The 115,343-nt window shown below is 62.0% G+C and carries 99 protein-coding genes (2 of these 99 only partly in view); 51 read left to right on the forward strand and 48 right to left on the reverse strand.

The genetic code is table 11. The features are described from left to right. Nucleotides 1–1,174, reverse strand: partial view of an EAL domain-containing protein gene (locus F8N66_RS13275; RefSeq protein ID WP_150770592.1) — the 5' portion only. The gene continues 359 nt to the left of window position 1, outside the view; 1,174 of the gene's 1,533 nt are visible here — the first part of the coding sequence; its start codon is at nucleotides 1,172–1,174; the stop codon falls past the left edge of the window. 112 nt (nucleotides 1,175–1,286) lie between these two features. Continuing rightward, nucleotides 1,287–2,159 (reverse strand): LysR family transcriptional regulator, encoded by an 873-nt coding sequence (locus F8N66_RS13280; protein WP_150770593.1) that lies wholly within the window; start codon nucleotides 2,157–2,159, stop codon nucleotides 1,287–1,289. 78 nt (nucleotides 2,160–2,237) lie between these two features. Between F8N66_RS13280 and F8N66_RS13285 the strand changes: the two genes are divergently transcribed. Further along, on the forward strand, nucleotides 2,238–3,185 hold the full coding sequence (locus F8N66_RS13285; protein WP_150770594.1) for a DMT family transporter: 948 nt from the start codon (nucleotides 2,238–2,240) through the stop codon (nucleotides 3,183–3,185). A 246-nt stretch (nucleotides 3,186–3,431) separates the two neighbouring features. Next, nucleotides 3,432–4,508, forward strand: a complete 1,077-nt coding sequence (gene hppD, locus F8N66_RS13290; RefSeq protein WP_150770595.1) for a 4-hydroxyphenylpyruvate dioxygenase — start codon at nucleotides 3,432–3,434, stop codon at nucleotides 4,506–4,508. Nucleotides 4,509–4,632: 124 nt separating this feature from the next. On the opposite strand, the gene rarD is transcribed toward hppD, so the two are convergent. From rarD to F8N66_RS13325, 5 genes are all read right to left on the reverse strand, one after another. Further along, nucleotides 4,633–5,514 (reverse strand): EamA family transporter RarD, encoded by an 882-nt coding sequence (rarD, locus tag F8N66_RS13300; protein WP_150770596.1) that lies wholly within the window; start codon nucleotides 5,512–5,514, stop codon nucleotides 4,633–4,635. 205 nt (nucleotides 5,515–5,719) lie between these two features. Beyond that, nucleotides 5,720–6,733: an aldo/keto reductase gene (locus tag F8N66_RS13310; RefSeq protein ID WP_150770597.1), complete on the reverse strand. Its 1,014-nt coding sequence runs from the start codon at nucleotides 6,731–6,733 to the stop codon at nucleotides 5,720–5,722. A 33-nt stretch (nucleotides 6,734–6,766) separates the two neighbouring features. Beyond that, nucleotides 6,767–7,834, reverse strand: a complete 1,068-nt coding sequence (locus F8N66_RS13315; protein WP_150770598.1) for an NAD(P)/FAD-dependent oxidoreductase — start codon at nucleotides 7,832–7,834, stop codon at nucleotides 6,767–6,769. Then, the gene (locus tag F8N66_RS13320; protein WP_150770599.1) at nucleotides 7,821–9,986 is read right to left on the reverse strand and encodes a hypothetical protein; all 2,166 of its coding nucleotides are present in this window, start codon (nucleotides 9,984–9,986) and stop codon (nucleotides 7,821–7,823) included. Before F8N66_RS13320 ends, F8N66_RS13315 begins: the two co-directional genes overlap by 14 nt. A gap of 181 nt (nucleotides 9,987–10,167) precedes the next feature. After that, nucleotides 10,168–11,478: an MFS transporter gene (locus F8N66_RS13325; RefSeq protein ID WP_150770600.1), complete on the reverse strand. Its 1,311-nt coding sequence runs from the start codon at nucleotides 11,476–11,478 to the stop codon at nucleotides 10,168–10,170. A 160-nt stretch (nucleotides 11,479–11,638) separates the two neighbouring features. On the opposite strand from F8N66_RS13325, the gene F8N66_RS13330 reads away from it, so the two are divergent. Further along, nucleotides 11,639–12,748, forward strand: coding sequence for a sugar diacid recognition domain-containing protein (locus F8N66_RS13330; RefSeq protein WP_150770601.1), 1,110 nt, complete (start codon nucleotides 11,639–11,641; stop codon nucleotides 12,746–12,748). A 240-nt stretch (nucleotides 12,749–12,988) separates the two neighbouring features. Continuing rightward, nucleotides 12,989–14,125, forward strand: a complete 1,137-nt coding sequence (locus tag F8N66_RS13335; protein WP_150770602.1) for a glycerate kinase — start codon at nucleotides 12,989–12,991, stop codon at nucleotides 14,123–14,125. A 154-nt stretch (nucleotides 14,126–14,279) separates the two neighbouring features. Here F8N66_RS13335 and F8N66_RS13340 read toward each other — a convergent pair whose 3' ends face one another. Both F8N66_RS13340 and F8N66_RS13345 read right to left on the reverse strand, forming a co-directional pair. After that, the gene (locus tag F8N66_RS13340) at nucleotides 14,280–14,630 is read right to left on the reverse strand and encodes a DUF6124 family protein (RefSeq protein ID WP_150770603.1); all 351 of its coding nucleotides are present in this window, start codon (nucleotides 14,628–14,630) and stop codon (nucleotides 14,280–14,282) included. Nucleotides 14,631–15,609: 979 nt separating this feature from the next. Beyond that, the gene (locus F8N66_RS13345) at nucleotides 15,610–15,990 is read right to left on the reverse strand and encodes a fimbrial protein (RefSeq protein WP_150770604.1); all 381 of its coding nucleotides are present in this window, start codon (nucleotides 15,988–15,990) and stop codon (nucleotides 15,610–15,612) included. A gap of 40 nt (nucleotides 15,991–16,030) precedes the next feature. Here F8N66_RS13345 and F8N66_RS13350 point away from each other — a divergent pair, with 40 nt between their 5' ends. After that, nucleotides 16,031–17,551: an RHS repeat domain-containing protein gene (locus F8N66_RS13350; RefSeq protein WP_150770605.1), complete on the forward strand. Its 1,521-nt coding sequence runs from the start codon at nucleotides 16,031–16,033 to the stop codon at nucleotides 17,549–17,551. After that, nucleotides 17,551–18,360, forward strand: coding sequence for an RHS repeat-associated core domain-containing protein (locus F8N66_RS13355; protein ID WP_150770606.1), 810 nt, complete (start codon nucleotides 17,551–17,553; stop codon nucleotides 18,358–18,360). The genes F8N66_RS13350 and F8N66_RS13355 overlap by 1 nt, the downstream gene beginning before the upstream one ends. Nucleotides 18,361–18,385: 25 nt before the next feature. On the opposite strand, the gene F8N66_RS13360 is transcribed toward F8N66_RS13355, so the two are convergent. Together F8N66_RS13360 and F8N66_RS13365 are read right to left on the reverse strand one after the other, a co-directional pair. Next, nucleotides 18,386–19,129 carry a response regulator transcription factor gene (locus tag F8N66_RS13360; RefSeq protein ID WP_150770607.1) on the reverse strand — a complete coding sequence of 248 codons (744 nt, stop codon included), beginning with the start codon at nucleotides 19,127–19,129 and terminating at the stop codon, nucleotides 18,386–18,388. A 52-nt stretch (nucleotides 19,130–19,181) separates the two neighbouring features. Continuing rightward, nucleotides 19,182–19,463, reverse strand: coding sequence for a helix-turn-helix transcriptional regulator (locus F8N66_RS13365; protein WP_150770608.1), 282 nt, complete (start codon nucleotides 19,461–19,463; stop codon nucleotides 19,182–19,184). A gap of 463 nt (nucleotides 19,464–19,926) precedes the next feature. Between F8N66_RS13365 and F8N66_RS13370 the strand changes: the two genes are divergently transcribed. Next, on the forward strand, nucleotides 19,927–21,120 hold the full coding sequence (locus tag F8N66_RS13370; RefSeq protein ID WP_150770609.1) for a pyridoxal phosphate-dependent aminotransferase: 1,194 nt from the start codon (nucleotides 19,927–19,929) through the stop codon (nucleotides 21,118–21,120). A gap of 131 nt (nucleotides 21,121–21,251) precedes the next feature. Then, entirely contained in the window at nucleotides 21,252–23,690 is a 2,439-nt protein-coding gene (locus F8N66_RS13375; RefSeq protein ID WP_150770610.1) for a fibronectin type III domain-containing protein, read from the forward strand. A 17-nt stretch (nucleotides 23,691–23,707) separates the two neighbouring features. Here the strand turns inward: F8N66_RS13375 and F8N66_RS13380 are convergent, their stop codons facing one another. The 10 genes from F8N66_RS13380 to F8N66_RS13425 form a co-directional block, all read right to left on the reverse strand. Beyond that, nucleotides 23,708–24,685 (reverse strand): NAD(P)-dependent oxidoreductase, encoded by a 978-nt coding sequence (locus F8N66_RS13380; protein WP_150770611.1) that lies wholly within the window; start codon nucleotides 24,683–24,685, stop codon nucleotides 23,708–23,710. Between the two features lie 21 nt (nucleotides 24,686–24,706). Next, nucleotides 24,707–25,999 (reverse strand): MFS transporter, encoded by a 1,293-nt coding sequence (locus F8N66_RS13385; protein WP_150770612.1) that lies wholly within the window; start codon nucleotides 25,997–25,999, stop codon nucleotides 24,707–24,709. A 46-nt stretch (nucleotides 26,000–26,045) separates the two neighbouring features. Beyond that, a complete protein-coding gene (locus tag F8N66_RS13390) occupies nucleotides 26,046–27,086 on the reverse strand; it encodes a sugar kinase (RefSeq protein WP_150770613.1) in 1,041 nt (346 codons plus the stop codon). Then, nucleotides 27,079–27,861 carry a sugar phosphate isomerase/epimerase family protein gene (locus F8N66_RS13395; RefSeq protein ID WP_150770614.1) on the reverse strand — a complete coding sequence of 261 codons (783 nt, stop codon included), beginning with the start codon at nucleotides 27,859–27,861 and terminating at the stop codon, nucleotides 27,079–27,081. Before F8N66_RS13395 ends, F8N66_RS13390 begins: the two co-directional genes overlap by 8 nt. Nucleotides 27,862–28,012: 151 nt before the next feature. After that, nucleotides 28,013–29,038 (reverse strand): LacI family DNA-binding transcriptional regulator, encoded by a 1,026-nt coding sequence (locus F8N66_RS13400; protein WP_150770615.1) that lies wholly within the window; start codon nucleotides 29,036–29,038, stop codon nucleotides 28,013–28,015. Between the two features lie 132 nt (nucleotides 29,039–29,170). Then, nucleotides 29,171–29,779, reverse strand: a complete 609-nt coding sequence (locus tag F8N66_RS13405) for a LysE family translocator (protein WP_150770616.1) — start codon at nucleotides 29,777–29,779, stop codon at nucleotides 29,171–29,173. 52 nt (nucleotides 29,780–29,831) lie between these two features. Continuing rightward, nucleotides 29,832–30,671 carry an AraC family transcriptional regulator gene (locus F8N66_RS13410; protein ID WP_150770617.1) on the reverse strand — a complete coding sequence of 280 codons (840 nt, stop codon included), beginning with the start codon at nucleotides 30,669–30,671 and terminating at the stop codon, nucleotides 29,832–29,834. A gap of 76 nt (nucleotides 30,672–30,747) precedes the next feature. After that, entirely contained in the window at nucleotides 30,748–31,389 is a 642-nt protein-coding gene (locus tag F8N66_RS13415; RefSeq protein ID WP_150770618.1) for a DUF1345 domain-containing protein, read from the reverse strand. Nucleotides 31,390–31,579: 190 nt separating this feature from the next. Further along, on the reverse strand, nucleotides 31,580–34,678 hold the full coding sequence (locus F8N66_RS13420; RefSeq protein WP_150770619.1) for an efflux RND transporter permease subunit: 3,099 nt from the start codon (nucleotides 34,676–34,678) through the stop codon (nucleotides 31,580–31,582). 15 nt (nucleotides 34,679–34,693) lie between these two features. Beyond that, nucleotides 34,694–35,851, reverse strand: a complete 1,158-nt coding sequence (locus F8N66_RS13425) for an efflux RND transporter periplasmic adaptor subunit (protein ID WP_150770620.1) — start codon at nucleotides 35,849–35,851, stop codon at nucleotides 34,694–34,696. Between the two features lie 267 nt (nucleotides 35,852–36,118). Here F8N66_RS13425 and F8N66_RS13430 point away from each other — a divergent pair, with 267 nt between their 5' ends. The 3 genes from F8N66_RS13430 (at nucleotide 36,119) to F8N66_RS13440 (ending at nucleotide 38,486) form a co-directional block, all read left to right on the forward strand. After that, entirely contained in the window at nucleotides 36,119–36,820 is a 702-nt protein-coding gene (locus tag F8N66_RS13430) for a response regulator transcription factor (protein ID WP_150770621.1), read from the forward strand. 4 nt (nucleotides 36,821–36,824) lie between these two features. After that, on the forward strand, nucleotides 36,825–38,123 hold the full coding sequence (locus F8N66_RS13435; protein WP_150770622.1) for an ATP-binding protein: 1,299 nt from the start codon (nucleotides 36,825–36,827) through the stop codon (nucleotides 38,121–38,123). A 108-nt stretch (nucleotides 38,124–38,231) separates the two neighbouring features. Then, nucleotides 38,232–38,486 (forward strand): hypothetical protein, encoded by a 255-nt coding sequence (locus F8N66_RS13440; protein WP_150770623.1) that lies wholly within the window; start codon nucleotides 38,232–38,234, stop codon nucleotides 38,484–38,486. Between the two features lie 119 nt (nucleotides 38,487–38,605). Here the strand turns inward: F8N66_RS13440 and F8N66_RS13445 are convergent, their stop codons facing one another. The 3 genes from F8N66_RS13445 to F8N66_RS13455 are packed head-to-tail and all read right to left on the reverse strand — an operon-like array spanning nucleotide 38,606 to nucleotide 40,449. Then, nucleotides 38,606–39,367 (reverse strand): anti-sigma factor family protein, encoded by a 762-nt coding sequence (locus tag F8N66_RS13445; protein ID WP_150770624.1) that lies wholly within the window; start codon nucleotides 39,365–39,367, stop codon nucleotides 38,606–38,608. After that, nucleotides 39,364–39,861 carry a sigma-70 family RNA polymerase sigma factor gene (locus tag F8N66_RS13450; RefSeq protein ID WP_191622998.1) on the reverse strand — a complete coding sequence of 166 codons (498 nt, stop codon included), beginning with the start codon at nucleotides 39,859–39,861 and terminating at the stop codon, nucleotides 39,364–39,366. The genes F8N66_RS13445 and F8N66_RS13450 overlap by 4 nt, the downstream gene beginning before the upstream one ends. 54 nt (nucleotides 39,862–39,915) lie before the next feature. Beyond that, nucleotides 39,916–40,449, reverse strand: a complete 534-nt coding sequence (locus tag F8N66_RS13455) for a hypothetical protein (protein WP_150770626.1) — start codon at nucleotides 40,447–40,449, stop codon at nucleotides 39,916–39,918. Nucleotides 40,450–40,739: 290 nt separating this feature from the next. Between F8N66_RS13455 and F8N66_RS13460 the strand changes: the two genes are divergently transcribed. Together F8N66_RS13460 and nudC are read left to right on the forward strand one after the other, a co-directional pair. Continuing rightward, nucleotides 40,740–41,552: a crotonase/enoyl-CoA hydratase family protein gene (locus F8N66_RS13460; RefSeq protein WP_150770627.1), complete on the forward strand. Its 813-nt coding sequence runs from the start codon at nucleotides 40,740–40,742 to the stop codon at nucleotides 41,550–41,552. A 7-nt stretch (nucleotides 41,553–41,559) separates the two neighbouring features. After that, the gene (gene nudC, locus F8N66_RS13465; RefSeq protein ID WP_150770628.1) at nucleotides 41,560–42,390 is read left to right on the forward strand and encodes an NAD(+) diphosphatase; all 831 of its coding nucleotides are present in this window, start codon (nucleotides 41,560–41,562) and stop codon (nucleotides 42,388–42,390) included. Here nudC and F8N66_RS13470 read toward each other — a convergent pair. The 3 genes from F8N66_RS13470 to F8N66_RS13480 all read right to left on the reverse strand — a co-directional run bounded on the left by F8N66_RS13470 (nucleotide 42,358) and on the right by F8N66_RS13480 (nucleotide 44,414). Next, the gene (locus F8N66_RS13470; protein ID WP_150770629.1) at nucleotides 42,358–43,137 is read right to left on the reverse strand and encodes a TSUP family transporter; all 780 of its coding nucleotides are present in this window, start codon (nucleotides 43,135–43,137) and stop codon (nucleotides 42,358–42,360) included. The two genes, nudC and F8N66_RS13470, sit on opposite strands and share 33 nt — an antisense overlap. A gap of 180 nt (nucleotides 43,138–43,317) precedes the next feature. Further along, on the reverse strand, nucleotides 43,318–43,794 hold the full coding sequence (locus F8N66_RS13475) for a DUF1348 family protein (protein ID WP_150770630.1): 477 nt from the start codon (nucleotides 43,792–43,794) through the stop codon (nucleotides 43,318–43,320). Between the two features lie 53 nt (nucleotides 43,795–43,847). After that, the gene (locus F8N66_RS13480) at nucleotides 43,848–44,414 is read right to left on the reverse strand and encodes a TetR/AcrR family transcriptional regulator (protein WP_150770631.1); all 567 of its coding nucleotides are present in this window, start codon (nucleotides 44,412–44,414) and stop codon (nucleotides 43,848–43,850) included. A 214-nt stretch (nucleotides 44,415–44,628) separates the two neighbouring features. Here F8N66_RS13480 and pssA point away from each other — a divergent pair, with 214 nt between their 5' ends. Then, nucleotides 44,629–45,972: a CDP-diacylglycerol--serine O-phosphatidyltransferase gene (gene pssA / locus F8N66_RS13485; protein WP_150770632.1), complete on the forward strand. Its 1,344-nt coding sequence runs from the start codon at nucleotides 44,629–44,631 to the stop codon at nucleotides 45,970–45,972. A 150-nt stretch (nucleotides 45,973–46,122) separates the two neighbouring features. On the opposite strand, the gene efeO (F8N66_RS13490) is transcribed toward pssA, so the two are convergent. The 4 genes from efeO (F8N66_RS13490) to efeU form a co-directional block, all read right to left on the reverse strand. Further along, nucleotides 46,123–46,947, reverse strand: coding sequence for an iron uptake system protein EfeO (gene efeO, locus F8N66_RS13490; RefSeq protein WP_150770633.1), 825 nt, complete (start codon nucleotides 46,945–46,947; stop codon nucleotides 46,123–46,125). 19 nt (nucleotides 46,948–46,966) lie between these two features. After that, the gene (efeB, locus tag F8N66_RS13495; RefSeq protein WP_150770634.1) at nucleotides 46,967–48,265 is read right to left on the reverse strand and encodes an iron uptake transporter deferrochelatase/peroxidase subunit; all 1,299 of its coding nucleotides are present in this window, start codon (nucleotides 48,263–48,265) and stop codon (nucleotides 46,967–46,969) included. An 18-nt stretch (nucleotides 48,266–48,283) separates the two neighbouring features. Further along, nucleotides 48,284–49,483 (reverse strand): iron uptake system protein EfeO, encoded by a 1,200-nt coding sequence (gene efeO / locus F8N66_RS13500; RefSeq protein WP_150770635.1) that lies wholly within the window; start codon nucleotides 49,481–49,483, stop codon nucleotides 48,284–48,286. A 102-nt stretch (nucleotides 49,484–49,585) separates the two neighbouring features. Next, a complete protein-coding gene (gene efeU / locus F8N66_RS13505) occupies nucleotides 49,586–50,446 on the reverse strand; it encodes an iron uptake transporter permease EfeU (protein WP_150770636.1) in 861 nt (286 codons plus the stop codon). 289 nt (nucleotides 50,447–50,735) lie between these two features. On the opposite strand from efeU, the gene F8N66_RS13510 reads away from it, so the two are divergent. The 6 genes from F8N66_RS13510 to F8N66_RS13540 all read left to right on the forward strand — a co-directional run bounded on the left by F8N66_RS13510 (nucleotide 50,736) and on the right by F8N66_RS13540 (nucleotide 57,720). Next, entirely contained in the window at nucleotides 50,736–51,752 is a 1,017-nt protein-coding gene (locus tag F8N66_RS13510; RefSeq protein WP_150770637.1) for an AraC family transcriptional regulator, read from the forward strand. 250 nt (nucleotides 51,753–52,002) lie between these two features. Beyond that, a complete protein-coding gene (locus F8N66_RS13515) occupies nucleotides 52,003–53,667 on the forward strand; it encodes an AMP-binding protein (RefSeq protein ID WP_150770638.1) in 1,665 nt (554 codons plus the stop codon). 16 nt (nucleotides 53,668–53,683) lie between these two features. After that, nucleotides 53,684–54,445 (forward strand): SDR family NAD(P)-dependent oxidoreductase, encoded by a 762-nt coding sequence (locus tag F8N66_RS13520; protein WP_150770639.1) that lies wholly within the window; start codon nucleotides 53,684–53,686, stop codon nucleotides 54,443–54,445. 12 nt (nucleotides 54,446–54,457) lie between these two features. Beyond that, nucleotides 54,458–55,651, forward strand: coding sequence for an acetyl-CoA C-acyltransferase (locus F8N66_RS13525; protein WP_150770640.1), 1,194 nt, complete (start codon nucleotides 54,458–54,460; stop codon nucleotides 55,649–55,651). A gap of 154 nt (nucleotides 55,652–55,805) precedes the next feature. Beyond that, nucleotides 55,806–56,933, forward strand: a complete 1,128-nt coding sequence (locus F8N66_RS13535; RefSeq protein WP_150770641.1) for an acyl-CoA dehydrogenase — start codon at nucleotides 55,806–55,808, stop codon at nucleotides 56,931–56,933. Between the two features lie 13 nt (nucleotides 56,934–56,946). Continuing rightward, nucleotides 56,947–57,720 (forward strand): enoyl-CoA hydratase, encoded by a 774-nt coding sequence (locus F8N66_RS13540; RefSeq protein ID WP_150770642.1) that lies wholly within the window; start codon nucleotides 56,947–56,949, stop codon nucleotides 57,718–57,720. A gap of 114 nt (nucleotides 57,721–57,834) precedes the next feature. On the opposite strand, the gene F8N66_RS13545 is transcribed toward F8N66_RS13540, so the two are convergent. The 5 genes from F8N66_RS13545 to F8N66_RS13565 form a co-directional block, all read right to left on the reverse strand. Continuing rightward, nucleotides 57,835–58,986, reverse strand: a complete 1,152-nt coding sequence (locus F8N66_RS13545) for an acyl-CoA dehydrogenase family protein (protein WP_150770643.1) — start codon at nucleotides 58,984–58,986, stop codon at nucleotides 57,835–57,837. A 3-nt stretch (nucleotides 58,987–58,989) separates the two neighbouring features. Then, entirely contained in the window at nucleotides 58,990–60,096 is a 1,107-nt protein-coding gene (locus tag F8N66_RS13550) for an enoyl-CoA hydratase/isomerase family protein (RefSeq protein WP_150770644.1), read from the reverse strand. A gap of 239 nt (nucleotides 60,097–60,335) precedes the next feature. After that, nucleotides 60,336–61,043 (reverse strand): HPP family protein, encoded by a 708-nt coding sequence (locus tag F8N66_RS13555; protein WP_150770645.1) that lies wholly within the window; start codon nucleotides 61,041–61,043, stop codon nucleotides 60,336–60,338. A 160-nt stretch (nucleotides 61,044–61,203) separates the two neighbouring features. Next, the gene (locus F8N66_RS13560; protein ID WP_150770646.1) at nucleotides 61,204–62,382 is read right to left on the reverse strand and encodes an MFS transporter; all 1,179 of its coding nucleotides are present in this window, start codon (nucleotides 62,380–62,382) and stop codon (nucleotides 61,204–61,206) included. Between the two features lie 271 nt (nucleotides 62,383–62,653). After that, nucleotides 62,654–64,030 carry a UDP-glucose dehydrogenase family protein gene (locus tag F8N66_RS13565; RefSeq protein ID WP_150770647.1) on the reverse strand — a complete coding sequence of 459 codons (1,377 nt, stop codon included), beginning with the start codon at nucleotides 64,028–64,030 and terminating at the stop codon, nucleotides 62,654–62,656. 177 nt (nucleotides 64,031–64,207) lie between these two features. Between F8N66_RS13565 and xerC the strand changes: the two genes are divergently transcribed. After that, entirely contained in the window at nucleotides 64,208–65,146 is a 939-nt protein-coding gene (xerC, locus tag F8N66_RS13570; protein WP_150770648.1) for a tyrosine recombinase XerC, read from the forward strand. A 95-nt stretch (nucleotides 65,147–65,241) separates the two neighbouring features. Here xerC and F8N66_RS13575 read toward each other — a convergent pair whose 3' ends face one another. The 10 genes from F8N66_RS13575 to F8N66_RS13625 form a co-directional block, all read right to left on the reverse strand. Then, on the reverse strand, nucleotides 65,242–66,312 hold the full coding sequence (locus F8N66_RS13575; protein ID WP_150770649.1) for an ABC transporter ATP-binding protein: 1,071 nt from the start codon (nucleotides 66,310–66,312) through the stop codon (nucleotides 65,242–65,244). After that, nucleotides 66,309–67,859 carry an ABC transporter permease gene (locus F8N66_RS13580; RefSeq protein ID WP_191622999.1) on the reverse strand — a complete coding sequence of 517 codons (1,551 nt, stop codon included), beginning with the start codon at nucleotides 67,857–67,859 and terminating at the stop codon, nucleotides 66,309–66,311. The genes F8N66_RS13575 and F8N66_RS13580 overlap by 4 nt, the downstream gene beginning before the upstream one ends. A gap of 51 nt (nucleotides 67,860–67,910) precedes the next feature. After that, nucleotides 67,911–68,924, reverse strand: a complete 1,014-nt coding sequence (locus tag F8N66_RS13585) for an iron ABC transporter substrate-binding protein (RefSeq protein ID WP_150770650.1) — start codon at nucleotides 68,922–68,924, stop codon at nucleotides 67,911–67,913. Nucleotides 68,925–69,184: 260 nt separating this feature from the next. Then, entirely contained in the window at nucleotides 69,185–69,742 is a 558-nt protein-coding gene (locus F8N66_RS13595) for a membrane integrity-associated transporter subunit PqiC (protein WP_150770651.1), read from the reverse strand. A gap of 17 nt (nucleotides 69,743–69,759) precedes the next feature. Then, entirely contained in the window at nucleotides 69,760–71,436 is a 1,677-nt protein-coding gene (locus F8N66_RS13600) for an intermembrane transport protein PqiB (RefSeq protein WP_150770652.1), read from the reverse strand. Further along, complete coding sequence (locus F8N66_RS13605) at nucleotides 71,417–72,073, reverse strand: paraquat-inducible protein A (RefSeq protein WP_150770653.1); 657 nt, start codon at nucleotides 72,071–72,073, stop codon at nucleotides 71,417–71,419. Before F8N66_RS13605 ends, F8N66_RS13600 begins: the two co-directional genes overlap by 20 nt. After that, nucleotides 72,070–72,666 (reverse strand): paraquat-inducible protein A, encoded by a 597-nt coding sequence (locus F8N66_RS13610; protein WP_150770654.1) that lies wholly within the window; start codon nucleotides 72,664–72,666, stop codon nucleotides 72,070–72,072. Before F8N66_RS13610 ends, F8N66_RS13605 begins: the two co-directional genes overlap by 4 nt. A 227-nt stretch (nucleotides 72,667–72,893) precedes the next feature. Further along, nucleotides 72,894–74,195, reverse strand: a complete 1,302-nt coding sequence (locus F8N66_RS13615) for an NAD(P)/FAD-dependent oxidoreductase (protein ID WP_150770655.1) — start codon at nucleotides 74,193–74,195, stop codon at nucleotides 72,894–72,896. Then, entirely contained in the window at nucleotides 74,192–75,280 is a 1,089-nt protein-coding gene (locus tag F8N66_RS13620; protein ID WP_150770656.1) for a polyamine ABC transporter substrate-binding protein, read from the reverse strand. Before F8N66_RS13620 ends, F8N66_RS13615 begins: the two co-directional genes overlap by 4 nt. An 81-nt stretch (nucleotides 75,281–75,361) precedes the next feature. Next, entirely contained in the window at nucleotides 75,362–76,720 is a 1,359-nt protein-coding gene (locus F8N66_RS13625; RefSeq protein WP_150770657.1) for a glutamine synthetase family protein, read from the reverse strand. A 162-nt stretch (nucleotides 76,721–76,882) separates the two neighbouring features. Here F8N66_RS13625 and F8N66_RS13630 point away from each other — a divergent pair, with 162 nt between their 5' ends. Next, nucleotides 76,883–77,824 carry a helix-turn-helix domain-containing protein gene (locus tag F8N66_RS13630; protein WP_150770658.1) on the forward strand — a complete coding sequence of 314 codons (942 nt, stop codon included), beginning with the start codon at nucleotides 76,883–76,885 and terminating at the stop codon, nucleotides 77,822–77,824. Here F8N66_RS13630 and F8N66_RS13635 read toward each other — a convergent pair. Together F8N66_RS13635 and F8N66_RS13640 are read right to left on the reverse strand one after the other, a co-directional pair. Beyond that, on the reverse strand, nucleotides 77,821–78,417 hold the full coding sequence (locus F8N66_RS13635) for a cupin domain-containing protein (protein ID WP_150770659.1): 597 nt from the start codon (nucleotides 78,415–78,417) through the stop codon (nucleotides 77,821–77,823). The genes F8N66_RS13630 and F8N66_RS13635 overlap by 4 nt on opposite strands. Before the next feature lie 180 nt (nucleotides 78,418–78,597). Then, complete coding sequence (locus F8N66_RS13640; protein ID WP_150770660.1) at nucleotides 78,598–80,553, reverse strand: FAD-dependent oxidoreductase; 1,956 nt, start codon at nucleotides 80,551–80,553, stop codon at nucleotides 78,598–78,600. Nucleotides 80,554–80,856: 303 nt separating this feature from the next. On the opposite strand from F8N66_RS13640, the gene F8N66_RS13645 reads away from it, so the two are divergent. The 29 genes from F8N66_RS13645 to F8N66_RS13785 all read left to right on the forward strand — a co-directional run. Further along, nucleotides 80,857–81,906: an ABC transporter substrate-binding protein gene (locus F8N66_RS13645; protein ID WP_150770661.1), complete on the forward strand. Its 1,050-nt coding sequence runs from the start codon at nucleotides 80,857–80,859 to the stop codon at nucleotides 81,904–81,906. A gap of 73 nt (nucleotides 81,907–81,979) precedes the next feature. Next, nucleotides 81,980–82,762 carry a class II aldolase/adducin family protein gene (locus F8N66_RS13650; RefSeq protein ID WP_150770662.1) on the forward strand — a complete coding sequence of 261 codons (783 nt, stop codon included), beginning with the start codon at nucleotides 81,980–81,982 and terminating at the stop codon, nucleotides 82,760–82,762. Nucleotides 82,763–83,035: 273 nt separating this feature from the next. Next, nucleotides 83,036–83,683 carry a TetR family transcriptional regulator C-terminal domain-containing protein gene (locus F8N66_RS13655; protein ID WP_150770663.1) on the forward strand — a complete coding sequence of 216 codons (648 nt, stop codon included), beginning with the start codon at nucleotides 83,036–83,038 and terminating at the stop codon, nucleotides 83,681–83,683. Between the two features lie 107 nt (nucleotides 83,684–83,790). Then, on the forward strand, nucleotides 83,791–84,507 hold the full coding sequence (locus tag F8N66_RS13660) for a response regulator (protein ID WP_150770664.1): 717 nt from the start codon (nucleotides 83,791–83,793) through the stop codon (nucleotides 84,505–84,507). Next, nucleotides 84,507–85,289 (forward strand): substrate-binding periplasmic protein, encoded by a 783-nt coding sequence (locus F8N66_RS13665; protein ID WP_191622985.1) that lies wholly within the window; start codon nucleotides 84,507–84,509, stop codon nucleotides 85,287–85,289. Before F8N66_RS13660 ends, F8N66_RS13665 begins: the two co-directional genes overlap by 1 nt. Then, nucleotides 85,286–87,559, forward strand: a complete 2,274-nt coding sequence (locus F8N66_RS13670) for an ATP-binding protein (protein WP_150770665.1) — start codon at nucleotides 85,286–85,288, stop codon at nucleotides 87,557–87,559. The genes F8N66_RS13665 and F8N66_RS13670 overlap by 4 nt, the downstream gene beginning before the upstream one ends. A gap of 327 nt (nucleotides 87,560–87,886) precedes the next feature. Continuing rightward, complete coding sequence (locus F8N66_RS13675; protein ID WP_150770666.1) at nucleotides 87,887–89,299, forward strand: amino acid permease; 1,413 nt, start codon at nucleotides 87,887–87,889, stop codon at nucleotides 89,297–89,299. A gap of 331 nt (nucleotides 89,300–89,630) precedes the next feature. After that, nucleotides 89,631–90,422, forward strand: a complete 792-nt coding sequence (locus F8N66_RS13680) for an enoyl-CoA hydratase/isomerase family protein (RefSeq protein ID WP_150770667.1) — start codon at nucleotides 89,631–89,633, stop codon at nucleotides 90,420–90,422. Nucleotides 90,423–90,464: 42 nt separating this feature from the next. Continuing rightward, nucleotides 90,465–91,625, forward strand: coding sequence for an acyl-CoA dehydrogenase family protein (locus F8N66_RS13685; protein ID WP_150770668.1), 1,161 nt, complete (start codon nucleotides 90,465–90,467; stop codon nucleotides 91,623–91,625). 18 nt (nucleotides 91,626–91,643) lie between these two features. After that, nucleotides 91,644–93,740: an acetate--CoA ligase family protein gene (locus F8N66_RS13690; RefSeq protein WP_150770669.1), complete on the forward strand. Its 2,097-nt coding sequence runs from the start codon at nucleotides 91,644–91,646 to the stop codon at nucleotides 93,738–93,740. 14 nt (nucleotides 93,741–93,754) lie between these two features. Continuing rightward, the gene (locus F8N66_RS13695) at nucleotides 93,755–95,362 is read left to right on the forward strand and encodes a 5-guanidino-2-oxopentanoate decarboxylase (RefSeq protein WP_150770670.1); all 1,608 of its coding nucleotides are present in this window, start codon (nucleotides 93,755–93,757) and stop codon (nucleotides 95,360–95,362) included. A 132-nt stretch (nucleotides 95,363–95,494) separates the two neighbouring features. Continuing rightward, the gene (locus F8N66_RS13700) at nucleotides 95,495–96,685 is read left to right on the forward strand and encodes a pyridoxal phosphate-dependent aminotransferase (protein WP_150770671.1); all 1,191 of its coding nucleotides are present in this window, start codon (nucleotides 95,495–95,497) and stop codon (nucleotides 96,683–96,685) included. Then, nucleotides 96,678–98,090: an aldehyde dehydrogenase family protein gene (locus tag F8N66_RS13705; RefSeq protein ID WP_150770672.1), complete on the forward strand. Its 1,413-nt coding sequence runs from the start codon at nucleotides 96,678–96,680 to the stop codon at nucleotides 98,088–98,090. The genes F8N66_RS13700 and F8N66_RS13705 overlap by 8 nt, the downstream gene beginning before the upstream one ends. Before the next feature lie 98 nt (nucleotides 98,091–98,188). Beyond that, entirely contained in the window at nucleotides 98,189–99,790 is a 1,602-nt protein-coding gene (locus tag F8N66_RS13710) for an ABC transporter substrate-binding protein (RefSeq protein ID WP_150770673.1), read from the forward strand. 166 nt (nucleotides 99,791–99,956) lie between these two features. Further along, nucleotides 99,957–100,916, forward strand: a complete 960-nt coding sequence (locus tag F8N66_RS13715) for an ABC transporter permease (protein WP_150770674.1) — start codon at nucleotides 99,957–99,959, stop codon at nucleotides 100,914–100,916. A 3-nt stretch (nucleotides 100,917–100,919) separates the two neighbouring features. Beyond that, entirely contained in the window at nucleotides 100,920–101,747 is an 828-nt protein-coding gene (locus tag F8N66_RS13720; RefSeq protein ID WP_150770675.1) for an ABC transporter permease, read from the forward strand. 2 nt (nucleotides 101,748–101,749) lie between these two features. Then, entirely contained in the window at nucleotides 101,750–103,393 is a 1,644-nt protein-coding gene (locus F8N66_RS13725) for an ABC transporter ATP-binding protein (protein ID WP_150770676.1), read from the forward strand. A gap of 9 nt (nucleotides 103,394–103,402) precedes the next feature. After that, on the forward strand, nucleotides 103,403–104,119 hold the full coding sequence (locus F8N66_RS13730) for an NAD(P)H-dependent oxidoreductase (RefSeq protein ID WP_150770677.1): 717 nt from the start codon (nucleotides 103,403–103,405) through the stop codon (nucleotides 104,117–104,119). Between the two features lie 353 nt (nucleotides 104,120–104,472). Next, nucleotides 104,473–105,819 (forward strand): outer membrane beta-barrel protein, encoded by a 1,347-nt coding sequence (locus F8N66_RS13735; RefSeq protein WP_150770678.1) that lies wholly within the window; start codon nucleotides 104,473–104,475, stop codon nucleotides 105,817–105,819. Nucleotides 105,820–105,918: 99 nt separating this feature from the next. After that, nucleotides 105,919–107,229, forward strand: coding sequence for an ABC transporter substrate-binding protein (locus F8N66_RS13740; protein ID WP_150770679.1), 1,311 nt, complete (start codon nucleotides 105,919–105,921; stop codon nucleotides 107,227–107,229). Nucleotides 107,230–107,254: 25 nt separating this feature from the next. After that, nucleotides 107,255–107,980: an ABC transporter ATP-binding protein gene (locus F8N66_RS13745; protein WP_150770680.1), complete on the forward strand. Its 726-nt coding sequence runs from the start codon at nucleotides 107,255–107,257 to the stop codon at nucleotides 107,978–107,980. A 21-nt stretch (nucleotides 107,981–108,001) separates the two neighbouring features. Next, entirely contained in the window at nucleotides 108,002–108,694 is a 693-nt protein-coding gene (locus tag F8N66_RS13750; protein ID WP_150770924.1) for an ABC transporter ATP-binding protein, read from the forward strand. Between the two features lie 2 nt (nucleotides 108,695–108,696). Further along, nucleotides 108,697–109,560 (forward strand): branched-chain amino acid ABC transporter permease, encoded by an 864-nt coding sequence (locus F8N66_RS13755; protein WP_150770681.1) that lies wholly within the window; start codon nucleotides 108,697–108,699, stop codon nucleotides 109,558–109,560. Beyond that, nucleotides 109,560–110,594, forward strand: coding sequence for a branched-chain amino acid ABC transporter permease (locus F8N66_RS13760; RefSeq protein WP_150770682.1), 1,035 nt, complete (start codon nucleotides 109,560–109,562; stop codon nucleotides 110,592–110,594). Before F8N66_RS13755 ends, F8N66_RS13760 begins: the two co-directional genes overlap by 1 nt. Nucleotides 110,595–110,778: 184 nt before the next feature. Further along, entirely contained in the window at nucleotides 110,779–111,708 is a 930-nt protein-coding gene (locus F8N66_RS13765) for a LysR family transcriptional regulator (protein ID WP_150770683.1), read from the forward strand. A gap of 248 nt (nucleotides 111,709–111,956) precedes the next feature. After that, entirely contained in the window at nucleotides 111,957–112,451 is a 495-nt protein-coding gene (locus F8N66_RS13770) for a hydroxyquinol 1,2-dioxygenase (RefSeq protein WP_150770684.1), read from the forward strand. A 45-nt stretch (nucleotides 112,452–112,496) separates the two neighbouring features. Then, nucleotides 112,497–113,516 carry a hydroxyquinol 1,2-dioxygenase gene (locus tag F8N66_RS13775; RefSeq protein WP_150770685.1) on the forward strand — a complete coding sequence of 340 codons (1,020 nt, stop codon included), beginning with the start codon at nucleotides 112,497–112,499 and terminating at the stop codon, nucleotides 113,514–113,516. Between the two features lie 91 nt (nucleotides 113,517–113,607). Beyond that, a complete protein-coding gene (locus F8N66_RS13780) occupies nucleotides 113,608–115,071 on the forward strand; it encodes an aldehyde dehydrogenase family protein (protein ID WP_150770686.1) in 1,464 nt (487 codons plus the stop codon). A gap of 8 nt (nucleotides 115,072–115,079) precedes the next feature. Then, nucleotides 115,080–115,343 carry the 5' end (the start) of a maleylacetate reductase gene (locus F8N66_RS13785; protein WP_150770687.1) on the forward strand. The gene runs 804 nt beyond the window's last position, so 264 of the gene's 1,068 nt are visible here — the first part of the coding sequence; it begins with the start codon at nucleotides 115,080–115,082; its stop codon lies off the right edge, out of view.

Raw genomic sequence — 115,343 nt, forward strand, 5'->3', positions numbered from 1 at the left:
GTTCGATCAGTTCGCGCTCGGTCAACTCAAGCACCAGGTGGATCGAGCCCGGGACGAAAGCCGCCAGGAACTCGCGGCAATCCTTGACCAGCTCAAAGTCCTGGCAATGGCTGGCGGTGATGTTGATACCAATGTGGAAGGGCTCCTGGAACGAACCGGACAGCGGCGCGAGCAACGCGGCGGTCTGCTGCATCACGGAGCGGGTCATGGGCACGATCAACCCGGAATGTTCGGCAAAGGGGATGAACAGCTCGGGGCGCACCAGGCCTTCTTTCGGATGATTCCAGCGCATCAGCACCTCGATGCCCGAGACCTTTTTGCTGTCGCCATGCACGACTGCCTGGAAATACGGCACGAACTCCGCCGCTTCCAGCGCACGCTTCATTTCATGGGTCGGTGAAGATGAACGCTTCTGCAGTAAGTAGCCGATCAGGCCGGACACCGCGCCGAAAAAGATCAGCAAACTGAACAGCGCCGGGTATTCGCTGCTCATGTAGCGCCAGGTTTCACCTTCGGGAAAACCGGCCTTTACACCAAAGGCATAGCGCGAAGAGTCGAGTGTGCTTGGCGCCACCGCAAAGTCCGGCGCGGTACCTTGGTGAAACTGGCCGTCGGCGGACAACCATTCGGAGCCAACTTGCAGCACCAGCAAGGTGTGGCTACCGATCATGCGCAATACGTTGCTCAGGTGGTAACCATCCAGAGTGCTCATCGCGCCGCGTTTGCCTTCGCCCAGCCGATACACCAGCAAGGCCGTGTCAGGCGTGACCGGGTTGCCTTTCATCAGCTGCAGGCGGCCGCCGGCATAGTCGCCGGAGGCGATCTTTTCGTGAAAGTCGCCAAACAGCGAGCTGCAATAAATGGTGTCGTCCCAGACCAGGTTGGTCGAACGCACGAACGGTCGCCGGGTGACTTGTTCGCGCAAGGCCAGGTTGACATCGATGCAACTTTGTCCGGCCAGCGGCAGCAGTTCGCGCGCCGCCTGGGCGGTGTTGTCGAGCATCAGTTCGAACTGGCGGATGGCCTCTTCGGCGGTGTGTTCAGTGCTTTGCTGGAGTGCCCGCCCAGCCTGCATATAAAGGATGCCAACGCCCAGCACGACCGGGAGCAATCCACTGGCGAGGGTCACAGCCATCCTGATGCTGCGTTTGCGGGTCTTGGCTTTCAGTGGCATTCGCGAAACCTGTAACGATGAAAGAGGGCTCTCAAATGCTGGCGGCGGGGAACGCCCTCCAAAAAGAACTCAGAATGGATCCATGATAGTTGGCCGCTGCCAATTGCGCCGCTCATCGGTAGTCAAGCCGTCGGGCGAGGTCAAAGAAAGCCAATGCCGCCGGTGATGCCTGGCGCCGGTCGAGCAGCGCCAGGCCGACCTGTCGGGCGACGGCGGGCGACAGGTTCTTTTTCACGTAGCGGCCCTCGTCGTGCGCGGGCAGCGAGCCTTCGGCGACCACCGTCAATGCATCGCCGCGACTCACCGTATCCAGGGTGCTCAGCAGTTGCGAGCAGCGAAAGCGGATGTTGGGCGTCAGCCGGGCTGCGTTGAACAACCGTGACACCAGTTCGGACGAGCCGGCTTCGGTCAATACAAAAGGGTCATGGCACAAGTCACTCAAACTGACGCTTGGCTCAGTCGCCAGCGGATGATTGAGCGGCAGCAGCGCGACCATCCGGTCTTCAATCAGCGCCACCGTGTCGAAACGTTCGTCCGGCAGCACCACAAAGCCGATATCGATGCGCCGTTCTTCCAGCCACTGGATCACCTGGCGATCCGGGCCTTCATCAATGTGCACCTCGATGCCCGGATGCGCCGCGCGGTATTGCGCCAGGATCAAGGGCAGCAGCTTGATTGACGAAGTCGGGCCGAACGAGCCGATGCGCAATGTCCCGCGCTTCATGCCCCGGGCATCCGCCGCTTCCTGGCGCAAGGTATTGGCCAGGCCGAGCATGGCCCGGGCGCGCAGCAGCAACTGTTGGCCGATGTCGCTCAGTTCAACCCGGGATTGATGGCGATGCAGCAGCTCGACACCCAGTTCCTGTTCCAGGGATTTCAACGCGTGAGAGACCGCCGATTGACTGATCCCCAACCGATTGGCCGCCAAAGTGAATCCGCGCAACTCGGCGACGGTGGAAAAGATCTCCAGTTGAGTGAGGGTCATGAGTGAATGCTCATTTTACGATGACTAAGTATTAGTTTAATCATACGTCATCCGATCGATAAGCAATCCTGGGGACTTATGACAACGTGTGAGAAGAGCCTGACCCATGCCGCCAGTCTGCCGGTTTACCTGAAGCTGGCGGCGGTCACGGTGATCTGGGGCGGGACTTTCGTGGCGGGGCGGTATCTGGCTGACAGCCTCAGCCCGTTGTTGGCCGCCAGCCTGCGGTTTCTCCTGGCCAGCGCCGCGTTGTTGCTTTTTTTATTGCTGGCCCGCGTACCGCTGGTGCGTCCAGGTCGCAGGCAATGGTTGCAACTGGCACTACTGGGCTTTTTCGGGATCTTCTTTTACAACCTCTGTTTCTTTTACGGCCTGCACTACATCAACGCCTCTCGGGCGTCGTTGATCGTGGCGCTCAACCCGGCAGTGATCGGGCTGGCCTCCTGGCTGCTGTTCAAGGAGCGTTTGAGTCGGGCGAAAGTTGTGGGCATCGCCCTCTGCATTGGCGGCGCCAGCCTGGTGATCGTCAGCCGTAACCCGACATTGCTTGTGGGCCATGCCGATGCCTGGGTCGGTGATTTACTGATTGGCGGCTGCGTGTTGGGCTGGGGCATTTATTCGCTGTGTTCCCGGGAGCTGAACCAAAGCCTGGGACCGGTGCAGACGGTGACGTATTCGATTCTGCTGGGCACGGCGATGCTCTGGCTCACCTGCGCCATTCGCGGCGAGTTGAACCTGGCGGCACTCACCAGCCTCGGCTCGCCACAGTGGCTGAGCCTGATGTACCTGGGCGTGCTCGGCTCGGCGCTGGCCTACATCGGCTATTACGACGGCATCCGCACAATCGGCGCGACCCGTTCCGGCGTGTTCATCGCCCTGAACCCCTTGACCGCCGTGCTCATGGGCGCGCTGCTGCTGGGTGAACAATTGACCCTGGCCATGGGGGTGGGAGGAGGGCTGATCCTGGCGGGGATTTTCCTGTGCAACAAACCCCTTGCGTCCGTGGGAAAAAAGCGGATTTTATAGAGAAGGCGGACAAACTGATTTACGCTGTGTAGAATCAGGTTACGCATATAAGAATAAACGTCTTCTGGCAGCAGAAGCCTCGCCCGCAAGAGCCTTGGGTCGACAATGAAGAGTTTTGGGTTTCAACTGATCTACGGTGACTTTCTCGCCCGCAGCGTGCGGGGCATCTCCTGCGCGCCACCCACCGGTCTCAGCATTGCTAGCAACTAACCTTTGTTAATTGATAAGAATGATGAGGCGCCAACCATGGCAGATTTATACGAAAACCCAATGGGCCTGATGGGCTTCGAGTTCATCGAATTCGCATCGCCAACACCGAACACCCTGGAGCCGATCTTCCAGATCATGGGCTTCACCAAGGTCGCGACCCACCGTTCCAAAGACGTGCACCTGTACCGCCAGGGCGCGATCAACCTGATCCTCAACAACGAACCGCACAGTGTGGCCTCGTACTTCGCGGCCGAGCACGGTCCGTCGGTGTGCGGCATGGCGTTCCGGGTCAAGGATTCGCAAAAGGCCTACAAGCGCGCCCTGGAACTCGGCGCGCAGCCGATTCACATCGAGACCGGCCCGATGGAGCTGCACCTGCCAGCGATCAAAGGCATCGGTGGCGCGCCGCTGTACCTGATCGACCGTTTCGGCGAAGGCAGCTCGATCTATGACATCGATTTCGTGTACCTCGAAGGTGTTGACCGCAACCCGGTCGGTGCCGGCCTGAAGATCATCGACCACCTGACGCACAACGTGTATCGCGGTCGCATGGCTTACTGGGCGAATTTCTACGAGAAGCTGTTCAACTTCCGTGAGATTCGTTACTTCGACATCAAGGGCGAGTACACCGGCCTGACCTCCAAGGCCATGACCGCGCCGGACGGCATGATCCGCATCCCCTTGAACGAAGAATCGTCCAAGGGTGCCGGGCAGATCGAAGAGTTCCTGATGCAGTTCAATGGCGAAGGCATCCAGCACGTCGCGTTCCTGGCCGACGACCTGGTCAAGACCTGGGATCACCTGAAAAGCATCGGCATGCGCTTCATGACCGCGCCGCCAGATACCTACTATGAAATGCTCGAAGGCCGCTTGCCAAACCACGGCGAGCCGGTCGGCGAACTGCAGGCACGGGGCATCCTGCTGGACGGCTCCTCCGAGTCGGGCGACAAGCGCCTGCTGCTGCAGATCTTCTCGGAAACCCTGATGGGCCCGGTGTTCTTCGAGTTCATCCAGCGCAAAGGCGACGATGGTTTCGGTGAAGGCAACTTCAAGGCGTTGTTCGAGTCGATCGAGCGTGATCAGGTGCGTCGTGGCGTGCTTGCCACCGAATAATCCGATCTACCGCTAAAAACTGTGGGAGCGGGCTTGCTCGCGAAAGCGGAATGTCAGTTGGCAGAAATGTCGTCTGACACTCAGCTTTCGCGAGCAAGCCCGCTCCCACATTTATTTTGTATGTTTAAGGTCTGCGATGACGCATCAGGTGCTTGAACCCTTCAAACACCAACACCAGCACCGCCATCCAGATCGGAATGTAGGTCAGCCACTCCCCGGGCTTGATGCTTTCCCCCAGCAGCAACGCCACGCCGAGCAACAGCACCGGCTCCACATAACTCAACAAACCGAACAGGCTGAACGGCAGCAAGCGACTGGCGATGATGTAGACCACCAGCGCCGAGGCGCTGATCAGGCCGAGCAGCGGGATCAGCCAGGCCAAGGCCGGGTGTTGATCGAACACGCCGAAGCCTTGTTCGCCACCGTAGACGAACCAGAACGCGACCGGCAGCATCAGGGTCATGTCCACCCAGAGGCCGCCGAGGTTGTCGGTCTTCAGCCATTTGCGCACCACGAAATACAGCGGATAGCCCACGACCACCACCAGGGTCGCCCAGGAGAATCCGCCGACCTGATACAACTCATTGACCACGCCGAGGCTGGCGAAGAACACCGCGACCTTTTGCAGGTACGACAGCCGTTCACCGTAGGCCAGGCGCCCGGTCAGGACCATGGCCAGCGGCAACAGGAAATAGCCCAGCGACACATCCAGGCTGTAGCCGTTGAGCGGCGCCCACATGAATAGCCAGAGTTGCACGCCCAGCAGCGCCGCCGAGACGACCAGGACGCCAATCAATTTGGGTTGGGCGCTGAACCGGCGCACCAGGCCGACCACACGCCGCCATTCGCCGGACACCAGCATGAACACCGTCATGCACGGTACGGTCAGAAGCATGCGCCAGCCGAAAATCTCCACGCCGCTCAAGGGGCTGAGCAGCGAAGTGTAGTAATACATGACGGCAAACAGCACCGAGGCTGAAACCGATAGAGCGATACCTTTTGACAAGCTGTCCTCGCGAAGTCGAACGTGAAACGGGGTGCGGAGGATACGTGGTTTTTGTTGTGAATATTGTCCGGATGATCAGAATTTTCAACATCCCGAAAGCACCCGAAGTCCTGTGGGAGCGGGCTTGCTCGCGAAAGCGGACTGACATTCAACATTGATGTTGACTGACCAACCGCCTTCGCGAGCAAGCCCGCTCCCACTTTTTTCAGGTGTTGTGGGGTTTACGACCCGAGACAAAATGGCTCACATCATTGAACCCCGGCGTCGACGCGTGCCCCGGTGTCACCAGCGAGTCGATGAAGGCCTCATCCTCGACCGTGATCTTCACCGACTGCGCCTTAGTGTAGGCGTCCCACTGGGCTTCGGTGCGGGGGCCGACGATGGCCGAGGTGACGGCGGCGTTGTTCAGCACCCAGGCGATGGCGAACTCAACGATGCCCACGCCGCGATCCTGGGTGTATTGCTGGATTTGCTGGGCAATACGCAGAGATTCCACGCGCCATTCGGTTTCCAGGATGCGCTTGTCGGCGCGCCCGGCACGGCTGTTGGCATCCGGCGTCACATCCGGCGCGTATTTGCCGCTGAGCACGCCACGCGCCAGCGGGCTGTAAGGCACCACGCCCAGGCCGTAGCTTTGTGCGGCGGTGATCTGCTCGGTTTCCGCCTGGCGATTGACGATGTTGTACAGCGGCTGGCTGATCACCGGTTTGTCGACGCCCAGTTTTTCCGCCGCGCGAATCACCTCGGCGATGCGCCAGCCCCGGTAATTCGACAACCCCCAATAGCGGATCTTGCCCTGGCGGATCAGATCGCCGATGGCCGACACCGTGACCTCCAGTGGGGTGTTGTGGTCTTCGCGGTGCAGGTAATAGATGTCGAGATAATCCGTGCCCAGGCGTGTCAGGCTGGCGTCGATGCCGTTGAAGATGTGTTTGCGGCTCAAACCGCTGCGGTTCGGCACACCGTCCACCGGACCGAAACCCACCTTGCTCGCCAGCACCCATTCATGGCGGTGAGCGGCAATCGCTTCACCGACGATTTCCTCGGAGCGGCCGTGGGTGTAGACGTCGGCGGTGTCGATGAAATTGATGCCCTGGTCCCAGGCCTTGTCGATGATGCGCAGGGACTCTTCCGTGCCGGTCTGTTCGCCGAACATCATGGTGCCCAGGGTCAGGGTGGAAACCTGCAGGCCCGAATGGCCCAGCGTGCGGTAGCTCATGGAGAAGTCCTTTTGCCGGAGGGAAAGACCCCATCAGATACCAGAAACGTCCTGCGTATCAAAATGAAATATCGGCGCGCTGGTCAGCCAGTCAGGGGGGAGCGGGTGCATGGCATAAAGATCACGCAGCTTTTTCATGTCCCGCACGAACCAATGGTTCAACCAGTGGCGGTACTGGTTCAGGATCGAGTGCTGGTGTCTGGGATGGGCAAGACATTCAACGGCGGCATGACCAGCCATCATCCCCGACATGATGGCCTTGAGCACGCCATGGGACGTTCCCGGATCAAGCACCGAAGCCGCGTCACCCACGATGAAATAACCCGCCCCGGCGCATTGCAGGCAGGCGCGCCACGTCACATCGGCGCCGCGTGCCTTGCCCAGATGATGCAGGTGCGCGAATGGCGCTGGCGGTTGCAGGTTCGACTGGCGACAATCGAAGTTCAAACGGGTCCAGGCGTAGCTGCTGGCGCCAATTCTAGCCAGCCAGTACCAGCCAGCCTTGTCGGCGATGATCGCGGGCGCGTCATCGCATACGGCATCTGTGCCCCGGGCATAACCGTAGGTTGCGAGCAAGGGCGGTGAATACGCGTCACGCTTGAGCGCCAGTTGCCGCGCCAGCCAACCCTTGGTGCCACTGGCGTCGATCAACCGGGCGCAATGGAATATCCCTCGCTCGGTCTCCACGCCGGCCACGGCGTTGTCTTTGAGGATGACCTTTGAGGCACGACAAGGTCGAACGACCTCTACACCGAGTGCCTGAGCGCGGTTGATCAACAGATTGTCCAGCAGCCGTCGTGGAATCTGAAAACCCTGCCATGGAGCATGGGGCTCACCGCCAAACCGGTTGAAGTGACGGGGCGCCCCCCAATGCACCCAATTACCGGCATGCCGGATGCAATCGCCCGCCAACGCCGGAAGATCAACGCCGAGCTGCTGCAACAACGGCTCGATCCCCGGCGGCAAAGTTTCGCCGGGGTGGTCCCGGCAAACCGCCGATTGATCCAGCAATGCCACGCTTAACCCCTGTTGGGCGCAATGAATCGCCGCTGCGCTGCCTGCCGGGCCGCCGCCAATGATCACCAGATCATGGCTGTACATGGAAATACGCTTGCCATGGAGACTGTTCGCGCTTGACCAGTGAAGCGGACGGGCAGACAAACAGATCCACCATTTCGATGACGACGACATGACGCTTGGTGAAGTCGTGGGCCGGTGTTGTCGTCTGATTGATGTCGCTTTTGTAGATTCGATAGCGGTGAACCGGTGCCGGCAGCACCATCCCTGTTGCCGACTCGGCCTGGTCGAGCTCAGCATCGGGCCGCAGGGTCTTAGTGAAAGAAAGAACGGACCAGCCATTTTTTTGCAGACGGGTGATGGCCCCGAGCGCCCTGAATGCGTTATGCATCGTCAGGATTCGCGCTTGGTAATCCGCGTCCGCTGTCTGGGCGAGGTGGTGCACCGACAGTAGGCCGGCGAGGGCATTTTTGGTGTAGTCGGTGAAAACGTAGTTTTGATATTCAACGACGTGATTGCCCTTGCCGAGGTCAATCAGTGTCGGCGAAGGGGTGCCGTCCCACGAACCTCTTTCCTGGTCCGTCAACGGTATGATCGAAATCCAGTCGTTGGTGGGTTCAAAGGCATTGGAGTTGTCTGGCGACACGGCGGCCCAAAAGCCGCCAATCGAAGCGCAAATCCGGATGTCTTCGGTAAAGGGGCAGCCCAGCTCGTGGGAGTTCAAGTGTGTGGGGTTGAACCCATTTCCACTGATATCCCAGCCGGGGCTGAAAAAGCCTCCTGCACCGAAGCCTATCCAGGTGTGACGTCGCGCGGAACCGACGCCAGCCATGTTGCACGGCGCGGCGTCGTCCAGGACATGCGAGACAACGGCCGCGATTCCCTTGTCGCCCGGCGGGAAGTGCCCTCCCTCCAGGTCGGGGTTGCCAGCCACTCGCCTGTCCGACAGCACCTTGAGGCTGGCACCGAAAAAAGGTTGGGGGAATGCTTGTCTGTCGCTCCAGTCAAGCAACGACCGCTGGGTGAGTTCCGGGTAGAAATCGGGGGCTGAGACCAGCGAGTAAGCCGCCACACTGTTCATCATGCCCGCCAGTTGCGGGCACGTCGCGAGGATCGATCCTTCGGCGGTGAAGTCACTGAAGTGAAGGGCGTTGTAACCGCCGTCCTTTACGATCTGCACCACATCAGGGTTCAGGTTCAGATCCTCGACGGAGCCATCTTTAGCCTGTCTGTAGCGTCGGTTAATGATGTAGCCGTTGTACTGAGGATTGGGCGGGATCGAGAAAAACAACGCTTGCCCCTCATGGACGGCTTCTTCCACCAGTCGAGGCCTGGGCACAGGGGACAACAAGCCTTCGCCGTACTCCTGTTCGTCTGCCCATTCAACCAGGCCATTTTTCAGGGTGAACGGTGGCTGGGAAAAGTCCGGTTGCCCGATCGTTGAAGCGGGGAACCTGAGATGAAAACGGCGGAGTTTTTCATTGATGTGATTCAGTACCAGGTCTACCTGCACATTCATCCCGGCGAGGCATTCAGGGCCGCTAAACAGTTTGTGCAGGGGCGCCCAGAAGGGCTCGTTTTCATCACCAGGCTGCACGGGCCACGGCCCAAAGCCAGGCGCATCCCCCGTTTTTTGCATAGCGATATAAGCGTAATAACGCGCCGGGGTGACGCAGATGGCTTTTGGGTCGTTGGCCACCCACGGCAAAAAACCGCGACGTGCCACGTCGTATCGCGCAGGTGCCGTTCCCACACGCGCAATGCCTGTTCGGGAGAAACACAGGTCGGCATGTTTTCGATGCCCGGTGTCGGGCGCCGGCTGGTACTGGGCGGCAAACACGACAATGGCCAATGGCGTACCGGCCCCGGCTTCCTGCTGAAGATCAGCCAGTGATGGCAACCGCAGGCCATAGACGTAATTCAACACCCGATCGATTTCCGCCGCACTCGGGAAGAGACGCAGCGGGTTGCCATTGGGGTCCGTGACGACATTGGGCGAGGCGAGCGCATGGTACAGAAGGCTGCGCGACGGGCTCGCGGCTTCAATGCCGCGTTGTCCGTGTGAAGAGAAATCCGCAAACCCCTCAAGGGTTCGATCCACGGATAACGTCTTGTTCAGTTCTGCCGCCAACGGGCGAGCCTTGATATCAAGCCCGTGGTGTAGCAGCAGCGCGTGCCAACCGTTGTCAGTTGCCAAGCGCGTACAAACAGCCTCGACGTCGTCGATCAGTGCCATGGGGTTGTCCTGCCTGAGTGAAGGTGTGCACACATACTCGGGCTGGCTTCCAGGGATTCAAGAGAGCCGATCCGGACAACGTTGTGACTTGAAGTGTCAGCCTAGGCGCGCAAACGTGCAAAATCGACTATCAAATCTACTAGGCGCGCCGTAGCCACCAGGCTCCGGCGCCCGGATGTCACTAGTTACGCAAGGTCCGCGTCATGCGCAATGCCAGCACGCTGCCGCAGACAATTAGCCCCGCCAGCAGATACAGCGCTGCATCGGTCGACCCGGTGCTGTCCTTGACCCAGCCCACCAGGTACGGGCTGAGGAAACCGGCCATCTGGCCCATGGAGTTGATCAGCGCCAGACCACCCGCAGCGGCGCCGGCACTCAATAGCGCAGTCGGCACCGGCCAGAACATCGGCAGGCCGGTGAGGGCGCCCATGGTGGCGATGGTCAGGCCGAGGATGGCGATGGCCGGGTGGGCGGCGAAGTTCACGGCGATCAACAGACCGGCAGCGCCCATCAGCATTGGCACCACCAAATGCCAGCGACGCTCCTTGCGCAGGTCCGCCGAACGGCCGACCAGCAACATGAACACCGCCGCCAGCAGGTACGGAATCGCGCTCAACCAGCCAATCACCAGGTTATCGCTGAAGCCCAGGTTTTTGATGATCGACGGCAGCCAGAAGTTGATCGCGTAGACGCCGCTCTGGATACAGAAATAGATCAGGCCGAAGGCCCAGATCGCCGGGTTCCTGAACACTGCTGCCAGTGAGTCTGTGGTGGTTTTCGGTTTGTTCGCCAGGTCCTCGGCGTGGTCGGCTTCCAGCACCGAACGCTCGAACGGCGTGAGCCATTTGGCGTTGGCATAGCTGTCGCTGAGCAGGAAATAGGCGAGGGCGCCGAGGATCACGGTCGGGATGCCTTGCAGCAGGAACATCCATTGCCAGCCGGCCAGGCCACCTTGGCCGGCGGCGAAGTGGTTGAGGATCCAGCCGGAAAACGGGCTGCCGAGCAAACCGGAAACAGGAATCGCCGACATGAACAGCGCCATGATGCGGCCACGGCGGAAGGTCGGGAACCACTGCGACAGATAGAGCACCACGCCGGGGAAGAACCCGGCTTCGGCCGCACCGGTGAACAGGCGCAAAGTGTAGAACTCGGTGGGCGTGGTGACGAACAGCAGGCAGGTCGACAGCGTGCCCCAGGTGATCATCATCAGCGCGATCCAGCGCCGTGGGCCGAATCGGGTCAGCGCCAGGTTGCTGGGTACGCCGCACAGCACGTAGCCGATGAAGAAGATCCCGGCCCCGAGGCCGTACACGGTTTCACTGAATTTCAAGGCGTCGAGCATCTGCAGCTTGGCAAATCCAACGTTCACCCGGTCGAGGTAGTTGAACAGGTAGCAGATGAAAATGAAGGGGATCAAACGCAGGGTAATGCGTTTGTAGACGGCATTTTTTTCGTCAACGATGGCCTGGGTAGCGGCGGCGCTCTGTGACATGGCGGGCTCTCTCTTTTTATGATTTTTTGCGATGCAAAGGGTAACGTTGATCGCCCTGTGAGTCTCGGCCACGCTTATGGCTGCTGTCTTTGTGCTTGAGCACAGGGTTTGCAATCAAGGCCTGTGCGGCTGAACAGTCACCTTTTCAAGGAACCCCGTCATGTTCGAACTCGATCACGACCTGGCCCAGGACATCGTCGACCGCGCGATGGCCATCCTGCCGTACAACGTCAACGTCATGGACAGCCAGGGCCTGATCCTCGGCAGCGGTGAGCCCGATCGGGTCAACACCCGCCATGAGGGCGCGCAACTGGTGCTGGCCAATGGGCGCGTGGTGGAGATCGACGCGCAGACCGCGATCCATCTCAAGGGCGTGCAACCGGGCATCAACCTGCCGCTGATGCTCGATCAGCGCCTGATCGGCGTGCTGGGCATCACCGGCGAACCCGACCAATTGCGCACCTACGCCGAGCTGGTGCGCATGACCGCCGAAATGCTGGTGGGCCAGCGCAATCAACAGGCCGAGCAGCAATGGCGGCGCCAGCGCTGCGATGACCTGCTGGCGTTGCTGCTCAGCGAAGGCGGGGATTCGCCCCGGTTGATCGACGAGGCGCAGCAGTTGGGGCTCAAGCCGCAGATGACGCGGGTACCGTACTTGTTCGAACTGGGTACGGAGCACGGGCCGGGGCAAACCGTCGAGGCGCTCAGTGCCTGGCTGACCAGCCGCTACCCCGACAGTTGGTGCGTGAGTTCGGCCAAGTCGTCGTTGTTGTGGTGTCGCCCGGCCAGCCAGGCTATCGAGAACGAACGCCTGCTGGAAAAACTCGAGGGTTTGCACTGGAACATCCTGCGCGTTGCCGTGGGCGGGCAGGCCGAAGGGCTGTCGGGTTTGCGGCGTTGCTATCGCCGGGTCGGCGACCTGCTGGCGTATGGGCGCGAAGTATTGCCCCAGTCACGCGTATTGACCCTCAACCGCTATCGGTTGCCGGTGATGCTCTGGCGCCATCGCAACGATGATGCGCTGGATGAACTGCTCAACCCCTTGCGCAAAGTGATCGCCAAGGACAATAACGGCCAACTGCTGGCGACCCTGCGCAGCTGGTGCGACCACGACGGCCAGAGCCAGGCGTGCGCCGACGCTTTGGGCATCCATCGCAACAGCCTGCGCTACCGTATGGAACGAATCGCCGAACTCAGCGGCGTCGACCCGTTGCGCCTCGATGGCATGCTCGCCCTCTACCTGGGCGTGCAACTGCTCCCCCATCCATAACCACCCTCCACCCCTGTAGGAGCGAGCATGCTCGCGATGGACGTCAACGATAACGCGCCCCTCCTGAATGAACGCGTTGCCCGGTCCTCCATCGCGAGCAGAGCTCGCTCCTACAGTGGATTGTGCAATCCCAGGGTTTTGTGGAAATGAACAATAATCCCCATAGCCACTTGTGCAGCGGACTGGCGTTATTGTTTTTGCCGACTGGCAGCATGGAGACATTGGAACAGGAGAATTCCCATGAAAATCGTGATTGCCCCCGACTCGTTCAAAGACAGCCTCAGCGCGCAGGGCGTGGCAGACGCCATTGCATTGGGGCTTCGAGAAGTCTGGCCCGATGCGCAATTGATCAAGTTCCCGATGGCCGATGGTGGCGAGGGGACAGTTGATTCAATCCTGGCGGCGTGCGGCGGGGAACGTCAGCGTCTGGAAGTTCGCGGTCCACTGGGTGAGCAGGCCAACGCGACATGGGGCTGGTTGCCCGACAGCCACACCGCGATCATCGAAATGGCCGAGGCCAGTGGCTTGCAATTGGTGCCGGTCGACAAGCGCGATGCGTGCATCAGCAGCACCTACGGCACCGGCGAGCTGATTCGCGCCGCCCTCGACGAAGGCGCACAGCGCATCATTCTGGCGATTGGCGGCAGCGCCACCAACGACGGCGGAGCAGGGGCGATGCAAGCCCTGGGCGTCAAACTGTTCGATGCCCAAGGCCAGCCATTGGCACCGGGCGGCCTCGCACTGGCTCAACTGTTTCGCATCGACCTGAGCGACATCGATCCGCGACTGGCCGACGTGCGATTCGACATTGCAGCCGACGTGAACAACCCGCTGTGCGGCCCCCACGGTGCCTCGGCGATTTTTGGTCCGCAAAAAGGTGCTTCACCGGAACAGGTTCAACTGCTGGATCACGCCCTCAGTCACTTCGCCGATCATTGCGCAAAAGCGCTGAACAAGGACGTGCGTGACGAACCGGGCAGTGGTGCGGCAGGCGGCCTGGGGTTTGCCGCCAAGGCGTTTCTGGGGGCACAGTTCAAGGCCGGTGTCGAGGTGGTGGCCGAACTGATCGGTCTGGAAGCAGACATCAAGGGCGCTGACCTGGTGATCACTGGCGAAGGCCGTTTCGACGCCCAGACCCTGCGTGGCAAAACCCCGTTTGGCGTCGCGCGTTTTGCCAAACAACAGGGCGTGCCGGTGATCGTCATCGCCGGCACCCTGGGCGAGGACTATCAGGCGCTGTACGCCCACGGCATTGATGCCGCGTTTGCCTTGGTGAGCGGGCCGATGACACTGGAGCAGGCCTGCAGCGACGCACCGCGTTTGTTGCGTGAGCGGGCGAGTGATATTGCGCGGGTGTGGCGCCTGGGATCACTGTAGGAAGGAGCTCTGCTCGCGATGGCGGCGGTTCAGCCAACATGGATGCCAACTGAACCACCGCAATCGCGAGCAAGCATTGCTCCCACAACGCGTCCTGCCTGAGCGATCGCGTTGTCTGGACCTCCATCGCGAGCAGAGCTCGCTCCTACAGTTTTTACGGTGGGTCTATCTGATCCAGTACCCGGTTGGCGGTGATCTCGGCCAGCATCACGCTGTTGGAAATCCCCAACAACGCATGGCGATCGCCACCCTCCAGATGATCGACCAACTGATGCACCATCACATCCACCGACGCCAGGGTCTCGACCAGGTAAACCATCAGGGTTTCGGTGGTGAGCGTCGGGTCGACGGTAAACAGGGTGCTGGGTGTGCGCGGTGTGGCTTTGATGTCGGCGGTGGAGGGGAAGTCGAGGGTACGCTCGGCGGCTTCGTTGAGTGTGTTTGAATCGGGTTCGTATGGAGAGGTCGGATCGGTGTCCGGGGGATTCGGTGTGACTTTGAACATACGCTTGCTTCCTGATTAGGTGCCCAGCCTCTTGCTGCTAAACGAGAGGGAGGCAGCTGTGCGCAGGTTAGCAGACCGGGGAAGCTAGCAAAGCCGGCGCGCCCGAAGGCGCCCTGCGCACAGCCACCATCGAGTGCAGGCATGGGAATGCCTGACTGACAGCGCTTGTGCAACTTGCTTACAACCCCGAGCTGCTAAACCCGATCACTGACAACCAGTGACGCGAATCAAGTTACCGAGTGGCCCCAAGGCGCACAAGCCGGCGGATTCTGGCGTAAGCGTAGGCAACGACGCAAGGGTTTGTAGCTTTCAAGAAACTGTCTTAAACGCGCTTAAACAAGTTGGTCGCAACAGTGTTAAGAGCCGAACTTGCGCTGTCTACACGCGGCAATCGGTGAGCTTTCACTGCGTGTGTATAAGTATCCACCTGTCAACTCTGACAGTATCGCAATTTGTAAAACTGCTGCCTAATTCGCCCAAGGCCCAAGCGGCCTCGCAGAGCGAAGGGGGAGTGATTGCCGTGCCCGACTGTATCGATCTGCCAGACAGACATGGAGCCATTGCGCTCGCGGTGGCTTGAACGATTCGAATGGGAGAGCGACATCATGGCAAGTGACGGCAGAAAGCAACCCCTTCTACCCTGGAGCCTGCGAGAGCCAGGGCGTGCCAAGGCGGATCCGTTTCCGTCCCCCGACGTGGCGCCCGTCACGCTACCGGGCAATCCGCCAGGGCTGTTTCCCAGGGCGTCACTCGATGCAGGTATCAATTTGTTTATTGACGTCTGGGACAATATAGGTCCTGTCTTATACAAGGTGACGTAACTTGCAAGGGTGGAGAAGTTCATCGTGGCCGAGCCCATGGGGCGCTGGTGGTACGCGCTGAAAGCGTTTCAGGCAATGGCCGAGGTGAGACGAGTTTACGAGTTGAATCAACTGAAGGTTCATCCGGACCAATTTTTGAAACCCGGGAAATTCAGGGTTCACACGCATAACAAGGCGAAATCGGGCGCCACGCTCTTGGCCAATGAAGGTGAGGAGGAGGGCGCAGTCCTTGTCTCACCGTTGATGAGCTGTTCTGTCTCGATATCTGCATTCAACTCCACAGGCGTCACTTCGTCACGCTTGAGCAACTGAATGCCCACACCTTTGGCACTGGATCCAGGTGTCAGGCTGAACACCCCGGGAATCGCCGGCGTGACGGGTAGTGATCCACCGGTGCCTTCGAAACGAATGTGTGCCTTGGCAATGTTGAGGTTCGCAGGGTCCGCGACACACGCGCGCAGGGTGATGTTGAACGGGACGGCGTTAGTGGTATAGCCGGGAGCGGTAAAGTCGGCCCGATCCCAATCCCCCAATTGCACGGGGTCTGCGCTGACCGTGTTACTGCCACAATGAGCCTGAATGACTGTACCGCTAAGCCCGACCCGAAAAGCCTTGCCTGCAATATCAGTGAGGGTGGCACTGAAAAGTTCCTGCGCAGTGAACGTTTGCGGGCCTGGAGCGATTGGCAGAACCACTTGGGAAACCGATGCCCGTGATGAAACCACGCTTTTTGAATACGATAACTTCGACCGATTAACCATTAATACACTTCCCGGCGGTGCCAAAGTCCAGCGTCATTACGCCGACCACAGCTCTGAAGACCTGCCAACAAAAATCAGTGTTGACGGAGTTGTACTGGGCGAACAGAGTTGGAATGGACTGGGTCTGTTAACGGACTCGACCACCGGCGGCCGCACGCAATACTTTACGTACAAGCCAGGGCAGACCCAGCCTGCCACTAAGACCAATGCTCGCAATCAAGTCATTGAATTCGAGTATGTTTCCCAACTGACGGACGAGCCTAGCGTTCGACGTTTGCCTGGTAAAACTCCCGCGACTTATCAGCGCGATGGTAAAAACGCGCGTCTGTTGAGTTGCGTGGAGGATGGCCTGGAACTCAAACGTCAGTACTTTTCGACCGGTGAAGTGAAGAGTGAAGAACGTGTCCAGGGTAACCAGTCCTGGGTCATGCATTATGATTTTAGTCGACAAGGTCTTTTACGGAGTTACACCGATGTATTGAAACAGACTCAGACGTTTGATTATAAAAAAAATAGCAATCAATTGCTGGGTACCGTTTTGGGTACAACTTCTTCGAATTTTACCTATGATAGCTTGGGGCAGACGCAAACCATCAGTACCCAGGACAGCGGCAGCAATCAATATGTAACTATCAGCCTGCACTACGACGGACTGGGCCGAGAAATAAAAAGGCAGTTCGATCTTAATGGCGTTATTCAAGTGCTCACCCAGGTTTATAACAAAGTCGACGCTCTGGTAGAAAGAACATTGACTGAAGGCCCAAACCAGACGTTGTTGCGTAAGGAAACCTACGATTACGATCCGCGTGGACGCCTGGTGCTTTACCAATGTGAGGGCACGCAACCGCCAGTAGACCCTTACGGTAAAGCCATTATCAGTCAACTGTTCAAGTTCGATGCGCTGGATAACATCACTCGCGTACAAACTACATCATCCGAAGGGGTCAATACTGCAGTCTATACCTACGATACGCTCGACCCCGTGCAGTTGAGTAAAGTGACCAATTCGGGTGTGCCCGGCTATCCTCCCGAAATACGGCTCTCGTATGACGCCGACGGCCATATGAAAGTCGATGAAGAAGGACGCAACCTGGAATACGACGAAGTGGGGCGGTTGAAGTCCGTCAGTGCCTTGCCTGGAGAAGCACCGAGTTATTATGGCTACAACCCGCTGGATACGCTGGCGGTGCACGACAATGGTAGCGTGAAAGTGCAGCGGTTCTATCAGGGGGATGAGCTGGCGAATCTGGTCGAGGATAACGACAACAACAATACCTTCGTACGTGGTGCTGGTGTATTGCTCGCAGAGCATCAGGAAGGTGCTGGAAAAAAGCCCTGATGCTGGGCGGTGACCAGAATAATAATGTGCTCAGTGAGGTCAGTGATGGCGTGCCCAATCGCATTCGCTTTACGGCCTACGGACATCGCAGTGCCGAGAAACCTGTGAGTACTCATATCGGTTACAACGGCATGCTCAGCGAAGGGCAGACTGGAGTGCAGCTTCTGGGTAACGGCTATCGGGCCTATAGCAGCGTGTTGATGAGGTTTCTTGGCTGGGATAGCTGGAGTCCTTTTGGGGAAGCGGGATTCAATGGCTATGGGTATGGTAAGGGAGACCCCATGAATGGAGACGATCCATCAGGGCACATGTTTAAGTATAGGATATATGGTCGACCTTCCTCACCAACTCCCAAGACCAGACCAGTGCCCCCTGGGATGGAAAGCCCCTCTGTAACGAAAAGTGGCGCGTTGACTCAGAAGGCTTCCGGATCAGGGTTAAATCGAGGTTCTGGACAACCGCGAACCAATCAACTCACAAAACAGGGTTCCGATTCGCGTCCTCCGACTCCTAAACCGGATTACGACGGTGCCTCCTCTGATTCAGAGGCAAGTCATTACACCCCCCGTGACCGAACCTCCTCTAACAAATCACCAACGGCTGACGAAGAGGCAACCAGGATATACAAGAGCAACCTGAACCACCCTCAAGAACCGTTGCCTGGTGGTACAGCAGGTCAACAGTCGAGGTCGCGTCGGATTGAGTCGAAAATAACACCGGCAAAGACGCAACAACAAATTCGCCAAGAAAGGGACGAAAATATCAAGAGGATAAGGAAGGAGCAGGGCAAAAGAATGCAAGACCAGTAAAGCATTCATCCCAGAGACTCAGGCGTCAAATATCAGTAGCTAACCCATTCACCCTGGCAAACTCCACCAACCCACCGTCATGGCCAAGTCCCAACTTGTCCATGGCGGTGCGTTTTTGCCGGCTGATGGTTTTTTCACTGCGATTCAACTGAGCGGCAATCTCTCGCCCCGACAAACCCTGGACAAACAGCCGCACCACCTCCAGCTCCCGCTCCGACAGGTTCACCGGCGGCGTGTCGACGCCACGAGGCGACAACGCCTGAGTTCGCAGGATGCTGGAAAAAGCAGGGCAGAGGTACTGACGTTGTTTGGCAACAGTCTGCACCGCGCGTTTCAATTCACTCATCGGGCTGCGTTTGTCAAACAAACCTCGAACACCTGTATTGAGCAGCGCCTGTAGCAGGGAAGGATTGCGCATCATCGTCATCACGATCAGCGGGATGTGACCAAAGTGACGTTGCAGGTAACCAATCAATGCCAGACCATCGGGAAAACTCCCGTAAGGCATTGAGTAGTCACTGATCAGCAAATCGCACGGTGTGTGCTTCATGTGATAGATCAATTCGTCTGGGGCGTTCGCTTGGGCGACCACCGAGTAAGTGCGCCCAAGGGCCATTTCGGCTCCCAACAGCACAACGGGATGATCATCGGCGAGGATGATGCGAAGCATCTGGTTCGGCCGGTGCCTGAGCGACACGGGCGCATCGTCACAGGCATCGTCGCAGGAATAATTGAATGGTGTGGATAGGGAGCGTTGTTCCATATTCATTAAGTGGCTCATCAGAAGTCTGCGACGCGCCGATCGCTGATGAACAGCCCGGTCAAGGTGATTGAATCAATCCTTGCTCCAGCGCCTTGACCAAGGCGATCCAGCGCGAATTCACACCGAATTTTCGGCGGATATTGTTGATGTGGTAATTAACACCAGCCTCGGTGCACTTGATGATCCGGGCGATTTCCCAGGACGACTTGCCGGCCTTGACCCACTCCAGCACCTCCCTTTCCCTGGCCGTGAGCGTGATCGCGCGGGGTTGTTCCTGCTGTAGCGCTGAATTAATCGGGGCTGGCGATGATTGATATGAAGCTGTTGTGGAGCGATACATAAGTGAATCTCCCATTCATCATCATTGACGGCGTGGGCGCGGCAGAATCTTCCTACTTCTCGATGGCATGGTTCGCGCGGCCGTCCTACAGGCACCTCAGTGAGGGCTGAAGGCACGGCTTCCTTATATCGCGATTTATCCGGCTTGGAACCTGTCACAAATTACAGGTGGGGGACTTTAATCAGACGTCGTTTAAAAGGCTGTCGGTGAAGGCGACCGAGTCTGTAGGATATGTCTCTGCGAATAATTCACCTGCAATTTCGCCACTAGTGCTCTGACTCATCGGGTGTTTTGCCTTCCATGAGTCGCAACAGGCCGGAAAAAATTGGCTCGGCCAAAAGGTTGTGCACGGCCGGTTCGCTATATACAGAGTGCCGACCGTTCGTCTACTTGAATGCCGTGCTGGCGTGTTGCGGGATTTGAGATAGGGTTTTGTCAGGATTTAGCGCGACAGGAGAATTTAATGCGCTACTCAGCCTTGACCCAACGAATCGCCGGCGATGGCGCCGCAGCCTGGCAAATTCATGATCGAGCGTTGCAATTGCGTGAGCAGGGCGTCGATGTGTTGCTGCTGTCGATTGGCGATCCCGATTTCGATACACCTCGTCCCATCGTTCAGGCAACCATCAACAGTCTGCTGGCGGGAAACACCCACTATTCTGAGGTTCGCGGCAGTCGTGGCCTGCGCGACAGCATCGCGCGGCGGCATCGAAAGCGCAGTGGGCAGACGGTGGATGCCGAACACGTGATCGTGATGCCTGGCGCGCAATGCGCGGTGTATTCGGTCGCGCAATGCTTGCTTGATCCCGGCGACGAAGTGATCGTCGCCGAGCCGATGTACGTCACCTACGAAGGCGTGATCGGTGCCTGCGGAGCGAAAGTGGTGGCTGTCCCGGTACGCCCGGAGAACGGTTTTCGGGTCGACCCGGCGGATGTCGTGCAACGTATAACGGCAAAAACCCGGGCAATTCTGCTCAACAGCCCTAACAATCCGTCAGGCGCCAATCTGACGCTGGCGGTCTGGCGGGAACTGGCGTCGTTGTGCGTTCGCCATGACCTCTGGCTGATCAGCGACGAGGTCTACGGCGACCTGTTGTACGAAGGTGAACACATCAGCCCGGCCAGCCTGCCGGGCATGGCCGAGCGCACTGCAACCATCAATAGCCTGTCCAAATCCCACGCCATGTGCGGCTGGCGAGTGGGCTGGGTAATCGGGCCCAAACCCTTGGCTGATCACCTGGTGCACCTGTCGTTGTGCATGCTGTTTGGCATTCCGGAATTCATCCAGCACGCGGCGCAACTGGCACTGGATGAGGATTTACCTGAAGTGGCGCTGATGCGTGAGGAGTATCGCCAGCGGCGTGACCTGGTGTGCGCCAGCCTGGAGCGGTGCCCGGGACTTCGGGCGATTCGTCCAGACGGCGGGATGTTCGTGATGGTCGATGTGCGCCAGACCGGGTTGAGCGCCCGACAGTTTGCCGAGCGCCTGCTGGAGGGTTACGGGGTATCGGTGCTGGCTGGAGAAGCCTTCGGGCCGAGTGCGGCGGGGCATATCCGGCTCGGTTTGGTGGTGGATCAACGGAAGCTGGCCGATGCTTGCCGACGAATTGCCCTCTGTGCGCTGGACCTGCTGGCGCTGCGCGAGCGAGTGGGTTGATTTCAAGCAACGCTCATTGTGTAGCCCGTAGCAGGGAATTCGCCCCGCGGCCACTAACAGTTCTGTCAGGTTGTGGACTCACTCAGTCAGGTGTTTAGTGGCTGTGTGACGTCTACTGGAAGGGCCTGCAAATGAGCGGAATCAATGAAGACATTGGTGCGATGGCTGTTAATGGTCCAATTTATCTCCAAGAGAATTCCAAGACGGAAAACTCGATTACGGTTCGTGTCCTGTACTCGCCTAATGGTGGACAAACCGGCAGTCGCTTTAGATGGGAGGGAGACAATGGGCCTGCCGATTTTCCGACCAGCATCAATACCCACGTTTGCACAATCACGGGGCTCAGTCCGAACACGACGTACAAGTTTCAGGTGTACGGACTGAAAAACCAGGAAGAGTCGGTTTTTTTTATGGAGCTTGAGGCCGCGACCGCGCCTGCAACGTCCAAACCGGAATCGCCGACCAACCTCAACGGCTCGCCAACCAAGGACTCCATCGTCCTGACCTGGAACGCTGTCCCCAACGCTACCTTGTACAAGATCAGTCATGGCCTTGCCCCAAACGGTGCCGTCATCAAGACAGAGCAATCGACGAGTCCCGCTTTCACGATTGCGGGGCTGAACGGCAATACCGAGTATTTTTGTGAGGTTCGCGCCTCGAATAACAATGGCGACTCTGACCCGCGTCGAATCATTCGCAAAACCCTGCTGGTCCCTCCCGCGCCGACGGAGCTGAAAGCGACGCCAACGAACTCGACGATTTATATAGAGTGGAAAGCCTCCCCAGGCGCGGGATACTACTTCTATCGTTACAGCAGCGTACCTGGCGGTGCTCCCCAGACGTTCGATACGACATCGCTCAATGCAACATTGACGAACCTGACCAAGAACACCCTGTACTTGATAGAGGTGTGTGGCGTAAATGGCAATGGCACATCGCCTTGGACTCCCATCCAGGCAAGGACCGAGAATACGCAATCGCCGCCCAAGCCGGGCCCTGTGCTTTTCTCGGGCATTGAACAACATTCCGTGCGAGCGAACTGGTCAATTCCCGGCTCGCCGTCTTACAGGGTCAGCTACGGTGTGGACAACGATGAGCACAAAGTCATAGACACCCTGTCAACGAATCACCTGACCGTTTTACTGAGTGGCCTGGCGCCTGGCACCCGGCATTTCGTCGAAGTTCGTGGCTTCAACGCCGGTAACGTTTCCGAGCCCTCCAGTAACACCGTGTCGACCTTGGTTTTCGAAGCCCCCAAAAATCTGTCCGTACGCGAAATCACGGACGAATCGGCTGTCATGGTATGGGAGGAAGGCACCAATTATCCTGCCGGTGTCGTCTATCTGCTTTACCTGAATGGCAACCTTGTGGATACGATCAGTGAGAAGCGCTACGCGGCCCGGGGATTAACGCAAGGCACTTCATATGAATTCAAGGTTTACGCCAAAAAGGTTGAGGGTTGGCTATCGGTTTTTACGGCCAGTACTTTTGAAACATTGGCTTTTGAAGCCCCCAAGTATCTGTCTGTTCGTGAAATCACCGATGAATCCGCTGTCATTGTATGGAGTGAAGGCGCCAATTACCCGAGCGGGGTCCTCTACCAGATTTACCTCAATGGCGAACTCGTGGATACGATCAGTGAAAAGCGCTACGCGGCCCGGGGGTTAACGCAAAACACGGCGTATGAATTCAAGGTGTGCGCAAAAAAGGTCGACGGTCGGCTATCGGCGTTTACGGCCAGTACGTTCAAAACGCTGTTTTATGAGGGGCCGATTATTTGTGCGCCCGGATACCTGAGCAGCCGCCGGCTTTCCTCAACCACCGCCCGCCTGGACTGGCAGGACATCTACGCCCAGTGCGCGCTTTGCCCGGACGCGTTGGGTTTTAAAATAAGTGTAGAAGGTCGCGTCCCGTTTGAGGTGAGTGCGCCTCCGTGTGAGGTAACGGGCCTGAGCGCGGAAAAAAGATACCTTGTGGAGGTTAGAGCGATTGGCAGCGTCAATAATGTCTCGGCACCGAGCCATGCCGTCATTGGTGGTTTTGCGAACAAACCTGGCGCCCTGACGGTCGCCGAGGTTACGAGTCACACTGCCAGGCTGAAGTGGAGCGCCTCGACCGGAAGTGTTCCGGTGGTCGACTATTTGATTGATCTTGATGGGGAGTCCATTGCCTCGACACGAGGGCTGGAGTACCCGCTCACTTCGTTGGCGTCCGCCAAGGCTTACACCGTCCAGGTCCGGGCACGGACTGTTGAGTCAACCTTGTCTGACCCGGTGCAGCAAGTGTTTACCACCCTGGAAGATGACAACGCGGTGCCCGATGCTCCCACTAACTTTCGTTATAGGTGGTCCGGAAATTTAGCGATGCTTCAATGGGATGCACCTCTGGCTGGCCCGCCTGTAAGCGATTACCGCATTGAATTGACTCGCACTGGAGGCGGGGGCGTCTCTCAGGATTCACCCTATGTGATGATTTCGTTCCTTCTTCCACGTGTTCCGCACCACGTCACCATCACGGCCCGCAATGCGGGTGGAAACTCTTCGCCGCTAGAGGCCGATATAGCTGTGTAGGACGGTGCCTGGATCGGTCATCCCCTCCAGGCCCTGACATTCACCAGATGCCCAGGCCGGTCACCCGCCAACGCCGCCAGCAAGTTGTCGACGGCGCAGGCGGCCATCGCTTCCCGCGTTTCATGGGTCGCCGAGCCAATGTGCGGGGTGGCCACGACGTTGTCCAACCGCAGCAGCGGCGAATCCGCCTCCAGCGGCTCACGCTCGAACACATCCAGCCCCGCCGCACGAATCCTTCCTGCGCGCAACGCCTCGATCAGCGCCGCTTCGTCCACCACCTTGCCCCGCGAAATATTGATGAAAATCGTCTCGGGCCGCATCTGTGCGAACTGCTCCGCGCCGATCAGGCCTTCGGTTTCAGCGGTGAGCGGCAGGGTCAGGCAGACGAAATCCGCCTGCTGCAACAGCTCCGGCAAACGCCGGTACTGCGCATTGAAGCGCTGTTCCACCGCGGGCTTGGGCGAGTGGCTGTGGTAGATCACCGGCATGCCGAAACCGAAATGCCCGCGCTGGGCCAAGGCCTCGCCAATCCGTCCCATACCGATGATGCCCAGGGTCTTGCCGTGCACATCGCTGCCGAAGTGCGCGGGGCCGATGTTGCGCTGCCACTGGCCGGCGCGAACCATGTTCGCCAGCTCCACCACGCGCCGGGCGCTGGCCAGGATCAGCGCGAAACCGGTGTCGGCGGTGGTTTCGGTGAGCACGTCCGGGGTATTGGTGAGCAGGATTCGCCGTTCGGTCAGGTAGTCGATGTCGTAGTTGTCGACGCCCACCGAGACGCTGGCGATGGCCTCCAGATGCGGCGCCAGGTCGAGCAAACCGGCGTCCAGTTTCAGGCTGGCGCCGAGCAAGCCATGGGCGCGGGGCAGGGCGGCGCGCAGTTGCTCCAGGCCTTCGGCATTCAAGTTGTCGATCAGCGTCACCTCGGTCTGCGCTTCAAGGCGAGCCATCAGCGACGGCGAGAGTTTCTTGTACAGCACAACCTGCTTTTTCATCGTCAGTCTCTCTTCATCAATTCAGGAATGGGCGGTGCGGGGCAGGGCCACCGGCGGGCGTGCGCGGTCACTGGCGCCGGGTTTGAGCAGCAGCGTCAGCACCACTGACAACATCAACGCGCCGCTCATCAACAAGTAGGACGCGCCGGGCGAACCGGTGGAACTGTTGAGGTAGCCCACCAGATAGGAACCGCCGAATGAACCGAGGGCGCCCATGCTGTTGATCAGTGCCATGGCACCACCGGCGACGTTGGCCGGGAGGATTTCCGGGATGATCGCGAAGAACGGCCCGTAGGGCGCGTACATGCAGGCGCCTGCAATCACCAGCAGGGTGTAGGACCACCAGAAGTGCTCCGCGCCCAAGGCGTAGGAACCATAGAAAGCGATCGAGGCGATCAACAGCGGCGGCCAGACGAAGCGTTTGCGCTTTTGCAACTTGTCCGAGCCCCAGGACACCAGCAGCATGCCGATCACCGCCGCGAGGTAAGGCAGCGCCGAGAGCCAGCCGGCTTCGACCATGTCCATCTGCGCGCCGGCCTTGAGGATCGACGGCAGCCACAGCACGAAACCGTAGACGCCGATGCTCCAGCAGAAAAACTGCAAGGCCAGCAGGATCACCTTCGGCGAACGAAAGGCTTCGGCGTAGTTTTTCACCGCCTTGATGCCGACCTGTTCCGCCGCCAGGGCGCTCTCCAGGTCCTGTTTTTCCTGGTCGTTGAGCCACTTGGCTTGCGACGGCCGATCATCGGCCAGCTTCCACCAGATGAACGCCCAGAGGACCGCCGGCAAGCCTTCGATGATGAACATCCAGCGCCAGCTGTAGTGCTGCACCAGATAGCCCGAGACCACCGACATCCAGAGCATGGTCACCGGGTTGCCGAGGATCAGGAAGGTGTTGGCCCGCGAGCGTTCGGCACGGGTGAACCAGTGGCACAGGTAGATCAGCATCGCCGGCATCACGGCGGCCTCGACCACGCCGAGCATGAAGCGGATCACGATCAGCCAGTAGGCGTTGGAGACGATCCCGGTCAGGGTCGCCAGGCTGCCCCAGAGGATCAGGCTGACGAAGATCAGCTTCTTCACGCTGTGTTTCTGGGCGTAGATCGCCCCCGGCACCTGGAAGAAAAAGTAGCCGAGGAAGAACAGCGCGCCGAGCATCGACGACAGGCCCGGGGTGATCATCAGGTCGGCGGCCATCCCGGACGCGGCGGCGAAGCCGTAGTTGGCGCGGTCCAGGTACGCCAGGCTGTAGGTGATGAACACGATGGGCATGATGTACCACCAGCGGCGGGTGGCGAGGGTTGCGGTTTTCATCAGTGGTGCTCCTGAGCTTGTTGTTTTTGTCGCAGCAGGTAACGGTTTAGATCTCTAGTGATTGTTCCGGCCTCTTCGCGAGCAAGCCCGCTCCCACAGGTCTTGCGTCTGGACTCGATCCTGTGGGAGCGGGCTTGCTCGCGAAGGCGGCCTCAAATTCGACGGACATCTCAGCCCGGGTCGGCAACCCCTCCATATCCCCCCGACTCTGCACCGCCCGGCTGCCAATCCAGTTGGCGCGTTTCACGGCGTCGGCAAAGCTGTGGTTTTCCAGCAATGCGCTGATCATGCCGACGGCAAAACCATCACCGGCACCCACGGTGTCGACCACGGTTTCCACGGGCACACCCGCGACAAAACCCTGATCCAGATGCGTACGGTAATAAGCCCCATGCGGGCCGAGCTTGATCGCCACCGCTTCGGCGCCCTGGTCGAGGTAGAACGCGGCGATATCAGCCGGGTCTTCAAAACCGGTCAGCAAACGGCCTTCGCTCAACCCCGGCAGCACCCAGTGGGCGAGGGCGGCGAGGCGGTTGATCTCGGTGATCATCTGTTGCTGGCTGGCCCACAGGCTCGGGCGCAGGTTCGGGTCGAAGGACACGCTGCGCCCGGCGTCGCGCATGCGGGTCATCAGTTCGAAAGACATCTGCCGCGCCGTCTGCGACAGCGCCGGGGGAATGCCAGTGGCATGCAGGTGCCGGGCGTTGAGCCGTTGCGCAACAATCGACTGCGGCGACAGATGACTGGCCGCCGAACCCCGGCGGAAATACTCGACCATCGGGTCGTCGCCATCGTCGGTGCGGGACTTGAACTGAAACCCGGTGGGATGCGCGGCATCGATGGCGACGTGGCTGCAATCCAGCCCTTCGTTTTGCAGGGTGTCGACCACGAACCGGCCCAGTGAATCGTCACCGACCCGGCTCAACCAGGCCACCTTGAACCCCAGTCGCGACAATCCTATGGCGACGTTGCTGTCGGCCCCGGCAATGCGCTTGTGGAAGTGCTCGACCCTGGCCAGGTCGCCAGTCTGATCGGCGACGAACATCGCCATGGTTTCGCCGAACGAGAGGACATCGATCTCAGACATGTGCGCTCTCCAGCCGGGATTGACCGAGGCGGGCGAGGGCGCCGACATGTTCGCTGGTGAGCTGCACCAGGTCGTCGCCTTGCAGCGGGTACTCGGCGGCGCGCATCACGCCGTGAGGCATGTGTCGCAGCAGTTGTTCCCACAGCTCCAGGTCACTGTCGGCGGGCGGGATGGCAACCAGTTTGCCGTCGGCCCGGCGTGACACGGCCTTGCAATGCACATAGCCGACATGACGCCCGAGCAGCCGCGCGGCGCTGGCGGCCGATTGATCCTGCCACTGCCAGTTGCCGATATCGAAGGTCATCCTGATCGGCAGCCGGTGCTGTTCGACCTCAGTGAAAAACCGCTGGAAGGGTTCGATGCGTCCCCCGTGCAGGGTCTGGTCGTTCTCCACCAGTAGCTGCACCGGGCTTTGCGTGAGGGTGCGGGCCAGGGCTTGCAGGTCGTTGTTGTCGGTGAAGTAACCCAGGGACACTTTCAGCCAACGGGCACCGAATGATTCGGCGCGTTGCAGGGCAGCGGTCAATTCAGGATTGGGTCTGGACTGACCGGCCAGCCACAGCTCCATCGGCGAGGAGTAAATGCTGTGCAGTCCCTCAGCCTGTGTCGCGTTCGCCAGTTGCGTGGGATTTTCGTCCGTCAGCAATTCTTCGCGCCATTCGATGTGGGTGGCGCCAGCGGCGGCGAGGATTTCGATGAAACTGCCCTGACCGCGTCGGCGCACAAGGTCGGCGCCGTAGCTGGAAAGGCTGATGGAAACGGCGGGTGTGTTCATTGTTTTTATACCTCTGAAACCGGTTTCATTTTTGTTCAAAAAAAAGGTGGTGTGCTTTAGGGTCTCTTCGCGAGCAAGCCCGCTCCCACAGGGGTCCTGTGTTCACAAACCCGGTGTGGGAGCGGGCTTGCTCGCGAAAAGGCCGGAATAATCACCGCAAAACTCCACGGGTCGACCCCCGCACAATCAGCCGGGCTGAAAAATCAATCTTGCGTACCGCCCCGACATCTCCGCGCAACCGCTTGAGCAAACACTCAAACGCACTCGCGCCAATCTCCGCCGTCGGCTGGGCGAGGGCGGTAATGCCACTGCCCACCAACGGGTACCAATCCAGGTCGTCGAGGGCGATCAACCCCACCTCGTCAAACAGATTGCACTGGAGTTCACGCAGTGCATGGGTGCTGGCCAATGCGGCAATGCCATTGGCGCAAAACAGCGCCTTGGGCCCTGGGCCGGGTGTCTCCAGAAAGGTTTTCAACATCGCCGTCAGTTCACTGCCGGTTTCGATCAGCGTGCCGCGCAGCGCCGGACGACGGGCGATCTGCGCCTTGAAACTGCTGACCCGCTCGATCCGCGAACTGGTGCCGTCAAAAGGTTCGGTGACCAGCAACAGATCGCGGTAACCACGTTCTTCAAGGTGGGCGAGGGCGAGTTCGACCGCTGCCGGGTTATCGAGGCCGACCAGGTCACTCTCCAGGTGCTCGACCTTGCGATCCACCAGCACCAGGGGCATTTCCCGGTGCAGTTCGTGCAACTCATCGCGGTGATGACCGAGGGTGTTCACGATCAGGCCTTCGATGTTGTACGAGCGCAACAGGGCCAGGTGCTGGCGCTCCTGCTCGTCGTCGCGGTCGGTGTTGCACACCACCAGGCTGTAGCCGTGCTGACGGCAGGCGGTTTCCACCCCGTGCATCACGGCAATCGAGTAAGGGTTACGGATATCGGCGACCAGCATGCCGATCAGGCGGGTTCGCCCGCGTTTCAGGCCGCGGGCCATCTGGTTCGGGCGGTAGCCCAATTCGGCAATCGCCCGTTCGATGCGCTCGGCAATGGCATCGGAGAGCAGGGCGCGATCCTCGCCAATGAAGCGCGAGACGCTGGCCTTGGACACCTTGGCGTGTTCGGCGACATCAAGCATGGTCACGCGGCTGCGCTGGGCGGCGGAGAAATCGTTCACGGGCTGAAACCTTGTTATTGGATTTATTAGGTTTGTGCGTTGCACTGAAACCGGTTTCAGAAGACACCAAAAGCCGATTGGCCGTCAAGCCTGTGTTTAAAAATTGTCAGGCAATGACCGACGGATGGACACTCAGGCCAACACACTCAACCATGTCGAACCCAGCAACAACAGGGCCATGCACCGGTTGAAACGCTGCATGGCAACGGGCGAGCGCAACCAGCGACTCGACCCCGCACCGAGCAGCGCCCAAACCCCGAGGCAGGGCAGGGAGATCAGGAAAAACGCCACGGACAGGTACAGCACATGGGTCATGCGTTCCTCACCGACGCCGGCAAAAACGCTGACCACCGCCAGCGCCATCATCCAGGTCTTCGGGTTGATCCACTGCAAACCGGCCGCGCCCCATGCCCCCAGACGCGTGCCGCTGTCCTGCGCCATTACGGCGGCGGCCGGGGCGCGGAAGATCTGCCAGGCCAGATAACTCAGCCACGCAACGCCGGCCCATTGCATGATCGTTTGCAAGCCAGGCCATGCGTTCAGCGAAGATCCGGCGCCCGTGCCCACCAGCAATACAAGCATCGCGGCACTGGCGCAGCCGCCGAGAATGATCGGCACTGCCGCCGCCAGACCGAAACGGGCGCTGTTGCTCAACACCAGGATATTGGTCGGGCCCGGGGTGATCGCTGCCACGAAGGCAAACAGCAGGAAGGGTAAAAACGTCGGGAACGAGGTGAACATTGCAGGCAAGCTCCAGTGAAAATCGTTGATGTCGATCTTCACAACCTGCAGTTCAACTGTCTGGAAGATTTGAGCAGCGCTTGCGATACAGCGCGGGTGTCAGGCCATAAGCGCGCACGAACCAGCGCCCCAGATGGCTCTGATCGGCAAACCCCAGCGCCATGGCCACCGCTGCCGGTTGCGCGCCCCGGGCCAGCATCCGGCGCGCCGTGGCCAGGCGCAATTGCACGAGGTAAGCGTGGGGGGCGATGCCATAGGCGGCCTTGAACGCGCGGGTCAGGCGAAAGCGGTCGACCCCGGCGGCGGCGGCCACCTGATCAAGCCCGATGTCTTCGTGAGCATGGGCGTGCAGATAGTCCCGCGCCTTTTGCGCCACCAGCGGCAAGCGCGGGTCGTTGGCATACCGGGCGCGCCAGTGCAGGTGCGTGGTGAGGCGTTCGAGCAAGCCGTCGAGGGCGGTCTGGCGCACGATCTTCAGTTCGCCCTGATGCAAGGCCTGAAACGCCAGGCTGGTGGCGTGGGCCAGGCGCACGTCGCTGGCCAGGGTGTTGGCGAAGCTCAGCTCGCCCTGGTCCGGCGCTTCGACGAACACCGCGCTGAGTTCGCGTTTCAACCACTGTGGATCGAGGTACAGCGTGCGGTAGGTAAAGCCGTCGTCCGTCGGCGCTTCGCCGTCGTGAATATCACCCGGTTCGAGCAGGAACACCTTGCCCGGCGTGCTCTGGTGCCTGGCCCGCCGACAGTTGAATTGCTGGACCCCTTGCTCGGTGATGCCCACCAGATAGCTGTCATGCCAGTGCGGGTCGTAGGCATGGCCTTCGAAATGCGCGCGCAGCGTCTCGATGCCGGTGTCGGCATCCTGGGCCAGGTCGATCCAGTTGTGAGAAGTCATGCGGCACCTGCGCGGCGGATTGCCGAATCATTTAACGCCCGTGGCGAGGGCGACGGCTAGAACATTTGTGCACGGCTCAGCTGAACAGCCCGGCGGCGATGTTGATGGAAAAGCCGAGAATCGCGGTGTTGAACAGGAAACCAATCAGCGACTGCGCCAATACGATCTTGCGCAAGTCACGGGTCGCCACGCCGACGTCCGAAGTCTGCACCGCCACGCCGATGGTGAACGAGAAATACAGGAAGTCCCAGTAATTGGGCGTGGTCAAACCCTCGGCAAAGCGCAGTGCCGGTTCTTTGCCGTTCCATGTGTAAAACAGCCGCGCGTAATGGACGCTGAAAATCACCCCGATCAACAGCCATGAACCGATCACCGTCAACGCGGTGAAACCGTAGTGCAGCAGCTTGTGGGTGGTGTCCAGGTCCTTGCTGCCGGCCAGTTCGTAGGTGATGGTCGCCAGGCTCGCGAGGGCGGCGATGCACACCACGAACAGCACCAGCCCGGCATTTTCATCTTCGATGTCGGCGATGCGTTTCACGTCCGTGGCCTTGGAGCGCACGGTGAGCCAGAGCATCAGCACCAGATAGGTCCAGACCCCGGTGTTCCAGCCGATGAGGATTTTGCTGATGAGCGAATCGGCCGGCGCCAGGATACCCACCGCGACACCGAGCGTGGCGGCGGCGGACAGGCGAGGGTGGGTGTGGGTGAGGTAGGGCATGGAGGCTCGATGGGGTGGGGTATGCAAACACCTTAGCCCAGCGTTGTCGGGTATGACCACAATCGAGAGAACAACACATCACCCAGTGGGAGCGGGCTTGCTCGCGAAAGCGGCAGGTCAGTCAGTATTTATGTCGACTGACCTGCCGCTTTCGCGAGCAAGCCCGCTCCCACCTGTGATTGATGGGGTGTCAGGAGTGCTTGTCTCGCCCCCGCACCCGCTTCATCACCACCACAAAAAACACCGGCACGAACACCACTGCCAGGGTCGCGGTGATCATCCCGCCGATCACCCCGGTGCCGATGGCTTGCTGGCTCGCCGAACTCGCCCCGGTGGCAATCGCCAGCGGGACCACGCCGAGGATGAACGCCAGGGACGTCATCACGATGGGTCGCAGGCGCAGGCGCGCGGCTTGCAGCGTGGCGTCGATCAGGTCGTGGCCTTCGTCGACCAGGCTCTTGGCGAATTCGATGATCAGGATCGCGTTTTTCGCCGACAGGCCGATGATGGTGATCAGCCCGACCTTGAAGAACACGTCATTGGGCATGCCGCGCAGGGTCACGGCCAACACCGCGCCGAGCACGCCGAGCGGCACCACCAGCAGCACCGAAGTCGGAATCGACCAGCTCTCGTACAACGCCGCCAGGCACAGGAACACGATCAGCAACGACAAGCCGAGCAGGATCGGCGCCTGGCTCCCGGACAAGCGCTCCTGCAACGACAAGCCGGTCCATTCCTGGCCCAACCCGGCAGGGCCGAGGGCGACCAGCCGTTCGATTTCCGCCATGGCCTCGCCGGTGCTGTGGCCCGGCTTGGGCTCGCCGGAAATACTGATCGCCGGGTAGCCGTTGTAACGGGTCAACTGCGCCGGCCCCTGAGTCCATTTGGCCTGGACGAAGGCGGACAACGGCACCATTTTCCCGTTGTTGTTACGCACCTGCATGTTCAGCAGGTCGGCCACCTGACTGCGCTGATCGCCTTCAGCCTGCACCACCACCCGTTGCATCCGCCCCTGATTGGGGAAGTCGTTGATGTAGGCCGAGCCAACGGCCGTGGACAGCACGCTGCCGATGTCGGCAAAGGACACGCCCAGGGCGTTGGCCTGCTTGCGGTCGACGATCAACTGCACCTGCGGCGCTTCGGCCAGGGCGCTTTCACGCACGTTCATCAGGATCGGGCTTTTCTCGGCGGCCGCCAGCAGCTCGGTGCGCGCCTGCATCAGCGTGGCATGGCCCAGGCCGCCACGATCCTGCAAGCGGAACTCGAAGCCGCTGGAGGTGCCGAGGCCGTCCACCGGTGGCGGCAACACGGCAAAGGTCACGGCGTCCTTGATCTGGCTCAGGGCAATGTTGGCGCGGTCGGCAATGGAGCTTGCCGAATCGTCAGTGCCGCGCTGCGACCAGTCCTTGAGCGTGGTGAACGCCAGCGCCGCGTTCTGGCCGCTGCCGGAGAAGCTGAAGCCGAGGATCACCGTGCTGTCGCCGACGCCCGGCTCCGTGGCGTTGTGCGCTTCGATCTGCTCGACCACCTGCACCGTGCGGTTCTTGCTCGCACCCGGTGGCAGTTGAATATCGGTGATGGTATAGCCCTGATCCTCCACCGGCAGGAACGAGGACGGCAGGCGACTGAAGCAAATCCCCAGGCCGACCAGCAGCACGCCGTAGATCAACAGGAACCGCCCGCTGCGCTTCAGCGCATAGGCGACCCAGCCCTGATAGCGTGCGGTCAGTTGCTCGAAACGCCGGTTGAACCAGCCGAAGAACCCGGTTTTCTCGTGGTGCTCGCCTTTGGCAATCGGCTTGAGCAGCGTCGCGCACAGCGCCGGGGTCAAGGTCAGCGCCAGGAACGCCGAGAACAGGATCGAGGTCGCCATCGACAACGAGAACTGCCGGTAGATCACGCCCACCGAACCCTGCATGAACGCCATCGGAATGAACACCGCCACCAGCACCAGGGTGATGCCGATGATCGCGCCGGTAATCTGCCGCATCGCCTTGCGCGTGGCGTCCCTGGGCGACAGGCCTTCGGTGGCCATGATCCGCTCGACGTTTTCCACCACCACAATCGCGTCGTCCACCAGAATGCCGATGGCCAGCACCATGCCGAACATGGTCAGCACGTTGATCGAGAAGCCCAGCGCCAGCATGGTCGCAAAGGTGCCCATCAGCGCCACCGGCACCACCAGCGTCGGGATCAGCGTGTAGCGGATGTTCTGCAGGAACAGGAACATCACCGCGAATACCAGCACCATGGCCTCAAGCAGGGTGTAGACCACTTTGGTGATCGACACCTTGACGAAGGGCGAGGTGTCGTACGGGATCTTGTACTCGACGTTCGCCGGGAAATAGCGCGACAGCTCATCCATCTTGGCCCGCACCAGGGTCGCGGTGCTCAGGGCATTGGCACCGGGCGACAATTGCACGGCGACGGCGGTGGACGGCTTGCCGTTCAGGCGCGTGGAAAACTGATACTCCTGGCTGCCGATCTCGACCCGCGCCACATCGGCGATACGCACGGTGGAGCCGTCGGGATTGGCCTTGAGCACGATGTCGGCGAACTCTTCCGGGGTCGACAGCTGACCTTTCACGAGGATGGTCGCGGTGATTTCCTGGGTGGTACGGGTCGGCAAATCGCCGATGCTGCCGGCCGAGACCTGGGCGTTCTGCGCGACGATGGCGGCGTTGACATCGCCGGGCGTGAGGTTGAAGCCGATCAGTTTCTGCGGGTCGATCCAGATCCGCATGGCCCGTTCAGCACCGTACAGCTGCGCCTTGCCGACGCCGTCCAGGCGCTTGATCTCGTTCATCACGTTGCGCGCCAGGTAATCGCTGAGCGCCACGTCGTCGAGCTTGCCGTCGCTGGAAGTCAGGGTGATCAGCAGCAGGAAACCGGCGGAGACTTTCTCCACCTGCAAGCCTTGCTGGTTGACCGCTTGCGGCAGGCGCGACTCCACGACTTTCAGGCGGTTCTGCACATCCACCTGGGCCATTTCCGGGTTAGTACCGGGCTGGAAGGTCGCCTTGATCGTCGCGGTGCCGAGACTGCTCTGCGACTCGAAATACAGCAGGTGATCGGCGCCGTTGAGCTCTTCCTCGATCAGGCTGACCACGCTTTCATCCACGGTCTGCGCGGAGGCGCCAGGGTACTGGGCATAGATCTCGATCTGTGGCGGTGCGACGTCGGGATACTGCGCCACGGGCAACTGCGGGATGGCCAGGGCCCCGGCCAGCAGGATGAACAGGGCCACCACCCAGGCGAACACCGGGCGGTCGATAAAGAACTGCGGCATAAACAAGCGTCCTGCTTATTGACCAGAAGCCTGGGCAAGTGGAAGAGGGGTGTCGTCGACCTGGACTTTCTCGCCGGGCCTGGCGTGTTGCAGGCCTTCGATGACGATGCGGTCGCCGGGCTTGAGGCCGCCGGTCACCACCCAGCGGTCGTTCTGCACCGGGCCCAGTTCCACCGGTTGCTGGCCAACCCGTTGTTCGGCGTCGAGCAGCAACACCTGGGCAATACCGGCGCTGTCACGCTGGATCGCCCGTTGCGGCACGCTGATGCCTTGCTGGTTGACGGCCTGCTCCAGGCGCACCCGCACGAAGCTGCCGGGCAGCAGGTCGAGGTCGGGGTTGGGGAACTCGCTGCGCAGGATGATCTGGCCGGTGCCCGGGTCGACCGTGATGTCGGTGAACAGCAGCTTGCCCGGCAGTGGATAGAGGCTGCCGTCGTCCTGGATCAGCGTGGCCCTGGCCTCGCCGGGGCTGACTTGCTGGAGCTGGCCGGAACGGAAGGCGCGGCGCAAATCATTGAGCTCGCGGGTCGACTGGGTGAGGTCGGCGTGGATCGGGTTCAGTTGCTGGATCAGTGCCAGGGGCGTGGTTTCGTTCTGCCCGACCAGTGCGCCTTCGGTGACCAGGGCGCGACCGATGCGCCCGGAAATCGGCGCGGTGACGGTGGCGTAACCCAGGTTCAACCGGGCCCGCTCGACAGCGGCCTTATTGGCGGCCACGTCGGCGGCGGTCTGCCGCGCATTGGCCCGGGCGTTGTCGTAGTCCTGGCCGCTGATGGCTTTGTCGTCGATCAACTGGGCGTAGCGCTGCTCCTGGAGCCTGGCCTGGAACGCGTTGGCTTCGGCCTTGCGCAGCGCGGCTTCGGCGCTGTCGAGGTCGGCCTTGAACGGTGCCGGGTCGATGCGGAACAGCACATCGCCCTTTTTCACGTCGCTGCCTTCGCGGAAGGCCCGTTGCAGCACCACGCCGGGCACACGGGCCCGCACTTCGGCGATGCGCGGCGCGGCAATCCGCCCGCTCAACTCGCTGCTGATCGCCAGCGGCCGGCTTTCAATGGTCTCGATACGCACGGTGGCCAATGGCGCCGGTTCTTCGGCGGTCGAGGCCTTGTCGCACGCGCTGAGCGTCAGCGCCATGGCCACTAGGCTGAGCCTGGCAAGCAGATTCTTTGACATGAATTACCCCAATAATGACCCCCAGCATCCTACTGGGCGGCGGGGAGGGTAGCGGTGAAGCTTTGTAGGCGCTGTGTGAAATTGTGTAAGGGTTTTACTCAGGTGTGTGCGGGGGCGTATATCCTTTGCACCTTGATTCCTTTTGCGTCTTAGAGGGCCCCTTCGCGAGCAAGCCCGCTCCCACAGGGGAATGCATTTCAAATGTGGGAGCGGGCTTGCTCGCGAAGGCGTCCGAAAGCACGCCACCGCACTTTCTGGAAACACCCCATGCCCAACATCCTCCTGGTCGAAGACGACACCGCCCTCGCCGAACTGATCGCCAGCTACCTGGAACGCAACGGCTATTCCGTCAGCGTCATCGGTCGTGGCGACCAGGTGCGCGAGCGTGCGCGGGTCAGTCCGCCGGACCTGGTGATCCTCGACCTGATGCTGCCCGGCCTCGACGGTTTGCAAGTCTGCCGTCTGCTGCGCGCCGACTCGGCGACCTTGCCGATCCTGATGCTCACCGCCCGCGACGACAGTCACGACCAGGTGCTGGGCCTGGAAATGGGCGCCGACGACTACGTCACCAAGCCTTGCGAACCGCGTGTCTTGCTGGCCCGGGTGCGTACCTTGCTGCGCCGCAGCAGCCTCAGCGAACCGCAGACCGCCAACGACCGTATTCTCATGGGCAACCTGTGCATCGACCTGTCCGAACGCACCGTGACCTGGCGCGAACAACCGGTGGAACTGTCCAGCGGCGAATACAACCTGCTGGTGGTGCTGGCCCGGCATGCCGGCGAAGTGCTGAGCCGCGACCAGATCCTGCAACGCCTGCGCGGCATTGAATTCAACGGCACCGACCGCTCGGTGGACGTGGCGATCTCCAAGCTGCGGCGCAAGTTCGACGACCATGCCGGCGAGGCCCGCAAGATCAAGACCGTGTGGGGCAAGGGCTACCTGTTCAGCCGTTCCGAGTGGGAATGCTGAGCCGATGTTCAGAATCCTCTTTCGTCTGTACCTGGTGACGATCGTCTCGTTCAGCGCCGCGATCTACCTGGTGCCGGACCTGGTGATCAAGGTGTTCCACGAACGCTTCCTGACCTACAACCTGGATTACTCCCGTGGCCTGCAGACCCTGATGGTCAAGCAGTTCAAGGCGGTGCCGACCGAACAATGGCCGGCACTGGCGGCGGAAATGGACAAGGAGTTCCATCCGCTGCACATCGTGCTGGGCAGCACCGACGACGCCGACTTTTCCGCCGACGAGCAACAGCGCTTGCAGCGCGGCGAGAATGTCGTGCGCATTGGTGACTGGGGCTGGCGCACCCTGGCGGTGGCACCGCTGAATGAGCGCACGGTGGTGCAAATGGTGGTGCCCCCGGACCCGATGGACGTCAGCCTGTTGTACTGGAGCATCAACGTGCTGATCGGCGCTACCATGCTCGCCTGCCTGCTGCTGTGGCTGCGTCCGCACTGGCGCGACCTGGAACGCCTGAAAAGCGCGGCCGAGCGCTTCGGCAAGGGCCACTTGAGTGAACGCACGCAGATTGCCCCCAGTTCCAACATCGGCAGCCTGGCCAATGTGTTCGACACCATGGCCGGCGACATCGAAAACCTGCTGAACCAGCAGCGCGACCTGCTCAACGCCGTCTCCCATGAACTGCGTACACCACTGACCCGCCTGGATTTCGGCCTGGCCCTGGCACTGTCCGACGACTTGCCGGCCACCAGCCGCGAACGCCTGCAAGGGCTGGTGGATCACATTCGCGAACTCGATGAACTGGTGCTGGAACTGCTGTCCTACAGCCGCCTGCAAAACCCGGCGCGGGTGCCGGAACAGGTCGAAGTGTCGCTGGACGAGTTCATCGACAGCATCCTGGGCAGCGTCGATGACGAGCAATCACCGGACATCGTCATCGACGTGCTGCTGCACGGCCAGCTCGAACGCTTCAGCCTCGACCCGCGCCTGACCGCCCGCGCCCTGCAAAACCTGCTGCGCAACGCCATGCGCTATTGCGAAAAACGCATCCAGATTGGTGTGCAAGTGTGCGCCGATGGTTGCGAGATCTGGGTCGACGATGACGGCATCGGCATCCCCGATGACGAGCGCGAACGGATTTTCGAACCCTTCTACCGCCTCGACCGCAGCCGCGATCGCTCAACGGGCGGCTTTGGCCTGGGGCTGGCGATCAGTCGCCGGGCGCTGGAAGCCCAGGGCGGTACGCTCACCGTCGAAGCATCGCCGCTGGGCGGAGCACGTTTTCGCTTGTGGTTGCCGACGCCGGCCTGAGTCATCCGAACTGTCATTCCTGACAGTAGCCAGCTTGTCGATTTAGGCGTTTCATGGTCCCTACGCAGCCAGGTTGTCGCGCCACGCACTGATGACTGGAGGGTAGTGATGGGAGCGCCAACAATAAGAAAAGCCGGCCAAGGCACGATCAACGCCATCCGGAAAGTCTGGGTCGACGCGACACCGACTCAGTTTGCGATGGTGATGCCTGACGATGGTTGTTCCCGGCTGGCGGTAAGGATTGGTCAGGGGGATCATTACTTCTTGGTCGGGGACAGGGTGAAGTACACCTTATTGATGGACCAGACAGGGGCGATTGCGCGAGCGCAGGATCTGGTGAAGGCCGGCAGCCGACCTGCCTGACGCGGATCCCTGGCGTTTCACTGTAGGAGCTGCCGAGTGCAACGAGGCTGCGATCTTTTGATCTTGCCTTGAGAGATCAAAAGATCGCAGCCTCGTTGCACTCGACCGCGCCTACGGGATCACGTATTCAACCGGGTGCGCAGCGCCTTGGCCATACCCTCCAGATCCACCATCGGATTACGCCCGATCAACATCCACGCATGCTCCATATCCGCCCAATAGACAATGTTCATCTCGTGCCGGATCTCCTGGGCGAAATGCCGGCTGCCGCTGTTGGAGCGGGTGACGCACACTGCCAGCGGGCCATGGACGGGATCGAGGTAGCTGATCTGGGCGATGGGAACGCCGTCGTACTCGAGGATTTGCGCGCGTTTGAGTTCGGCCCGGGGCAGGACCAGTTGTGCCGGCGTGAGGCTCAGGCCCAGGCGCGCATCGAGGGTGCGCAGCTGCGTGCGTTGGGTGGCTTCGTCGCTGGGCAGGTGGGCGAGGGTTTCCGGCACGTAAAGCACCATGTAGTCCGCCACCAGCTGGCGCCAGTTGTTTTTCTGCTGACTGATTTGCCAGCCCAGGAACAAACGGTCCGCCAGCACGCCGCCGGCCACCAGCCCGGCTGCCGCCGCGAGGAACCAGCGGCGACTGACGGGCGGACGGGCCGGCGCGGGCAGGGTGTCGAGCATGGCTTGCAGGCGATTCACCGGCGCCTGGCGCCCCAGTTCGTCGTAAGCCGCCTTGAATGGCAGGCTGCTGCGGTTCAGCCATTGCAGGCGCAGGCCGAGCATCGGGTCTTCGGCCACGGCCGCGTCGATACGCTGACGCTGTTCGGTGTCGAGTTGGTCGTCCAGATAAGCCACCAGTTGCTCATCCGGGATTAGCGCGTTCATCGACGTTCTCCGCTGGAAGGGGTCGGCACCGAATGCAAGGGCGGGTACTCGGCGAGTTTGCCCCGGGCGGCGGCCAGGCGACTCATTACGGTGCCGATGGGCACCTGTAGCACCTCGGCGACCTCGCGATAGGACAAGCCTTCGACATAGGCCAGAAACACCGTTTCGCGCTGGGCTTCAGGCAACGCATCGACACGGCGGATGACCTGCGCCGCCAGGACGTGGGTTTGTGCTGCGTACTCGCCGTCGAACGACAACACTTCTTCGCCCTCCATCGTGCCCTGACCTTGACGCACCCGTCGGGCGCGCACTTCGTTGAGCCAGACCGAATGCAGAATGCTCATCAGCCAGCGGTCCATGCGCGTGCCCGACTCGAATTGCCCGGCCCGTTCCAGCGCCCGCACACAGGTGGCTTGCACCAGGTCTTCGGCGACATGCCTTTGCCTCGACAACAGCAGGCCGTAGCGCCACAAACGCGCCAGGTGCTGACCCAGTTCTGCCCGTATTGCCTGATCGCTGGCGATAACGGCCTCCGTTATTTCGGGATATCAGGTTTTCGATGAGTCGTTGATGGCCTCGGCCAGGTCCTGGTATTCCTCGCAGGTCGTGCTGCCGCAAATCGATTTGATCTGTTGCAGCTGTTCCTGGGCGAGATCCAGTCGACCCTTGACCACATAAGCTTCGCCGAGATATTCGCGGACTTTTGCATAGTGTGGGTCAAGTTTGACCGATTGCAGGTAAAAAGCGATGCCTTCGTCGGTGCGTCCCAGTTTGCGCGTGGCATAGCCACGATAATTCAAGGCCTTGGCGGTGTCGGGCTGCTCTAGCGTGTCGAGGAGTGCCAGGGCCTCTTCGTAGCGTCCGTCCTTCGCCAGTTGATAGGCGTAATCGGTGCGGTCGGCATCCGACAGCGCTTTGCTGGTTTGCTTGACGCACCTCTGCGCCTTGGTGTCGAAGACCTGATCCCTGGGGCACTGGGGTCTGGCGGGCGTGTCTTCCTCGCCATTGGCCCAGGCGTGCGAACCGGACAACACCACAGCCAGTACCAGCGGTGCGGTAAAGATCGAATGACGGCGATGCATGGGCAATGCTCCAGGGGGGCAGGGGTAGGACCAGTAAAACTTAAACACTGCAGCGTGAACAATTATTCATTGTTGTCTTTAAATCGGTGGTGTGGCCTTCGCGAGCAAGCCCGCTCCCACAGGAGCAATGCGTGGCAAATGTGGGAGCGGGCTTGCTCGCGAAGGGGCCGGAACATGCACCACATAATTCCAACCGGTCCCGCTTTTGGCCGAACCACTGCCTTACTGCCCACCTCAATGCCTTGTTATAGTCGGGCCCTCTTTTTTTGCCCGCTAAAAGGATCACCGGCATGTCCCAATACACCGCGTTCACCGTCGAACTGGCCGATAAAATCGCTCATGTGCAGATCAATCGTCCGGAAAAGATCAACGCGATGAACGCTGCCTTCTGGAGCGAGATCGTCGAGATTTTCCAATGGATCGATGACACCGATGAAGTGCGGGTGGTGGTCCTCAGCGGGGCCGGCAAGCATTTTTCCTCCGGCATCGACCTGATGATGCTGGCCGGCGTGGCCAATGAGCTGGGCAAGGACGTCGGACGCAACGCGCGCCTGCTGCGCCGCAAGATCCTCAACCTGCAAGCCTCCTTCAACGCCGTCGACAATTGCCGCAAACCGGTGCTGGCGGCCATCCAGGGGTATTGCCTGGGCGGCGCCATCGACCTGATCGCCGCGTGCGACATGCGTTACGCCGCCGAAGACGCGCAGTTCTCGATCAAGGAAATCGACATCGGCATGGCCGCCGACGTCGGCACGCTGCAACGCTTGCCGCGAATCATCGGTGACGGCATGCTGCGTGAACTGGCTTACACTGGTCGCCACTTCGGCGCCGAAGAAGCCCGTGGCATGGGCCTGGTCAATCGCGTCTACAGCGACACCGCCAGCCTGCTCGATGGCGTCATGGGCATTGCCCGCGAGATTGCGAGCAAGTCGCCGATAGCCGTCACGGGCACCAAGGCGATGATCAGCTACATGCGCGATCACCGCATCGATGACGGCCTCGAATACGTCGCCACCTGGAACGCCGCCATGCTGCAATCCAACGATTTGCGCGTGGCCATGGCCGCCCATATGAGCAAACAGAAACCCGAATTTCTGGATTGATTGAAAAATGACTTCACGCTGGACCACTGCAGTACTGGACACCGACCAACCCGGCGGCTGGGCCGTTGCGCGTAGCCCCGAAGGCTTCCTGTTCGATGACAATGGCGCGCTGTTCCCACGGGAATGGCTCAAGCGCCAGGACCTGCCGGTTCTCGCCGAACACGGCATCGGCCACCTCGACGGCGAGCCGGTGTACCTGCTGGAGTTGCGTAGCCCGGGCGATGTACCGGGCTGCAACTGGAAAGGCTTGCGGGCGTTCATGCTCGAAGGCGATCACACGCTCTACAAGGTGCTCGGTTACGCCGCGCAGATCGGCACCTGGGCCCGTGAACATCGCTTTTGCGGCAATTGTGGCCAGGCCATGGTCCAGGTGCCGCGTGAGCGGGCGATGTATTGCCAGCCGTGCGACATGCGCAGCTACCCGCGCATCTCGCCGAGCATGATCGTGCTGGTCACCCGTGGCGACGAGATTTTGCTGGGGCGTTCTCCGCGCTTTGTGCCGGGGGTCTACAGCACGCTGGCGGGGTTTGCCGAGCCTGGTGAATCGGCCGAGGACTGCCTGATCCGCGAGGTGCGGGAAGAAGTGCGGATCGAGGTCAAGAACATCCAGTACATGGGCAGCCAGTGCTGGCCGTTCCCGCATTCGATGATGCTCGGCTTCCATGCCGAATACGCCGGTGGCGACATCGTCTGCCAGGAAGACGAGATCGAAGACGCCCAGTGGTTCAATGTGCACGCGCTGCCGCCGTTGCCGGCGTCACGCTCGATTGCCCGTTACCTGATCGACGTCTATGTGGCGCGTCGTCTAGGCCACGCTGAACCAGTGTTGCCAGGCTAGCCGCACGGTCAGCCCCAGCACCACGGTGATGAACACCGGACGGATGAATTTCGCGCCGCCGCTGATGGCGGTGCGAGCCCCGAAGAAGGCCCCGACCATCACCGACAGGCCCATGCTCAGGCCGATGATCCAGTCCACCTGCCCGGAAAATACGAACACCGACAGCGCCGCGATGTTGCTGACGAAGTTCATGCTGCGCGCCACGCCGCTGGCCTTGACCAGGTCGATCGGGTACATCAGCAGGCTGCTGACGGTCCAGAACGCCCCCGTCCCGGGACCGGCCACGCCATCGTAGAAACCGAGGCTGAAGCCCTGGGTCGACTGCCACTTCTTTTTGATCGGCGCATCGCTGTCCAGCGGCGCTTTCGGCGTGCCGCCAAACAACAGGTAGAGGCCGCAGGCGAAGACGATCACCGGCAGCATCTTGTTCAGCCATTCGGCCGGCAGGTAATGCGCGACGATGGCACCGGTCAGTGCGCCGACCAGGGTGCCGACGATGGCGTGCATCCATTGCCTTGGATGGAACAGCTTGCGGCGGTAGAAGGTAAAGCTGGCGGTGGCCGAGCCGAAGGTAGAACTGAGTTTGTTGGTGCCCAGCACCAGGTGGGGCGGCAGGCCGGCGGTGAGCAAGGCGGGCGTGGTCAACAGGCCGCCACCGCCGGCGATGGCATCGATGAAGCCGGCAATGAAAGCGACAAAGGCCAGAATGGCCAGGGTGGTGAGGTCAACGCTGAGTTCGAAAGGCATGGAATCGGGCTTAATCGGCAGGGTGCAGCAAAGGGGCTGCGGGGAAGGGGCGATATCTTACCCGCATCCAATCTCGTGGGCGACCGATTGCTTTGTGTAGGAGCTGCCGCAGGCTGTGATCTTCTTAAAAGCAAAATCAAAAGATCGCAGCCTGCGGCAGCTCCTACAGTGGACCGGTGTTTACAGGCCCAGGTCCGAGAGGCCCGGATGATCGTCAGGGCGACGACCCAGCGGCCAGTGGAACTTGCGGTCGCTTTCCTTGATCGGCATGTCGTTGATGCAGGCAAAGCGGTTGGCCATCAGGCCGTTTTCGTCGAACTCCCAGTTTTCGTTGCCATAGGAGCGGAACCAGTTGCCCGAGTCGTCGTGCCATTCATAGGCGTAACGCACGGCTATGCGGTTGTCGGTGAAGGCCCAGAGTTCCTTGATCAGGCGATAGTCCAGCTCCTTGGCCCATTTGCGGGTCAGGAAGCCCTTGGCTTCTTCGCGGTTGTAGGCGAATTCGGCGCGGTTACGCCATTTGGTGTCCAGGGTGTAGGCCAGCGAGACGCGCTGCGGATCGCGGGAGTTCCAGCCATCTTCGGCCAGGCGGACTTTTTCGATGGCCGATTCACGGGTGAACGGCGGCAATGGCGGACGAACTTCGGCGTTGGACATTTCAAGTCTCCGTAAGAATGTAAAGTTCAAGCAAGTGGTTGGGCTTGATCAAGTCAAGACAGGTCCAATAACTTTCGCGCCATGCATTGCGCATTATCGGCGGCACTGTAATCACCCATGACAAGCGCCACGGTGATGGCACCATCAATCAGGATCAACAGCTGTTTGGCCAGCAGCTGCGGATCCTCGGCACCATATTCGGTACACAGCTCGCACACGTAGTCGAGCAGCTTCTGTTTGTGGTCCTTGGCGACCAGGCGGACCGGGTCCCGGGGGTCGCCGGTTTCGCCACTGGTGTTGATGAACGCGCAGCCGCGAAAGCCTTCGGAGTCGAACCACGCCTTGAGCACGGTGAACAGGTTGAGCAGGCGCCCGGCCGGAGTTTGGGCCTGGTCGACTTCGCTTCTGTACCAGTGCATCCAGCGTTGATCCCGGCGTTGCAGGGCCGCGACGGTCAGTTCCTCCTTGTTGGCGAAGTAGCGGTAAATGCTTTTTCTGGAGACGCCGGCGGTCTTCACCAGGAGATCCATGCCCGTGGCGGCAATGCCACTTTTGTAGATCAACTTTTCGGTGACATCCAGAATGATATCGCGTGTGTCGTTGCTGGTTATCTTGTTCATGGCGCTTACAGTAGAACGATCGTTCTCCTTGGTCAATAGAAACTATCTGTTTATTAGTCCGCCTTCGCGAGCAAGCCCGCTCCCACCTTTGAAATGCGTTTCCCTGTGGGAGCGGGCTTGCTCGCGAAGCGGCCATCACAGACGACGACAAGACCCGAACCCATCCATGGTGTAAGCTCTCAAACTCTCTGGATTCGACCCGATTGCGAGCCCTATGCCGTTGCTTTTCAAACGCTCCCTGCTGCCCAAACTGCGCAGTTTCCCGCTGACCGCCGATGCCGTCACCATCCTCTCCGGCGCTGCCGAATTCCGTCGTTGCCTGCTGGAAAAAATCGCCAGTGCCACCCAGCGCATCTATATCGTCGCGCTGTACCTGCAACAGGACGAGGCTGGCCAGGAAATTCTCGATGCCCTGCACGCGGCTAAACTGGCGCGTCCGCAACTGGACGTGGTGGTGGTCGTCGACTGGCTGCGCGCCCAGCGCGGCCTGATCGGTGCCGGCAAGCAACCGGGCAATTCGGCCTGGTATCAAGAAATGACCCGTACCCACGCCAGTGAAGTGCCGGTGTACGGCGTGCCGGTGCAGACCCGCGAGCTGTTCGGCGTGTTGCACTTGAAAGGCTTCATCATCGATGACTGCGTGATCTACAGCGGTGCGAGTCTGAACAACGTCTACCTCCACAAGTTCGAAAAATACCGCTACGACCGCTATCACCTGCTGCACAGTCGCGAACTGGCCGATTCGATGCAGCATCTGGTGCAGCACGGCCTGGTGGCGTCCAAGGCGGTGCATCGCCTCGACCTGCCCAACCTGCCAACCACCCGCAGCCTGCGCAACGACATCGGCGACCTGCGCAGCCGGCTCAAGCACGCCGCCTACGACACCACCCAGGGCACCACGGACAAGAGCGGCCTGTCGGTCAGCCCTTTGCTGGGCGTGGGCAAGAACAACCCGCTGAACCGGGCGATTTGCGAACTGATTGCCAGCGCCCAGCATCAGCTGACCATCTGCACGCCGTACTTCAATCTGCCGCTGGCGATCATCCGTGAGGTCAACCGGGCGCTGGCCCGTGGCGTGAAGATCGACATCGTGGTCGGTGACAAGACCGCCAACGACTTCTACATCCCGCCGAGCGAGCCGTTCAAGGTGATTTCGGCGCTGCCGTACCTCTACGAAATCAGCCTGCGCCGCTTCGCCAAGCGCCATCAACGCAACATCGACAGCGGCCAGTTGAACCTGCACCTGTGGAGGGACGACGATCACACCTACCACCTCAAGGGCATGTGGATCGACAAGCGTTACACCTTGCTGACCGGCAACAACCTCAACCCGCGGGCGTTCCGGCTGGACCTGGAAAATGCCTTGCTGATCGATGATCCCAAGGGTGAACTGCTGGAGCCGCGCGCCAGGGAACTGAAAGAGATCTTCCAGCACACGACGCGCATCGAGCGTTATCAGGATCTGGAAACATTGCCTGAATACCCGGCCGGGGTGGCGAAGTTTCTCAAGCGTGTGAGTCGCGTGCGGATCGAGCGGTTGCTGTATCGGATTCTGTAAAGGGCAAATAATGTGGTGTGGGTGAGCACGCCTTCGCGAGCAAGCCCGCTCCCACAGGGGGCCTGAGTCGAATCACAATTTTGTGATCGTCACAAATCCCATGTGGGAGCGGGCTTGCCCGCGAAGAGGCCCGCCCAGGCGCTAGAACACTCAGTTCAAACCCAACTTCCCGCGCAACGTCGACAAATCCTCCGCCAGCGTATTGACCGGCCCGACCAGCGCCTTGCGATCGTTTTCCTTCACCTTGTCGTACGTCTCGAAACCACCCTCTTTGGTTTTGTACTTGGCCAGTGTCTTGTTGACCGTGGCGAAATTCTTGTCGACCTTGGCGATGAACGCGGCGTCCTGTTGCTCGATCTGCGGACGGAACAGGTCGACGATTTTCTTCGCCCCGTCGATGTTGCCCTGGAAGTCATAGAGGTCGGTGTGGCTGTAGCGATCTTCCTCGCCGGAGATCTTGGTGGCCGCGACTTCTTCGAGCAACGCAGCGGCGCCGCCGACGACTTTTTCTGGCGGGAAGGTCAGGCCGGCGACGCGGGCTTGCAGGTCCTGGACGTCCTTGTTCAGGCCGTCCGCCAGCTCGCCCAGGCCCTGGGTGCTGTTTTGCGAAAACAGCGAATACTCGATGCGGTGGAAACCGGTGAAGTCTTCAGCCTTCACGCCTTGCTCGTGGTCGTCGACCCGCGAGTCGATGGACGCGTCCAGGTCACTGAACAGCTCGGCGATCGGCTCGATCGACTCGTAGTAAACCCGGGTCGGCGCGTAGAGTTGTTTCGCGGTGGCCAGGTCGCCTTTTTTCACCGCGTCGGTGAACTGCCGGGTGTGGCTGGCCAGTTCATCGAGTTGCTCGGTGACGTAGATCTTGTAGTCGGAAATCGGCTGCACCAGCTCCAGCGGCGCTGTCGCGGCGAACGCTGAAAACGGGGTATTGAGCAAGCCTAGGGTCAGCATTAACGCCAGTGGCGACTTTTTCATGGGAGGGCTCCGTGGGTGATCAGGTTGTTGTTTTTGGTTGGGTGGCTTTGAGCAGCGAGCGACCGATGAAGTCCTGGTCGCCAGTGACACCGGGCAGGGTGAAGAAGTACCCGCCGCCGACCGGCTTGAGGTATTCCTCCAGCGGTTCGCCGTTGAGGCGGGTCTGTACGGTGATAAAGCCTTTCTCCAGGTCGGCCTGGTAGCAGATGAACAGCAGGCCCATGTCCAGTTGCCCGTTCTTGTTCACGCCGTTGGAGTAGTTGAACGGCCGGCGCAGGATCAGGTTGGCCTGGCTCGCGGCGGTGCGTGGGTTGGCGAGGCGGATGTGGGCGTCGAGTCTGGTCACCTTGCCTTCGGGGTCCCGGGTGTAGTCCGGGACTTCGCTTTCATGCTGGCCGCCCATGGGCGCGCCGCTGCTTTTGACCCGGCCAAGAATGCTTTCCTGTTCCAGCAACGGTGTGCGGTCCCAGCGCTCGACGAAGTTGCGGATGATTCGCACCGCCTGATAGCTGCCGTTCGCCGCCCAGGCCGGTTCGTCGCCGCCGGGCTGGACCCAGACAATGCGGTCCATGGTGTTGCCGTCGTTGGAATCGGGGTTGGCCGAACCGTCGCGAAAACCGAGGAAATTGCGCGCGCTTTGCGCCGGGACGCCGGGCTTGGCCGGGGCCTGGGGCGGCACGCTGCCTTCCTGTTTCCAGCGCACCAGCAGCAGGTCCGGGAGGTTTTTCACGATGTCGCGCAGGGCGTGGATGTTGGTGTCGGCGGTGTTGGCGCAGAACTGCACACTCAAGTCGCCGTGGCAGCAATCGGCGTCCAGCGCGTCGTTGGGAAACCCGACCATGCGCATCAGGCGCTTGGGTTTGGCTGCGGCCAGGCCGAAGCGCTCGTCGAACAAGGAATCGCCGACCGACACGGTGATGGTCAGGTTGTCCGGCGTGACCACCGGGCCAAGAATCCCGGAATCCACCGGTGGCAGTTTCGGGTCGACCTGGGCCACCGGCCCACCTTTCATCAGGAACGCGATGCGTTCGTTGAGCGTGCGAAACAGCCGCTCCAGGTCTTCGCGGTCGCTGGCCAGCACATCGAAGGCCACCAGCATGCCGGATGCCGGGCGCGGGGTGACGATGCCGCTCTGGTGCTGACCGTGAAAGGCGTGACGGTCTTCGGTGCGGTCGCTGCTGGGCGCTTGTGTGACTTGCGCGGGGCTGGCGGCCATGGCCGGGCAGCTAAGCGCCGCGCCTGCGAGGGCGACACCGGCGGCGCCCATGCCCATCAATACCCGGCGTCGCTGGAGGTTCATTTGCTCTGAATCGTTCATCTGAATGTCGTCTTCTGCTTACAGGCCGGAGAGGCCGAGGGCGGGATCAATGCCGTCGAGTGCGGTGGCCAGGGCCTTGGCCTTGTCGGCGATTTGCTGGCGCTGTTTGGTGTTGACGCTGTCGTAGCTGGCATAAGTGCCATCGACCTTGAAACCCTTGAGTTCGCTGTCGAATGCGACGAGGGCGTTGTCGATCCCGGGCAGCAGGTCGGCGGCGGACTTGGCCAGCAGCGGGCGCAGCAGTTCGACGACCTTGCGCGCGGCGTCGAGGTTGCCGGCGAAGCCGTTCAGGTCGCTGTGGCTGTAGCGTTCTTCTTCACCGCTGCCGGCGCGCACATCGCCGAGGCTGTTGAAATTGCGCACCACGATGTTCACCAGTTGCTCCGGCGGCAATGGCTGGGCGAGCAGCTGTTGCTTAAGGGCGGTGACGTCCGCAAGCAGCCGCTGGGCGACCGGTGCCAGGCCGTCGAGGTTGCGTTGCTGGAACAGCGCGTATTCGAGGCGATGGAAGCCGATGAAGGCCGGGTCCTGCTCGCGCTTCTCGAAATAATCGGCGCGGGCGTTGATGGCGTTGTCCAGCTCGGCGAGCCGTTGCGCGGCCGGGGCGATGCGTTGATAAGCGGCGCGGGCCGGTGCGTACAGGGTTTGTGCCTGGCTCAAGTCGCCGGCTTCGATGGCTTGATCGAGTGCGCTGACGGTTTCGATCAGCGCGCTGCCCTGGCGACTCAAGTAGACGCGAAATTCCGACAGCGGTCCGACGAACGCCACCATCGACGGCCTGGCCTTGGCCGCCGCATCGGAGGCCGCCGTCGGGGTCACATGCAAGGTCCCGCGCGGGTTGCTCAGCAGGCCGCAGGTGATCGCGTAATCGCCGGGCAACAGGTTGGCGTTGATCACCTGGCTCAGGCCGGGGGCGATGTTTTCCCGTTCCTCGACCACCAGCACACCGTCGAGGATTTCCCATTCAACCGCGCGATCGGAACGGTTGAGGATCCGGAAGCTGGCGCGACCGGCCGGGACGCTCAGGGCATTGGGCTGGCAACTGTGCGGGTGAATGGTCACCAGCACTTCGTCGTGGTTGGCCAGGCGCTTGGCCGCGGCGATTGTCGAGGCGTAGTAGAACAGGCCGCCGGCGGCGATCATCACGATCACCGAACCGGCCACCGCCCAGCGCAAGGCGCGGGGAGGGGAAGCCTGGGGAGGGATTGGGTCTGGCATGGTTGCCCTTGTTGGCTGCTGGAAAAAATAGCGATTGCCCCTGTAGGAGCGAGCACGCTCGCGATGGACTCACAGGCACCGCGGGGCATCAGGTTTCACGCGTTATCGTTGACGACCATCGTCGGAACGCCGCCCGGAGACAGGCTCGCTCCTATATGGAGCGGGACCCGGGAGGAAGAACATCACCAGCGCCACCGCCAGATAAATCAGGTAGGCGCCCAGGGTGCTGAGGGTCGGGGCATCCTGATAGCCGAACATGCCCGCCAGCACCGAGCCCAACGGGCCGTCCATCGGCAGCGTGGCACTGATGTCGAAGAGCACGGTTTGCAGGTGATTCCACACGCCGGCTTCATGCAGCGCCTGGACCGAATTGGCGAGGATCCCGGCGGCCACCACCAGGATGAACAGGCCGGTCCAGCGAAAGAACGCGCCGAGGTTCAGGCGCAGGCTGCCGCTGTAGATCAGGAAACCGACGATGATCGCCAGGATCAGGCCGAGCAGGGCGCCCATCGGGGCTGCGGGGCCCTCGCTTTGCTGGAACACCGCCAGCAGGAAAAACACCGTTTCCAGGCCTTCGCGGGCGACCGCAAAGAACACCATGGCAATCAGCGCGGTCACCTGGTGCTTCGAGCCAGCCATGGCCTGGTCGAGGGAAACGTGCAGCGAATGCTTGATCGAACGCGCCACCTTGCGCATCCAGAACACCATGGAGCTGAGGATGCCGACCGCCACCAGGCCGACCACGCCTTCAAACAGTTCCTGCTGTTTCTGCGGAAACTCGGCGCTGACCAGCTCCAGGCCGCCGCCGACCAGCAGGGCGAGGGCGGCGGCAAGGAACACGCCGATCCACACGGCGGGCATCCACTGGCCGCGACCGGTCTGTTTGAGGTAGCTGGCGATGATGCCAACGATCAACGCGGCCTCGATGCCTTCGCGCAACATGATCAGAAAGGGGACAAGCATTCGGCACCGCTGTGGAAATAGGTAGGGTGCTAAGTTGTAACATAATGACACTCATTCCCAAATGCCAGCGATTGACATTTACCTGAACCTAAGCTGAACAACACCTTTTTTGTGGCCGACGCTGATGCAATGTGGGAGCGGGCTTGCTCGCGAAAGCGGTGTGTCAGTTGACACATGTATTGACTGACCCACCGCTTTCGCGAGCAAGCCCGCTCCCACAGGGACCTGCGTTGGGCTTGCGGCTGCGCTAATATGCCCACCACCCAAACAACAGGCCTCACCTCGCTCAATGTCGGAAAAAGACACCATCTCCATTCACCTGGTGCGTGAAGCGCTGTTGCAGAGTTGCGCCCCGGGCGCGGCCACCCTCGAAGTGTTGAGCAAAGTCGGCATCGATTCGAGCCTGCTCGACACCAGCACTGCGCGGGTGCCGGCCACCGCCTATGCGCGGCTTTGGCGGCTGTTGGCGCGACGTGGGGACGATGAGTTTTTCGGCATGGACCCGCGCAAGCTCAAATCCGGCAGCCTTGAGTTTCTTTGCCACTGCGCCATGGTGCAGTCGAGCCTGGCGGCGGGGCTCGCCAGCGGCCTGGGTTTTCTGTCGTTGATGCTCGAACGCATGCCGGCCGAACTGGTGCGCCAACAAAGCCTGGCGGAAATCGTGCTGCTGGAAGACGATCACGAACCGCGTCGCGCCTTCACCTATTTCACCTACTGGATGATCGTGCACGGCGTTGCGTGCTGGCTGGCGGGGCGGCGGATTCCGATCCTGGCCATCGAGTTACGCTGCCCGCAGCCGGATTTCTGCGATGACTACCAGGTGATGTTTTCCGAGAACCTGCGCTTCGACCGGCCGCGCACGCGGATGATTTTTTCCGCCGACTGCCTGGACTTGCCGATCAAGCGCACGGCCGAGGAACTCAAGCGCTTCCTGGCCCAGGCGCCGGCGAATATCCTGGTGAAATATCGCGATCCGCAGAGCCTGGCCAGCCGGATCAAGCACGACCTGCGCGCGATCCCCGCCGAGCAATGGCCGGAAACCGAAGCCCTGGCGCAACGCCTGTGCATGTCGGCCTCGACCCTGCGCCGGCGCCTGGCGGAGGAAGGGCAAACCTACCAGGGGCTCAAGGACAGCGTGCGCAAGGAATTGGCCATTGTCTGGCTGGCCGAGCCGAGCATCAGCTTCGCCGACATCGCCACGCGCCTGGGGTTTGCCGATGCGAGCTCGTTCTACAAGGCGTTCCGCAAGTGGTCGGGGTCCAATCCCGGGCATTACCGCAGTCTGATTCTCAACGAAGCGACCTGATCCGGGTTTAATGTTGATTCGGACGGCCCCTTCGCGAGCAAGCCCGCTCCCACCGTTGGAATGCATTCCCCTGTGGGAGCGGGCTTGCTCGCGAAGAGTCCCTCACAGACACCACACCTCTCGACACCTTGGCCAAACCAGTCAAGCAACTTGATAACTTTGACCATTGCCCCGCACCCCGCGCGGAGCGAGTATTTCCCTGTGAGTTACGGTTCCCCCAACCTAATAAAAACACAGAGGGATTCTGGCAATGCGCGATTACTTGTCTGCTGTTTCACAGTTCAATTATCAGCACACCGTCGACGCCGCGCTCGCTGGCGATCTGACTGGCCTCAACGCCTGTATCGAATGCTGCGACCGCCATGCCCTGCCGGGGCGGATCGCACTGTTCTGGGAAGGCCGCGATGGCGCCAGCGCGACGTACACCTTCAGCGACCTGCAGGACAAGGCCGCGCGTTTCGCCAATTTCCTTCTGAGCCAGGGCGTGAAGCAGGGCGACAAGGTCGCGGGCCTGCTGCCGCGCAACATCGAATTGCTGATCACCGTGTTCGCCACCTGGCGCATCGGCGCGGTCTACCAGCCGCTGTTTACCGCCTTTGGCCCCAAAGCCATCGAGCACCGCCTCGGCTCCTCGGGCGCCAAAGTCGTGGTCACCGACGCGGTCAATCGCGCCAAACTGTCCGAAGTCGCCGATTGCCCGACCATCGTCACCGTCGGCGGCCCCAAGGGGCAGGGCATCGTGCGCGGTGACTACAGTTTCTGGGCCGAACTGGCCAATTATTCCAATGCCTGTGAACCGGTGATGCTGACCGGCGAAGACCCGTTCCTGCTGATGTTCACCTCGGGCACCACCGGTCCGTCGAAAGCGCTGTCGGTGCCGCTCAAGGCCATCGTCGCCTTCGAGAGCTACACCCGCGACGCCGTGGACCTGCGCCCGGAAGACGCCTTCTGGAACGTCGCCGATCCGGGTTGGGCCTACGGCATCTATTTCGGCGTGACAGGTCCCATGGCCATGGGGCACCCGATCACCTTCTACGATGGCCCGTTCACCCTGGAAAGCACCTGCCGGGTGATCAACAAATACGGGATCAGCAACCTCACCGGCTCACCCACCGCCTATCGCCTGTTGATCGCCGGCGGCGACGAATTCGCCAAATCGATCAAGGGCAAGCTGCGCATCGTCAGCAGCGCCGGCGAGCCGCTGAACCCGGAAGTGATCCGCTGGTTCGCCGACAACCTTGGCGTGGTGATCCACGACCACTACGGCCAGACCGAACTGGGCATGGTCCTGTGCAACCACCATGGCCTGGACCACCCGATCCACATGGGCGCCGCCGGTTTCGCCTCGCCCGGCCACCGCATCGTGGTGCTTGACGATGAATACAAGGAGCTGGGGGTCGGCCAGCCCGGCATCCTGGCGATCGACCGCACGCAGTCGCCGATGTGCTGGTTCGCCGGCTACGAAGGCGCACCGACCAAGGCGTTCGTCGGCAACTACTACCTGAGCGGCGACACCGTCGAGTGGAACCCGGATGGCAGCATCAGCTTCGTCGGCCGTAGCGATGACGTCATCACCACCTCCGGCTACCGCGTCGGTCCGTTCGACGTGGAAAGCGCCTTGATCGAACACCCGGCGGTGGTGGAGGCGGCGGTGGTCGGCAAGCCCGATCCGGAGCGCACCGAACTGGTCAAGGCCTTCGTCGTGCTCGGCGCGCAATACCGTGCCGCGCCGGAACTGGCCGAAGAGCTGCGCCAACACGTGCGCAAGCGCCTGGCCGCACACTCGTACCCCCGTGAAATCGAATTTGTCAGCGAGTTGCCGAAAACCCCAAGCGGCAAATTGCAGCGCTTTATCTTGCGCAACCAGGAAATCGCCAAGGCTCAAGAGGCCGCCGCGAAGAACGTTTCAGCTTGAACCCAAGGAAACAATGATGCAGATCGAAAACAAGGTTTTTCTCGTCACCGGCGGTGCTTCGGGCCTGGGCGCGGCCACCGCTGAAATGCTGGTCGCCGCCGGCGCCAAAGTGATGCTGGTGGACATGAACGCCGAAGCCGTCGCGGCTCAGGCCCAGCGCCTGGGCGCGCAAAGCGTGGTCGCGGACATCAGCGACGAAGCGGCGGCCGAAGCGGCAGTGCAGGCGACGGTCAAGGCCTTTGGCGGCCTCAATGGCCTGGTCAATTGCGCCGGCATCGTGCGTGGCGAGAAGATCCTCGGCAAGAACGGTCCGCATGCGCTGGCCAGCTTCAGCCAGGTGATCAATGTCAACCTGATCGGCAGTTTCAACATGCTGCGCCTGGCGTCGGCAGCCATTGCCGAAAGCGCAGCGGATGCCGATGGCGAGCGCGGCGTGATCATCAACACCGCCTCGGCCGCCGCCTATGACGGGCAGATCGGCCAGGCCGCCTACGCGGCCTCCAAAGGCGCCATCGTCAGCCTGACCTTGCCGGCCGCCCGTGAGTTGGCGCGCTTCGGCATCCGCGTGATGACCATCGCCCCGGGCATCTTCGAGACGCCGATGATGGCCGGCATGACCCCGGAAGTCCGTGATTCCCTGGCCGCCGGCGTACCGTTCCCGCCACGCCTGGGCAAACCCGCCGAATACGCGGCGCTCGCCCGGCATATCATTGAAAACAGCATGCTCAATGGCGAGGTGATCCGTCTCGACGGTGCCTTGCGCATGGCGGCCAAATAAGGAGGATTTGTCATGACGCTTGCCAACGATCCAATCGTTATCGTCAGCGCCGTCCGCACCCCGATGGGTGGTTTCCAGGGCGAACTGAAAAGCCTCACTGCACCGCAACTGGGGGCTGCCGCGATCAAGGCCGCCGTAGAGCGCGCCGGTGTCGCCACGGATGCCGTCGATGAAGTGTTGTTCGGTTGTGTATTGCCCGCCGGTCTTGGCCAGGCCCCGGCCCGCCAGGCGGCGCTGGGCGCCGGTCTGGACAAGTCGACCCGCTGTACCACGGTGAACAAGATGTGCGGCTCCGGCATGGAAACCGCCATCCTGGCCCATGACATGCTGCTGGCCGGCAGCGCCGAGGTGGTCATCGCCGGAGGCATGGAAAGCATGTCCAACGCGCCATACCTGCTGGACCGCGCCCGTGCCGGCTACCGCATGGGCCACGGCAGGGTGCTCGATTCGATGTTCCTCGACGGTCTCGAAGACGCCTACGACAAAGGCCGCCTGATGGGCACCTTTGCCGAAGACTGCGCCGAAACCAACGGCTTCAGCCGCGAAGCCCAGGATGCCTTTGCCATTGCCTCGACTACCCGTGCGCAGCAGGCGATCAAGGACGGCAGCTTCAAGGACGAGATCGTGCCGCTGACCGTGACCGTCGGCAAGGAACAGGTGACGATCAGCCACGACGAACAGCCGCCCAAAGCCCGGCTGGACAAGATCGCATCGCTGAAACCGGCGTTCCGCGAGGGCGGTACGGTGACGGCGGCGAACGCCAGCTCGATTTCCGACGGTGCGGCGGCACTGGTGCTGATGCGCCGTTCCGAAGCCGACAAGCGTGGCCTCAAGCCGCTGGCGGTGATCCATGGTCATTCGTCCTTCGCCGATACGCCGGGCCTGTTCCCGGTGGCGCCGATTGGCGCGATCAAGAAACTGATGAAGAAAACCGGCTGGTCGCTGGACCAGGTCGATCTGGTGGAAGTCAACGAAGCCTTCGCCGTGGTCGGCATGGCCGCGATGACCCACCTGGAAATCCCCCATGACAAGCTCAACGTGCACGGCGGCGCTTGCGCACTGGGCCACCCGATCGGTGCCTCCGGCGCACGGATCATCGTGACCCTGCTGTCGGCCCTGCGCCAGAAAGGCCTGAAGCGCGGTGTGGCGGCAATCTGCATCGGTGGCGGCGAAGCCACGGCGATGGCCGTGGAGTGCGTGTATTAAGGCTTGCGACAATCCTTGTGGGAGCGGGCTTGCTCGCGAAAGCGGTGTGTCATTCAACAGATAGGCTGACTGACAGGCCCTCTTCGCGAGCAAGCCCGCTCCCACAGGTCCTGTGTCTTAGCTCAATACCAAGGTTTTATTTCAAGGACTGGTCATGATCCCCAATGACGAACAACTTCAAATCAGCGACGCCGCCCGGCAATTCGCCCAGGAGCGGCTGAAACCCTTTGCCGCCGAATGGGACCGCGAACACCGTTTCCCCAAGGAAGCCATCGGCGAGATGGCCGGGCTGGGTTTCTTCGGCATGCTGGTGCCGGAGCAGTGGGGCGGGTGCGACACCGGTTACCTGGCCTACGCCATGGCCCTGGAAGAAATCGCCGCCGGCGATGGCGCCTGCTCGACCATCATGAGCGTGCACAACTCGGTGGGGTGCGTGCCGATCCTCAACTACGGCAACGACGAGCAGAAAGAGCGCTTCCTCAAGCCCCTGGCCAGCGGCGCAATGCTCGGTGCATTTGCCCTGACCGAGCCCCAGGCCGGCTCTGACGCCAGCGGCCTGAAAACCCGCGCCCGCCTGGAAGGCGATCACTACGTACTCAACGGCTGCAAACAGTTCATCACCTCCGGGCAGAACGCCGGGGTGGTGATCGTGTTCGCGGTGACCGACCCGAGCGCCGGAAAACGCGGCATCACCGCGCTGATCGTGCCCACCGATTCGCCGGGCTACACAGTCGCCCGGGTCGAGGACAAACTCGGCCAGCACGCCTCCGACACCTGCCAGATCCTCTTCGAGGACGTGAAAGTCCCGGTGGCCAACCGTTTGGGCGAAGAGGGCGAAGGCTACAAGATCGCCCTGGCCAACCTCGAAGGCGGCCGTGTCGGCATCGCTTCGCAATCAGTGGGCATGGCCCGCGCCGCGTTCGAAGCGGCCCGTGATTACGCCCGTGAGCGTGAAAGTTTCGGCAAGCCGATCATCGAGCATCAGGCCGTGGCGTTCCGCCTGGCGGACATGGCCACCCAGATCGCCGTGGCCCGGCAAATGGTGCATTACGCCGCCGCCCTGCGTGACAGCGGCAAACCGGCCCTGGTCGAGGCCTCGATGGCCAAGCTGTTCGCTTCGGAAATGGCCGAAAAGGTCTGTTCTGCGGCGTTGCAAACCCTGGGTGGATACGGTTACCTCAACGACTTCCCGCTGGAGCGGATCTACCGCGACGTGCGGGTCTGCCAGATCTACGAAGGCACCAGCGATATTCAGCGCATGGTCATTTCGCGCAATCTTTAACAAGGAGCCTACTGTGAGTTACGAAACGATTTTGCTGGAAACCCACGGCCGTGTCGGCCTGATCACCCTGAACCGCCCGCAGGCGCTGAACGCCTTGAACGCGCAGATCGTCAGCGAACTGAACCACGCCCTCGATGGCCTGGAGAAAGATTCGAACATCGGCTGCATCGTGCTGACCGGTTCGAAAAAAGCCTTCGCCGCCGGCGCCGACATCAAGGAAATGGCCGAGCTGACCTATCCGCAGATCTACATCGACGACCTGTTCAGCGACAGCGATCGCGTGGCCAACCGCCGCAAGCCGATCATCGCCGCGGTCAACGGCTTCGCCCTGGGCGGCGGCTGCGAGCTGGCGTTGATGTGTGACTTCATCCTGGCCGGCGACAACGCCAAATTTGGCCAGCCGGAAATCAACCTCGGCGTGTTGCCGGGCATGGGCGGCACCCAGCGCCTGACCCGCGCCGTGGGCAAGGCCAAGGCCATGGAAATGTGCCTGAGCGGGCGCCTGATCGATGCGGTGGAAGCGGAACGTTGCGGCATCGTGGCGCGGATCGTGCCGAGCGATGAACTGCTGGAAGAAGCGCTGAAAGTCGCGGCGTTGATTGCCAAAAAGTCCCTGCCGATCGCCATGATGGTCAAGGAAAGCGTCAACCGTGCCTTTGAAGTGAGCCTGTCCGAAGGCGTGCGCTTCGAGCGCCGGGTGTTCCATGCGGCGTTTGCGACGCAGGATCAGAAGGAAGGGATGGCGGCGTTCATTGCCAAGCGTGAGGCTGAGTTCCAAGGCAAGTGATGTAGCGCCCTTGCGGGTGCTTTCGCGAGCAAGCCCGCTCCCACATTCAACCGTGTTCCTTCAGAAGAATGCGGTCAACTGTGGGAGCGGGCTTGCTCGCGAAGCCTTTAAGCATCACACCAGATAGTTTTTCAACTCCCGGGCAATCACCATCCGCTGAATCTCGCTCGACCCTTCATAGATCTGCGTAATACGCGCATCCCGGTAATAGCGCTCCACCGGATAATCCTCCAGATACCCGTACCCGCCATGAATCTGCATCGCCGACGAGCAGACTTTCTCGGCCATTTCCGAAGCAAACAGCTTGGCTTGCGAGGCCTCCGACAGACACGGCTTGCCGGCGCTGCGCAGCCGCGCGGCATGCAGGATCATCAGCCGTGCGGCATTGAGTTGCATGTGCATGTCCGCCAGCAGGTTGGCGATGCTCTGGTGCTCGATGATCGGCTTGCCGAACTGCACGCGATCGCGGGCGTAGGCCAGCGCCGCTTCGAACGCCGCGCGGGCGATGCCCAGGGCCTGGGCGGCGATACCGATGCGGCCGCCTTCGAGGTTGGACAGGGCGATGGCCAGGCCCTTGCCGCGTTCACCCAGCAGGTTGGCCTCGGGAATGGTGCAGTTGTTCAGGGTGACCGCGCAGGTATCGGAAGCGCGGATGCCCATCTTGTGTTCGCTGCGGTCGACGGTGAAGCCTTCGGTGCTGGTCGGTACGAGGAACGCCGAGATACCGCGCTTGCCGAGGTCCGGATCGGTGACGGCAAACACAATCGCCAGTTTTGCCCGCTTGCCGTTGCTGACAAATTGCTTGGCGCCGTTGATCACCCATTGGCCATCGCGCAGTTCGGCGCGGGTGCGCAGGTTGTGCGCTTCGGAACCGGCCTGGGGTTCGGTCAGGCAGAAGCAGCCGATGGCCTGGCCGCTGGCCAGATCCGCCAGCCAGGTCTGTTTCTGCTCTTCAGTGCCGTAGTTGAGCACCGGCCCGCAGCCCACGGAGTTGTGGATGCTCATCATCGCGCCGGTGGCGCCGTCGCCGGCAGAGATTTCCTCCACCGCCAGGGCATAGGCGACGTAGTCGACATAAGTGCCGCCCCATTCCTCGGGCACCACCATGCCCAGCAGGCCAAGCTCACCCATCTTCGCCACCAGCGCGTCGTCGATCCAGCCGGCCTTTTCCCAGGCCTGGGCGTGGGGCGCGATCTCGCCGCGGGCAAAGTCCCGGGCCATGTCGCGGATCATGACTTGCTCTTCGCTCAATTCGATATCGTGCATGACTCAGCTCCCACTCTGCTCAAACCCGTTGAAGAAGCTCGCCACGTGCGCGGCGTCCAGCGCCTGCAGGGTGGGCGGGTTCCAGCGCGGGGACTTGTCTTTGTCGATCAGCAAGGCGCGCACGCCTTCGATCAGGTCGCCGCGTTCGAACCACTGGCGGTCCAGGTGCAGCTCAAGGGCGAAGCACTGTTCAAGGCTCAGGTGCCGGCCGCGCCGCAGCATGTCCAGGGTGACGCCCATGGCCACGGGGGAACGGGTTTCCAGGAGGTCGGCCGTGGTCGTGGCCCACTCGTGGCTGTCGGCAACAGTGACTTCGCGCAGTTGCTCAACAATACTCGGCACGTCGGGCAGGGCGAAGAAGTGATCGATGGCCGGGCGCAGCGCTTTCAAGGGCGCGTCGGGCAGTTGCTGCACGGCGAGCGTCGCCAGCAGGCCTTGCAGGTCCTTGAGCGGTGTGTCGCGCCATTGCAACTGATCGAGTTGTTCGTCCAGGGTCGCCAGTCTGGCGCTGTCCAGGTACCAGTCGGCCAGGCCGCAATACAGGGCGTCGGCGGCACGGATCTGCACGCCGCTGACGCCCAGGTAAATCCCCAGTTCACCGGGAATGCGCGGCAGGAAATAGCTGCCGCCGACGTCCGGGAAGTAACCAATGCCGACTTCCGGCATCGCCAGACGGCTCTTGTCGGTGACCACCCGCAGGTCGGCGCCTTGCACCAGGCCCATACCGCCGCCGAGGACAAAGCCGTCCATCAGCGCCAGCACGGGTTTGCGGTAGCGGTGGATCGCGAGGTCGAGGGCATATTCCTCGACGAAGAAATCTTCGTGCAGCGTATCGCCGCTTTTGAAACTGTCGTGCAGCGAACGGATGTCGCCCCCGGCACAGAAGGCTTTTTCCCCGGCGCCGCGCAGGACGACCGCATGGACACTGGCGTCGAGCGCCCAGTCATCCAGCTGCCGCTGCAGTTGGCGCACCATGTCGAGGGTCAGGGCGTTGAGGCCGGTGGGGCGATTGAGGGTCAGGTGACCGATGTGGTTGCGAACCTCGGCCAGCACTTCATTTTGCGTGGCATCCATGGCCTGGTCCTGCGGAGAAGAAACCTGAGCAGTCATCACTAACTCCCTGCTTTTATTGTTCTTTATAGAGAAGCTCGCGCGCGAGCGATGCTGGATCGTAACAGTGCAAATTTGTGATGTACAACGGGGATATGTGCAGGCTCTGTCTGCATTTTTGCAATGGTGATTGGATGCACCCAATGTGGGAGCGGGCTTGCTCGCGAAGGCGCCGGCACATCCAGCATTGAGTTGACTGACACTACGCCTTCGCGAGCAAGCCCGCTCCCACCGTATCGTCAGGCGTTACGGCTGAGAACCTCACCTATACTGCGACGTTTGGCGTGTAACTCACTGATATGAATCAACTGTTCAAGGTCTTCAGGGGTGACGTCGAAGAAGGCCTCCATGTCGGCCAGCGCCAGTTTCAGGTCCTGGGCAGTGATCGCCTGGCTGTCGGCGGGCGGATGATCGGCGGGCACCACGGCCACCGGCTCGCTGGCACGCTTGGGGTAACGGATTCGCGTCAGGTTGTTATAGGCCAGGGCGCTGAGCAGCATGATCGACGCGGCGAGCATCACCGGTCCCAGGGCTTTCCAGTCCATGGCAATGGTCGCCGGGTCAGCCAGCACCAGGGTCAATGCCAGCGCGCCGGCCGGCGGATGCAGGCAACGCAGCCAGCACATCAGGATCAGCGCGATGCCCGCCGCCAGGCACGCGCTGCCCAGCGTCCGGCCCAGCACATGGGCAACCAACAACGCCACCACGCCGGCACTCAAGTAGCCGCCAAGGATCGACCAGGGTTGCGCCAGGGCACCGGAGGATACGGCAAACAGCAACACCGCCGAAGCACCCAGCGGGCCAATTAGATGCTGCGCCACTTCCATGCCGAACACCTGGCTGCACAGCCAGACACTGAGCAGGGTGGCGAGGGCCATGCCGATGGCGGCACGGCTCCATTCCGAGGGGCGGGTGTTAATGGCGGCGGGCAACCAGCGTGCAAGCATGACGAAAGTGTTCCGTAGACAAAAAACCGAGGAAAAAAAAAGGCTTGTCTGGGATATCCAGAAAGCCCTTGAAGGTGTTCCAACTGTTGGGGGAGGAACGGGCACAGTGTGCCGATCATTTCCGATGCTGACAAATTCATATTAATGAGGCTTGAGTTCATTAATTTTGATGTGTTGCCACGCGTCGGCCACTGGCGAAACACAGCCATCCCCCCAGCGCGGCGAGGGCGCTCAAGGCGTAGAACATGGTCGGCGCCGGCGTACGCATCAGCAGGAAGCCGCATATCACCGGGCTCAGGGCGCCGCCGAGGGCCGCCAGGTTCTGCGCCCCGTAGTAACTGCCGCGCAGCGCTTCGGGGGCCAGGGTGTCGATGAAGAGGAATTCGGCCGGGTAAATGATGATTTCCCCGAGGGTGAAGATGAACATCGCCACGCACCAGCCAAGCAGGCTGTCCGCCAGGCTGAAGCCGATCAACCCGAGGATGAACAGGCCGGTGCCGCCGGCGATCCAGTAGCGCAGCTGTTCGCGCTTCAGAAATCGCCCGACCTGGTATTGCAGCAAAATCACGCTGATGGCGTTGCAGGCGAGCAGGGCGGCCATGATTTCCAGGGTGTGCTGGTCGTCGCTGGTGACCAGCAGGTACTGCGACAGGTAAAAGGTAAAACGGCCGTGCACCACGGTGATGAGCAGGCAGCCGAGGGTGAACATGATCAGCGTGCGGTCGTTTTTCAGGGTGACCAGGGTCTTGAGGAAGCTGGGAGCCTGGCCGACAGTCGGCGTCAGTGCCGGGTTTTTAGCGATTCCGGTCAGCAGGAATATGCTCAGAAAGGCAATCGCGGCGGCGATCAGGAACGGCGCAACCGGATAGACGCCGGCTATCACCACGCCCAGCATCGGGCCGATGGCGTAGCCGATATTGGTCAGGGTGTAGGTCAGGGAAAACGCCTTGGCGCGCTGGCCAACCGGCAGGTTCTCGCTGAGGATCGCCTTGGAGCCGATGAGAAACAGTGCCGAGGCGGTTTCGGTGACCACCAGGGTGACGGTGGTCAGATAGAGGTTTTCGGCGAAGGTCAGCAGCACCAGGCCGATGGCGCTGGACAGCATCGTCAGGATCAGCAACCGGCGCTTTTCCAGGCGATCGATGATGTAGCCGCCGTACAGCGCCAGCAGGGTGGCGATGAACACCGCGATACCGAGCAGCAAGCCAACGTCTTGTTGGTTGAGCCCGAGTTTGTTGCTCAGGAACAGGGTGAGCATCGGGCTGGTGATGGCGCGGGCGACGACGATGGTCAGCGAGGCAATCATCAACCGGCGGATAACGAGCGAGTAAGTGGCCACGACGGGGGCGAATGTCCTTATTTGTATTTTTCTTATGTTCGGCGCAATACCGTGTCGCGCCGTTCGCGAGCAAGCCCGCTCCCACATTTGATCGAGGTGTTCGGACAGGATGGGGGTCAGCGATGCCTCTCCTGTGGGAGCGGGCTTGCTCGCGAAGGGTGACGGTCAGACAACATTCCAGTCGACTGATACAGCGCTTTGCTATTAGTTGCGAATGATCACGCTTTTGCAAGCAGCAATCAGAACCTTCAAGTGGATTTCAGCGCTGTTCTCAGGCCACCGACACCGCCGGCCAGCGCTGCAAGGGCATCGGCAACCGGCGCGACTCGCCACGCCCCATCGGAAAGTACGTGAATCCCTTCAACGCCAGGCGGTCGGTGTCGTAGAGGTTGCGGCCGTCGAAGATCACCGGGTCTTTGAGGCGTTGGCGAATGAGCTCGAAATCCGGGGCTTTGAATTGCTGCCATTCGGTGCAGATGATCAGCGCGTCGGCACCGTTCAACACCGATTCCGGGGTGCCCATGAGCATCAGCTTCGGCTCATCGGGATACAGCTGTTGGGTTTGCTGCATGGCTTCGGGGTCGAACGCCCTTACGTTCGCACCGGCGGCCCACAGGGCTTCGAGCAGTACCCGGCTGGGCGCATCGCGCATGTCGTCGGTGTTGGGTTTGAATGCCAGGCCCCACAGGGCAAAGGTCTTGCCGCGCAGATCGCCTTTGTAGAACGCCTCGATGCGTTCGAACAACTTGTGTTTCTGCCGCTGGTTGATGGCTTCCACCGCCCGCAACAGATCGCTGGAACAATGGGCCTGTTCGGCGCTGTGGATCAGCGCGCGCATGTCCTTGGGAAAGCACGAACCGCCATAGCCGCAACCGGGATAGATGAAGTGGTAGCCGATGCGCGAATCGGCGCCGATGCCCAGGCGCACCGATTCGATGTCGGCCCCCAGGTGCTCGGCCAGTTCGGCCATCTGGTTGATGAAGCTGATCTTGGTGGCGAGCATGCAGTTGGCGGCATATTTGGTCAGCTCGGCGCTGCGCAGGTCCATGAACAGGATGCGGTCGTGGTTGCGGTTGAACGGCGCGTACAGGTCACGCATCACGTCACGCACCTCGTCGCGCTCACAGCCAACGATGATGCGGTCCGGACGCCGGCAATCGGCCACGGCCGAGCCTTCCTTGAGAAACTCGGGGTTGGAGACGATATCGAATTGCAGCAAGCGCCCGACCTTGATCAGGCATTTGTCGATGTGCGTGCGCAACGCATCGCCCGTGCCCACCGGCACCGTGGATTTCTCCACCAGGATCACCGGCTGTTCGCGGTGCCGCGCCACGGCGTCACCCACCGACAGTACGTAACGCAAATCCGCCGAGCCATCCTCCCGGGACGGCGTGCCCACCGCGATGAACAACACCTGGCCATGTTGCACGGCCAGCCTTTCGTCGGTGGTGAACTGCAGGCGCCCGGCGTCCAGGCCTTCGCGCACCAGGCTGGCCAGCCCCGGCTCGAAAATGCTCACGTGGCCCTGTTGCAGTAACTCGACCTTGTTCGCGTCAACGTCCATGCACACCACGTCATGGCCGACTTCCGCCAGCACGGCGGCCTGCACCAGGCCCACGTAACCACTGCCAAACACACTGATCTTCATAGCGGCGCTCCTGTCCTGATCGGCTCAGGGTCAGAATTAGCAGCACCATGTTGCAATTCATCGGTTGCCGCGCATCGACCGCTTGTGCAGGGCAATTGACATTCCCGGCCATGACCGGCAGCGTAGCGGCCCTTGCGTTTTGCCTTTCTTTTGTACTCATTTTCAAGGCTGTCTGGTTTGACTGACTTACCCGTTGTAGCGGCAACCACCCCCCGACCCAACCCGCTGACCCTGTACCTGGCGCGGCTGGCGCCGTCCAGCCAGCTGACCATGCGCTATGTGCTGCAGGACGCCGCCGACCGCCTGGGGTTCGACGAGCTGAACATCGAGGAGATTGCCTGGCACGACCTGCAGCCCGAGGACGTGATTGCGCTGGTGAGCACCTTGCGCACCGACGGCTATGCGCCCAACACCTCGTCGCTGTACGTCAATGCGGTGCGCGGCGTGATGAACGAAGCGTGGCGCATGAGCCTGATCAGCCAGGAACATCTGCTGAAAATGCGCTCGGTCAAGGGCATCGCCGGCACGCGGCTGTCCCAGGGACGCAATCTGCGCCGCACGCTGATCAAGGAGCTGATGGACGTCTGCGCCGCCGATCCCCGGCCCCAGGGCCTGCGCGATGCGGCGATCATCGGCATTCTGTACGGTTCGGGGATGCGCAAGTCGGAATCGGTGAACCTGGACCTGGATCAGGTCGACTTCAGCGAACGCAGCCTGCGGGTCACGGCCAAGGGCAACAAGCAGTTGATCAAGTACGCCCCGGCCTGGGCGTTCGCCAAGCTCGATGCCTGGCTGGAATTTCGCCGTTCACAACTCAAGGACGATGAAACCGACGACAGCTTCCTGTTCAACCGCATCCGCCGTGGCAGCCACATCACCCGCGAGCGCATCACCAAGCATGCGATCTACTACATCGCCAGGCAGCGCGGTGCGCAGGTCGGGGTGAAAATCATGCCCCATGATTTCCGTCGTTCGTTCATTACCCGGGTGATCGAGGAACACGATCTGTCGATCGCGCAGAAACTGGCCCACCACAGCAACATCCAGACCACCGCCAACTACGACGTGCGCGACGACAACGAACGGCGCCGCGCGGTGGATCGCTTCGATCTTTGATCGCAGAGGTGCACCCTCCTGTGTAGGAGCTGCCGCAGGCTGCGATCTTTTGATCTTCAAAGGCAAGATCAAAAGATCGCAGCCTGCGGCAGCTCCTACGGCTCGCTCAACACGTGGGCATGGCCGATGGTCGAGACGTGAACGGCGCTGCCGGCCGGAGGCGCATACAGGCCGGAGCTGCGCACCAGCAGCGATCGCCCCGAATGCTCGCCGGAAGCCGATGACTGCAACTCCACCGTCAAGGTGCAGGTGTTGCCGCTGAAATCCCGCTCGGTCACCACCGCGCGGCAACCCACGACTTCCGCGGTATGGGGCAGGACGCTGGCCAACTGCAATTGCTCGGGCCGCAGCATGATCTGCGCCGCGCTGTTGTTACGGTGGTTATTGACCGGGATCCGCCCCAGGTCGCAATGGGCCCAGCCGGCTTCGATGCGGGCGGGCATGACCACCGCGTCGCCGAGGAACAGTGCGGTCTGGACATCGTCGGGATAGCGGTAGAGGTCCAGCGGATGGCCGGACTGCACCAGCCGGCCGTGACGCATCACCGCCAGTTGATCGGCGAATGACAGCGCTTCGCTCTGGTCGTGGGTGACCAGGATGGTGGTGACCCCGGCTTCGGCCAGCAACCGCGCCACCAGTTTGCGCATGCTGGCGCGCAAGCCGGTGTCGAGCGCCGAGAAGGGTTCGTCCAGCAACATCAAGCGTGGTTGCTGGGCCAGGGCCCGGGCCAGGGCCACCCGTTGTTGCTGGCCGCCGGACAACTCATGGGGCCAGCGCTCGGCCATGTTCGCGTCGAGGGCCACGCTGTCCATCAGTTCGGCGACACGCTCCTGCCTTTCGCTGCCCTTGGTCGCCAGGCCGAAACCGATGTTGGCCGCCACCGTCATGTGCGGGAACAACGCGCCGTCCTGGGGCACATAGCCGATCAGGCGCTGATGCGCTGGCACTTCGTGGGTGCTGTCGACCAGGGTCTGGCCGTTCAGCGACAGGCGCCCTGAATCGGGAAATTCGAAGCCGGCGATCATTCGCAGCAAGGTGGTCTTACCCGAACCGGACGGACCGACAATCACCGTGCGACTGCCGGTGGGCACCGACAGGCTGACGTTTTCCAGGGCTTTGTGGGTGCCGTAGGTTTTGGACAGCGCATGCAGTTCTAGAGCGTTCATCGGCCAGCCGTTTTTTTGGATTGGTGATAAAGGATTGCGGTTAACGGAAGCGACAGCACAATCATCAACAGGGCATAGGGCGCCGCGGCGGCGTAATCGATTTCGCTGGTCAGGGCCCAGAACCCGGTGGCCAGCGTGCGCGTGCCGTTGGGGGCGAGCAGCAGGGTGGCGGTCAGTTCATTGGTGATCGCCAGGAACACCAGCGCGGCACCCGCCGCTGCCCCGGGCGCGGCCAGGCGCAGGGTGATCAGCCATAAAGCCCGTGCCGGCGAGCGGCCCAGGCTGCGGGCCATGTTTTCCAGTTCCACCGGCGCCTGGGCGATGCCGGCACGCAGGCTGACCAGCGCGCGGGGCAGGAACATCAGCAGGTACGCCAGCAACACCGTGATAGTGGTCTGGTAGATCGGCCGGGCGAAATGGATGGTCACGGTGACCAGGGCCAGGGCGACGACGATCCCCGGCAACGAACTGGTGATGTAGTTGCAGCTTTCCAGAATCCGTTGCAGCCGGCCCGGCGAGCGAATCGACAGCCAGGCAATCGGGATCGCGGCGCAGGTGGTCAGGACCGCGCCCGCCACGCCAAACAGCAGGGTCTGTTCCAGTGCCGGCAGCAGTTCGGGCAAGTCCCAGACCTCCAGCCCCCCCGCGATCAGCCATTTGCCCAGGGTAATCAAGGGCACGCCCAGGGCCAGGGCGCAGGTGATGGCCTGCAAGGCCAGCGCAAGCACCGTTGCCGGCCGGTTAAGGCCGACCACCCGTTGTTCCCGGGCACTGCCCGAACCGACACGGGCGTAGCGCGCGCTGCCACGGGCGGCGGATTCCACGGTGAGCATCGCCAGGCAGCACAGCGCCAACACCCCGGCCAGCAGGTTGGCGGCAGGCCCGTTGAAGGTGGACTTGAACTGATCGAAGATCGCTGTGGTGAAGGTGTCGAAGCGGATCATCGCGTACAGGCCGTATTCGGCCAGCAGGTGCAGGCCGACCAGCAAGGCGCCGCCGCAGATGGCCAGGCGCAATTGCGGCAGCACTACGCGGAAAAACACCGCCCAGGGCTTGAGCCCCATGGACTCGGCGACATCCTCGATGGCCGGATCGAGCCGGCGCAGTGTCGCCGCCACCGGCAGGTACAGAAACGGGAAGTAGGCGATGACCGACACCAGGACCCCGGCGAACAACCCGTGAATCGGCGGCACCAGGCTGACCCAGGCATAACTGTGGACGAACGCCGGCACCGCCAGCGGCGCGGTCGCCAGTAACGACCAGCAGCGCCGTCCCGGCAAGTTGCTGCGTTCGGTCAGCCACGCCAGCGTCACGCCCAGGACGATGCACAACGGCACGGTGATGACCACCAGCAACACGGTGTTGACCAGCAATTCGCCGACCCGGGGCCGGAACACCAGCGGCACCAGGGCGGCCCAGCCGGTTTGCAGGTAGACGCCGATGACGAAGGCGATGGGCAACAGCGCCAGCACTGACACCAGCACCGACAGACCGACCACCCACGCGCCGCCACGGCTCGCGAACAGGCCGCGTGAGCGTCGACGCAGGTTGGCGGGTGTGGTGTCGGTGACGCCCGCCGGCAGGGTTTCAGGGATCAATTAAAGCAGTCCGGCCTGAGTCATCAGCTCCACGGCTTTTTTGCTGTCGAGTTTCGAGGCATCGACGGTCGGTGCGTCGAGCTGCTGCAAAGGCACCAGTTTAGGGTTGGATTGAGCGTTCTTGCCCACGGCGTATTCGAACGACTTGCCGTCCCTGAGAATGGCCTGGCCGTCCTTGCCGGTAATCCACTTGAGGAAGGCCTGGGCTTGTTCCTTGTGCTTGCTGGACGCCAGGACACCGCCGCCGGAGATGCTCACGAAGGCGCCCGGATCCTTGTGCTTGAAGTAGTGCAGGGCGGTGTTCTTGCTGTTTTCGCCGGTCTTGGACTGATCGACGAAGCTGTAATAGTGGTAGATCACGCCGCTGTCGATCTGCCCGGCATTGACCGCCTTGAGCACCGAGCTGTTGCCGCGATAGGCGGTGAAGTTGGTTTTCATCGCCTTGAGCCAGTCCAGGGTCGCGGCTTCGCCTTTTTGCTCCAGGATCGCGGCGACGATGGCCTGGAAGTCGGCCCCGCCCGGCGAGGCGCCCCAGCGACCTTTCCAGCTCGGCGCGGCCAGGTCCATGATCGATTTGGGCAGTTCGGCTTCCGGCAGTTTGCTCGGGTTATAGACGAACACCGTTGAACGTGCGGCGATCCCTATCCATTTACCGTGGGCTGGCCGGTAAGCGCTGTCGACCTGTTCCAGGGTGGCTTTGTCGACCGGCGCGAACAGGCCCGCGTTGTCGACCAGGACCATGGCCGGGGAGTTTTCGGTCAGGAACACATCGGCCGGCGAGGCAGCGCCTTCCTGGACGATCTGGTTGCCCATTTCGGTGTCATCGCCATTGCGCAAGGTGACCGGAATGCCGGTGTCCTGAGTGAACCCTTCGACCCAGGCCTTGGTCAGGCCCTCGTGCTGTGCGTTGTAGACCACGATGCCGACGTCATCGGCGGCATACACGTGGCCCGCGCTGAGCAGGGCGGTGGCCAGCAGGGCTTTTTTCAGGAAGGACGGGATTCGGGAAATCATGCTATGGCAGCTCCTGGTTTTTGAATTCGAGCAAGCAGATTCGACGGGGGAGGACGTCGGTTATTGTAGATCAATAGGAATCATTTGCATGTTTGCGGCGCGGCAAATGTAAGGGGTGAAATGAGAAAAAATTGTCAAAACCCCAACGATGAATGAACGGTGGGAGCGGGCTTGCTCGCGAAGGCGGTGTGTCATTCAACACAACTGTTGACTGACCTGGCCCCTTCGCGAGCAAGCCCGCTCCCACAGGGGGTTTTGCGTTACTGAGTGGCACTGGCAGACGGGCAGCCTTTTTGCGTGCCGCTCGCCGCCTGGCTGATCAGCGCGGCCAGGCGCCTGACGTTGTTCTGCTGTGCCGCCACCAGCTCGTCGATGGACGGCCCCGAAGGCGTCTGCAACGTACTGCGGCAAGGCAACAGGGTGTTATCGCCGTTGCGCAGCCGCCATTTCACATCGATCAGCCCATATTGGCCGGGAATCGAATCGAACCGCTGGACGTCCACGCGCACCGAGATCTTGCGTTGAGGATTGCTGTTGACCATTTGATCGAGCAGGGCGGCGCGCAACTCGTCCACCAGGCTGGCGCCCCACCAGTCGGTTTCGAGGATGGCCATGCCGGTATTGCCCTGGCGCACCACAATCTGCGGCCGGTCGACCTGGGGCGGGACCATCAGGCTCTCGATCTGGATCTCGGCCGTGGACCTCGAACTGCTGCCCAGTTGCGCCGGGGTCAAGGTGTGGAACTGGATCGGGTCGCTGCGGCAGGCGCTGAGCAGTGCCAGCGCAGCAATCAACGTAACCTTCAGCGGAAAAGCCATGGGTGATGCTCCTGTGGTCATTTGCTTGGCGGCCCTTTCAGATCCATGGGTGCGGCGTTGTCGGGGCGGCCGCGAATCAGCGATTCCGGATGCCGTCCCAGGTAGTCCGCGAGGTCACGCAAGGAGCGCGATGTGCGTCCCAGTTCGTCGAGGGTCTCCCCCAGCTTTTCCCGTTGCGGCGAATCGTCGGCCAGGGTCGAGTTGGCCGATTGCAGCGTCGTATTGGCCGATTGCAGGGTCTTGCTGACGTCCGTGAGGGTGTTTTGCACGCCAGGCAGGGTCTTGGCGTTGAACTGCCCCAGGCTCTTGCGCAGTTCCACCAGGTTGCTGTCCAGATTGCCGGCGATCCGCTCGATAGGCAGCTGGTTGATCTTGTTGACCATGGCTTCGAGTTTTTCCTGCAATTGTTCGAGGCTGCCGGGAACGGTCGGGATGGCGACCGGGCGCAGGTTCGGATCGAAGACGACTTTCTCCGCCTTGGGGTAGAAGTCCAGGGCGATGTACAGCTGGCCGGTCAGCAGATTGCCGGTCCGGGCCTGGGCGCGCAGGCCGTTTTCCACGAACGTGCCCATCAGGCGAACGCCCGCGGCTTCATCGTTGGGGTCATGATTCAACGCCTTGAGCATCTTGGTGTGGGCCTGCCCCAGGCGCTGCGGGTAAATCACAATGCCGACGTTGACCGGGAAACTGCGCTTTTTCGCGTCGAAGTCCAGGTTGACTCGCACCACCTTGCCGATTTCCACGCCAAGGAATTCCACCGGCGCATCGACCTTGAGACCGCGCAGGGCCTGGTCGAAACGCAAGGTCAGGAACTGCGGCTTGCCGTTGGGCGGGGCGAGGGCGGTCTGCTGGTCGTCGAACAGTTCATAGGCATAATCTTCCGCCGCCGGCTTATCGTCCGGGCTGTATTCCGGTGCGCGGAAGGCGATGCCGCCGACCAGGATGGACGACAGGGACTCGGTCTTCACCGCGAAGCCGTTGGCGCCGACGTTCACGTCAATGCCGCTGGCATTCCAGAACCGGGTGTTTTCGGTGACGTAGGCATCGTTGGGCGAATGGATGAACAGCTCGATGTTCACCCCTTTGCCGTCAGCGTCCAGGGCGTAGGCCACCACCTGGCCGACCGGAATCTTGCGGTAGTAGACCGGCGAGCCGATGTCGAGCGAGCCCAGGTCCTGGGTGTGCAGCGTAAAGCGCTTGCCCGGTTCGCCGTAGGTGATCGGTGGCGGGTTCTCCAGGCCCTTGAAGTGCTTGGCGCGGCCATTGGCCTGGCCGATGTCGGCGCCGATGTAGTCGCCGGACAGCAAGGTATCGATGCCCGACACGCCGCCGGCGCCAATCCGCGGGCGCACCACCCAGAACTGCGAGTCTTCGCGGGTAAAGCTTTCGGCCTGCTTGGCCAGTTTGACGGTGGCGTTGACGCTCTTCTGGTCATCGCTCAGTTCCACGTCGGTGACGTGGCCGATGACCACGTTACGGTATTTGACCTCGGTCTTGTTCGCCGTCAGGCCGTCACCGGTCTTGAAGGTGATGGTGATGGTCGGTCCTTCCTGCAGGATGCTGTGCACAACCAGTGAAATCCCTACCAGTACCGCGACGATCGGCACGATCCACACCAGCGACACGCTGAAACGGCGGGTCTTGACGGGCGCCTGGCCGGGGGCTTGCGGCCCGTCAGTGGCTTGTTGCTTCATCCTTGACCTCCTCGAATTGTGGACGTTCATCCGGGCTATCCCAGATCAGGCGCGGGTCGAAACTCATGGCCGAGAGCATGGTGAACACCACCACCAGGCCAAAGAACAGGATGCCCGGGCGCGGTTCGATATCGGCCAGGGCCTGGAACTTCACCAGCGAGGCCACCAGGGCGACCACGATCACGTCGAGCATCGACCAGTAACCAATGACCTCAACGAACCGGTAGAGCTTTGAGCGCTCCTTGCGCGCCCAAAGACTGTCGCGTTGCACCGTCACCAGGAGCAATGTGATGGCGACAAACTTGATGCCCGGCACCGCGATGCTGGCGATGAAAATGATCAGGGCGATGTCCCAGGCGCCGGCCTCCCAGAACTCCAGCACGCCGCTCATGATCGTGCTGTCGGCACCGTTGCCGACCATTTTGGTGTTCATCACCGGCAACAGGTTGGCCGGGATGTAGAACACCAGGGAGGTGAGCAGGTAGGCCCAGGTCCGGGTCAGCGAATTGGTCTTGCGTGGGTGCAGCGGAGCCCCGCAGCGCTCGCATTCGTGGGCCCCGTGGGAGATGTCACAGGCCAGCCCGCAGGTGTGGCACAGGCACAGGCCCAGATCGCTGGCGACGGGAGGTGTTGTCATCTGATATCCCACAGATCACGCACATCGCGACCGGCGATACGGATCATCATCAGGCTCAGCACCGCCAGGGCGAACAGACCGATGCCGGGCAGTACATCCAGCAAGCCCGCCAGCTTGATCACCGCGACCATCGCCCCCAGCAAACACACCTCCAGCATGCTCCAGGGCCTAAGGGTTTCCAGCCAGCGCATGCAGAAGATGAACCCCGGCGAGCGCTGGTTCCCGAGGGCGAAGCTCAAGACCCAGATCAGCAGCAACAACTGGAAAATCGGCGCGATGATCATGGCGATCGCCGCGACCATCGCGATAAAGGTAATCGGTCCCTGACTCAGGGCCAGCACTGAATCCCACAAGGTCGCGCTGTTTTTCAGGCCCTTGAGGCTGATGCTCATGACCGGGTAGAAATTGGCGAAGATCCACAGCACCAAGGCGGTGATGGTCAAGGCCAGCCGCTGTTGCACCGTCAACCCGTTATAACGCTGGAGCACGCCGCCGCAGCGGATGCACAGGGTTTTCTGATGCTTGGCGAGCGTGGCTTTCTCGTACACGCAGTCGCAGTGCTCGCAGATGATCAGTAGGTCACTCGTCGCCATGGGCCAGGCTCGACAGAAGGCAGGAATTGATGAGCACCCCCTCAATATAGAAGTGACTCGCAATTGAGCAAATCGAAAGGCGCAAGGAGGAGGGACCGCGTTATCGTTCTTCGCGAGCAAGCCCGCTCCCACAGTAGATCTTCAGTTGTCACCTATTTTGTGAACAACCGGGATCGAGTGTGGGAGCGGGCTTGCTCGCGAAGGCGGTGCACCAGGCAGCAAACGGCTCAGCCAAGCACCTCACGCATGCGATACCACAACATGCCCAGGGCCAGGAGTGGCGAACGCAGGGCACGGCCACCGGGGAAGGTCATGTGCGGCACGGCGCTGAACACGTCGAAGCCCTGGCTGTGTCCGGCATGGATCGCTTCGCCGAGCAACTTTGCGCACCAGTGCGTCACATTCAGGCCATGGCCGGAATAGCCCTGGGCATAGAACACGTTGGGATGCTGGCGCAAGCGCCCGACCTGGGGGAAGCGATTGGCGGTGATGCCGATCTTGCCGCCCCATTGATAGTCAATGCGCACATTCGCCAGGTGCGGGAACACCTTGAGCATCTGCGGGCGCATGTAAGCCGCAATGTCCCGTGGATCGCGCCCGGAATAGTGGCAGGCACCGCCGAACAGCAAACGCCGGTCCGCCGAGAGCCGGTAGTAATCCAGGCCGACTTTCTGGTCGCACAGCGCCAGATTCCGGGGGATCAGCTGCGCCGCCAGTTCCGCCGACAAGGGTTCGGTGGCGATGATGTAACTGCCCGCCGGCAGCACCTTGCCGCCGAGTGCCGGTTCGAGTTCTTCCAGGTGCGCGTTGCAGCCCAGCACCAGGCTGCCGGCGCGCACCGTGCCCGCGGCGCAACGCACCTGCACCGTGCTGCCATGGATCAGTTCCAGCACCGGGCTGTGCTCGAAGATTCGCACACCCAGGGACTGCGCGAGCCGGGCTTCGCCCAACACCAGGTTCAGTGGGTGCAAGTGACCCGAGCCCATGTCGATCAATCCCCCGGCATACAGGTCGGAGTTGACGACCTGCTGGCTGATCTGTCCGGGTTCGACCAAACGGGTTTCATGGGCGTAACCCGACTCGACCAGTTGCGCGTGCTCGTCCTTGAGCCCGGCAAACTGCGCCGGGGTGTTGGCCAGTTCGCAGAAGCCCCAGCGCAAATCGCAATCGATGCCGTGTTCACGAATCCGCCGGCCCACCAGTTCCACCGATTCGGTGCCGGCGCGCTCCATGTAGCGCACGCCTTCGACGCCGACATGACGGGCAAAACCGCTGACGTCATGGCCGATGCCGCGAATCAGCTGCCCGCCATTGCGCCCGCTGGCACCCCAGCCGATCCGCCGGGCCTCCAGCAGGATCACCGACAAGCCGCGCTGCGCCAGTTCGATGGCCGTGTTGACCCCGGTAAAACCGCCGCCGATCACACAGACATCCGCCACCAGGTCTTCGGCCAGCGCAGGGAAGGGCGCCATGCCATGGGCGGACGCGGCGTAGTAAGAGTGGGTATGTTCCTCGGTGTACTGGTTCATTGGTTGGACTTCACTTTGCTCCAGGAACGGGTCATCAGGCGCATGATCGACTGCGGCGGCGTGGTCGAGATATACAGCTTGTCGAGGACTGCCTGGGACGGGTACACCTCGGGGTTGTTGACCAGCTCGGCGTCCATGTACGGCTTGGCATCCGGATTCGGGTTGGCGTAGCCCACCGTCGCGCTGACCTTGGCGATCACTTGCGGGTCGAGCAGGTAGTTGATGAAGGCGTGGGCCTGTGCCGGGTTGCCGGCGTCGGCGGGAATGGCCAGCAGGTCGAACCACAGGTTGCTGCCTTCCTTGGGAATCGCATAGGCGATGTTCACGTTGTTCCTGGCCTCCTTGGCGCGGTTGGCGGCCTGGAACACATCGCCCGAATAGCCGAAGGCGACGCAGATGTCGCCGTTGGCCAGGTCCGAGACGTATTTGGAGGAGTGGAAGTAGGTGACGTAGGGGCGGATGCTCAGCAGCTTGGCCTCGGCCTTTTTGAAGTCCTCGGGGTTCTCGCTGCGCGGGTCCATGCCCATGTAGTTGAGCACCGCCGGGAACACCTCATCGGCCGAATCCATCATCGACACGCCGCACTGGCTGAGCTTCTTGATGTTTTCCGGTTCGAACAGCACGGCCCAGGAGTCGATGTGGTCGATGCCCAGCACTTGCTTGACCTTGTCGACGTTGTAGCCGATGCCGTTGGTGCCCCACAGGTACGGCACGGAGTGCTCGTTGCCCGGATCGTTTTTCTCCAGCAGCGCCAGCAGTTTCGGATCGAGGTGCTTGAAATTCGGCAGCTCTGCGCGGTCCAGTTTCAAAAATGCGCCGGCCTTCACTTGACGGGCCAGGAAGTGGTTGGACGGCACCACCACGTCATAGCCGGTGCGCCCGGCGAGCAGTTTGCCTTCCAGGGTTTCGTTGGAATCGAAGACGTCGTAGATCACCTTGACGCCGGTGTTGGCCTGGAAGTCAGGGAGGGTGGTCTCGCCGATGTAGTCGGTCCAGTTATAGACGCTGACCTGTGGCTGGGCCTGGGCCACGGCGCTGCACAAAACAGTCAGCGCGAGCGGGACCATGGATTTCAATAGACGCATTCGACACCTCTAGGATTTATTGGAGTTTTCAGGCGGTGGCGTTCCCCCCTGTGGGAGCGGGTTCATGCAGGAGTGGGTTTGTCAGACGCTGAGCAACAGGAACTCGCGCTCCCACGAGCTGATCACGCGCTTGAAGTTTTCGTGCTCGGCGCGTTTGACCGCGACGTAGCCGCGCACGAATTTGCTACCCAGGTAGCGGCTGACGGTGTCGCATTCTTCCATCTGGGTCAGGGCGTCCTCGATGGTGATCGGCAGGCGCAGGTTACGCCGTTCATAGGCGCGGCCCTGGACCGCGGCGCTCGGCGCGATGCCTTCGACCATGCCGATGTAGCCGCACAACAGACTGGCGGCGATGGCCAGGTACGGGTTGGCGTCGGCGCCCGGCAAGCGGTTTTCCACGCGCATCGCGTCGGGGCTGGAGGTCGGCACGCGCAGGCCGACGGTGCGGTTTTCCTCGCCCCATTCGACGTTGACCGGTGCCGAGGTGTCCGGCAGGAAGCGGCGGAACGAATTGACGTTGGGCGCGAACATCGGCAGCACTTTGGGGATGTAGCGCTGCAAGCCACCGATGTGGTGCAGGAACAGCTCGCTCATCTGCCCGTTGTCGTCGGCGAAAATCGGCTTGCCCGTGGCGATATCCACCACACTCTGGTGAATGTGCATGGCGCTGCCGGGCTCGTCGCCGATCGGCTTGGCCATGAAGGTCGCGGTGACGTTGTGCTTGAGTGCGGCCTCACGCAGGGTGCGCTTGAACACGGTGATCTGGTCGGCCAGGTCCAGGGCGTCGCCGTGACGGAAGTTGATTTCCATCTGCGCCGGGCCGTCTTCGTGGATCAGCGTATCGAGGTCCAGGCCTTGCAGTTCGCACCAGTCATAGACGTCTTCGAACAGCGGGTCGAATTCGTTGGCGGCGTCGATGGAGAAGGACTGACGGCCACTTTCCGCGCGGCCCGAGCGACCCAACGGTGCTTTCAAGGGCAAGTCCGGGTCTTCGCAGCGCTGGGTCAGGTAGAACTCCATTTCCGGCGCGACGATCGGCCGCCAGCCCTTGTCGGTGTACAGCTGCAGGACTTTTTTCAGCACGTTGCGCGGCGACAGCTCGATCGGGTTGCCGAACTTGTCGAAGGTGTCGTGGATCACGATGGCGGTCGGCTCGATGGCCCATGGCACCACGTACACCGCGTCGGACACTGGCTTGCAGACCATGTCGATGTCGGCCGGGTCCAGCAGGTCGTAGTAGATGTCGTCGTCGACAAAGTCCCCGGTTACCGTTTGCAACAGCACACTTTCCGGCAGGCGCATGCCTCGCTCATGCAGGAACTTGTTGGTGGGTGCGATTTTGCCGCGCGCAATGCCGGTCAGGTCGCTGACGACGCACTCGACTTCGGTAATCTTGTGATCTTTCAGCCACGTGAACAGCTGATCGAAAGGGACATTCATAAAGACCTCGTTATTGGTTTTATTAACGCCAGGAGCGGCCGGTTTCATCCGCCGGGCACTTCCCCTGTAGCGCGTTGACGACTATCTTGGGCGAGCCTCGCGGTTCCATCTATCCACTTTAAGCAGCACAAAGCGCACCAAAAGAGTGCGCGAGATCGCCCCATGACAGCTTTTAAAACAGTGTGCAATTCACTACAGGTTCAAGCCTTCAACACCGCCGATGTCGCCGAGCAAATCCGCGCCACGCCGGGTTGGGTCCAGCATTACCAACAGATGTCGCCGGGGCATTTCGCCGGGCTGGTGCGCTATCTGGACTTGCAGGGCGTGGAGATCTACGAGGAACACATGAACACTCGGGTCGAACAGAATTTCAGCGCGCCGCAGGGCTCGCTGGCGTTCTGTTTCGACCGCAGCGACAACGCGCTGTACGTGTTGAATGGCGAAAGCCGCAACATCTGGATCACCCCGGAGAACTACCAGGAAATCGCCGTGGTGTTCGGCCCGGAGTTTGTCCAGCGCCATGCCCTGGAGGTCGCCCGGCTCGAAGGGCTGTTCATGGCGCCGCTCAATTCACAGCAGAACGCCTTGTTCAGCCGCTGGCTCAGCGGCACGCTGACCCGGCTGTCGCAGACCCTCGATCCACCGAGTCGCGAAGCGCTGACCGAGCAATTGCTGGACGACTGCCTGTTCATCCTCGACAACGCCTGCGTGTGTCTGGATCAGGGCGCGTTACAGCGCCGGGCGGGGGAGCGGGCGATCATGAAACGGGTCGCGGAATGGGCGGCGGACACGCCGGAAGAACACCTCAACCTGCTGGAGTTATCCCAGGTCGCGGGGGTTTCGCTGCGCCAGTTGCAGCATGCGTTCAAGACCTACACCGGCATGGCGCCGACCCAATGGCTGCGCCTGCGCCGGCTCAACAGCGCCCGCCGCGAACTGCTCAGCCGCACGCCGTCGCAAACCACCGTGGCCGAAGTGGCGATGCACTGGTCGTTCTGGCATTTGGGGCGCTTTTCCAGCAGCTACCGCGCGCTGTTCAAGGAGTTGCCGAGCGACACCCTCAAGCGCGCGAGTGTCACCTCGCCCGGTCGCGGGCGACGTTAGAACGTTGGCGGGGTAATCACCCAGATCACCACCGCGTCCACCTCGCCAGGGTTGCCGTATCGGTGCGGTTCCTGGCTGGAGAAGCTGAAGCTGTCGCCTTCGTTGAGCTGGAAATGACGCTCGCCGACCCACAACTCGAAACTGCCGGACAGCAGGTAGCCGGCTTCTTCGCCTTCGTGGCTGTAGCTTTGCTGGCTGTAGGTGCCGGGGGGGAAGCGCGAGTGGAGCATTTCCAGCTGGCGGTTGGGCGTGGGGGTCAGCAAATGGTCGACGATGCCATCCTCGTAATGCACGCTCAGGCGGCTGTTCTTGCGTACCACCACGCCGTCGTCCTCGGGGTTGGTGTTGGTTTCGCTGGCGAAGAACCACTGGATCGTCACCCCTAGACTGCGGGCAATGTTGAACAGCGCCGGGATCGAGGGGTAGGCGAGGTTGCGTTCCAGCTGACTGATGTAGCCGGCGGTGAGTTCGCTCAAGCCGGCCAGTTCGGCCAGGGTCATGCCCCGGCGTTTGCGCAGGCCGCGAATGCGCGTGCCGAGGAAATGCGGTTCGGCGCTGCCAGTGGCGGGCTGTGGGATGCTGTTGGTGCTCATGGTGAATTCCGAACCGGGAGGAATGACGCAAATCCCTTGTAGGAGCGAGCCCTGCTCGCGATGGTCGCCAACGATAACGCTGGACGCCTGACACCCAGCGGTGTTCTCGGGTTCATCGCGAGCAGGGCTCGCTCCTACAGGGGAGGTGTTAGCCGTTAAGGCCCCGGAGTATAAACAGGCTTAAAGCTCCCACGCGACTTTCAACCCTTCATAAATCGCTTCTTCAGCGGTGCGCGGCGCCAGGCAGTCGCCGATGCGGCGGTATTCCACAAGACCTTGCAACTCGGCGCCCAGGGTGTCCACCGGTTGATGGCCCTGGCACAGCACCAGCGTGTCGATGTTTTCCAGCAACATCGGTTCGCCACTGGCGGTGTGTTGCAGGTACACCGTGTTGTCGTCGCAGCCATACAACCGTGCATACGGCGTGATCGGTATCGCCAGTTTGTGCAGTTCGCCGGCCAGTTGATCGCGTACGTACAGCGGCAGGTTTTCCCCGCAATGGGTGCCGTTGACCGCCAGTTGCACCTGATGCCCGGCGCGGGTCAGGCGTTCGGCGATGCCGGGGCCGATCCAGTCGCAGCGCCAGTCCACCACCACGACCGAACGGCCGATCTGCACCTCCTCGCGCAGCACTTGCCAGGCATCGACCACCTGCAATTCGCCGCCGCGCTCGAAGGGCGGCCAGTAGGGTTCGGCACCGGTGGCGACGATCACCATGTCCGGTTTTTCCTGCTCCACCAGGGCGCGGTCGACCCGGGTGTTGCGCACCACGCGCACCCCGGCCAACTCCATTTCCCGTTGCAGGTTGGTGCTGGCGCCACCGAACTCGCTGCGCCGTGGCAACAGCTGCGCGAGCAACACCTGGCCACCCAGTTGCGAGCTGGCTTCGTACAGCGTCACCTCATGCCCGCGTTGTGCGGCAACCGCAGCTGCTTTCATGCCGGCCGGACCACCACCGGCGATCATGATGCGCTTGCGGGCGTTCGCCGCTTGCCGCTGGCCGAAGATCAACTCGCGACCGGTTTCCGGGTGCTGGATGCAGGAAATCGGCAGCCCTTTGTGAAAGTGCCCGATGCACGCCTGATTGCAGGCGATGCACGCGCGCACATCTTCGACGTGGCCGGTGTCGGTCTTGTTGGGCATTTGCGGGTCACAGATCAAAGCCCGGGTCATGCCGCAGACGTCGGCCTGGCCACGGGCGATCATCAGCTCCGCTTCCTGGGGCTGGTTGATGCGCCCGGTGACGAACAACGGAATGTCCAGACTGGCCTTGAACGTCCCGCCTTCCTTGGCCAGGTACGCGGCTTCAATCGCCATCGGCGGCACGATGTGCACCGCGCCGCCCAGTGACGCGGAAGTACCGGCGACGATGTGCACGTAATCCAGTTGGGCTTGCAGCGACTGCACGGCGGCCAGGGATTCGCCCTCGGTCAGGCCTTCGGGGTCACGCTCGTCGGCGGAAATGCGCAGGCCGATGATGAAGTCTTCGTCGGTGCTGACGCGTATCGCGGCGATCACTTCACGCAGGAAACGCAGGCGCTGTTCCAGTTCACCGTTGTAGCCATCGGTGCGGCGGTTGACACGCGGGTTGATGAATTGCGCCGGCAGGTACCCGTGGCTGGCGACCACCTCGACACCATCGATCCCGGCCTGATGCAGGCGCCGGGCTGCCGCGGCGTAACCCTGCACAATCTCGTCGATCATCGCTTGGTCCAGGGCCCGTGGCATCACCCGGAATCGCTCGTTGGGCACCGCCGAGGCAGAGTAGGCCACCGCCAGCAGCCCATCGCTGGACTCCATGATTTCCCGCCCCGGATGGAACACCTGGGACAGCACCAGGGTGCCGTGGGCGTGGCAGGTCTGCGCCAGTTGGCGGTAGCCGTCGATGCAGGCGTCGTCGGTGGCCATCAGCACGTGTGACGTGTAACGCGCGCTGTCATGCACGCCGGCCACTTGCAGCACGATCAGCCCGGCACCGCCTTCGGCACGCGCCCGGTGATAGGCAATCAACTGCTCGTTGACCAGGTTGTCGGTGGGCATCGAGGTGTCGTGCCCGCTGGACATGATGCGGTTTTTCAGGCGCTTGCCACGAATCTGCAAGGGTTCGAACAGGTGCGCAAAGGCGGGTGTCGACATGGTGCGGTTACTCCAGCGGGCCGACCTGCAGGAGCGAGCCTGCTCGGGATGGACGTCAACGAAAACGCGCGGTATCTGGATCAACGCGTCGTCCTCAGGCTCATCGCGAGCGTGCTCGCTCCTACAGAGATAGCGGTTGTTATTATTGGCCTATAGAAATTTACCTTCAGTAAAAAATCAACTTGTTTTTTTACTCGTGGTTGCAGTAGTTTCGTTTCGAGCCCGCTCCCGGGCCGCACCTCACCAACAATAAAAACAGGCCACACCGATTCAACCCGGCTGCCATCACACGAGGAACCACTGATGAAATCGAATACGCTCAAGCACGGTTTTTATCCCTTGGTGTTGTCCATGGCCTTAGGCTTTGGCAACGCTCAGGCAGGATCGGACATGGTGGTGGTCGGCTACGGCGGGGCCGGACAGAAAGCCCTCGATGCGGCGTTCTTTCAGCCTTTTGCCACGCTGGATCAAAGCAAGGTCATGCAGGCCGAGTACAACGGTGAGATGGCCAGGATCAAAGTGATGGTCGACACCGGCAACGTCGATTGGGATGTGGTGCAGATCGAAGGCCCGGACTTGATGCGCGGTTGCGAAGAGGGCATGTACGAGCGTCTTGACTGGACGCGTCTGGGGCATGCCGACCAGTTGATCCCCGAAGCGGCACAGGAATGCGGATCGGCGGCAATGGTCTGGAGCGTGGCCATTGCCTACGACACCGACAAGCTGGCGCAAGCCCCGACCTCGTGGGCCGATTTCTGGGACGTGCAGAAAACCCCTGGCAAGCGTGGGCTGCGCAAGCGTGCGGTGTACAACCTGGAATTCGCCTTGATGGCCGACGGGGTGAAAACCGAAGACGTCTACAAGGTACTCGCCACCCCGCAAGGCGTGGACCGCGCGTTCGCCAAACTGACCGAACTCAAGCCCAACATTCAGTGGTGGGAGGCCGGCGCGCAACCCCCTCAATGGCTGATGTCGGGCGATGTGGTGATGACTTCTACCTACAGCGGGCGCATTGCCGACGCCGCGCAAAAAGGCAGCCACCTTGGCCTGGTCTGGCCCGGCAGCCTGTACGGCATGGATTACTGGGCAATCATCAAGGGCTCCAAGCATGTTGACCAGGCCAAGCGCTTCATCGCATTTACCAACCAGCCGGATAACCAGGTCAACTATGTGCACCTGATTCCTTACGGGCCGACCAACACCCTGGCTGCCGCGCAACTGGACGACAAACTGGCCAAGTGGGTGCCGACCGCACCGCAGAACCTCAAGGGTGCGCTGTCGATGAACGTCGGTTTCTGGGTCGATCATGGCGAGGAGCTGGAGGAGCGCTTCAACGCGTGGGCCAGCAAGTAAACGCCGGCGGCTGGACGTGGATGCACGTCCAGCCGTAATGTCTGCCAGCCGATCTGCCTGGAGAACCACAATAATGAATGACCTGACTGCCGCGCCTGTGCGCAGCGCCACTGAACAGCGCCTGCGCGAAGAACTGGCCGCCTGTTATCGCCTGATTGCGCACTTTCGCATGACCGATTTGATCTTCACCCACATCTCGGTGCGCCTGCCGGGGCCGGAGCATCATTTTCTGATCAACCCCTACGGGCTGATGTTCGATGAAATAACGGCGTCCAACCTGGTGAAGATCGATCTGGAAGGCCGTGCCGTCGAGGCGTCGCCGTATCCGGTCAACCCGGCCGGTTTCGTGATTCACAGCGCGATTCACGGCGCCCGTGATGACGCGCAATGCGTACTGCACACCCACACCAAATCCGGTTGCGCGGTGGCTGCGTTGAAGTGTGGGTTGTTGCCGGTCAATCAGATTTCCATGGAGTTTTACGGGCGTGTTGCTTATCACGACTATGAGGGCGTGGCGCTGGACATGAGCGAGCAGCAACGCCTGGTGCAGGATCTGGGCGACAAGCCGGTGCTGATGCTGCGCAACCATGGCTTGCTGACCGTCGGCGAGACGGTGAGCCAGGCGTTCTTGCGCATGTATTACCTGGAAAAGGCCTGCGAAATCCAGCTGGCCGCGCAAGCCGCCGGGGAGTTGGTATTGCCACCGGCCGAGGTGTGTGAACACACCGAGCGCCAGTTCAATGATCCGGGGCGACCGCTGGAAGACGGCGAACTGAGCGATCCGGATGCGATGCAACTGGCCTGGGCGGCGATGTTGCGATTGCTGGAGCGGGTGGCGCCGGGGTATCGGGATTGACTCAGACCCTGTGTGGGAGCGGGCTTGCTCGCGAAGAGGCCAGTACATTCAGCACCTTTGTTGACTGATACTCCGCTTTCGCGAGCAAGCCCGCTCCCACAGGATTCGTGTCGTGCGCACATTGGTGAACGACTCGGAACTGTAGGAGCGTGGCTTGCCCGCGATGGGAGCCCCTCGGTCTCTACTGGAGAATCACTGGGCTCTTGCTGTACAGTCGTTCAGCTCGCCGTCGATACGCGGGCCCCAATGACTGAACCCAGGAGCATGTCGCCCATGAATCAGGAAGCCCGTTTTTCCCGCATGGAACCGGAGTTGCGCAAGGCCAATCTGATCGAGGCGACGCTGGTGTGCCTCAAGCGCCACGGCTTCCAGGGCGCGTCGATCCGCAAGATTTCCGCCGAGGCCGGCGTCTCGGTCGGCCTGATCAGCCATCACTATTCCGGCAAGGACGAGCTGGTGGCCGAGGCCTACATGGCGATTACCGGCCGGGTCATGACCCTGCTGCGCGACGCCATGGAACAGGCGGCACCCAGTGCCCGCGAACGGTTGTCGGCGTTTTTCCGGGGTTCGTTTTCCGCCGAATTGCTTGACCCGCAGCTGATCGACGCCTGGCTGGCGTTCTGGGGCGCGGTGAAAACCGCCGAGGCCATCAACCAGGCGCACGACCATTCCTATGGCGAGTACCGCGCCATTTTGCGCAAGGTGCTGATGGAGCTGGCGCAGGAAGAGGGCTGGGAACACTTCGACGCCGATCTCGCCGCGATCAGCCTCAGCGCCTTGCTCGATGGCCTGTGGCTGGAACTGGGCCTGAACCCCGGCACCTTCACCCCGGAGCAGGGCATGCAGATTTGCGAGGCCTGGGTCGACGGTTTGCAGGCCGGTGGCCGCCAGCGATTCTCCATCAGCCAGAACAGCGTCTAGACGAGCAGCTGTTGATCACCTGTTCAGCAGTGGCTACTCTCTGGCGCTGATGCAACAACACACTCTAATAAGAAATACGCCTTCGGGCTCGTGCAGGACACCACGCAATGACTCCTCGGGTACTGATCGTCGACGACGATCCGCTGATTCGCGAACTGTTGCAGGCCTATCTTTCCCAGGAAGGCTACGAGGTCCATTGCGCCGCCACGGCGGAACTGGCGGAAACCTTCCTGGCCAGCCAGACCGTGGACCTGGTCATGCTCGACATCCGCTTGCCCGGCAAGGACGGCCTGACCCTGACCCGCGAACTGCGGGTGCGTTCGGAAGTGGGGATTATCCTGATCACCGGGCGCAACGATGAGATCGATCGCATCGTCGGCCTCGAATGCGGCGCCGATGACTACGTGATCAAGCCGCTCAACCCACGGGAACTGGTGTCCAGGGCGAAAAACCTGATTCGCCGGGTTCGCCACGCACAATCGCCTCCGCCGGTCGCGACTGTCTCCAAACCGGTCAAGCAATTTGCCGATTGGGCGCTGGACACCGACCGCCGGCGCCTGATCGATCCGGCGGGCCATGAAACCCTGCTGACCCACGGTGAATACCAGTTGCTCAGCGTGTTCCTGCGCAACAGCGGCCACACCCTGAGCCGCGACCAGTTGATGGACCAGATCCGCAACCGCGAATGGGTGCCCAACGACCGCTCCATCGATGTGCTAGTGGGTCGCTTGCGGCGCAAGTTGCACGACGATCCCGCCGAACCGCACCTGATCATCACCATCCACGGCGCCGGCTACCTGTTCACCGCCAGCCTGGCGGCGTGATGGCCGGGGGCCGACTGCTCTGGCTGATGCTGGCGCTGGTCGCCGGGCATCCGGCGCAGGCGGTGGAGACGGTGCGCTACTGCGATTATCCGGTCTATCCGCCGATTTCCTGGAGCGACGGCAAACAGGTCCGTGGCCTGGCGCCCAGCGTGGTGAAAAAGCTGTTCGGCGAACTGGGCTATGAGGTCGAGATCGTGGTGCTGGGCAACTGGAAGCGCTGCCTGCTCGACGCCGCCGAAGGCCGGGTCGACGTGGTGCTGGCCTACAGCACCGCACAACGGGAACAGACCATGCTGTTTTCCACGGTGCCGGTGCTGCGTGAAGAAGTGGCGCTGTTCGTCAATCGCCGGCACCCGGTGACATTCGAGCGCCTGCAAGACCTGGCCCGCTACCGGGGCGGCTTGTTGTTCGGGGAAAGCTACGGTGGGGAGTTCGATCGCATGGTCGCGCAAAACAACAACATCGAATGGGTTTCCGACAGCCGCCAGAACTTCGGCAAGCTGATTCGCGGGCGCATCGACTTCATCACCCAGGAACGCCGCACCGGTCAGCTGTACGTGGAAAACCTGCCCGGCGCGCAAGACATCGTCGCCTTGCCCAATGCCCTGAGCGTGGATTACCTGCGGGTCGCGGTGTCGCGGCGTTCACCGCTGGCCAGGCGCATGCCGCAGATCAACGCGCAATTGCAGCGCATGGTCGATGCCGGCGACATCGAGCGCCTGCTCAATGAAAGCGAAGTCACCTACCGCGACATGATCAACCTGCCGGCCAACGCACCATGATCCGCGCCCGGCCTGGTGGACTGTTGCGGCGCCTGCTGCTGTTCATCCTGTTGTTCAGCCTGTGCTTCACCGTGCTGGCCAGCAGCGTGCAGTTGTACATCGAGTACCGCCGGGAGATGCGCGAGATCGACTCGCGCATGGAGCTGATCCGCGCCGGCTACCTGGCGAGCCTGGAACGCAGCCTGTGGGATTTGAACCAGGAACAGTTGAACGTGCAGTTGCGCGGCCTGGTGGATTTTTCCGACGTGGCGCGGGTGCACCTGACCAGCCCCGATTATGACTTGCTGCAAGGCAACCCGGACCCGGTCGGCCCGTTGCACGTCGAACGATTTGCCCTGGATTACCAGCCGCCCTCCGGCCCGTTGCGCCAGCTCGGTGAACTGGAAGTCAGCACCGACCTGGGCGCGGTCTATCAACGCCTGTACGCCACCGGATTGACCAGCCTGCTGTGGATGGGCGCGTTTCTCTGCGGTCTGGCGGTGGCGCTGTCGGGGTTGTTCTATCGCCTGGTGACCCGCCACCTGCAAGTCATGGCCGGGTTTGCCCGGCGCATTGCGGCGGGCGAATGGCACGAGCCGCTGCACCTGGACAAGCGGCGCAGCGCGCAGGAAGACGAAATCGACACCGTGGCCCACGCCCTCGATGACATGCGCCGGGCCATCCTCAGCGACATCGATCGCCGTGAAACCGATCGGCTGGCCTTGCAGGACAATCGCGATGAGTTGCTGCGCCGGGTCGAACGGCGGACCGCCAGCCTGATGCGCGCCAAGGACGAGGCGGAAGCCGCGAACCAGGCCAAGTCGCGCTTCCTGGCAACCATGAGCCACGAACTGCGCACGCCGCTCAACGGCATTCTCGGCATGGCCGAATTACTGCGCGGTGCCCGCCTGGATCAGCAGGACAGCAAGCGTCTGGATGCCTTGCACAAGGCCGGCGAGGGGTTGCTGGCGATCCTCAATGAGGTGCTGTTTTTCGCCAGGCTGGAGGAGGGCGCCAGCCTGCCCGAGCCGGTGAATTTCTCGCTGCGCCAGTTACTCGACGAAGTGCTGACCTTGCTGGAGCCCAAGGCGCTGGGCAACGACACGATTCTCCATTGCCGGGTCGATCAGCGGGTGGCCGGGCATCACCATGGCGCCGAGCAGTTCTTGCGCCAGGTCCTGAGCAACCTGCTGGCCAATGCGATCAAGTTCACCGAAGGCGGCGAGGTCAGCGTCGAGGTGGCGTTGCTTGCCCAGCCCGAGGGCCAAGGCGGACAGCGCCTGCGCGTGAGTGTCACCGACAACGGCATCGGCATTGCCCCGGCGATGCAGGCGAAGATTTTCGAGCGCTTCACCCAGGCCAGCGAGGAAGTCGCGCAGCGTTTTGGCGGCACCGGGTTGGGATTGGCGATCTGCAAGCATCTGGTGGAACACATGGGCGGCTGCATTGGCGTCAGCAGCGAGGTCGGGCGCGGCAGTTGTTTCTGGTTCGAACTGACCTTGCAGCCGGCCGGCGATGTCATCGGCGTTGCGCCGGTACTGGGGCCGGGGCCGGCACTCGACATTCTGGTGGTCGAGGATGTGGCGCTCAACCGCGAAGTGGCCGAGGGCCTGCTGCAACGGGACGGCCACCGGGTGTGGCTGGCCGTCGATGCCGAACAGGCGCTGGTGCTGTGCGCCGAACGGTCGTTCGACCTGATTCTGCTGGACGTGCACCTGCCGGGCCTGAGCGGGGTCGAGTTGTGCGCCCGGCTGCGCGGCAGCGAAGGACCGAATCGCCAGACCCGCCTGTTCGCCCTGACCGCCAGTGTCCAACCGGCGCTGGTTCGCGGTTACCTGGACGCCGGCATGGACGGCATTCTGTCCAAGCCGTTGAAACTGGAGAGCCTGCGCCAGGCGCTGGCGGGCCAAACCCTGGTCAAGAAACCCCTGGTGGATGGCGGGGCGATGGACTGGCTTCTGCTGCAAACCCATCGCACCTTGCTCGGTGAGCAAAAGGTGCAGGGCCTGCTTGCGGTATTGCGCGAGTCGATCCTTCAGCACCGCGAAGCGCTGGATGAGGCGATCGCGGCCGACGATTGCACCGAGGTCGCGCAACTGGCGCATCGGCTGGCGGGCAGCAGCGATTCATTGGGTTTTCGTGGCCTGGCCTCGGTATTGCGCCAGTTGGAAACAGCGGCGCTGGGCAACGATGAACCGGCGATTCGCGGGTTGGCCCCGACGGTAAAGGCGCAAATGCAACGGGCACTGCAAATCCTGGAGGACCTGCCGGGAGTGGGCTTACCGCGATGATCACGGGCAAACGTATTTCCCTGTAGGAGCGAGCCTGCTCGCGATAGCGGTGGATCAGTCGACATCAATGTTGAATGTGAAGCCGCCATCGCGAGCAGGCTCGCTCCCACAGGTAAATCTGTACAAATTTGTTACGTCTTTGTACAACTTCGATCTTTACGTTCAACGCGAACTTACATGGCTTTCCAATAATCGACGCAACCGCCGCAGCGCGGTCTTCGAAATTTATTGGAGATAATAATAATGAATTGCCGTAAAGCTGATCCTTCCCCGCGCCATGACTGCCTGTCATGCGCTGCACACCTCACTGACTGCTGAGGTGCCGACATGAACCCAAACACTGATGGCAAAGGCATCCAACTGACCCGCGCGCTGAAAAGCCGGCACATCTTCATGCTGTCCCTGGGCGGGGTGATCGGCACCGGGCTGTTCATGGGCTCGGGGGTGATCATCAACCAGGGCGGCCCGGTCGGGGCGATCCTGGCCTATCTGGTGGCCGGTTTCCTGATGTACCTGGTGATGGTCTGCCTGGGCGAACTGTCGGTGCAGATGCCGGTCTCCGGTTCGTTCCAGACCCACGCCACCCAGTTCATCGGCCCGGCGACCGGCTTCATGATCGGCTGGGTGTACTGGATGAGCTGGGCCACCACGGTCGGCCTGGAGTTCACCGCCGCCGGGATGCTGATGACCCGCTGGTTCCCCGAGGTGCCGATCTGGTACTGGTCGGCGCTGTTCGTGGTGGTGCTGTTCGGCCTCAACGCCCTGGCAACCCGCGCCTTCGGCGAGGCGGAATACTGGTTCTCGGGGATCAAGGTCGCGGCGATCCTGGGGTTCATCATCGTCGGGCTGTTGGTGATCTTCGGCGCGATACCGCTGACCAGTGGCGCACCGGCGCCGATGGCGAGCAACCTGATCGGTGATTCGCTGTTCCCCAACGGCATGTCGGCGGTGTTCGCGGTGATGATGACCGTGGTCTACGCGTTCCAGGGGTGCGAGATCATGGGCGTGGCCGCCGGTGAAACCGATCAGCCGGAAAAAAGCATCCCGCGTGCCGTGCGCAACGTGGTCTTCCGTGTGCTGATCTTCTACGTGCTGGCGATTGTCGTGCTGTCGGCCATCGTGCCGTGGCAGCAGGCGGGGCTGATGGAAAGCCCGTTCGTGCAGGTGTTCGACATGGTCGGCATTCCCTATGCCGCCGACCTGATGAACTTCGTGATCCTCACGGCAATTCTCTCGGTGGGCAACTCCGGCCTCTACGCCTCGACCCGGATCATGTGGGCGATGTCAAAAACCGGCATGGCACCCAGAGGCCTGTCGACGTTGAGCAAACGTGGCGTGCCGTTGCGTGCCCTGAGCATCACCCTGTGCTTCGCGCTGGTGTCGTTGATGACCAGCTTCGTCGCGGCGGACACCTTGTTCATGGTGTTGATGGCGGTGAGCGGCATGTCCGGCACCGTGACCTGGATTGTCATCGCCCTGGCGCAATACAAGTTCCGCAAGGCCTACCTGCGCGATGGCGGCCAGCTCAGCGACCTGAAGTACCGCGCCCCGTGGTTCCCGGTGCTGCCGCTGCTATGCATCGGCCTGTGCTGCTCGCTGTTCGTGTTCCTGGCACTGGATGAAACCCAGCGGCCGTCGCTGTACTGGGGCTTTGGCTTCATTGCCCTGTGCTATGGCGCGTACTTCCTGTTCCACCGCAAGCGTGAAGGCGTGTTGACGCCAAGCCTGCCGAGCGCGTAATTCGCTGATTTAGCATATCCCCCTGTGGGAGCGGGCTTGCTCGCGAAGAGGACCTGTCAGTCAACCATTCAGTGACTGACACACCGCCTTCGCGAGCAAGCCCGCTCCCACAGTTGTTTTGCGGTGTCCTGTGGGCAGTTGTTCGAAGTTGTAACAGAGTCATCGTTCAAAAGTCGTGTATCGATAAAAAAACCATATAAGACAACTAGTTAGCCAATAAATAGGCCTGTTACAGCGTATTTCGCCACCAATTGCCGCCTTACTGAACACTCGTTTAGTATGGCCTCAAGTCGCAACACCTCAGACCAATCACAATAATTCGAGGACTCGCATGACTACTCACGATTCGCTGCTCAGTCAGGTCGAAGCAGGCGTTGCCTGGATCACCCTCAATCGCACTGCCCAGCGCAACGCGCTGGACATCCCGACCCTGAAAAACCTGCATGCCTTGCTCGACACCTGCAACGCCGATCCATCGGTACGCGTGGTGGTGCTGACCGGCAGCGGTCGCAGTTTCTGCGCCGGGGCGGACCTGGACGAATGGGCCGCCGCCGAAGCCCGGGGCGCGCTGGAGAGCTACGGCTGGACCGAAACCGCCCATGCCCTGATGACCCGCCTGTACAGCCTGGAAAAACCGACCGTCGCCGCCATCAACGGCACCGCCGTCGGCGCGGGGATGGACCTGACGCTGTGCTGCGACTTGCGCATCGCCGGGCAATCGGCGCGTTTCAAGGCCGGCTACACCAGCATGGCCTACTCGCCGGACGCCGGCGCCAGCTGGCACCTGCCACGCCTGATCGGCGCCGAGCAGGCCAAGCGCCTGTTGTTCCTCGACGAATTGTGGGGCGCCGACCGTGCCCTCGACGCCGGCCTGGTCAGCGATGTCTGCCCCGACGATCAACTGCAAGCCGCCGCCAGTGAACTGGCCGCACGCCTGGCCGCCGGGCCGACCTTTGCCTTCGCCCAGACCAAAAAACTCATGCGCGAAGGCGCCGACCGCAGCCTGCCCGAACAACTGCAAGCGGAACTGGCCGCCGGCCTGTTGTGCGGTCGCAGCGAAGACGGCAACGAAGCCCTGCGCGCCGCCATGGAAAAGCGCCCGCCACGTTTTATCGGTCGCTAAACCCGGCACACCTCCATCAGCACACGAACAACAGGTAGCACCATGAATTTCCAACTGACCCAAGAACAAGAAATGTTGGTGGACGCGGTACGCAGTTTCGTCACCAAGGAACTGCTGCCCTATGAAGATGAGGTCGATGCCGCCGATGAAGTCTCCCCGGAGCTGGCGGCACAGATTCGCGGCAAGGCGATCGCCGCCGGTTTCTACGCCTTCAACATGCCCGAAGAGGTCGGCGGTGGCGGCCTGGACTACCTGTCCCAGGCGCTGATCGAGCGTGAGCTGTCCAAGGTGTCCTGGGCGCTGCACGTGTTCGTGGCGCGGCCTTCGAAGATCCTCATGGCCTGCAAGGGCGAGCAGATCAACGACTACCTGTTGCCGTGCATCCAGGGCGAGAAGATCGATTGCTTCGCACTGACCGAGCCGGGTGCCGGTTCCGACGCCAACGCGATCAAGACCCGCGCCGTGCGTGACGGTGACGACTTCATCCTCAACGGCAGCAAGCACTTCATCAGCCACGCCGGCCATGCCGATTTCGCCATCGTCTTCGCCGTGACCGACACCTACGAACACAACGGCCGCCAGCGCAACGCCGTGACCTCGTTCCTGGTCGACCGCAACACCCCGGGCATGACCATTCGCCGTGGACCCAAGTGCGTGAGCAACCGCGGCTATCACACGTTTGAAATGTTCTTCGACGACTGCCGCGTGCCGGCCTCCAAAGTGCTCGGCGAAGTCGGCAAGGGCTGGGAAGTGGCCAATGCCTGGCTGACGGCCGGCCGGGTGATGGTCGCGGCCAACTGCGTCGGCCAGGCGCAACGGGCACTGGACGTGTCGCTGCAATGGGCAGCGGACCGCAAGCAATTCGGTCAACCGATCGGCACCTATCAAGGCGTGTCGTTCAAGTTGGCGGACATGGCCACGCAAATTCGCGCCGCCGAACTGCTGACCCTGCACACCGCCTGGAAAATGGACCAGGGCACCATGACCGACGGCGAGGCCGGCATGGCCAAGCTGTTTGCCAGCGAAGTGTTGGGCCGCGCGGCCGATGAGGCGGTGCAGATTTTCGGCGGCATGGGCCTGATGAACGAAGGTCCGGTGGAACGCATCTGGCGTAACGCGCGGATCGAACGGATCTGGGAAGGCACGTCGGAAATCCAGCGCCACATCATTTCCCGCGAACTGCTGCGGCCACTGCTGCGCTGATCGCCCCGGAGAATTCCCATGTCGCAATCGATCCGTGACAACCTCAAACGCATGCTCGCGCCGCGCCACGTGGCGTTCGTCGGTGGCCGCAGCATGGCCCGCGCCCTCAAGCGCTGCGCCGAGGGCGGCTACCCAGGGCAAATGTGGCTGGTCAACCCGCAACACGACAGCCTTGAAGGCGTGCCGTGCGTACGCAGCATCGCCGAGTTGCCCTGCGGGCCGGACGCGGTGTTCATCGCCACCAACCGCGAACTGACCCTGACCTGCGTGGCCGAACTGGCCGCCATCGGCACCGGCGGCGCGATTTGCTACGCCTCCGGTTTCGCCGAGGTCGGCGCCGAGGGCCAGGCCCTGCAACAGCAATTGCTGCAAGCCGCTGGCGACATGGCCTTGCTCGGCCCCAACTGTTATGGCCTGCTCGACTACCTGCACAGCTCCGCGCTGTGGCCGGTGGCCCATGGCGGCAAAGCGGTAGAGAAGGGCGTGGCGGTGCTGACCCAAAGCGGTAACTTCGCCTACAACCTGTCCATGAGCGACCGCTCGCTGCCGGTGGCCTACATGGCTTCGGTTGGCAATCAGGCGCAACTGGGCGTGGCCGAACTGATGGACGTGCTGCTCGATGAGCCACGGGTCACCGCCATCGGCCTGCACCTGGAAGGCCTGAAAAACGTACCGGGTTTCGCCCGCGCCGCGCACAAGGCGCTGGAGAAGGGCATCCCGATCATCGCGCTGAAAACCGGCGTGTCGCAGATCGGCGCCGAACTGGCCTTGAGTCACACCAGTTCACTGTCCGGTTCCGATGCCCTTTACGACGCGCTGTTCGACCGTCTCGGGGTGATTCGCGTCAGTGGCCCGGTGAGTTTCGTCGAAACCCTGAAGGCTGCGGCCTGCGGCAACCTGCCGGCAGGCAACAGCCTGATCGCACTGGCCTGTTCCGGCGGCGACGCCGGGCTGATTGCCGACTACGCCGAGCGCAACGAACTGGCGCTGCCCAAACTCGACCAAGGTCAAGTCAACGAACTGGCCCAGGTCCTGCCGAGCTACGCCAACCTGGTCAACCCGCTGGACTTCACCACGGCGATCTGGGGCGACGGCGAGGCGCTGAACCGCATGCTCGACAGCGCCCTGCGCACCGAGGCCGACGCGGCAATGCTGGTGCTCGATTACCCGGCGGAGTTCACCGGCGAGCGCAAGGAATGCGACCTGCTGCTGGACCTGTACTGCAAGGCGCTGGTGCGTCATGGCAAAACCGGTTTCGTCACCTCGGCCTTCCCGGAACTGCTGCCGCCTCACGCCCGCGAACGTCTGCATGCCCAAGGCGTGGCGGCGTTGCAGGGTGTGGAAGACGGTTTGGCTGCCTGGGGTCGTGTCGCCAATTACCAGCGCAATCGCCAGGCCTTGCTGGACCTCGGTGAATCGGCACTGGTGCCGCTGTGCCCACAGGCGCTGGAAGGCGAAGGCCGGTTGCTCAATGAATGGGATTCGAAACAGGCCCTGCGTGTATTTGGCCTGCCGATACCCGAGGGTGTGCTGAGCACGCCAGACAAAGCCCTGAAAGACGCCGAAACGCTGGGCTATCCACTGGTGCTCAAGGCCGTCAGCGCGCAGTTGCCACACAAGACCGAAGCCGGCGCCGTGGCACTGAACCTCAAGGATGGCGCGGCTGTAACCCAAGCCCTGGAAAACATGCGCAGCCGCATCGCCGCCTACGCACCGGGTGTGCCATTCGATCAACTGTTGCTGGAGCCCATGGCCAAACCGCCATTGGCTGAGCTGATTGTCGGCATCAAGCGTGAAAACGATTTTGGCTTGGCCTTGGTAATTGGCGCGGGTGGCATCCTGGTGGAATTGCTCAAGGACAGTCGCAGCCTGTTGCTGCCGACCACCGACGGCGCGATTCGCCAGGCCTTGCTCGGCCTGCGCAGCGCCGCGCTGCTGCAAGGCTTCCGTGGTCGCGAAGCGGCGGACCTGGATGCGCTGGTGGCGGCGATCCGCGCCGTCGCCGACTACGCCTGCGAGAACGCCGCGCAGTTGCTGGAACTGGATGTGAACCCATTGTTGGTTGGTGCCGAGGGCACGACCGCGGTCGACGCGTTGATTCGCATCACGCCATGAATGAGGACCTGAACATGCAAAGCAAAACCTTGACCGGTGGCCAGGCGCTGGTGCGCCTGTTGGCCAACTACGGCGTCGATACCGTGTTCGGCATCCCCGGCGTGCACACCCTGGAGCTGTATCGCGGCTTGCCCGGCAGCGGCATTCGCCACGTGCTGACCCGGCATGAGCAGGGCGCCAGTTTCATGGCCGACGGCTACGCACGGGTCAGCGGCAAACCCGGCGTGTGCTTCGTCATCACCGGCCCCGGCGTGACCAACGCCGCCACCGGTATTGGCCAGGCCTATGCCGACTCGATCCCGATGCTGGTGATTTCCAGCGTCAACCACACCGCCAGCCTCGGCAAGGGCTGGGGCATCCTGCACGAGTGCCAGGACCAGCGCGCCATGACCGCGCCGATCACCGCGTTCTCGGCGGTGGCCCTCACCCCTGAAGACCTGCCGGAACTGATCGCCCGTGCCTACGCGGTGTTCGACAGCGAACGGCCGCGCCCGGTGCACATTTCGGTGCCGCTGGACGTGCTGTCGGCACCGATCGCCCGCGACTGGAGCAACGAAGTCGTGCGCCGTCCGGGGCGTGGCACGCCAGCGGCCGACGTGCTGGAGGCGGCAGTCGCCAAGCTGCACGGCGCTAAACGCCCGATGATCATTGCCGGCGGCGGCGCCTTGAATGCCGCCTCGCAGTTGCAGGCACTCAGCACCCGACTGGCCGCGCCGCTGTTCACCAGCGTCGCCGGTAAAGGCCTGTTGCCACCGGATGCGCCGCTCAACGCCGGTTCGTCGCTGTGCGTGGAGCCGGGCTGGAACCTGATCGCCGAGGCCGATGTGGTGCTGGCGGTCGGCACGGAAATGGCCGACACCGATTTCTGGCGCGAGCGCCTGCCGCTCAATGCCGAGTTGCTGCGAGTGGACATCGATCCGCGCAAGTTCAACGACTTCTATCCATGTGCCGTCGCCCTGCAAGGCGATGCACAGCAGACGCTTGCGGCCTTGCTTGAACGCCTGTCGACGGATGTGCGCAACGCCGAGGCCGCCATTGCCAAGGTCGCGGCGCTGCGTGAAGCGATTCAAACCGGCCACGGCCCGTTGCAGTCGATCCACCAGGCGATTTTGCAACGCATCGCCGCCGAGTTGCCGGCCAATGCGTTCATCAGCACCGACATGACCCAACTGGCCTACACCGGTAACTACGCCTTCGATTCGCTGGCGCCCCGCAGCTGGTTGCACCCGACCGGCTACGGCACTCTGGGTTATGGCTTGCCGGCCGGCATCGGCGCCAAGTTCGGTGCGCCGCAGCGGCCAGGCCTGGTGCTGGTCGGCGACGGCGGTTTCCTTTACACCGCCCAGGAACTGGCGACGGCGGTCGAGGAGCTGGACAGCCCGCTGGTGGTGTTGCTGTGGAACAACGATGCCCTGGGGCAGATTCGCGACGACATGATCGGCCTGGACATCGAGCCCATTGGCGTGCTGCCGCGCAACCCGGACTTCGCTGCCCTTGGGCGCGCCTTCGGCTGCACCGTGACTCAGCCGCAGAACCTCGCGGAACTGCAAACCGACCTGCGCCATGGCTTCAATCGCAATGGCGTCACCCTGATCGAGCTCAAGCATGCCTGCGTACGCTGAGCTCACTGTAGGAGCGAGCTTGCTCGCGATGGACGTCAACGAAAACGCGCACTGTCTGAATGACCGGGTTGCCCTGACGTTTTTCGCGAGCAGAGCTCGCTCCTACAGGACCGTGTTTATAGGAGGAAAGCCATGCGCTTTTCTGATCTGACCCAACGCATCGCCGGTGACGGTGCTGCCGCCTGGGATATTCACTACCGCGCACTGGCCATGCGCGAGCAGGGCAAGGACATCCTGTTGCTGTCGGTGGGCGATCCGGATTTCGATACGCCGCAACCCATCGTGCAAAGCGCCATCGACAGCCTGTTGTCCGGCAATACCCACTACGCCGAGGTGCGCGGCAAGCGTGCCTTGCGCGAAGCCATCGCCAGACGCCACCAGCAACGCAGTGGCCAGCGTGTCACGGCGGACGAAGTCACGGTCCTGGCCGGTGCCCAGTGCGCGCTGTTTGCCGTGGCCCAATGCGTGCTCAACCCGGGTGACGAAGTGATCGTCGCCGAACCGATGTACGTCACCTACGAAGCGGTGTTCGGTGCTTGCGGCGCCGTGGTCATCCCGGTGCCGGTGCGTCCGGAGAACGGCTTTCGCGTGCTGCCCGAAGACGTCGCCGCACGCATTACCCCACGCACCCGCGCCCTGGCGCTGAACAGTCCGCACAACCCGTCGGGCGCCAGCCTGCCGCGCAGCACCTGGCAGGCGCTGGCCGAATTGTGCATCGCCCATGACCTGTGGCTGATTTCCGACGAGGTCTACAGCGAACTGCTATTTGAAGGCGAACACGTCAGCCCGGCGAGTCTGCCGGGCATGGCCGAACGCACCGCGACCCTCAACAGCCTGTCCAAATCCCACGCCATGACCGGGTGGCGCGTCGGCTGGGTGGTGGCGCCGCCGTCCCTGGCCGGGCACCTGGAAAACCTCGCCCTGTGCATGCTCTACGGTTCGCCGGATTTCATCCAGGACGCCGCCGTGGTGGCGCTGGACAGCCAACTGCCGGAACTGGAAGCCATGCGCGAAGCCTATCGCCAGCGCCGCGACCTGGTCTGTGAAAGCCTGGCCGATTGCCCCGGCCTGCGCGCCTTGAAACCTGATGGCGGCATGTTCGTGATGGTCGACATCCGTGAAACCGGGCTCAGCGCCCAGGCGTTTGCCGACCGTCTGCTTGATCGCCATGGGGTTTCTGTTTTGGCCGGTGAAGCCTTCGGGCCGAGCGCGGCCGGTCACATTCGCCTCGGTTTGGTGGTAGGGGCCGCGCCGTTGCGCGATGCCTGCCAGCGTATCGCTTGCTGTGCTGAAGAATTGATGGAGACGCAAGTCCATGCTTGATCACAAACATCTGTTTATCGATGGCCGCTGGCAAACCCCGTCCGGGCAAGGCGTTGCTGACGTCATCAACCCGGCCACCGAAGCGGTCGCCGGCCGTGTGCCGCTGGGTGACGAACGCGATGTCGACAATGCCGTGGCGGCGGCGCGCAAGGCCTTCGACTCATGGTCGCGCACGCCCTCCAGCGTTCGCGCCGGCTACATCCGCGCACTGGCCGAACAACTGAAGGCCCGCGCCGATGAAATGGCGGCGGTGATTACCACCGAACTGGGCATGCCGGTGCAATGGAGCCGTTCGGTGCAAGTCGACGGGCCGATCCTGGGCCTTGAGCAATACGTCGAACTCGCCGCTGTGATGGACGAAGTGCGCGAGGTCGGCAACTCGCGGGTCTACCGCGAGGCGGTGGGCGTGTGTGCGTTCATCAATCCCTGGAACTACCCGCTGCACCAGTTGATCGGCAAGCTGGCCCCGGCCCTGGCCGCCGGTTGCACGGTGGTGGTCAAGCCGAGTCAGGACACGCCGCTGCACGCGTTTCTGCTGGCACAGATGATCGAAGACATCGGCCTGCCGGCTGGGGTGTTCAACCTGATCAGCGGACCTGGCTCGAAAGTCGGCGAAGCACTGGCCAGACACCCGGATGTGGACATGGTGTCGTTCACCGGCTCCACCGGTGCCGGCGTGCGCGTTTCCCAGGCCGCCGCACCTTCGGTGAAGCGCGTGTGCCTGGAGCTGGGTGGCAAATCGGCGCTGTTGATCGCCGAAGATGCCGACCTGGAGGCGGCGGTGCGCTACGGCGTGCAGGACGTGATGATCAACTCCGGGCAGACCTGCACCGCGCTGACCCGCATGCTGCTGCCGGCCAGTCGTTATGCCGAGGCGGTGGAAATCGCGCTGGAGGAAACCCTGAGCCTGAAGATGGGCGACCCGCTCGATCCACAGAGCTTCCTCGGCCCGATGTGCTCGGCCGGGCAACGTCGCACCGTGCTCGATTACATCAAGGTCGGCCAGGAAGAAGGCGCACGCCTGCTGTGCGGCGGCGATGTAGGGGGCTTCGAGCGCGGCTACTACGTCAGCCCGACGCTGTTCGCTGACGTCAATAACAGCATGCGCATCGCCCAGGAAGAAATCTTCGGCCCGGTGTTGTGCTTGATCCCTTATGACGACGAGGCGCAAGCCATCCAGATCGCCAACGACTCGCCGTTCGGGCTGTCCAGCGGAGTCTGGGCCGGCAGCACCGGGCGTGCCCTGGAACTGGGGCGGCAACTGCGTGCGGGCCAGTGCTTTCTCAATGGCGCGGCGTTCAACTATCAGGCGCCGTTCGGCGGCTACAAGCAATCCGGTAATGGACGTGAATGGGGGGAAGAGGGGCTGAACGAATTCGTCGAAGTGAAGGCGATCCAGGTGTGAGCCTCAGGCGTTCACAAATAATCAGCACCGGGCCCAGGCCCGGTGCCTTGCGTGGTTTTGAACGGGTATTTCCTTAGCTTTTAATCAGGGGCAATGCAATGAGCGATAACAAGAACAAGATTACTCAAGCGAACCACGAATTCAGCTTCCCGCGCCGCGACTTTTTAAAGTACAGCGCAGCGGCGGCGGCAGTGGCGGGGGCCTTCTCCATGGGCCTGCCGTTGGGTGCCTTTGCCGCAGAAGCCACGCCAAAGCCGGGCGGCGTGTTGCGCCTGGGCCTGGCGGGGGGCAGCACCACAGACTCCAAGGACCCGGGCTCCTGGGTCGATACCTTCACCTTTGTAGGCTTCTCGGCGGTCTATAACACCCTCACCGAAATCGCCGTCGACGGCAGCGCGATTCCCGAACTGGCGGAAAGCTGGACTTCAACCCCGGACGCGCGCATCTGGACCTTCAAACTGCGCCAGGGCGTAACGTTCCACAACGGCAAGACCCTGACCGCCGATGACGTGGTCGCCTCGATCCAGCATCACCTCGGGGAAAAATCCACCTCGGCGGCCAAGACCGTCTTGGGCGATGTGGCCAAGGTCAGTGCCAATGGCAGCGACAGCGTGGTGTTCGAACTGCATGCGGGCAACGCCGATTTCTCTTACGTGGCCGCCGATTATCATCTGGTGATCATGCCCAGCAAGGACGGGGTAGCGGACTGGCAAGCCGGCGTTGGCACCGGTGGCTATCGCCTCAAGGACTTCGAACCGGGCGTGCGCATGACCCTGGAGCGCAGTGCGGATTACTGGAAGCCGGGCCGCGCGCATTTCGCCAGCGCCGAGCTGATCGCCATTGCCGATGGCGCCGCGCGGATCAACGCGCTGGTCACCGGGCAGGTGGACGTGATCAACAAGGTCGACCTCAAAACCGTGGCGCTGCTCAAGCGCAATCCGAACCTGGTCATCGAGGAAACCAAGGGTGCGCAGCACTACACCTTCCCGATGCTCACCGACAGCCAGGTGTTCCAGAACAACGACGTGCGCCTGGCGATGAAATACGCGGTCAACCGCGAAACCCTGCTGGCCTCGGTGCTGTACGGCTATGGCCTGGTGGGCAACGATCACCCGATCCAGCCGGGTAGTCGCTTCATCAACACCGCGCTGGAACAGCGTACCTACGACCCGGACAAGTCGCGCTTCCACCTGAAAAAGGCCGGCCTGGATTCGCTCAAAGTGCGCCTGCAAGCGTCGGATGCGGCCTACACCGGCGCGGTCGATGCCTCGGTGCTGTTCAAGGAGCAGGCGCGTGCGGCCGGGATCGACATAGACGTGGTGCGCGAACCCGCCGACGGCTTCTTCACCAACGTCTGGATGAAACAGCCGTTCACCACCTCGTTCTGGTACAGCAGCCTGACCGCCGACCGCATGTTCAGCATCGGTTACGCCAAGGGCGCGGCCTGGAACGAAACCCACTGGGACAACCCGCGTTTCAACCAGCTGCTCAACGCCGCCCGGGGCGAGATGAACGACCCGCTGCGCCGCGAGATGTACAACGAAATGCAGGCGCTGTGCCGGGATGACGGCGGGGCCATCGTGCCGCTGTTCGCCAGCTCCGTGGCGGCCCGTTCCAATCGTGTGGCGCACGGCGGGCAGACAGCGCCCTATGGCGAACTGGACGGGCTGCGCGTGATCGAGCGGTGGTGGCAGGCGTAAGCGTTCAGTCAATCCACTGAGGACTTTATGTGGGAGCGGGCTTGCTCGCGAAGGCGGTGTGTCAGTCACCATAAATGTTTGCTGACAGGGCCTCTTCGCGAGCAAGCCCGCTCCCACAGGTTAAGTGAGGGTCTTCAACAGTGTGCCCATTTCAAGGAATTGCGCGGTGAATAGTATTTTAAAGTTGCTACTTCAGCGTCTGGCATTGGGGCTGTTATCGCTCTTCGCGGTGTCAGTGATCATTTTTCTCGCGGTCGGCATGCTCCCGGGCGATATCGCCCAGGCCATGCTCGGCCAGTCCGCCACGCCGGAAACCGTGGCGGCGTACCGGGCGCAACTGGGCCTGGACTTGCCGCCGCTGACCCGTTTCGGGCACTGGATCTGGCATTTGCTGCAAGGTGACCTCGGCGTGTCGCTGGCCAACCAGCGGCCCATCGCCGATCTGGTTGGCGCGCGCCTGGGCAATACCTTCAGCCTGGCGCTGCTGGCGGCACTGGTGTCGGTGCCGCTGGCCTTGCTGCTGGGGATGCTCGCGGCGTTGTATCGCAACAGCTGGTTCGACCGGTTGCTCAATACCTCGGCCCTGAGCGCGGTGTCGTTTCCCGAGTTCTTCGTCGCCTACATCCTGATCCTGGTGTTCGCGGTGAAGCTCAACTGGTTCCCGAGCATTTCCAGCCTCTCGCCGAACGCCTCGCTCGGTGAGGTGCTGGAGCGTTCGGTGCTGCCGGTGGCAACCCTGAGCCTGGTGGTGATCGCGCAGATGATGCGCATGACCCGCGCCTCCCTGATCAACCTGCTGGCCAGCCCGTACATCGAAATGGCCCGGCTCAAGGGCATCAGCCAGTCGCGGATCATCTTCCGCCATGCCTTGCCCAACGCCCTGGCACCGATCGTCAACGTGGTGGCGCTGAACCTGGCCTACCTGGTGGTGGGTGTGGTGGTGGTCGAAGTGGTGTTCGTCTATCCGGGCCTCGGCCAGTTGCTGGTGGACTCGGTGGCCAAGCGCGACATCCCGGTGGTGCAGGCCTGCAGCCTGATCTTCGCCGCGACCTACATCCTGCTCAATACCAGCGCCGATGTGCTGTCGATTGCCAGCAATCCACGCCTGATGCATCCGAAGGGGTAAGCCATGAGCCTGTTCAACCAAATAGTGAAGGCGCCGCTGAGCGCCAAATTCGGGCTGCTGGTGATCGTGCTGTACATCCTGGTGGCGGTGTTCGCGCCGGTGTTGGCGCCGTTCGGCGAAACCCAGGTGGTCGGCGAGGGCTTCGCGCCCTGGGGCGGGCAGTTCCTGCTGGGCACCGATAACCTGGGCCGCGACATGTTCAGCCGGCTGGTCTACGGTGCGCGCAACACCCTGGGCATTGCCTTCCTGACCACCGTGCTGGCGTTCCTGCTCGGTGGTTTTGGCGGCTTGATCGCGGCGATCAAGGGCGGCGCGATCGACCAGGGCCTGTCGCGGGTGGTGGACATCCTGATGGCCATTCCGCAACTGATCTTCGCCTTGCTGATCCTCAGCGTGGTCGGCACCACGGCGACCTCGCTGGTGCTGGTGATCGCGCTGCTGGACGCGACCCGGGTGTTTCGCCTGTCAAGGGCGGTGGCGATGAACGTGGTGGTGCAGGATTTCGTCGAGGCCGCGCGCCTGCGCGGTGAAGGCCTGTGGTGGCTGGTGACCCGCGAAGTGCTGCCCAATGCCGCGGCACCATTGATTGCCGAGTTCGGCCTGCGGTTCTGCTTTGTGTTCCTGTTCATCAGTGCGCTGTCGTTCCTCGGTCTGGGCATCCAGCCGCCGACCGCCGACTGGGGCAGCATGGTGCGCGACAACGCGGTGCTGATCACCTTCGGCGACATCAGCCCGTTGCTGCCCGCATTGGCCGTGGCCCTGATCACGGTCAGCGTCAATTTCGTCGTCGACTGGATGCTGCACAAATCCAGCGGCCTCAAGGAGTGCTGAACATGACGACATCCAAACCTTTGCTGGAAATCCGCGACCTGCACATCGAAGGCCATTACGAAGACGCCTGGCATCCGCTGATCAAGGGCATCGACCTGACCTTGCAGCGGGGCGAGGTGCTGGGGCTGATCGGCGAGTCGGGAGCGGGCAAGTCGACCCTGGGCCTGTCAGCCATGGGCTACACCCGCGACGGCTGCCGCATCACTGGCGGCTCGGTGCATTTCGACGGGATCGACCTGCTCAAGGCCAAGCCCGAAGCCCTGCGCAAATTGCGTGGCCTGCGCATTGCCTATGTCGCGCAAAGTGCGGCGGCCTCGTTCAACCCGGCCCATCGCCTGATCGATCAACACGTGGAAACGGCGGTAAAGAACGGCGGTATGAGCCGCGAACAGGCCATGCGCGAAGCGGTGGATCTCTATCGGGTGCTGCACCTGCCCAACCCCGAGCAGATCGGCCAGCGCTACCCGCATCAGGTGTCGGGCGGCCAGTTGCAGCGGGTCATGACCGCGATGGCCATGGCCTGCCACCCGGACCTGATCATCTTCGACGAACCGACCACCGCGCTGGACGTCACCACCCAGATCGAAGTGCTGGCGGCGATTCGTGATGCGGTAAAAACCTACGGCAGCGCGGCGATCTACATCAGCCATGACCTGGCGGTGGTGGCGCAAATGGCCGACCGGATCATGGTGCTGCGTCACGGCAAACTGGTGGAAGAGGCCGAAACCCGGCAGATGCTCGGCGACCCGCAGGAGGAGTACACCAAGTCGTTGTGGGCGGTGCGCAGTTTCCGCACCGAGCCCAAGGCCTGCCCGCAGGCGGAGCAACCGCTGCTGGAATTGCGCAACAGCTGCGCCAGCTACGGCCATCAACCGGTGCTGCACGACGTGTCGTTGAAGTTGTACAAGGGCCAGACCCTGGCGGTGATCGGCGAGTCCGGCAGCGGCAAGAGTTCCACGGCGCGGCTGATCACCGGCCTGTTGCCGCCGACCTACGGCGAAGTGCTGTATGACGGCCAGCCGCTGCCCGCCGACTTCCGTCAGCGCAGCAAGGAGCAACTGCGGCGCATCCAGATGATCTACCAGATCCCCGATACGGCGCTCAATCCCCGCCAGCGCATCGTTGACATCATCGGCCGGCCGCTGACGTTCTACCTTGGCCTCAAGGGCAAGGCCATGCGCGCGCGGGTCGCCGAGCTGCTGGAGATGATCGAGCTGGACCCGGCGACCTACATGGAGCGCCAGCCTCGCGAACTGTCCGGCGGGCAGAAACAGCGGATCTGCATCGCCCGGGCCCTGGCGGCCGACCCGCAGCTGATCATCTGCGACGAAGTGACTTCGGCGCTGGATCAACTGGTGGCCGAAGGCGTGCTCAAGTTGCTCAACCGCATTCAGCAGCAACTGGGCGTCGCCTACCTGTTCATCACCCATGATGTCGCCACCGTGCGGGCGATTGCCGATGAGGTGCTGGTGATGCAACGGGGCAGGGTGGTGGACCATGGCTCGCGCAGCCAGATTTTCACCCCGCCGCACCAGGACTACACCGGGCTGCTGTTTTCTTCCGAACCACAAATGGACCCGGACTGGCTCGACCGCTTGCTGGCCAGCCGCGCCACGCATTCAACTCCTACGCTGGAAAAAGTCTAAGGAATCACCATGAAAGTATTGATCGTTCACGCTCATCCCGAGCCACAATCCTTCACCGCGGCCCTGCGTGACCAGGCTGCTGCCACCCTTGAAGCCCAAGGGCACGAAGTACAGGTCAGCGACCTGTACAAGATGAACTGGAACCCGGTGGCCAGCGCCGACGACTTCTCGTCCCGGGAAAATCCCGAGTACCTGGTGTACGCGCTGGAACAACGCCTGGGCGTGAAAAGCCAGTCGCTGGCGGCGGACATCCAGGCCGAGCTGGACAAGCTGCTGTGGGCCGACCTGCTGATCCTCAACTTCCCGATCTTCTGGTTCTCCGCCCCGGCCATGCTCAAGGGCTGGATCGACCGGGTGCTGGTGTCGGGCATCTGCTACGGCGGCAAGCGCTTCTACGATCAGGGCGGCTTGAGCGGCAAAAAGGCACTGGTGACCGTGACCCTCGGCGGTCGCGAGCACATGTTCGGCGAAGACGCGATTCACGGCCCGTTGCAGGACATGCTGCGGCCGATCCTGCGCGGTACTTTGGCGTACGTAGGTTTCGACGTGCTGGAACCGTTCGTGGCCTGGCATGTGCCGTACATCAGCGACGAGGCGCGCAAGGATTTCCTGGTGGACTACACCCAGCGCCTGCAGCACCTGAGCGACGAGCAACCGCTGGTGTTCCCGAAGCTGTCGCAGTTCGATGAGCAGCTCTACCCATTGCGCCAGCCCGCCGAGGCCTGATCAACACCACGCCTCCCTTGTGGGAGCGAGCCTGCTCGCGAATACGTCAGCACAACCAGCAATGATGGTGACTGACACACCGCTTTCGCGAGCAGGCTCGCTCCCACAGTTTGATTTTCTGCACACCCCAAATATGCATCCATCCCCTACATTGTTCTGAATACACAAACACTGATGTCGCCGAGATTGGAATTGTTGGTGTAGTGGCCGGCTTGTAGCCTCCATTACGCCGAACACCGCGATGCGGTGGAGCCCCAGCCAGGGTTCATCAAGCCTCGGACTTCAACGTCCTGCCTTGCTTTCGGTCCGATGCCCCCATGGGGTCTGGCCTAATAAAAATAAGGAAGGCAGGTATGAGTATTCGTGCATGGGCTTGCGCAGCAACCCTGTTTGCCCCCGTTCTGGGTGCCGGCATTTTGTTTCCCGCCATGGCTCGCGCAGCGGACGACCCGATGGGTTCGCTGGTGCGAAGCGTGTTTGGCGACAGCCTTGAGCGTGAGCATGGCATCAAGGTCTACGGCTGGGCTCAGGCAGGCGTGATCTATAACAACAACGGCACGGATGACGTCAGCAAACAGAGCTTTTTCAACACCGACGAAGGCGTGAACCTCAACCAGTTCGCCCTGGCCGTGGAAAAGAAACCCAACAGCAATGTGGTCGGTCGTGTCGGACCGTTCCCCGGCCCCATGCCGCAAGAAGCCGACTGGGGCTTCAACGTCACGGCGCTCTACGGCAAGGATGCGCGTTACTTCAAGACCTACGGCTGGGACGAGGACCTTGGGGTCAACCGCGACAACAAGGCTGAAGATCCAGCGTTCACCATCGCTCAAGCCTACGTCGATTTCTATTTCCCGGTGCTCGGCGGCTCGGACCTGATGATCGGGATTTTCCACACGCCGCTGGAAAATGAGATCGGCTTCGCCTTGCCGTCACCCGCACCGACGGACTTCTACTCGCACACCTATTCCTTCATGCACGGCCCGGCCAAGCATGCCGGCGCGCTGTATTCGTTCAAACTGCCGTCGGCGCCCGGCGAAAGCATGCTCGGCTTCGAACTGGGCGTGGTGCAGGGCTGGAACAACCTGCAGGACCCCAACCATGACCCGGATGTCATCGCCAACGTGCGCTGGCGCTCGGCGGATTTCAGCACCTGGATCGACTGGGAAAACATCTACGGCAACGGCGCCGGCGACAGCTTTGCCGAGTGCAGCTGTGGCTCGCCCATCCCGGCCGGCACCAAGGATGACGACTACAAGCGCCTGGCCTCTTACCTGACCTTGTCCCAGGTGCTCGACCCGAACAACCGCGTGGCGCTGGAGCTGAACTACGGCACGCAGGAGCAGGGCGCTTTCGCCGGCTTCGCCAATAAAAACGATGCCACCTGGTACGGCACCGATCTGAACTGGTACCACAAGCTCAGCGAAAACCTGATGTGGAACAGCCGCGCCGAGTGGTTCTACACCGACGCACCGGTGCACGTGATGATGGCCAACATCGACCCCAACACCGGGATTCCCGATCCGACCTGGGGCAGTTTCTACGGCGTCACCACCAACCTGGCCTGGACCCCGACCCCCAACGTGCGCTTGCGCCCGGAATTGCGCTACGACATCCATTCCGGCCCCGGTCGCGATGCCTATGCCGATGGGCAAAAAGACTCGCAAGTGGTCGCTTCCTTCGACGTCAGTTTCTTCTTCTAACCCGACGCTTTCGCTGACCTGGCGTGATGGCTCAACCCACACGTTGTGACCTTGTTCGTCCGCACTTTGCCGGCCCGATGCCGCACCGGAGTAATTTTCATGACAGACAATAACGATAAAAACCTGTTTGGCCGCGACGTTTCACGTCGTGATTTCCTGCGTGGCAGCGGTGTCGCCGCAGGCACGATTGCCCTGGCCAGCCTGCCGTTCAACTTCGCCGTGGGCAGTGAACGGGTGATCAAGCTCGGCTACGTCAGCCCGCAGACCGGGCCGCTGGCACCCTTTGCCGCGGCCGACAACTACATCATCGAATCGCTCAGGCAAACGCTGAAAAACACCCTCACGGTGGCGGGCAAGGCGTACCGCCTGGAAGTCATCGTCAAGGACAGCCAGTCCAACCCCAACCGCGCGGCGGAAGTGGCGAGTGAGTTGATCCTGTCCGATCAGGTCGACCTGATGCTCGTATCGTCGACGCCCGAAACCACCAACCCGGTGTCCGACCAATGCGAAATCAACGAGATCCCGTGTATTTCCACGGTGGCGCCGTGGCAGCCATGGTTCTTCACCCGTGGCGGCAAACCCGAGCAGGGCTTTGATTGGACCTATCACTTTTTCTGGGGCCTGGAAGATGTGATCGGCACTTACACCGCCATGTGGGGCGCGATGCCCACCGATAAGGTGATCGGTGGCCTGTTCCCCAACGATGGCGACGGCAATGCCTGGGGTGATTCGAAACTCGGGTTCCCGCCGGTGCTGGCGCAGAAGGGATTTCAGTTGGTCGATCCCGGTCGTTTCCAGAGCCTGACCGATGACTTCTCCGCGCAGATCGCCGCGTTCAAGAAGGCTGAAGTAGAGATCGTCACCGGTGTGGTCATTCCCCCGGATCTGACCACGTTCTGGACACAGGCGCGCCAGCAGGGCTTCAAACCCAAAGCCGTGTCGGTGGGCAAGGCGTTGCTGTTTCCCACGGCGGTCGAAGCATTGGGCAAAGCCGGCAATAACCTGTCCACGGAAATCTGGTGGAGCCCCACGCACCCGTTCAGTTCGTCGCTGACCGGCGCCAGTGCCGGACAGCTCGCCCAAGGCTTCACCCAGGCCACCGGCAAACAATGGACGCAACCGCTGGGCTTCGTGCATGCGTTGTTCGAACTGGCGGTGGACATCCTCCAGCGCACCGAAGAAATCGGCAACCCGAAGGCCGTGCGCGATGCCTTGCTCAAGACCAATCTCAACACCGTGGTCGGGCCGATCAACTGGAACGGCGGACCGGTGAAAAACGTCGCCAAGACGCCGCTGGTCAGTGGCCAATGGCGGCTGGGCAATAACAACCAATACGACTTGATCGTGACCAGCAATGCCACCGCACCGGCGATCCCGCTGGGCGGCGAGATGCAGGCCATTACGTATTGATCGCGCTCAAGCAAGCAGGTGCACCATGCAACAGCCACTTCTACAACTGAACGATGTGCATAAAAGCTACGGCTCGGTGAAGGTCACCGATGCCGTGAGCCTGACCCTTGAGCCCGGTGAAGCCCTGGGCATCATCGGCCCCAACGGCGCGGGCAAAAGCACGCTGTTCAACCTGATCGCCGGCGGCGTGGCGGCGGACAGCGGCAGCATCCATTTCGAAGGCCGCGACGTCACCTGCGAACCGGTGTTCAAGCGTTGCCAGCAAGGCATCGGCCGCTCCCACCAGATCCCGCACCCGTTCGTGAAAATGACCGTGTTCGAAAACCTGCTGGTGGGCGCGACCTTCGGTGCGCGGTTGCCCGACAAGGAGGCCAGCCAGTGGTGCGCGCAGACCCTGGAACTGACGGGCCTGATGCGCAAGGCCAACGTGCTGGCCGGCTCGCTGACCCTGCTCGACCGCAAGCGCCTGGAAATGGCGCGTGCCTTGTCGACCCGGCCGCGTTTGCTGCTGCTCGATGAAATTGCCGGTGGCCTGACCGAACCGGAATGCCTGGCACTGGTGGAAACCATCCAGGGCATCCACAAGGCCGGCGTCGCCATCATCTGGATCGAACACATCGTCCACGCCTTGCTGGCGGTGGTCAGCCGCCTGACGGTGATCAACTTCGGCGCCAAACTGGCCGAAGGCGAGCCGCGCAGCGTCATGGCCGATCCGCGGGTGCAGGACATCTATATGGGCATCGGGAGCTGAGACATGACGACCCAAACAACCCTGCTGTCCATTGACAGACTCTGCGCCGGCTACGGCGACTTTCAAGCGCTGTTCGATATCAGCCTGACCCTGGAGCAGGGCGAAACCGTGGCGATCATCGGCTCCAACGGCGCGGGCAAATCGACGTTCCTGCGCTCGCTGGCGGGGCAGATCAAAAACCTGTCGGGCGCCATCACCTTCAGGGGGCAGGCCATCGGTGACCTGGCGGCCAACCAGGTGATCGAGCGCGGTATCGCCCTGGTCCCGGAGGGTCGCAAGCTGTTCCCGTCGCTCACCGTCGAGGAAAACCTGCAGATCGGCGCCTATAGCCAACGCCCGGGGCCCTGGACGCTGGCGAGGATTTACCAACTGTTCCCGGTCCTGGAAACACTGCGCAAGCGCCCCGGTACCGCGCTGTCCGGCGGCCAGCAGCAAATGGTCGCGATTGGCCGGGGTTTGATGGCCAACCCGCACTTGCTGCTGTGCGACGAGATCAGCCTGGGCCTGGCGCCAACGACGATCAAGGACATCTACGCTGCGCTGCCTTCGATCAAGGCCGACGGCACCACGGTGATTCTCGTCGAGCAGGACATCAATCAGGCGTTGAGTGTCTGCGACCGTTTCTATTGCTTGCAGGAAGGGCGCGTGTCCCTGACCGGCCGGCCAGGGGACGTCGACAAGGCGCAAATCAAAGCCGCGTACTTTGGGGTTTAGTCATGGAATGGATCAATACGCTTCTCCAGGGCATGTTGCTCGGTGGCCTCTACGCGATGTTCGCGGTGGGGCTGTCGCTGATGTTCGGCATCATGCGCCTGGTCAATATCGCCCACGGCGACTTCATTGTGCTGGCCTCGTACCTGGCACTGGTGGTGGTCAACCACCTGGGGTTCAGTCCGCTGGCCAGCCTGCTGATCGTCGTGCCGGTGATGTTCTGTTTCGGCTACCTGCTGCAACGCTGGCTGCTCAACCGGACGCTCGGCCAGGACATCCTGCCGCCGCTGCTGGTGACCTTCGGCCTGTCGATCATCGTGCAGAACGTGTTGCTGCAGTTTTTCAGCGCCGACAGCCAGAAACTGTCCCAGGGTGAGCTGGAAGTCGCCAGTGTCGGCTTCGGCAGCCTCAGCGTGGGCATCATGCCGCTGATGGTGTTTGGCAGTGCGCTGCTGATCATCGGTGGCCTGCAATTGCTGTTTTACAAAACCGCCTTGGGCCGGGCGTTTCGCGCTACCTCCGATGACCAGCAGACCGCACGCCTGATGGGGGTCAACAACGCGCACATCTTCGGCCTGGCCATGGCGCTGGCGATGGCGGTGGTGTCGATCGCCGGGGTGTTTCTGGCGATCCGTACCAGCTTCGATCCCACCGTGGGGCCGGCGCGTCTGTTGTACGGCTTTGAAGCGGTGATCATCGGCGGTCTGGGCAGCCTGTGGGGCACGCTGGCGGGCGGGGTGATTCTCGGTATCGCCCAGGCCGTCGGGGCAAAAATCGATCCCGGCTGGCAAATCCTCGCCGGTCACCTTGTGTTTTTGCTGATCCTGGTCGTGCGCCCGCGTGGCCTGTTTCCCCGGAGTGTCGACTGATGAATGCCTTGAATAATCCTGCGCTGACGTACCGCGTACAACGCACGACCACCAGCAGCCGGGTCGGTCTGACCTTGCTCGGGCTGTGCGTGCTGGTGCTGATCAGTGCGCCATGGTGGGCCGATCGTGCCAGCCTGCGACTGGTGGTGGAATTCGCCTATTACCTGGCGCTGGCGCAAATGTGGAACCTGCTGGCCGGTTACGCCGGCATGGTGTCGGTGGGGCAGCAGGCGTTTGTCGGCCTGGGCGGCTATCTGTTGTTCATGCTGTCGACGCAACTGGGCATGCCGCCGTTGTTCGCGGTGGTGCTCTCGGGCGTGCTGGTCGCATTGTTGGCGATTCCCACCGCGTTGATCGTGTTTCGCCTGCGCGGTGCCTACTTTGCCATCGGCACCTGGGTGGTGGCCGAGGTGTTTCGCCTGGGGCTGGCGCAGGTGAGCAGCCTGGGCGGCGGCTCGGGACAAAGCCTGCCGGCGGCGATCGTGCGGCAGATCGGCAATGACCGGGACGGGCGCGAGATGCTGATCTACTTCACCGCGCTGGCCATCGCCATAGGCGCGGTGGCGGTGGTGTTCTTCTTGCTGCGTTCGCGACAAGGGCTGGCCCTGGCGTCGATCCGCGATTCGGAACCGGCCTCCGGCAGCCTGGGGGTCAATACCTTCCGCACCAAGCTGATGGTGTACGTGCTGGCGGCCGGTTGCACCGGGGTGGTCGGGGCGCTGATCTTCCTGCAAAAGCTGCGGATTTCCCCGGAAGCGGCGTTCAACCTGCAGGACTGGACGGCGGTGGTGATTTTCATCGTCATCATCGGCGGCATCGGCACCCTGGAGGGGCCGTTGATCGGCACACTGATCTATTTCGTGTTACGCGGATGCCTGGCCCAGTACGGCGCGGTGTACATGATCATTCTGGGCGTGGTGGCGGTGGTGATGATGCTCAAGGCACCGCAAGGGGTGTGGGGGCTGATCAGCGAACGGCTGGGCTGGCAGGTTTTCCCCATGCAGCGGCGGTTGTCGATCCAGTCAAAGCCCTGACAGGCAGCCCCGGATGTGGAGTGCGAGGTGCCGACAGGCTAACCTCGCTATTCCGTCCGGCTACCTGTAGGAGCGAGCCTGCTCGCGATGGTCGTTAACGATGACGCGGGCTGTCTGAATGCCCGCGTTGATTGGGCGTCCATCGCGAGCAAGCTCGCTCCTACACATCCAGAGAACCTGCCCCATGGATCGTTTACTCAGTGTCGAAGCCTTTGTGCGTGTTGCCGAGACCGGTAACTTCGCCAGGGCGGCCCAGCAACTGGGCGTGACCCGTTCGGTGATCACCCACCGCATTCAGCAGCTGGAGCAATTTATCAATGCACCGCTGTTCCATCGCAGCACGCGCCACGTGCGGCTCTCCGAAGTCGGCGAGACGTACTACAAGGAATGCGCGGACATGGTCGCGAGTTTCAACTCGCTGACCGAACACATGCGCGAGCTGCGCGCCAAACCCACCGGCAAACTGCGGGTGCAGATGCTGCCGGGGTTCGCCATCGGGCACTTCGGCAGGATGCTGGCCGAGTTCACGCGGCTGTACCCGGACATCGAGGTGGACGTGATCGTCAACGACCGGGTGGTCGACCCGATCGAAGAGGGCTTCGATGTCGCGTTCCAGATGTTCCCGCCCATGGCCGAAACCCTGATCGAACGCAAACTGTTCAGCGTTCGCCGGTTGTTCTGCATGTCCCCCGACTATGCCGAAGAGTTCGGCGTGCCCACGCACCCCCAGCAATTGCTGCAACACAAGATCGCCTTGTATGAGGGCTATCCGTCGCGCAATCGCTGGATCTTCACCCGCGAAGACGAGCAGGTGGAACTGAGCCTGCCGGGCCAGGTGCGTTCGAACTCCGTGCATTTGCTGCGCGATTACGCCTCGACCGGGGTGTGCATCGTCTGCCTGCCGACACTGGTGGCCAGTGACGACCTGCTCAGCGGGCGGCTGATTCCGGTGCTGCCGGAGTACGCCTTGTCCTCCTTCAACTTCTCCGCGGTGTACCCCGCGACCCAGCGCCGGGCCCTGAAAGTGCGGACGCTGATCGACTTCCTGGTGGAAAACTTCGGCGACGAACCCTGCTGGGACAAGCCTTTGCTGGAACGCGGCTGGGTGCGCTGACGCATGTTTGTAGGAGCTGCCGCAGGCTGCGATCTTTTGATCCTTTTAATGCAACGTCAAAAGATCGCAGCCTCGTTGCACTCGGCAGCTCCTACACAGCTCCTACACAGCTCCTACACAGCTCCTACACAGCCGCCACAGTGTTTGCGTTTCGCGAACACTGTTGTCGCCGACTGCCTAATTGTCCCGGCGAGGGGCGGGACGTACTGTTGACTCACTGTTACTACAACAACAAAACGGTGAAAACCATGAGTAGCGCGGCAATCGAAACAGTCTTCGGCTCGCTGAACAATTTCAGCAAGGGCTCGGTTGAAATCATCAGCGGCCAGGCCAGTCACTATGCCTTTTCGAACATCTTCGAAGTGGCGCAACAATCGCTCCCTTATGAAAAAGTCGTGGTCGGCCTGAACCTCGGCTACGTCGTCGAGACCCTGCGTGCCGAGGGCCAATCGCCCTGGTACACCGCAGCGCACGACGAATTCGCCATTGTCATGGACGGTGAAGTGCGGGTGGATTTCCTCAAGCTCGATGCACCCTTGAAAGACGGCGAGGGCACGCGGCTGGCCGGTGAAGTCCCGGCGGGCAAACCCATGGGCTACGTCTTGCTCAAGCGCGGCCACCAGTGCCTGCTGCCAGTCGGCACGGCCTATCGCTTCGAAGCCAGCCGTGCGGGTGTGATCCTGCAACAGACCATCAAAGGACCCTTGTCGGTCGAGAAGTGGGCAGACATCTGCTTCAAGTGATCAGCCCAGCCACCCCCCGCCCACAAAAAAACAAGGAATCCCGACATGGCCATGCTTGAAACCGCTGCCGACACCGCACTGTTTGCCGACGATGACGTGCAGATCAGCCCGCCCCATCCCGTGACCGGCTACTGCGCCTTCCAGCTGGGCGCCTTCGAACTGTCGCGTGACGAGTATTTCGCGCGCATTACCTGGCCCGCCAAAGGCCAGACCCGCTCGCACCTGATTCCGGTGGACGCCTTTCTGCGCGCGCTGATGCGCGACGTCGCCTGGGGCTTTTTCTACGGCTGGGTCAACTTCGACCACGTCATCGGCACCCGCAACTACTACGGCAAGGTCGACCTGTACGCCGGCACCTTCAATGGCACGCTCAAGGCCGCCGGGGTCAACTACACCGAAAACTTCGAGACGCCGCTGATCATGGCCACCTTCAAGGCCATCCTGCGCGACTGGACCAACGCCACCTTCGACCCTTTTGCCGCACCGGAAGAAACCGGCACGGCATTCGGTCGCAAGAACGGCAGCAACATCGAGGCCATCGAACGCTTCCGCATCGCCACCAAACGCATGCCGGGCCTGAAGGATGACTCGCCGCTGCGCAACGACCTGCCGGTCAACCGCCAGTTCATCGACGTGTCCCAGGAAGAACCCGAAGTGCACGCCGCTGAAGGTTTCGAAGGCGAGCTGCATGCCTTCAGCCTGTTCAAGTACCTGTCGCGTTCCGACGTGACCTGGAACCCGTCGGTGACCTCGGTGTGCAAGGCCAGCCTGTTCTGCCCGACCACCGAAGAATTCATCCTGCCGGTGTTCCACGGCAATGACCGGGTCGAGTGGTTCCTGCAGCTGTCCGACGAAATCATCTGGGATGTCGGCGACAAGGACGACGGCAACCCGCGCGCCCGCATCACCATGCGCGCCGGCGACATTTGCGCCATGCCCGCGGACATTCGCCACCAGGGCTATTCCACCAAGCGCTCGATGCTGATGGTCTGGGAAAACGCCACGCCGAACCTGCCGCAACGCTATGAAAGCGGCGAACTCAAGCCCTATCCGATCGAATTCTAAGGCCTGTGTCTGGCCCGGTGCACGCCGGGCCACCGGATCAAGAGTCAAGTCGTCAGACACTGCGCCACAGGCGCGGTGCGAGGAAAACATTATGCAAAATCAGCTCTACATCGATGGCCGTTTCGTGGATGCGGTCGCGGGCGGCACCATTGACGTCGTCTCGCCCCATGACGGCGCGTTGATCACCCGGATTGCCGCCGCCGAAGCAGCGGACATCGACCTGGCGGTCGCCGCCGCCAAGCGTGCCTTCCCGGCGTGGTCTGCCCTGGGCGCCGCCGAACGCGGGCGCCTGCTGCTCAAGCTGGCGGACAAAATCGAGGAATGTGGCGAGGAACTGGCGCAACTCGAATCCCTCAACACCGGGCATCCGATCCGCGATTCCCGTGGCCTCGACGTGCCGCGCACGGCCGCCTGTTTCCGCTATTTCGGCGGCATGGCCGACAAGATCGAAGGCTCGGTGATTCCGGTCGAGGCCGGGTTTCTCAATTACGTGCAGCGCAAGCCGATTGGCGTGGTGGGGCAGATCGTGCCCTGGAACTTCCCGCTGATGTTCACCAGCTGGAAAATGGGCCCGGCGCTGGCGGCCGGCAACACCATCGTGATCAAGCCATCGGAAATCACCCCGTTGTCGACCTTGCGCATCGTCGAACTGATGACCGAAGTCGGTTTCCCCAAGGGCGTGGTCAACGTGGTGCCAGGCTACGGCCATACCGCGGGCCAGGCGCTGGCCGAACACCTGGATGTGGGCAAGATTGCCTTCACCGGGTCCACGGCGACCGGTCGGCGGATTGTTGAAGCCTCGCAAGGCAACCTCAAGCGCATCCAGCTGGAACTGGGCGGCAAGGGCGCGAACATCGTGTTCGAAGATGCCAACCTGGAGGCGGCCGTCAACGGCGCGGCCTGGGCGATCTTCCACAATCAGGGCCAGGCCTGCATCGCCGGTTCGCGGCTGATCCTGCATAAAGACATCGCTGATCAATTCCTTGAGCGTTTCATCGCCCTGGCCAAGTCCATTCGCCTCGGCGACCCCCTGGACCCGGAAACCGAAATGGGCCCGCTGACTTCGGCGCTGCACCGCGACCGTGTCCTGAGCTACATCGATATTGCGATCGAGCAGGGCGGCAAGGTGCTCGCTGGCGGCAAGGCGCCGGACGACAAGGCCCTGGCCAAGGGTTTTTATGTCGAACCCACGGTGGTCGAGGCCAGGCCTGGTGATCGTGTCTGCCAGGAAGAAGTCTTTGGCCCGTTCGTCACCGTGGTGCGTTTCAGCACCGATGAAGAAGCCCTGGCCATCGCCAACGGCACCGAATACGGCCTGGGCAGCGGCCTGTGGACGCAGAACCTGGCCCGGGCGCACAAAATGGCCGACGCGATTCATGCCGGCATGTGCTGGATCAATTGCTACAAGCGTGTCAGCCCCGGCAGCCCGTTCGGCGGTGTCGGGCAATCGGGCTATGGTCGCGAGATGGGCTTCGAAGCGATCCACGACTACACCGAGGCCCGTTCGGTGTGGGTCAATGTTGACGCCAAGATCCCTCCACATTTCAAGCGCTGAGGCCTGCCATGCAACCCTTCATCTACCAAAGCCTGCCGACCCGCGTGGTGTTCGGCTGGGGCAAGCTCTCGGCCCTGGCCGAAGAAATCGAACGACTGGGCGCTCGTCGTGCGCTGATCCTCACCACGCCTGAACAACACGGGCTGGGTGAACAGGTCGCGGCGTTGCTCGGTGATCGCGCGGCGGGGGTTTATGCGAAGGCGGTGATGCACGTTCCGCTGGAAGTGGCGCAAGCGGCCCGCGTCGAGGCGGCACGGCTGGATGCCGATTGC

This window comes from Pseudomonas fluorescens, from assembly GCF_902498195.1.
Classification (GTDB): Bacteria; Pseudomonadota; Gammaproteobacteria; order Pseudomonadales; family Pseudomonadaceae; genus Aquipseudomonas; species Aquipseudomonas fluorescens_BU.

What these genes read in the sequence shown, in the direction of transcription:
- F8N66_RS13390 (WP_150770613.1), bottom strand. Translation starts at nt 27,086, where the DNA reads ATGTCTGAGATCGATGTCCTCTCGTTCGGCGAAACCATGGCGATGTTC.
- F8N66_RS13765 (WP_150770683.1), top strand. Translation starts at nt 110,779, where the DNA reads ATGGATCGTTTACTCAGTGTCGAAGCCTTTGTGCGTGTTGCCGAGACC.
- F8N66_RS13420 (WP_150770619.1), bottom strand. Translation starts at nt 34,678, where the DNA reads ATGCCGCAGTTCTTTATCGACCGCCCGGTGTTCGCCTGGGTGGTGGCC.
- F8N66_RS13660 (WP_150770664.1), top strand. Translation starts at nt 83,791, where the DNA reads ATGACTCCTCGGGTACTGATCGTCGACGACGATCCGCTGATTCGCGAA.
- F8N66_RS13720 (WP_150770675.1), top strand. Translation starts at nt 100,920, where the DNA reads ATGAGCCTGTTCAACCAAATAGTGAAGGCGCCGCTGAGCGCCAAATTC.
- F8N66_RS13445 (WP_150770624.1), bottom strand. Translation starts at nt 39,367, where the DNA reads ATGAACGCGCTAATCCCGGATGAGCAACTGGTGGCTTATCTGGACGAC.
- F8N66_RS13520 (WP_150770639.1), top strand. Translation starts at nt 53,684, where the DNA reads ATGCAGATCGAAAACAAGGTTTTTCTCGTCACCGGCGGTGCTTCGGGC.
- F8N66_RS13325 (WP_150770600.1), bottom strand. Translation starts at nt 11,478, where the DNA reads ATGTCACAGAGCGCCGCCGCTACCCAGGCCATCGTTGACGAAAAAAAT.
- F8N66_RS13280 (WP_150770593.1), bottom strand. Translation starts at nt 2,159, where the DNA reads ATGACCCTCACTCAACTGGAGATCTTTTCCACCGTCGCCGAGTTGCGC.
- F8N66_RS13405 (WP_150770616.1), bottom strand. Translation starts at nt 29,779, where the DNA reads ATGTTCACCTCGTTCCCGACGTTTTTACCCTTCCTGCTGTTTGCCTTC.
- F8N66_RS13605 (WP_150770653.1), bottom strand. Translation starts at nt 72,073, where the DNA reads ATGACAACACCTCCCGTCGCCAGCGATCTGGGCCTGTGCCTGTGCCAC.
- F8N66_RS13550 (WP_150770644.1), bottom strand. Translation starts at nt 60,096, where the DNA reads ATGACTGCTCAGGTTTCTTCTCCGCAGGACCAGGCCATGGATGCCACG.
- F8N66_RS13355 (WP_150770606.1), top strand. Translation starts at nt 17,551, where the DNA reads ATGCTGGGCGGTGACCAGAATAATAATGTGCTCAGTGAGGTCAGTGAT.
- F8N66_RS13510 (WP_150770637.1), top strand. Translation starts at nt 50,736, where the DNA reads ATGTCGGAAAAAGACACCATCTCCATTCACCTGGTGCGTGAAGCGCTG.
- F8N66_RS13650 (WP_150770662.1), top strand. Translation starts at nt 81,980, where the DNA reads ATGAATGACCTGACTGCCGCGCCTGTGCGCAGCGCCACTGAACAGCGC.
- F8N66_RS13320 (WP_150770599.1), bottom strand. Translation starts at nt 9,986, where the DNA reads ATGGCACTGATCGACGACGTCGAGGCTGTTTGTACGCGCTTGGCAACT.
- hppD (WP_150770595.1), top strand. Translation starts at nt 3,432, where the DNA reads ATGGCAGATTTATACGAAAACCCAATGGGCCTGATGGGCTTCGAGTTC.
- F8N66_RS13620 (WP_150770656.1), bottom strand. Translation starts at nt 75,280, where the DNA reads ATGCGTCTATTGAAATCCATGGTCCCGCTCGCGCTGACTGTTTTGTGC.
- F8N66_RS13575 (WP_150770649.1), bottom strand. Translation starts at nt 66,312, where the DNA reads ATGAACGCTCTAGAACTGCATGCGCTGTCCAAAACCTACGGCACCCAC.
- F8N66_RS13645 (WP_150770661.1), top strand. Translation starts at nt 80,857, where the DNA reads ATGAAATCGAATACGCTCAAGCACGGTTTTTATCCCTTGGTGTTGTCC.
- F8N66_RS13640 (WP_150770660.1), bottom strand. Translation starts at nt 80,553, where the DNA reads ATGTCGACACCCGCCTTTGCGCACCTGTTCGAACCCTTGCAGATTCGT.
- F8N66_RS13515 (WP_150770638.1), top strand. Translation starts at nt 52,003, where the DNA reads ATGCGCGATTACTTGTCTGCTGTTTCACAGTTCAATTATCAGCACACC.
- F8N66_RS13285 (WP_150770594.1), top strand. Translation starts at nt 2,238, where the DNA reads ATGACAACGTGTGAGAAGAGCCTGACCCATGCCGCCAGTCTGCCGGTT.
- F8N66_RS13775 (WP_150770685.1), top strand. Translation starts at nt 112,497, where the DNA reads ATGGCCATGCTTGAAACCGCTGCCGACACCGCACTGTTTGCCGACGAT.
- F8N66_RS13745 (WP_150770680.1), top strand. Translation starts at nt 107,255, where the DNA reads ATGCAACAGCCACTTCTACAACTGAACGATGTGCATAAAAGCTACGGC.
- F8N66_RS13335 (WP_150770602.1), top strand. Translation starts at nt 12,989, where the DNA reads ATGAAAATCGTGATTGCCCCCGACTCGTTCAAAGACAGCCTCAGCGCG.
- F8N66_RS13545 (WP_150770643.1), bottom strand. Translation starts at nt 58,986, where the DNA reads ATGCACGATATCGAATTGAGCGAAGAGCAAGTCATGATCCGCGACATG.
- F8N66_RS13395 (WP_150770614.1), bottom strand. Translation starts at nt 27,861, where the DNA reads ATGAACACACCCGCCGTTTCCATCAGCCTTTCCAGCTACGGCGCCGAC.
- F8N66_RS13475 (WP_150770630.1), bottom strand. Translation starts at nt 43,794, where the DNA reads ATGTCCAACGCCGAAGTTCGTCCGCCATTGCCGCCGTTCACCCGTGAA.
- F8N66_RS13525 (WP_150770640.1), top strand. Translation starts at nt 54,458, where the DNA reads ATGACGCTTGCCAACGATCCAATCGTTATCGTCAGCGCCGTCCGCACC.
- F8N66_RS13735 (WP_150770678.1), top strand. Translation starts at nt 104,473, where the DNA reads ATGAGTATTCGTGCATGGGCTTGCGCAGCAACCCTGTTTGCCCCCGTT.
- F8N66_RS13470 (WP_150770629.1), bottom strand. Translation starts at nt 43,137, where the DNA reads ATGCCTTTCGAACTCAGCGTTGACCTCACCACCCTGGCCATTCTGGCC.
- F8N66_RS13460 (WP_150770627.1), top strand. Translation starts at nt 40,740, where the DNA reads ATGTCCCAATACACCGCGTTCACCGTCGAACTGGCCGATAAAATCGCT.
- F8N66_RS13585 (WP_150770650.1), bottom strand. Translation starts at nt 68,924, where the DNA reads ATGATTTCCCGAATCCCGTCCTTCCTGAAAAAAGCCCTGCTGGCCACC.
- F8N66_RS13670 (WP_150770665.1), top strand. Translation starts at nt 85,286, where the DNA reads ATGATCCGCGCCCGGCCTGGTGGACTGTTGCGGCGCCTGCTGCTGTTC.
- F8N66_RS13330 (WP_150770601.1), top strand. Translation starts at nt 11,639, where the DNA reads ATGTTCGAACTCGATCACGACCTGGCCCAGGACATCGTCGACCGCGCG.
- F8N66_RS13655 (WP_150770663.1), top strand. Translation starts at nt 83,036, where the DNA reads ATGAATCAGGAAGCCCGTTTTTCCCGCATGGAACCGGAGTTGCGCAAG.
- F8N66_RS13595 (WP_150770651.1), bottom strand. Translation starts at nt 69,742, where the DNA reads ATGGCTTTTCCGCTGAAGGTTACGTTGATTGCTGCGCTGGCACTGCTC.
- F8N66_RS13730 (WP_150770677.1), top strand. Translation starts at nt 103,403, where the DNA reads ATGAAAGTATTGATCGTTCACGCTCATCCCGAGCCACAATCCTTCACC.
- F8N66_RS13690 (WP_150770669.1), top strand. Translation starts at nt 91,644, where the DNA reads ATGTCGCAATCGATCCGTGACAACCTCAAACGCATGCTCGCGCCGCGC.
- F8N66_RS13555 (WP_150770645.1), bottom strand. Translation starts at nt 61,043, where the DNA reads ATGCTTGCACGCTGGTTGCCCGCCGCCATTAACACCCGCCCCTCGGAA.
- F8N66_RS13705 (WP_150770672.1), top strand. Translation starts at nt 96,678, where the DNA reads ATGCTTGATCACAAACATCTGTTTATCGATGGCCGCTGGCAAACCCCG.
- F8N66_RS13725 (WP_150770676.1), top strand. Translation starts at nt 101,750, where the DNA reads ATGACGACATCCAAACCTTTGCTGGAAATCCGCGACCTGCACATCGAA.
- pssA (WP_150770632.1), top strand. Translation starts at nt 44,629, where the DNA reads ATGCCGTTGCTTTTCAAACGCTCCCTGCTGCCCAAACTGCGCAGTTTC.
- efeB (WP_150770634.1), bottom strand. Translation starts at nt 48,265, where the DNA reads ATGAACGATTCAGAGCAAATGAACCTCCAGCGACGCCGGGTATTGATG.
- F8N66_RS13410 (WP_150770617.1), bottom strand. Translation starts at nt 30,671, where the DNA reads ATGACTTCTCACAACTGGATCGACCTGGCCCAGGATGCCGACACCGGC.
- F8N66_RS13435 (WP_150770622.1), top strand. Translation starts at nt 36,825, where the DNA reads ATGTTCAGAATCCTCTTTCGTCTGTACCTGGTGACGATCGTCTCGTTC.
- F8N66_RS13695 (WP_150770670.1), top strand. Translation starts at nt 93,755, where the DNA reads ATGCAAAGCAAAACCTTGACCGGTGGCCAGGCGCTGGTGCGCCTGTTG.
- F8N66_RS13610 (WP_150770654.1), bottom strand. Translation starts at nt 72,666, where the DNA reads ATGGCGACGAGTGACCTACTGATCATCTGCGAGCACTGCGACTGCGTG.
- F8N66_RS13680 (WP_150770667.1), top strand. Translation starts at nt 89,631, where the DNA reads ATGACTACTCACGATTCGCTGCTCAGTCAGGTCGAAGCAGGCGTTGCC.
- F8N66_RS13635 (WP_150770659.1), bottom strand. Translation starts at nt 78,417, where the DNA reads ATGAGCACCAACAGCATCCCACAGCCCGCCACTGGCAGCGCCGAACCG.
- F8N66_RS13600 (WP_150770652.1), bottom strand. Translation starts at nt 71,436, where the DNA reads ATGAAGCAACAAGCCACTGACGGGCCGCAAGCCCCCGGCCAGGCGCCC.
- efeU (WP_150770636.1), bottom strand. Translation starts at nt 50,446, where the DNA reads ATGCTTGTCCCCTTTCTGATCATGTTGCGCGAAGGCATCGAGGCCGCG.
- F8N66_RS13675 (WP_150770666.1), top strand. Translation starts at nt 87,887, where the DNA reads ATGAACCCAAACACTGATGGCAAAGGCATCCAACTGACCCGCGCGCTG.
- F8N66_RS13370 (WP_150770609.1), top strand. Translation starts at nt 19,927, where the DNA reads ATGCGCTACTCAGCCTTGACCCAACGAATCGCCGGCGATGGCGCCGCA.
- F8N66_RS13535 (WP_150770641.1), top strand. Translation starts at nt 55,806, where the DNA reads ATGATCCCCAATGACGAACAACTTCAAATCAGCGACGCCGCCCGGCAA.
- F8N66_RS13385 (WP_150770612.1), bottom strand. Translation starts at nt 25,999, where the DNA reads ATGAAAACCGCAACCCTCGCCACCCGCCGCTGGTGGTACATCATGCCC.
- F8N66_RS13365 (WP_150770608.1), bottom strand. Translation starts at nt 19,463, where the DNA reads ATGTATCGCTCCACAACAGCTTCATATCAATCATCGCCAGCCCCGATT.
- F8N66_RS13440 (WP_150770623.1), top strand. Translation starts at nt 38,232, where the DNA reads ATGGGAGCGCCAACAATAAGAAAAGCCGGCCAAGGCACGATCAACGCC.
- F8N66_RS13310 (WP_150770597.1), bottom strand. Translation starts at nt 6,733, where the DNA reads ATGAGCTACCGCACGCTGGGCCATTCGGGCCTGCAGGTTTCCACCCTG.
- F8N66_RS13315 (WP_150770598.1), bottom strand. Translation starts at nt 7,834, where the DNA reads ATGTACAGCCATGATCTGGTGATCATTGGCGGCGGCCCGGCAGGCAGC.
- nudC (WP_150770628.1), top strand. Translation starts at nt 41,560, where the DNA reads ATGACTTCACGCTGGACCACTGCAGTACTGGACACCGACCAACCCGGC.
- F8N66_RS13740 (WP_150770679.1), top strand. Translation starts at nt 105,919, where the DNA reads ATGACAGACAATAACGATAAAAACCTGTTTGGCCGCGACGTTTCACGT.
- F8N66_RS13625 (WP_150770657.1), bottom strand. Translation starts at nt 76,720, where the DNA reads ATGAATGTCCCTTTCGATCAGCTGTTCACGTGGCTGAAAGATCACAAG.
- F8N66_RS13755 (WP_150770681.1), top strand. Translation starts at nt 108,697, where the DNA reads ATGGAATGGATCAATACGCTTCTCCAGGGCATGTTGCTCGGTGGCCTC.
- F8N66_RS13780 (WP_150770686.1), top strand. Translation starts at nt 113,608, where the DNA reads ATGCAAAATCAGCTCTACATCGATGGCCGTTTCGTGGATGCGGTCGCG.
- F8N66_RS13770 (WP_150770684.1), top strand. Translation starts at nt 111,957, where the DNA reads ATGAGTAGCGCGGCAATCGAAACAGTCTTCGGCTCGCTGAACAATTTC.
- F8N66_RS13710 (WP_150770673.1), top strand. Translation starts at nt 98,189, where the DNA reads ATGAGCGATAACAAGAACAAGATTACTCAAGCGAACCACGAATTCAGC.
- F8N66_RS13760 (WP_150770682.1), top strand. Translation starts at nt 109,560, where the DNA reads ATGAATGCCTTGAATAATCCTGCGCTGACGTACCGCGTACAACGCACG.
- F8N66_RS13340 (WP_150770603.1), bottom strand. Translation starts at nt 14,630, where the DNA reads ATGTTCAAAGTCACACCGAATCCCCCGGACACCGATCCGACCTCTCCA.
- F8N66_RS13415 (WP_150770618.1), bottom strand. Translation starts at nt 31,389, where the DNA reads ATGCCCTACCTCACCCACACCCACCCTCGCCTGTCCGCCGCCGCCACG.
- F8N66_RS13480 (WP_150770631.1), bottom strand. Translation starts at nt 44,414, where the DNA reads ATGAACAAGATAACCAGCAACGACACACGCGATATCATTCTGGATGTC.
- F8N66_RS13425 (WP_150770620.1), bottom strand. Translation starts at nt 35,851, where the DNA reads ATGTCAAAGAATCTGCTTGCCAGGCTCAGCCTAGTGGCCATGGCGCTG.
- efeO (WP_150770633.1), bottom strand. Translation starts at nt 46,947, where the DNA reads ATGAAAAAGTCGCCACTGGCGTTAATGCTGACCCTAGGCTTGCTCAAT.
- F8N66_RS13565 (WP_150770647.1), bottom strand. Translation starts at nt 64,030, where the DNA reads ATGAAGATCAGTGTGTTTGGCAGTGGTTACGTGGGCCTGGTGCAGGCC.
- F8N66_RS13685 (WP_150770668.1), top strand. Translation starts at nt 90,465, where the DNA reads ATGAATTTCCAACTGACCCAAGAACAAGAAATGTTGGTGGACGCGGTA.
- F8N66_RS13700 (WP_150770671.1), top strand. Translation starts at nt 95,495, where the DNA reads ATGCGCTTTTCTGATCTGACCCAACGCATCGCCGGTGACGGTGCTGCC.
- efeO (WP_150770635.1), bottom strand. Translation starts at nt 49,483, where the DNA reads ATGCCAGACCCAATCCCTCCCCAGGCTTCCCCTCCCCGCGCCTTGCGC.
- F8N66_RS13430 (WP_150770621.1), top strand. Translation starts at nt 36,119, where the DNA reads ATGCCCAACATCCTCCTGGTCGAAGACGACACCGCCCTCGCCGAACTG.
- F8N66_RS13380 (WP_150770611.1), bottom strand. Translation starts at nt 24,685, where the DNA reads ATGAAAAAGCAGGTTGTGCTGTACAAGAAACTCTCGCCGTCGCTGATG.
- F8N66_RS13630 (WP_150770658.1), top strand. Translation starts at nt 76,883, where the DNA reads ATGACAGCTTTTAAAACAGTGTGCAATTCACTACAGGTTCAAGCCTTC.
- F8N66_RS13615 (WP_150770655.1), bottom strand. Translation starts at nt 74,195, where the DNA reads ATGAACCAGTACACCGAGGAACATACCCACTCTTACTACGCCGCGTCC.
- F8N66_RS13375 (WP_150770610.1), top strand. Translation starts at nt 21,252, where the DNA reads ATGAGCGGAATCAATGAAGACATTGGTGCGATGGCTGTTAATGGTCCA.
- F8N66_RS13455 (WP_150770626.1), bottom strand. Translation starts at nt 40,449, where the DNA reads ATGCATCGCCGTCATTCGATCTTTACCGCACCGCTGGTACTGGCTGTG.
- F8N66_RS13665 (WP_191622985.1), top strand. Translation starts at nt 84,507, where the DNA reads ATGGCCGGGGGCCGACTGCTCTGGCTGATGCTGGCGCTGGTCGCCGGG.
- F8N66_RS13360 (WP_150770607.1), bottom strand. Translation starts at nt 19,129, where the DNA reads ATGAATATGGAACAACGCTCCCTATCCACACCATTCAATTATTCCTGC.
- F8N66_RS13350 (WP_150770605.1), top strand. Translation starts at nt 16,031, where the DNA reads ATGACTGTACCGCTAAGCCCGACCCGAAAAGCCTTGCCTGCAATATCA.